This window comes from Flavobacterium sp. LC2016-13 (assembly GCF_009707955.1).
In the GTDB taxonomy this organism is placed as follows: domain Bacteria; phylum Bacteroidota; class Bacteroidia; order Flavobacteriales; family Flavobacteriaceae; genus Flavobacterium.
The window spans coordinates 230,686-315,509 of record NZ_WMDQ01000008.1 but is presented as its reverse complement, the minus strand read 5'-3'; the positions used below and the strand labels follow the sequence as shown (position 1 = coordinate 315,509).

General features: G+C 33.0%; 75 protein-coding genes and 8 tRNA genes (1 of these 83 running past the window's edge). 27 read left to right on the top strand and 56 right to left on the bottom strand.

Features of this window, described 5'->3' with window-relative positions; translation table 11 throughout:
* Positions 1-302 precede the first annotated feature (302 nt).
* A complete protein-coding gene (locus GKZ86_RS17530) occupies positions 303-701 on the bottom strand; it encodes a helix-turn-helix domain-containing protein (protein ID WP_154784358.1) in 399 nt (132 codons plus the stop codon).
* Positions 702-846: 145 nt separating this feature from the next.
* A complete protein-coding gene (locus GKZ86_RS17525; protein WP_154784357.1) occupies positions 847-1,641 on the bottom strand; it encodes a sensor histidine kinase in 795 nt (264 codons plus the stop codon).
* A gap of 63 nt (positions 1,642-1,704) precedes the next feature.
* Here GKZ86_RS17525 and GKZ86_RS17520 point away from each other — a divergent pair, with 63 nt between their 5' ends.
* Positions 1,705-1,887 (top strand): hypothetical protein, encoded by a 183-nt coding sequence (locus GKZ86_RS17520; protein WP_154784356.1) that lies wholly within the window; start codon positions 1,705-1,707, stop codon positions 1,885-1,887.
* Between the two features lie 391 nt (positions 1,888-2,278).
* On the opposite strand, the gene GKZ86_RS17515 is transcribed toward GKZ86_RS17520, so the two are convergent.
* Complete coding sequence (locus GKZ86_RS17515) at positions 2,279-2,944, bottom strand: hypothetical protein (RefSeq protein WP_154784355.1); 666 nt, start codon at positions 2,942-2,944, stop codon at positions 2,279-2,281.
* 6 nt (positions 2,945-2,950) lie between these two features.
* Complete coding sequence (locus GKZ86_RS17510; RefSeq protein ID WP_154784354.1) at positions 2,951-3,580, bottom strand: response regulator transcription factor; 630 nt, start codon at positions 3,578-3,580, stop codon at positions 2,951-2,953.
* Between the two features lie 224 nt (positions 3,581-3,804).
* Between GKZ86_RS17510 and GKZ86_RS17505 the strand changes: the two genes are divergently transcribed.
* Complete coding sequence (locus tag GKZ86_RS17505; RefSeq protein WP_154784353.1) at positions 3,805-5,082, top strand: hypothetical protein; 1,278 nt, start codon at positions 3,805-3,807, stop codon at positions 5,080-5,082.
* A gap of 49 nt (positions 5,083-5,131) precedes the next feature.
* Positions 5,132-6,886 carry a DUF4403 family protein gene (locus tag GKZ86_RS17500; RefSeq protein ID WP_154784352.1) on the top strand — a complete coding sequence of 585 codons (1,755 nt, stop codon included), beginning with the start codon at positions 5,132-5,134 and terminating at the stop codon, positions 6,884-6,886.
* A gap of 243 nt (positions 6,887-7,129) precedes the next feature.
* On the opposite strand, the gene GKZ86_RS17495 is transcribed toward GKZ86_RS17500, so the two are convergent.
* Complete coding sequence (locus GKZ86_RS17495; protein ID WP_154784351.1) at positions 7,130-8,032, bottom strand: hypothetical protein; 903 nt, start codon at positions 8,030-8,032, stop codon at positions 7,130-7,132.
* 868 nt (positions 8,033-8,900) lie between these two features.
* On the opposite strand from GKZ86_RS17495, the gene GKZ86_RS17490 reads away from it, so the two are divergent.
* The 9 genes from GKZ86_RS17490 (at position 8,901) to GKZ86_RS17450 (ending at position 12,385) form a co-directional block, all read left to right on the top strand.
* Positions 8,901-8,973 (top strand) — tRNA-Asn (locus tag GKZ86_RS17490).
* Positions 8,974-8,992: 19 nt separating this feature from the next.
* A tRNA-Asp gene (locus GKZ86_RS17485) sits at positions 8,993-9,065 on the top strand.
* A 241-nt stretch (positions 9,066-9,306) separates the two neighbouring features.
* Positions 9,307-9,377: transfer RNA gene (locus GKZ86_RS17480), tRNA-His, on the top strand.
* 5 nt (positions 9,378-9,382) lie between these two features.
* Positions 9,383-9,455 (top strand) — tRNA-Pro (locus GKZ86_RS17475).
* 5 nt (positions 9,456-9,460) lie between these two features.
* Positions 9,461-9,544, top strand: a tRNA-Tyr gene (locus GKZ86_RS17470).
* Between the two features lie 35 nt (positions 9,545-9,579).
* Positions 9,580-9,653 (top strand) — tRNA-Leu (locus tag GKZ86_RS17465).
* A gap of 207 nt (positions 9,654-9,860) precedes the next feature.
* Positions 9,861-10,430, top strand: a complete 570-nt coding sequence (locus tag GKZ86_RS17460; RefSeq protein WP_154784350.1) for a DUF5565 family protein — start codon at positions 9,861-9,863, stop codon at positions 10,428-10,430.
* 290 nt (positions 10,431-10,720) lie between these two features.
* Positions 10,721-10,788: transfer RNA gene (locus tag GKZ86_RS17455), tRNA-OTHER, on the top strand.
* Positions 10,789-11,287: 499 nt separating this feature from the next.
* Positions 11,288-12,385, top strand: a complete 1,098-nt coding sequence (locus tag GKZ86_RS17450) for a slipin family protein (RefSeq protein WP_154784349.1) — start codon at positions 11,288-11,290, stop codon at positions 12,383-12,385.
* A 91-nt stretch (positions 12,386-12,476) separates the two neighbouring features.
* On the opposite strand, the gene GKZ86_RS17445 is transcribed toward GKZ86_RS17450, so the two are convergent.
* Positions 12,477-14,255 carry a long-chain fatty acid--CoA ligase gene (locus GKZ86_RS17445; RefSeq protein ID WP_154784348.1) on the bottom strand — a complete coding sequence of 593 codons (1,779 nt, stop codon included), beginning with the start codon at positions 14,253-14,255 and terminating at the stop codon, positions 12,477-12,479.
* A 179-nt stretch (positions 14,256-14,434) separates the two neighbouring features.
* Complete coding sequence (locus GKZ86_RS17440) at positions 14,435-14,866, bottom strand: hypothetical protein (protein WP_154784347.1); 432 nt, start codon at positions 14,864-14,866, stop codon at positions 14,435-14,437.
* Positions 14,867-15,229: 363 nt separating this feature from the next.
* Between GKZ86_RS17440 and GKZ86_RS17435 the strand changes: the two genes are divergently transcribed.
* A complete protein-coding gene (locus tag GKZ86_RS17435) occupies positions 15,230-15,514 on the top strand; it encodes a hypothetical protein (protein ID WP_154784346.1) in 285 nt (94 codons plus the stop codon).
* Positions 15,515-15,709: 195 nt separating this feature from the next.
* On the opposite strand, the gene purL is transcribed toward GKZ86_RS17435, so the two are convergent.
* From purL to GKZ86_RS17420, 3 genes are all read right to left on the bottom strand, one after another.
* A complete protein-coding gene (gene purL / locus GKZ86_RS17430) occupies positions 15,710-19,363 on the bottom strand; it encodes a phosphoribosylformylglycinamidine synthase (RefSeq protein ID WP_154784345.1) in 3,654 nt (1,217 codons plus the stop codon).
* A gap of 533 nt (positions 19,364-19,896) precedes the next feature.
* A complete protein-coding gene (locus GKZ86_RS17425) occupies positions 19,897-21,744 on the bottom strand; it encodes an endonuclease (RefSeq protein ID WP_154784344.1) in 1,848 nt (615 codons plus the stop codon).
* 318 nt (positions 21,745-22,062) lie between these two features.
* Positions 22,063-23,577: a hypothetical protein gene (locus tag GKZ86_RS17420; RefSeq protein ID WP_154784343.1), complete on the bottom strand. Its 1,515-nt coding sequence runs from the start codon at positions 23,575-23,577 to the stop codon at positions 22,063-22,065.
* A gap of 125 nt (positions 23,578-23,702) precedes the next feature.
* Between GKZ86_RS17420 and GKZ86_RS17415 the strand changes: the two genes are divergently transcribed.
* The 4 genes from GKZ86_RS17415 (at position 23,703) to GKZ86_RS17400 (ending at position 26,164) form a co-directional block, all read left to right on the top strand.
* Positions 23,703-24,134, top strand: coding sequence for a PaaI family thioesterase (locus GKZ86_RS17415; protein ID WP_154784342.1), 432 nt, complete (start codon positions 23,703-23,705; stop codon positions 24,132-24,134).
* Positions 24,135-24,139: 5 nt separating this feature from the next.
* Positions 24,140-25,222 carry a chorismate-binding protein gene (locus tag GKZ86_RS17410; protein ID WP_154784341.1) on the top strand — a complete coding sequence of 361 codons (1,083 nt, stop codon included), beginning with the start codon at positions 24,140-24,142 and terminating at the stop codon, positions 25,220-25,222.
* Between the two features lie 75 nt (positions 25,223-25,297).
* Positions 25,298-26,014, top strand: a complete 717-nt coding sequence (bshB1, locus tag GKZ86_RS17405; RefSeq protein WP_154784340.1) for a bacillithiol biosynthesis deacetylase BshB1 — start codon at positions 25,298-25,300, stop codon at positions 26,012-26,014.
* Positions 26,015-26,090: 76 nt separating this feature from the next.
* Positions 26,091-26,164: transfer RNA gene (locus GKZ86_RS17400), tRNA-His, on the top strand.
* A 426-nt stretch (positions 26,165-26,590) separates the two neighbouring features.
* Here GKZ86_RS17400 and GKZ86_RS17395 read toward each other — a convergent pair.
* The 8 genes from GKZ86_RS17395 to GKZ86_RS17360 form a co-directional block, all read right to left on the bottom strand.
* Positions 26,591-27,439: a neutral zinc metallopeptidase gene (locus GKZ86_RS17395; RefSeq protein WP_154784339.1), complete on the bottom strand. Its 849-nt coding sequence runs from the start codon at positions 27,437-27,439 to the stop codon at positions 26,591-26,593.
* Positions 27,440-27,529: 90 nt separating this feature from the next.
* Positions 27,530-31,213 (bottom strand): response regulator, encoded by a 3,684-nt coding sequence (locus GKZ86_RS17390; protein ID WP_154784338.1) that lies wholly within the window; start codon positions 31,211-31,213, stop codon positions 27,530-27,532.
* 91 nt (positions 31,214-31,304) lie between these two features.
* A complete protein-coding gene (locus tag GKZ86_RS17385; RefSeq protein ID WP_154784337.1) occupies positions 31,305-32,093 on the bottom strand; it encodes a hypothetical protein in 789 nt (262 codons plus the stop codon).
* Between the two features lie 114 nt (positions 32,094-32,207).
* Complete coding sequence (locus tag GKZ86_RS17380) at positions 32,208-33,536, bottom strand: aldehyde dehydrogenase (protein WP_154784336.1); 1,329 nt, start codon at positions 33,534-33,536, stop codon at positions 32,208-32,210.
* Between the two features lie 76 nt (positions 33,537-33,612).
* Positions 33,613-34,302: an RluA family pseudouridine synthase gene (locus GKZ86_RS17375; protein WP_154784335.1), complete on the bottom strand. Its 690-nt coding sequence runs from the start codon at positions 34,300-34,302 to the stop codon at positions 33,613-33,615.
* 205 nt (positions 34,303-34,507) lie between these two features.
* A complete protein-coding gene (gene panB, locus GKZ86_RS17370) occupies positions 34,508-35,326 on the bottom strand; it encodes a 3-methyl-2-oxobutanoate hydroxymethyltransferase (RefSeq protein ID WP_154784334.1) in 819 nt (272 codons plus the stop codon).
* 49 nt (positions 35,327-35,375) lie between these two features.
* On the bottom strand, positions 35,376-36,575 hold the full coding sequence (locus GKZ86_RS17365; RefSeq protein WP_154784333.1) for an SH3 domain-containing protein: 1,200 nt from the start codon (positions 36,573-36,575) through the stop codon (positions 35,376-35,378).
* A 122-nt stretch (positions 36,576-36,697) separates the two neighbouring features.
* Complete coding sequence (locus GKZ86_RS17360) at positions 36,698-38,125, bottom strand: L-serine ammonia-lyase (protein WP_154784332.1); 1,428 nt, start codon at positions 38,123-38,125, stop codon at positions 36,698-36,700.
* Positions 38,126-38,441: 316 nt separating this feature from the next.
* Here GKZ86_RS17360 and GKZ86_RS17355 point away from each other — a divergent pair, with 316 nt between their 5' ends.
* The 3 genes from GKZ86_RS17355 to GKZ86_RS17345 are packed head-to-tail and all read left to right on the top strand — an operon-like array spanning position 38,442 to position 41,803.
* Entirely contained in the window at positions 38,442-40,589 is a 2,148-nt protein-coding gene (locus GKZ86_RS17355) for a cation:proton antiporter (RefSeq protein ID WP_154784331.1), read from the top strand.
* 59 nt (positions 40,590-40,648) lie between these two features.
* A complete protein-coding gene (locus GKZ86_RS17350; RefSeq protein WP_194632560.1) occupies positions 40,649-41,392 on the top strand; it encodes a DUF2625 domain-containing protein in 744 nt (247 codons plus the stop codon).
* Between the two features lie 45 nt (positions 41,393-41,437).
* Positions 41,438-41,803: a VOC family protein gene (locus tag GKZ86_RS17345; RefSeq protein WP_154784330.1), complete on the top strand. Its 366-nt coding sequence runs from the start codon at positions 41,438-41,440 to the stop codon at positions 41,801-41,803.
* A 193-nt stretch (positions 41,804-41,996) separates the two neighbouring features.
* Here GKZ86_RS17345 and GKZ86_RS17340 read toward each other — a convergent pair whose 3' ends face one another.
* The 18 genes from GKZ86_RS17340 to GKZ86_RS17255 form a co-directional block, all read right to left on the bottom strand.
* Positions 41,997-43,100 carry an acyltransferase gene (locus tag GKZ86_RS17340; RefSeq protein WP_317173623.1) on the bottom strand — a complete coding sequence of 368 codons (1,104 nt, stop codon included), beginning with the start codon at positions 43,098-43,100 and terminating at the stop codon, positions 41,997-41,999.
* Between the two features lie 112 nt (positions 43,101-43,212).
* The gene (locus GKZ86_RS17335) at positions 43,213-43,896 is read right to left on the bottom strand and encodes a 2'-5' RNA ligase family protein (RefSeq protein ID WP_154784329.1); all 684 of its coding nucleotides are present in this window, start codon (positions 43,894-43,896) and stop codon (positions 43,213-43,215) included.
* Between the two features lie 5 nt (positions 43,897-43,901).
* Positions 43,902-44,270 (bottom strand): iron chaperone, encoded by a 369-nt coding sequence (locus GKZ86_RS17330; protein ID WP_154784328.1) that lies wholly within the window; start codon positions 44,268-44,270, stop codon positions 43,902-43,904.
* Positions 44,271-44,418: 148 nt separating this feature from the next.
* Positions 44,419-44,886, bottom strand: a complete 468-nt coding sequence (locus GKZ86_RS17325) for an SRPBCC family protein (RefSeq protein WP_154784327.1) — start codon at positions 44,884-44,886, stop codon at positions 44,419-44,421.
* A 124-nt stretch (positions 44,887-45,010) separates the two neighbouring features.
* Entirely contained in the window at positions 45,011-45,592 is a 582-nt protein-coding gene (locus GKZ86_RS17320) for a TIGR00730 family Rossman fold protein (RefSeq protein WP_154784326.1), read from the bottom strand.
* Positions 45,593-45,695: 103 nt separating this feature from the next.
* Entirely contained in the window at positions 45,696-46,223 is a 528-nt protein-coding gene (locus GKZ86_RS17315; protein WP_154784325.1) for a GNAT family N-acetyltransferase, read from the bottom strand.
* 65 nt (positions 46,224-46,288) lie between these two features.
* Complete coding sequence (locus GKZ86_RS17310; RefSeq protein ID WP_154784324.1) at positions 46,289-47,413, bottom strand: lactonase family protein; 1,125 nt, start codon at positions 47,411-47,413, stop codon at positions 46,289-46,291.
* Positions 47,414-47,463: 50 nt separating this feature from the next.
* Positions 47,464-47,994, bottom strand: coding sequence for a GNAT family N-acetyltransferase (locus GKZ86_RS17305; RefSeq protein WP_154784323.1), 531 nt, complete (start codon positions 47,992-47,994; stop codon positions 47,464-47,466).
* A 58-nt stretch (positions 47,995-48,052) separates the two neighbouring features.
* On the bottom strand, positions 48,053-49,150 hold the full coding sequence (locus tag GKZ86_RS17300; RefSeq protein WP_154784322.1) for an MBL fold metallo-hydrolase: 1,098 nt from the start codon (positions 49,148-49,150) through the stop codon (positions 48,053-48,055).
* 6 nt (positions 49,151-49,156) lie between these two features.
* On the bottom strand, positions 49,157-49,579 hold the full coding sequence (locus GKZ86_RS17295; RefSeq protein ID WP_154784321.1) for a DUF1801 domain-containing protein: 423 nt from the start codon (positions 49,577-49,579) through the stop codon (positions 49,157-49,159).
* 6 nt (positions 49,580-49,585) lie between these two features.
* Positions 49,586-50,632: a serine hydrolase gene (locus tag GKZ86_RS17290; RefSeq protein ID WP_154784320.1), complete on the bottom strand. Its 1,047-nt coding sequence runs from the start codon at positions 50,630-50,632 to the stop codon at positions 49,586-49,588.
* An 87-nt stretch (positions 50,633-50,719) separates the two neighbouring features.
* Positions 50,720-51,088: an ester cyclase gene (locus GKZ86_RS17285; protein WP_154784319.1), complete on the bottom strand. Its 369-nt coding sequence runs from the start codon at positions 51,086-51,088 to the stop codon at positions 50,720-50,722.
* 82 nt (positions 51,089-51,170) lie between these two features.
* Positions 51,171-51,383 (bottom strand): ArsR family transcriptional regulator, encoded by a 213-nt coding sequence (locus GKZ86_RS17280; RefSeq protein WP_154784318.1) that lies wholly within the window; start codon positions 51,381-51,383, stop codon positions 51,171-51,173.
* A gap of 7 nt (positions 51,384-51,390) precedes the next feature.
* Positions 51,391-52,305 (bottom strand): AraC family transcriptional regulator, encoded by a 915-nt coding sequence (locus tag GKZ86_RS17275; RefSeq protein WP_154784317.1) that lies wholly within the window; start codon positions 52,303-52,305, stop codon positions 51,391-51,393.
* Between the two features lie 12 nt (positions 52,306-52,317).
* Positions 52,318-53,214: an NAD(P)H-binding protein gene (locus tag GKZ86_RS17270; RefSeq protein ID WP_154784316.1), complete on the bottom strand. Its 897-nt coding sequence runs from the start codon at positions 53,212-53,214 to the stop codon at positions 52,318-52,320.
* A 240-nt stretch (positions 53,215-53,454) separates the two neighbouring features.
* The gene (locus GKZ86_RS17265) at positions 53,455-53,949 is read right to left on the bottom strand and encodes an SRPBCC domain-containing protein (RefSeq protein WP_154784315.1); all 495 of its coding nucleotides are present in this window, start codon (positions 53,947-53,949) and stop codon (positions 53,455-53,457) included.
* Positions 53,950-53,986: 37 nt separating this feature from the next.
* Entirely contained in the window at positions 53,987-54,394 is a 408-nt protein-coding gene (locus GKZ86_RS17260; protein ID WP_154784314.1) for a hypothetical protein, read from the bottom strand.
* A 46-nt stretch (positions 54,395-54,440) separates the two neighbouring features.
* Positions 54,441-55,142 (bottom strand): CPBP family intramembrane glutamic endopeptidase, encoded by a 702-nt coding sequence (locus GKZ86_RS17255; RefSeq protein WP_154784313.1) that lies wholly within the window; start codon positions 55,140-55,142, stop codon positions 54,441-54,443.
* Between the two features lie 104 nt (positions 55,143-55,246).
* Between GKZ86_RS17255 and GKZ86_RS17250 the strand changes: the two genes are divergently transcribed.
* Positions 55,247-55,423, top strand: coding sequence for a hypothetical protein (locus tag GKZ86_RS17250; protein WP_154784312.1), 177 nt, complete (start codon positions 55,247-55,249; stop codon positions 55,421-55,423).
* Here GKZ86_RS17250 and GKZ86_RS17245 read toward each other — a convergent pair.
* The 8 genes from GKZ86_RS17245 to truA all read right to left on the bottom strand — a co-directional run bounded on the left by GKZ86_RS17245 (position 55,409) and on the right by truA (position 63,782).
* A complete protein-coding gene (locus GKZ86_RS17245) occupies positions 55,409-56,053 on the bottom strand; it encodes a suppressor of fused domain protein (RefSeq protein ID WP_154784311.1) in 645 nt (214 codons plus the stop codon). The genes GKZ86_RS17250 and GKZ86_RS17245 overlap by 15 nt on opposite strands.
* A gap of 122 nt (positions 56,054-56,175) precedes the next feature.
* Positions 56,176-56,685, bottom strand: a complete 510-nt coding sequence (locus GKZ86_RS17240; protein ID WP_154784310.1) for a YgcG family protein — start codon at positions 56,683-56,685, stop codon at positions 56,176-56,178.
* 104 nt (positions 56,686-56,789) lie between these two features.
* Positions 56,790-57,695 carry an arginase family protein gene (locus GKZ86_RS17235; RefSeq protein ID WP_154784309.1) on the bottom strand — a complete coding sequence of 302 codons (906 nt, stop codon included), beginning with the start codon at positions 57,693-57,695 and terminating at the stop codon, positions 56,790-56,792.
* Positions 57,696-57,817: 122 nt separating this feature from the next.
* Positions 57,818-58,564: a DUF2314 domain-containing protein gene (locus GKZ86_RS17230; RefSeq protein WP_154784308.1), complete on the bottom strand. Its 747-nt coding sequence runs from the start codon at positions 58,562-58,564 to the stop codon at positions 57,818-57,820.
* Between the two features lie 162 nt (positions 58,565-58,726).
* A complete protein-coding gene (gene lpdA / locus GKZ86_RS17225; protein WP_154784307.1) occupies positions 58,727-60,115 on the bottom strand; it encodes a dihydrolipoyl dehydrogenase in 1,389 nt (462 codons plus the stop codon).
* A 365-nt stretch (positions 60,116-60,480) separates the two neighbouring features.
* On the bottom strand, positions 60,481-61,065 hold the full coding sequence (locus GKZ86_RS17220; protein WP_154784306.1) for an NUMOD4 domain-containing protein: 585 nt from the start codon (positions 61,063-61,065) through the stop codon (positions 60,481-60,483).
* 143 nt (positions 61,066-61,208) lie between these two features.
* Positions 61,209-62,963 carry an ABC transporter ATP-binding protein gene (locus GKZ86_RS17215; RefSeq protein ID WP_154784305.1) on the bottom strand — a complete coding sequence of 585 codons (1,755 nt, stop codon included), beginning with the start codon at positions 62,961-62,963 and terminating at the stop codon, positions 61,209-61,211.
* Positions 62,964-63,047: 84 nt separating this feature from the next.
* Positions 63,048-63,782, bottom strand: a complete 735-nt coding sequence (truA, locus tag GKZ86_RS17210) for a tRNA pseudouridine(38-40) synthase TruA (protein ID WP_154784304.1) — start codon at positions 63,780-63,782, stop codon at positions 63,048-63,050.
* A 460-nt stretch (positions 63,783-64,242) separates the two neighbouring features.
* Here truA and GKZ86_RS17205 point away from each other — a divergent pair, with 460 nt between their 5' ends.
* A complete protein-coding gene (locus tag GKZ86_RS17205; RefSeq protein ID WP_154784303.1) occupies positions 64,243-66,156 on the top strand; it encodes an SPFH domain-containing protein in 1,914 nt (637 codons plus the stop codon).
* A gap of 259 nt (positions 66,157-66,415) precedes the next feature.
* Positions 66,416-66,910 carry a metallophosphoesterase gene (locus tag GKZ86_RS17200; RefSeq protein ID WP_133508173.1) on the top strand — a complete coding sequence of 165 codons (495 nt, stop codon included), beginning with the start codon at positions 66,416-66,418 and terminating at the stop codon, positions 66,908-66,910.
* Positions 66,911-66,915: 5 nt separating this feature from the next.
* Here the strand turns inward: GKZ86_RS17200 and GKZ86_RS17195 are convergent, their stop codons facing one another.
* From GKZ86_RS17195 to GKZ86_RS17185, 3 genes are all read right to left on the bottom strand, one after another.
* Entirely contained in the window at positions 66,916-67,851 is a 936-nt protein-coding gene (locus GKZ86_RS17195) for a sensor histidine kinase (RefSeq protein ID WP_154784302.1), read from the bottom strand.
* Between the two features lie 11 nt (positions 67,852-67,862).
* The gene (locus GKZ86_RS17190) at positions 67,863-68,519 is read right to left on the bottom strand and encodes a response regulator transcription factor (RefSeq protein ID WP_154784301.1); all 657 of its coding nucleotides are present in this window, start codon (positions 68,517-68,519) and stop codon (positions 67,863-67,865) included.
* A 166-nt stretch (positions 68,520-68,685) separates the two neighbouring features.
* Entirely contained in the window at positions 68,686-69,102 is a 417-nt protein-coding gene (locus GKZ86_RS17185; protein WP_154784300.1) for a DUF4293 domain-containing protein, read from the bottom strand.
* A gap of 183 nt (positions 69,103-69,285) precedes the next feature.
* Here GKZ86_RS17185 and rho point away from each other — a divergent pair, with 183 nt between their 5' ends.
* The gene (gene rho / locus GKZ86_RS17180) at positions 69,286-71,145 is read left to right on the top strand and encodes a transcription termination factor Rho (protein WP_154784299.1); all 1,860 of its coding nucleotides are present in this window, start codon (positions 69,286-69,288) and stop codon (positions 71,143-71,145) included.
* 194 nt (positions 71,146-71,339) lie between these two features.
* Here rho and GKZ86_RS17175 read toward each other — a convergent pair whose 3' ends face one another.
* From GKZ86_RS17175 to GKZ86_RS17160, 4 genes are all read right to left on the bottom strand, one after another.
* Positions 71,340-72,356, bottom strand: a complete 1,017-nt coding sequence (locus GKZ86_RS17175; protein ID WP_154784298.1) for a M28 family peptidase — start codon at positions 72,354-72,356, stop codon at positions 71,340-71,342.
* Between the two features lie 7 nt (positions 72,357-72,363).
* Complete coding sequence (locus tag GKZ86_RS17170; protein ID WP_154784297.1) at positions 72,364-73,344, bottom strand: DUF3667 domain-containing protein; 981 nt, start codon at positions 73,342-73,344, stop codon at positions 72,364-72,366.
* Between the two features lie 40 nt (positions 73,345-73,384).
* Positions 73,385-74,158, bottom strand: a complete 774-nt coding sequence (locus GKZ86_RS17165; protein WP_154784296.1) for a dienelactone hydrolase family protein — start codon at positions 74,156-74,158, stop codon at positions 73,385-73,387.
* 108 nt (positions 74,159-74,266) lie between these two features.
* Positions 74,267-74,719: an Lrp/AsnC family transcriptional regulator gene (locus GKZ86_RS17160; protein WP_154784295.1), complete on the bottom strand. Its 453-nt coding sequence runs from the start codon at positions 74,717-74,719 to the stop codon at positions 74,267-74,269.
* A gap of 192 nt (positions 74,720-74,911) precedes the next feature.
* On the opposite strand from GKZ86_RS17160, the gene rocD reads away from it, so the two are divergent.
* The 3 genes from rocD (at position 74,912) to GKZ86_RS17150 (ending at position 77,199) form a co-directional block, all read left to right on the top strand.
* Positions 74,912-76,165, top strand: a complete 1,254-nt coding sequence (gene rocD, locus GKZ86_RS17155) for an ornithine--oxo-acid transaminase (RefSeq protein ID WP_154784294.1) — start codon at positions 74,912-74,914, stop codon at positions 76,163-76,165.
* A gap of 300 nt (positions 76,166-76,465) precedes the next feature.
* Entirely contained in the window at positions 76,466-76,627 is a 162-nt protein-coding gene (locus GKZ86_RS25265; RefSeq protein ID WP_194632561.1) for a hypothetical protein, read from the top strand.
* Entirely contained in the window at positions 76,627-77,199 is a 573-nt protein-coding gene (locus tag GKZ86_RS17150; RefSeq protein WP_154784293.1) for a GNAT family N-acetyltransferase, read from the top strand. Before GKZ86_RS25265 ends, GKZ86_RS17150 begins: the two co-directional genes overlap by 1 nt.
* A gap of 212 nt (positions 77,200-77,411) precedes the next feature.
* Here GKZ86_RS17150 and GKZ86_RS17145 read toward each other — a convergent pair whose 3' ends face one another.
* The 5 genes from GKZ86_RS17145 to GKZ86_RS17125 form a co-directional block, all read right to left on the bottom strand.
* A complete protein-coding gene (locus GKZ86_RS17145) occupies positions 77,412-79,343 on the bottom strand; it encodes a family 2A encapsulin nanocompartment cargo protein cysteine desulfurase (RefSeq protein WP_154784292.1) in 1,932 nt (643 codons plus the stop codon).
* Positions 79,324-80,247 carry a family 2A encapsulin nanocompartment shell protein gene (locus tag GKZ86_RS17140; RefSeq protein WP_154784291.1) on the bottom strand — a complete coding sequence of 308 codons (924 nt, stop codon included), beginning with the start codon at positions 80,245-80,247 and terminating at the stop codon, positions 79,324-79,326. Before GKZ86_RS17140 ends, GKZ86_RS17145 begins: the two co-directional genes overlap by 20 nt.
* 165 nt (positions 80,248-80,412) lie before the next feature.
* Positions 80,413-81,333, bottom strand: coding sequence for a cysteine synthase A (cysK, locus tag GKZ86_RS17135; protein ID WP_154784290.1), 921 nt, complete (start codon positions 81,331-81,333; stop codon positions 80,413-80,415).
* A 55-nt stretch (positions 81,334-81,388) separates the two neighbouring features.
* Positions 81,389-83,044 (bottom strand): arylsulfatase, encoded by a 1,656-nt coding sequence (locus GKZ86_RS17130; RefSeq protein ID WP_154784289.1) that lies wholly within the window; start codon positions 83,042-83,044, stop codon positions 81,389-81,391.
* A gap of 722 nt (positions 83,045-83,766) precedes the next feature.
* Positions 83,767-84,824, bottom strand: the 3' portion of a protein-coding gene (locus GKZ86_RS17125; RefSeq protein WP_154784288.1) for a YeiH family protein. Its footprint extends 202 nt past the window's final position; only the last 1,058 of its 1,260 coding nucleotides appear in the window; the start codon falls outside the window, past its right edge; its stop codon occupies positions 83,767-83,769.

Below are 84,824 nucleotides of genomic sequence, written 5' to 3'. Positions count from 1 at the left end.
ACTCTAAATCGTAGTACACAACGGTTTGTGTAAATTCGTCAATAGTAATATGAACTTGTTCTGAGAATGTTGACATGGTGATTTTTTATTTAATTATTTTTTGGCTGGTAAACTTGTTTAGTAAAGCAACCTTTAAATATTTTGTTTATTAACCACAAAAAGTCATTTCACTAACAGAATAAGACATAAAAAAAATACGATATTCTACAAAGTTTTCCAACTTTATAGTTGCATTTAAAACAAAAAAAAGCGCAAATTTTCAAAATTTGCGCTTTCAATTATATAAAAGAAAAAGAAAATCCTTATTTCCCTTTCATCAATTTTTCTAAATATTCAACTTTATCTTTTTCAGCCTGAACCAAACGTTCATAAAGCTCAACAACTTTATCAAGAGGATTGAAAGTACAATTATTATTAGGGCCATTTATCTGACCGTTGCTGGCACTATTATCGTAAAAGTTATTGAAATAATTAAAAACAGATTCTTCTGAAAAGTTTTCAATAGCTTCAACCGTAACACCAAGTGCTTTTGCAATTTCTACAAGTTTTTTAGAATCAACTTCTTCGCTGCCTTCAATTCCTGAAATTGCTTGTTGGTTTGTACCAATTGCCTGCGCAAGTGCTTCTTGTTTCATACCGCGAAGTTCTCTAATTCGGCTGATATTTCGGCCAATATGTTTGGGTTTAGTTGCTGTGCTCATAATTCAAAGGTATTTAAAATTTTTGACAAAAATAACTGTCCGTAAAATACAAGATTGATTTGATAAAATACAATTTTGTTGTTTTTTTTACAGTATAAAAATAATCTTTTTCTTACTTAAATTAAAAAGTTATTTTAATTTTAAATTAATCTTCTAATGAATATAAAAACAACAAAAATGTACCTTTTTGCAAAGGAACAATCTTAAAAATTCCGTTTATAGCTTCCATTCGAAGAGACATGTTCGTTAAACCATTTCCTTTCTGAATCGTATCTGCTAGCCCAATTCCATCATCAATTACGACAATTTTAAAATAAGATTCGGTTTGCTCAAATCGAATATCAATGTTATTTGCCTGACTGTGTTTATATACATTATGAACGGCTTCTTTTACCACTAAAAAAAGATTGCGTCTTGCTTTTACAGATAAATTGGTTTCTTTTTCAAGAATGCCTGAATCGAATTTTGAATCAATGTTGGTTTTATCTAAAAAACGTTTAACATACAAACTAGTATATTCTATGAAATTGCTAATAGTATCATTTTGTGAATTCAGACTCCAAAGAATTTCTCGCATGGCTAAATTCATATCTTCAGAAGTAGAGATAATCGCTTCAAGATCTTCAGAATAACTTTCTTTAGGCATTTTATATTTTAAAAACTCAGCCTGAAGTTTTATAGCCGAAATTCCCGCGCCCAAATCATCATGCATATCTTGTGAAATACGTTCTCTTTCTAACTGAATTGCTTTTTGACGCTCTAATTCTTTCTGCAGCAATTGATTTTTGAATTCGCTTTCTCGTATTTGATCTTCTTGCTGCTGAATTAATTGTTTTTTATTGTAAATAAATACAACCATAATAATGAAACACACAAAAATCAACATTACAATGATGGCAATGATATAAGTGAGTTTTATTTCTTGTGGAAGCTGGCTCATTTATTTAGATTTTTTGCAATTGTTTCGTATTTCAAAAGCGCGTAAAAAAATAAAATATACATTATGCTATTTACGATATATACCAATTCTCTCAATAAAATTAAAAAGTCTTTATCTGTAGTATCAAAAAAATACCTCGGAATTACCCTAAAAATAAAAAAGCAGCTCCAAAGAAGTAAAGCTGTTGAAATCCAGAAATTAGGATCATCTGTAATTTTATCTTTTGATGGAAAAGCTATTTTTTGATAAAACCACAACATCGTATATAAAATATAAAAGATAGGTAAGGCAATAACTAATTTTGAATCTAAGTTTTCGCCCAAAAAGTTGGGAAATGCTAAAACATAGATGATAAGAACAACAGATAATAAATTGACTTTCTTTTTTAGTTTTTTATGGAATTGCCTCGAGTAATAAAACCAGAAAAATAGTATGCAAAACATACAATAAATAATGTATTGAAAACTGAATTTAGAATCTTTATCTATTAAAAGAATTATCCATGAAAATAATTCTACAAGAAAAGTAACAAGAAGATAAACAAATAAATAGTTTTGGCTAGAAAGACTAAACTTCCTAACCAAAACTATTGATTTTAATAGTGCTATAAGTAATATTATTTCATAAACATATATCATTATGGTCTTAGGTTGCCTAGGTCATAACCAATACTTTCATCATATAAGTTATTATTTTTATTATAAAGCGTATGAACACTAAATGCAATTCTATTATTTCGGTCTATAAAATCAGCTAATACGTCATTCTGTGGATTAGTAGAACTATATTGAATCATAATAAATTTTAACTCGAAAATAGTAGGGTATAATTTCTCCATTTCTTGTATGTATATATTAATTTCATCTAAAGTATAAAAAATCAATGTGTCTTTTGATTTAGTGGAATTATATAATTTTGCTCCTAAACCTTTGTCAAAATCACTTACAAAATTTCTAATATCTTCTTCTTTGAAATCTTTACCATTTAAAGTATATAAGACATCATTATTAACATTATTAACATCAGTCTCATCAAATATAATTTCACATTTATCATTATCTGAAAGAGATAAACCTAAACTTAAAGTATCATTTTTTTCTATGTAATAAAACTTACAGTTTTTTTTGTTTTTGTTTGAAATTATGTCTTTAAAGGATTTTAAATTAATAGAGAAGCTTTTTGTTAAGCCTTTAATGTCAAGGTCTTTATATCTTTTTGTAAAATGGCGTTCTACTTCTTCCTCAATCCTTTTTTTAAAAAGAATTCCATCAATTTTTTCTTGTTGTAAATTTTCTAATTCCATGATTTCTTAGTTTTTGTTGTTAAATTTATTAATTGCTTCAATTTTATTACTTACCTGTAATTTTCTATAAATATTACCAATGTGTTTTTTGATGGTATCAATTGTGACATTTTTCTTGTCAGCAATTTCTTTGTAGAGTAGTCCTTGTGCCAGCAATTCAAGAACTTCTTTTTCGGTTACGGTAAGTAATGCTAAACTTTGTACCTGTACTTTTGTTTCCTGAAAATGTTGTAAAACACGCTTTGCAATCGCAAAACTCATGGGAGCGCCTCCTTTATGGGCTTCCAAAATTGCCTGGATAATTTTATCCAAAGGATCTCCTTTTACAAGATAACCACTCGCACCTGCACGCAAGGCTGAAAAGATTTTTTCGTCATTTTCAAAACTCGTGCACATTACGAAAGTAGTGCCGGGCATCAATTCTGTTAGTTTAAAAACAATATCAATTCCCGATAAATCCTGCAGTTGAATGTCCATTAAAACCACGTCTGGTTCTATAGCTTCCAATTTTTGCAAAGCATTTTTTCCATTAAAAAATTGAGCCACACATTCCATATCTTTCTGAAAGTCGATGATGTTTTTCAACGCCTGATTGTAATTTTTATCATCCTCTACTATAGCAACTCTTATTTTCATGGTGTTACATTTTCTTTTACAAAGTTGAGCAATAAGCCCATTGATCGCAATTACCCGTTTGGGTGATATTTGAAATTTAACCCGGAAAGACAAATGTTAAATATAGAATAAACTTACAAAAAAAAACAGGAGAAATGCAAAAAATAAAATATCACCCGAACGGGTAATTGATTGATATGATGTTCTGTAAATACATTTGGAACATAACTAAAAACATAGAAATCATGAAAACAAGATTAATTATTCTTTATTTATTTTTTGGATTTATTGGCTATGGTCAAAATACCAGATTGCACACTAAAATTATTGAAGTCGATTTAAGTGCGCCTCATAAAAATAGTATTAAGATTTGCGAAGATGCAACATGCACGCCTTTATACGATAGTAAATGGCTTTCTGCAAAATGTAGCGAAATGATTGCCATTAAATTAATAAATGGTAACCCTTTTAAGTATACTTATAAAATAGATACCAAGAACATTTCCTTTTTTAATGAGAAAGCTGAGGTGCAAAAATCATCTGATAGCGCTGCTACCGTTGCTGCTATTAGTACAAAGAGTTTTGATTCTGAGCCAATTACAATTAATAAGATTTTATTAGAGAATCAAAACTTAGACCATAGTTTAGATCGTTTAAATGGAGATGTTGACAACTTTTATACAATCTTGAAGCAAAAAAACACCTTTGTAGAAGCTGATTATATTAAAAGGCATGAATTGCGTAATACGGCAGAAAAACACCTGGCTAAAGCTTTTGAATTATTAATAAATTTAGAAGATCGACAAACAGATGACGCTTACTTTAACACAAAAGAACATTTACTTGCAACAAAAGAAAAAGCTACCCAAAGCATTCAAGCAATTGTCCATTTATTATATACAATCGATTTAGAAGTTTATAATTTACCAATTGATGTACAAGGTAAAAACATTGATGTTATAGAATTTAAACTACGCAGATTTGATAAAGAGACGAAAGACGAAGATCTTGATTTCGCATCAACACCTTATAATATCTGGATCAAAGGCGGCTTAAAAATAGACGTTAGTGCCGGAATATTTTTTACTTCCCTTTATGATGAAGAGTATGATAAAAGAGACGATCCGGCAACTGCAGGGAATAAAATCATCATGCTAAAAAATAGTGGAGATTATGATATGGCATTTGGTTCGACAATTAATACTTATATCCGAATGAATTCCTGGATTGTTCCAATACTAAATTTTGGTGCAGTAATAACTCAAAATGAGAAACTGCAAGTGCTTTTAGGTGGCGGAGTTATATTAGGAAAGCAGGAACGTATTATTTTTTCGGCAGGTATTTCTATGGGAAAAGTAGATAGAATTGCAGATGGATATCAAGTTGGCGGTTCTTATAATTTGGGGGATTCCGGAAATATACCGACACAGAGTCAATTCAAATTTGGTAATTTTTTCGGAATTACTTACAATTTATCTAAAGTAAAGAAAATAAGTCTGGATAAAGGAATCGAAGAAAATTAAGTACGAGGAAATAATCTTTACCAATTTCTAATCATTAAAACCACTTTTTATGAAAACAACATTTATTCTTTATCCAATACTTGTAGTTGCAATTGTATTTACAAGTTGCAAAAGTTATGACGAGATAACAAAAAAACCTGAGCGTTTATCTGAAAATGTAGAATTACCTCCTTATGAGAGTAGTTTTGCTCTTGCTTTAAAGGTTGATTTATCCAGTTTGGAAAGCAAATTAAATGATGCATTAAAAAACGGATACAGCAATTCTGATGAAGGTACATTTGAATATAGATCCTGGATAAAAACCAAAGATCCGTTCTATGATCCAAATAAGTTGATAAAAACTAGAGATCCTTTATATCATCCAAATGAATGGATTAAAACAAAAGATCCATTATATAATCCAAAAAAATGGCTTAAAGGACCTTTTGGATGGAAAACAAAAAATCCTTTATACCACCCAAATGAATGGTTTAAAACCAAAGATCCACTGTATAATCCAAATGAATGGATAGAGACAAATAACCCTTTGTATCATCCAAACGAGTGGATAGAAACAAAAGGTCCGGCAGTGGCTGTAGGTTATAAATATGATATTGATTTGAAGCTGAAAGAAAAAATCACGTTATCTTATGTTGATGATAATACCTTACGAATATCTGTTCCTATTTCATTCAATGGAAGTGTAGGTTTAAAAGGAGTTTTGGCAGGACCTACAACTTTAAATAAAAAGAATTTTGATGGAGAAATTCAATTTTTCGTTAATACAAGTTTTTCCATTACACCAGATTGGTGTCCCAACATAGGAGTAAATGTAACACATTCCTGGATATCAAATCCACAGATTGAGATTATGGATAATGTATATATCTCCCTCACTGGAATGACAGATAAACATTTAAAAGAAATTGAAAAAGATGTAAGCAATCTTATAAATCAGCAAGTTAAATGTGATATGATCAGAGATGTTGTTAAAGATAAATGGAAATATTATGGAGTTAGTTTACCGGCACTGGCAAATGGCAAGCAATATCAATTGAATATTAATCCTTCAAAAGTAGCATTGTCAGGTCTAAAAGTTTATAAAGATACTTTGGCTTTATATGTTGGAATAAAAGGAAATGTTAGTTTTAATGATAACATTGTTAACACAACTAGTTCACTTCCTTTATTAGAAGAACAGACTCAAACAGCAAGTGAAGTTAAAGCCTTTCTTCCATTGCTTATTAAATATGATGATATCGAGTATACTGCAAATCAATATTTAAAAGAAAAGGACGTGGTTTTAAAACCTGATATTGTTCTTAAAAAGAAAGCCAAAGTGAAGTTAATTGAAATGACTTTTTATCCAAATGCAGACGAAGTTGTTGTAGGAGTGAAATTAAAAGCTAAACTGCCAGGCAATTTGTTACCGGTTTCAGGATGGGTTTATTTAACGGGAAAACCAGTTATGACAAATAATAAGAAATTCGAACTTCAGGATCTGGATTTTAGCATGACAGTTGATAATAAATTTTATCCCACAATAGCGACACTCTTTAAGCCTTTAATTATTAATGAAATTAAAAAACAAACTACACGTGATTTCACTGATAGCATTGCAAATATTAAGAAAAAATTAATCGAAAAAAGTAATTCATTCCAACATGATGATATCGGATTTTCTATCAAAGATGTTGATTTTGGAATTTACGATATCATATTAGACAAAGAAGAAATAGCTATAGTAACAGAATTTAATTCTAAGTTTGATATATTTTTAAAAAGTAAAAAAGAAGAGAATTATTTGACCCGAAATGACAAATAATTTATTCGTTTCAATCTAAAATAATGATGAAATATCGATTCTTCTGGAAATCAGATGAAGAAAAAAGTAATTCAAATTTTAATCAAAATCAGAGAGAGTTATACCAATAAAAACCAAAAAATACGCAAAGTGATTTGCGTATTTTTTTATTAAGAAATTCTATTATTACGAATACTACTTCTCTTTCAACAATTTATTCAATCTTTTCTTTTTCGTCAAAAAAATGTATTAAAGTAATTAAGGCTAAATAATAGTATCTTTTTTACTATAAACTTCATTATTTTTTTGATTCGCAGAAGTTTCATTCACAACCGGAACAACTTTCTTCTTCAAAAACTTCCAATAAATAAAATATTCAATAAAAGGAATAATCAGAAAAAGGACGAAAAAAAGCAATTCGTGTTTCATTATTCCTTTATAGATATAATCTAAAATGGCTTGCAATTTATGTCCCATTTCTAACTGAATCGATTCTTCAATTCTTTTAGGTTCGATTTTGTCAAGTTTCGTTAAAAGTGATTTTAGTTCAGTATATTTTATTTTCTTGAAAGAAGCGATATCGGCTTTATCATCAATCACTTTCATAAAACCATACATCGTAGCGGCATAAACCTCAGATTCATATTTTTTGAGCAAATAAGTACTCGATGAATTTTTAAAATTATCGACAGAGCTCAGTCCGGTATTATTCTTTTCGATATATAAACCCAATGTTTTCGTCAAAGATTTACTAACATCTTCAGATGAATTTGATAATTGTTGAAGCGTTTGTAAAAAAGCTTTTTTATCTTTTTCTGATGAAAATGTAGATCCAACTGTTTTAGTGTAAATATTGGCTGTAATGCTTTTGTTTTCTTTCGATAAAATAGAATGTCCGCCATAAAATAAACCCAACATTCCGAAGAAATAAATACAAACTATTATAATATACGGAATCCAGAGTTTAGCAATCCAGTTATAGTATGTTCTATCTCTTGTAAAGAAGTTTTTTCTATACAAATACACATTTAGAACAATACTAATTATTAGTCCTAAAAGAATAAATAAAATAGTCCAGAATATAAACCAACCAAGATTTGGCAATATAATATGTTTTGAAAATTCCCAAACTTCCTGCCAGTTTATGGTATCGATATATTCTTTCATAGTTTGTTTTTAAGTTCTAAAAATATTAAAAAAATAATTGCAATGGTATTTTATGAGACAATGAAATACTGGAATTTACATTTTTAAATATAAATTGATAAGATATTTATACAAAACAATTACATTTGCCCTCGAAATGAAAATAAAAAACATAAATATCAATCTGTCAGTAAGACAATATAGCGATCGTTTAGCGGGATTTCTTCCGGCTAAAAGTTCAGGATGTGGTATGTATTTTATAGAATTGAAGTGTAAACTGTAGTTTAAAACTCAACATAAATATATAAAAGCGTCCTAATTGGGGCGCTTTTTTTGTTTTAGACGTACTTCGACTTTGTTAAATATGACAAGAAAATTTTTCGACCTCGTTCAACATGACAAGAAAAATGATAAAAAATAAACCATAACTAAAAATAATTAAAAAAATAATTGACCAAATGTTTAATGAATAAACTAAATAGCGAAATATAATCTTGAAAAGTAATCTAATGAGAGACAGTCATTTGATACAATTAAGGATCTGCATAAGTATGCGGACAGGTATTTTATGGATTTTATTTAAATATAACTACTTGGTTGTCAGTAAAATAAAATTAAAAATGATTTGGATAATTGATTTTTTAGACTTTATCTTTGCCGAAGAAAATTTGAACATAGAATTTCAAACAACAACGATTTCAAAATATAATACAACATATAAAAATGGCTTTACATAACAACATATATAACACACAACTGCTAGACCCGAGATTCTATCTTGGATGTTTAACAATACAGGTGCATGAATACAGGCAATAGGATAGGTATATCTTATTAGATCTCATGAAGCACCTTTAACCGGGTGCTTTTTTTATGTCCAAAAATAAATGATTTCGTAGCTCAATTGGCAGAGCGCTTGACTGTTAATCAATAGGTTGAAGGTTCGATTCCTTCCGAAATCGCTGTTCTCTAGAAGGAACTGGCTCATTGGGGTTACTGGCTAACCTTCCCGACTGTCTCTCGGGAGAAACGGGTTCGACTCCCGTATGGGCCGCTTTTTTTTTAAGATGCTGAGGTTCTGAGGAACTAAGGTACTGAGGGAGGTGCAGAGGTACAAAGACGCAAAGGTACAAAGGTTTCTGCACAATCAAATTTAAACTTTGCGTCTTTGCGACTTTGCGAGAGATTGACAAAGTATGGTTAAAGATTAAGTGGCGAGCAATTTTCTCGCAAAGTCGCAAAGACGCAGAGAAAACAAACATAGTGTTTGAGTTTTTCTGGCAGAACATAAAATGGTGTTTTTAGTTTATTTGGTAAAACCTCGGGCTGTGAATCCGAAGAACAGGGTTCGATTCCCGAAAACACCCAAAACTGGGAAGATAACGATTGGCTGTTTACCTGCTTTGGATGCAGGAGGTTGCAGGTTCGAGTCCTGTTTCCCAGACAAATGGAAATACGCTAAAGTTGGAGAGTTAGGTCGGTCTGTAAAACCGTTGTCTTTTGACTGAGTAGGTTCGAATCCTACTATTTCCACAAATTTCAGGTTGGAACCCTGAGGGTAATTAAAAGCAGGAATGGCGCAATTGGTAGACGCGGCTGACTTAGAATCAGTTTTTTGAGAGTTCGAGTCTCTCTTCCTGTACTATAGCCACAAAGGCACAAAGACGCAAAGTTTTTTGTTTCACGCAGATTGAGCAGATTTACTTAAAGTAAAAACTTTGCGACTCTGCGACTTTGCGAGAGATTGATAAAGTATTGTAAAAAGAGCTGGCGAGCAATTCTCTCGCAAAGACGCCAAGACGCCAAGAGAAAAAAAACTTAGCAACTTAGTACCTATAAAAAAATAAATATGAAAAAGATAAGCACATTGTTTGCTAAAGACCCAAATAACTTGGCAAGAGTAGTAAATAAAATTAATGCAGAAAATGCATGGGTAGTAAAAGGAGAAGCAATCGCAACCAGAAAATTTGATGGTACATCGGCAGCGATTATCAATGGAGAATTATACAAACGATTCGACGCGAAAAAAGGACGTACAATTCCAGCGAATGCGATTCCGTGTCAGGAAGCAGATTTAATTACGGGACATCACCCACATTGGTTAAAATGCGATGGTTCAAAATCTGAAGACAAACATTTCTTCGAAGCTTTAGACTGCTTAGAAGATAAAACCGACGGAACATATGAGTTATGCGGACCAAAAGTACAAGGTAATCCTGAAAAGTTTGAGAAACATACTTTAGTAAAACACGGAAATGAAATTCTTGATTTTGTAAGTCTTGATTTCGATGATTTAGAAAAAATCTTATCAGAAAATGATATTGAAGGAATTGTTTTTCACCACATTTCAGACGGAAGAATGTGCAAATTAAGAAAAACAGATTTCGGAATCAAACGCTTACAAATTGAACAAGTTTAATCTGTTTTATAATTGAATAATTTTCTACGCAGAATAATTGCGCAGTGTAATTTGAATATTTGTTCAGGAAATAAAAACAAGTTCTTTTATAAAATGAAATACATCAAAGTTTTGGCTTCGATTAAAAATATCAAACAAGCCCAGTTGCGTGTTTCTGTATAGCACCATTGTAGGGAACTTTCCGCGAAAGCGAATTATGTTTTTCTATGCAGCTTGGTTTGGAGGTTTTGGATGGTTTTCCAAAAAACTATCCGCCACTCTATGTGTCATGGGTTCGACTCCCATTCGCAGTAATGCGATAGCTCAGTCTGGTTAGAGCAATAGAAGTTTACGCAGGTTCGATTCCTGCACCACTCCTAAAAGGGTGGTTGGACGAGCGGTAAGTCAACTTATGGGTCTCAAAAACCTGTATTTCCAGAGACCATCACTCTTAAAAAGATGACCATGAAAAAAAACTGATTTGTCTTTGTCAGTGAAATTAGGATTTTAGAATCCAAAGTTTCACACTTACGATAAAACCAGTGCGAACAGAAATGTATTTTGAAATACTCTTTTTCTTTTCGATTTGATTGTTTTAGTGACTTTTTTTAGAATTTAGAATCATTATCACAAAATAGAATCGCAAAATAATTGGAGTAAAGAAAACACAAACTATTCGTCCGTTTTCTCTAAGGAGAGAGGCAAGGAGGTTTTTTTATTTAGAAAGAGAGTAGAAGCAAGAGGATAGAATTGGAGAGAATAGAATAAAGAATATAGAACAAAGATTTTCGACTGTTTTGAAACTTGAAACCTGAAACAAAGAAAACCTTGACCCGAGGCTGAAAGCCGAATCGGCGAAGCAAACAAAAATAAACATTATGATCAAAAGAATTAAAGTCGAAGCTTACCAAGTAGGATTGGTCTTCGGGAACAGAAAATTAATTAACGTATTAGAAGAAGGTTTACATTGGATTTTTGGAAACAAAAAGGTGATGATTTATAATATGGATGGCTCTTTTCAGGCTCCGTTTGAGTTGAATATTTTATTGCAAAATGAAATGTTAGCCGCTATATTAGAAGTTGTTGAGGTTGCTGATAATGAAATTGTACTGCAATTTGTAAACGGGAACTTTAAAGAAGTTTTAACTGCAGGAAGATATGCTTTTTGGAGAGGAATCGTGAAAAATGAATTCATAAGAGCAGACATTTCTAAAATTGACATTACCGAAAAAATTCCGGTAAATCTATTAGAAAATGCAAAGTTGAGGTTGTTTATTAGAAAATTCATTGTTTCTAGCAACGATAAAGCATTGTTGTTTGTTAACGGAACTTTCATGAAAGAACTAAAAGCGGGAACCCAATATTTTTGGAATAATGCCATTACAATCGAAGTTAAAACCGTTGATGCAAGACAGCAACAAGTAGAAATTTCAGGTCAGGAATTATTGACTAAAGATAAAGCAGGATTAAGAATCAACTTTTTTGTGAGATACCAGGTTATAGATATTATGAAAGCTTTGGTAGATAATAAAGATTTTGAAAAGCAATTGTATGTCGCCATGCAATTGGCTTTAAGAGCTTTTGTGGGCGGATTGACTTTAGACGAATTATTAGCTAAGAAAGATACAATTGCCGAAGCTATTTTAGCCGAAGTAACTTCTAAAATCAATGAATTAGGTTTGGTAATTTCTGATGCCGGAATTCGTGACGTGATCTTGCCTGGAGATATGAAAGAAATCATGAATCAGGTTTTGGTTGCCGAGAAAAAAGCGCAGGCCAACAGTATTATGAGAAGAGAAGAAACTGCTGCAACAAGAAGTTTATTGAACACAGCAAAGCTGATGGAAGAAAACGAAATGTTGTGGAAATTGAAAGAAATGGAATACGTGGAAAAAATCGCTGATAAAATTGGAGAAATCACAATTTCAGGAGGAGGAAACGTCATCGGTCAATTGAAGGAAATTTTCGTGAAATAAAAAGCTCTTTTTATAAAAGAGTATCTCCTTATATAAAAAACGGCTGTCTTAAGGACAGCCGTTTTCGTTGGTTTGTATTATCTTGATTTATTTAATTTTGACCATATATTTTAGCGTAAAGATCTTTGTAGATTTCTTTAATAACTTTACGTTTTAGTTTTAATGTTGGTGTAAGTTGTCCTCCGTCGATAGACCAAACATCCGGAGTTAACTCAAAACGTTTGATTTGTTCCCAGTGTCCAAATTTTTTGTTGATCTCCTCAATTTCATTATCAATACGTTTAATAACATCAGGGTTTTCACTAATTTCTTTGTTAGTGCTTCCTAAAGTTATTTTATGAAGTTTTGCCCATTCTTTTACGAATTCAAAATTTGGCTGAATAAAAGCTGCTGGCATTTTTTCGCCTTCACCAATCACCATAATCTGCTCAATAAAACGAGATTGTTTCATTGCGTTTTCAATAAGCTGAGGTGCGATATATTTTCCACCGGAAGTCTTGAACATTTCTTTCTTACGATCGGTAATTTTTAAGAAACCTTCGCTGTCAATTTCTCCAATATCTCCAGTGTGGAAATATCCGTCTTTTAAAGCTTCATCTGTTTTTTCCTGATCTTTAAAATAACCCAACATTACGTTTGGTCCTTTGCAAAGAATTTCGCCGTCTTCAGCAATTTTAACTTCAACGTTGCGAATTACTTTTCCAACAGTTCCAATTTTAAAACCTTTGTTTCTTTGATCGTTAACGGCAATTACAGGCGATGTTTCAGATAAACCGTAACCTTCCATAACCGGGATTTCTGCAGCAGCAAAAACTCTTGTTAAACGTGGTTGCAAAGCAGCACTTCCGGAAACCATTAAATCTAAATTTCCACCCAAACCTTCTTTCCATTTGCTGAAAATAAGTTTTCTGGCAATTTTTAACTGAAATTCATACCAAAAACCATTTGCTCCGTAAGGCTCGTATTTTAAACCTAAATCGATAGCCCAGAAAAACAGTTTTTTCTTGATACCCGTTAATTCACCACCTTTAGCATAAATTTTATCGTAAACCTTTTCAAGAAGTCTTGGTACAGCCGTAATTACAGTTGGTTTTACTTCTTTTAAGTTATCACTAATTTTATCAATTGATTCTCCAAAATAAACCGAAACACCATAATATTGATAGATGTATAAAATCATTCTTTCAAAAATATGGCAAATAGGCAAGAAGCTCAATGCTGTGCTGTTTCCTGCATCAAACGGAATTCTTGGTGCACTGTCTAAAACATTCGAAACGATGTTTTTATGCGAAAGCATAACACCTTTAGGTCTTCCTGTAGTTCCGGAAGTATAAATAATAGTCGCTAAATCGTCTTCTTTAATGCTGTCTTTTTTAGCTTCAACTTCGTTCTGATTACTTTCGTCTGCACCTAAAGTCAATAATTCTGACCAGTGTTTGCAACCCGGGATTTCATCAAAAGAATAGACTTCTTTTAGCGTTGGTACATTTGCTTTTATGGCGTTTACTTTTTGGAATACTTCGGTATCCGAAACAAAGCAATAAATACTGCCACTATGATTTAAAATATATTCGTAATCTTCCTCGGCAATTGTCGGGTAGATAGGAACGTTCTGAGCTCCGGTTTGTAAAATACCAATATCCATGATATTCCATTCCGTGCGATTGTTCGAAGTAATTAATGCAATTTTATCATCTTTCTGAACGCCCATGCGCAACAATGCTCTCGAAACAGCATTAGCTTTAGCAATATATTCCTGGCTGGATGTTTTTTCCCAAACTCCGTTTTTTTTAGTTGCCAAAGCAACCTGGAGATTATAAGTTTCTTGTTGATAATAAGGAAAATCAAAAAGGCGTGTGATTGAAACCATGTTTAATATATTGAATTTTACCGCAAATTAAATAAAAATAAGGTATAATTTTTAATTTTATGAAATTTTATGGGAAAAATTATAGGTACTATTGAAAATCAACGAAAACGTTTTCTTTTTTATAGTGAAATTTAGAAAAAAACAAGAAATATCTAATTTGAGGGCTAAGTTTGATCGGTCTATTGTACGTTATAATCTATATATTCTTTAACTCTTTCTCCCATTAAGAACATTTTCTTCTTCATGAAATGAATAGAGAACTGAGAATAGTTCCATGCTTCGCTATCCGTTAATCTATACCAAAATGTATACGTAGCACTATTGAAACCTTCTTTAAAAACCGGAGTGCCTTCTTCTGTACATTCAATTCCCCAATTGATTTTCTTTTTTGATAAATCATCTGATTGAATAAATCCGGTTCCATCTGGATTTAAAACACTAATAGGTTCCTTTACTCCAGTTGGTGCATAAGTGCCCGGAACAGGATAACCAATAGTAGTGGTAATATAACGGTCTTTGCCATTATACGTAATTTGATCTACGTGAACTTGTGAATAAGAGTGTGTAGCAACAAAAAATAATGTAATTAGTAATACATGTAACGATTTCATTCTATGTAGGTTTTAAATGTTTTTGGGTTTTAAAAAAATCTCGTGGTAAGATATTTTTGGCGAATATAGTTCAAATTTAAATACAAAAAGAAATCCGAATTATAAGAGTTGTTTTTTTTAGGACATTTTATTTTTGTCGCATTTTTAGAATATCAATTCGTGTTATTTTTTAAAATTCTTCTCATAAATAGAGAATTTTTCAGAAAGGCTTATTCTCTTACAGGAAAATAAAAAACCTGTATTTTCCCCTCTAAGAAACAGGTAATTGCCTTGTTATTTTTATGGTGTATCATTATAATTTTGGTTTAATTAAATGCGAGAGCCGAAAAGCAAAAGAGTAGGCATTATATTAAAATTAAAATTATGGGAACTATATTTTATTTAGCAATGGGATGGTGTGGTACACTATATCCAGGCTGGTGGAGACGTATTTTTAAAATACCGCCACCGCCGCCAGATCCGGAACCATGGTGGTATATTGGTATTATTGGTTTAGGATTGGCTACAGGATTAGCCGCAGGTACCTTATTTCACGGAAGAATTATTAATGACCAGCTATTTTCCGGACAAGCAGCAATTGCTTCAGGACTTTTTGCTTTTGCTTTTGCCAGTATCGTAACTGGTATAGCATCTTCCTTTAAACGATAAAAAAACACCTCGGTTATAGGGATAGCACCGAGGTGTTTTTTATATAGTTTTGACACGAATTTGCTTCGCCTTTTTGCTATTGATCGAGTCACGAATTTCCAGAAACTAATTCGTGCTAATTCGTGAAATTCGTGGCAAGAAAATAAAAAAAGCGCTCGAATTATCGAGCGCTTTTGGTATATAAAAATATATTTCTTAGTTTTTCTCAATCCATTTTCTGGCGTTAACAAAAGCTTCGTGCCAAGGCGAAACCTCGTCATTTCTGTCTTTTGGATAATGCGCCCAGTTCCATTGAAAAGTCGAACGCTCAATGTGAGGCATCATAACCAAATGTCTTCCTGTTTTATCACACATCATTGCTGTGTTGTAATCAGAACCGTTAGGGTTTGCAGGATAACCTTCATAAGCATATTTAGAAACAATGTTGTAGTTTTCTTCAGCAAGAGGTAAATTGAATTTTCCTTCTCCGTGAGAAACCCAAACTCCTAAAGTACTTCCGGCCAAAGTCGATAACATAACAGAGTTATTCTCCTGAACTTTTACTGATGTAAAGATACTTTCGTGTTTGTTACTTTCGTTATGAAGCATTTTTCCGTGAACTTCATGCTCAGGATTAATCACTTCCAATTCCATAAACAACTGGCAACCGTTACAAATTCCAACAGATAAAGTATCTTCTCTTTTGAAGAAATTATCCAAAGCTGTTTTTGCTTTTTCGTTGTATAAAAATGCTCCGGCCCAACCTTTAGCAGAACCTAAAACATCTGAGTTAGAGAATCCACCAACAGCACCAATAAACTGAATATCTTCAAGAGTTTCACGACCTGAAATTAAATCCGTCATGTGAACGTCTTTTACATCAAAACCTGCTAAGTACATTGCATTTGCCATTTCACGCTCAGAATTGCTTCCTTTTTCACGAATAATAGCCGCTTTTGGTCTTGGTTTAGAATTGTCGATTTCTGGTTTTTTCCCTGTAAAATGTGCTGGGAAAGTATATTGTAAAACCTGATTTTTATAGTTTTCAAAACGTGCCTGAGCTCTTCCGTTTTTAGATTGTTTTTGATCTAATAAATAAGAAGTTTCGAACCAGATATCTCTGTATTTTTTAATGTCTAAAGTCCAAAGTCCAAGGTCTAAAGTCTCAGTAGTTGTCGCTTTTCCTAATTTGAAAAATTCGATGTTGTTTGCATTCAATTTAGCTTCAACAGCTGCATCAGATTTAGCCTGGAAAACGATTCCGATATTTTCAGCGAAAAGGATTTTCAATAAGTCTTTTTCAGCAAATGCAGAGAAATCAATTTTAGCTCCCAAATTCACATCAGCAAAACACAATTCTAATAAAGTAGTGATTAAACCACCGCTTCCGATATCGTGTCCGGTTAAAATTTGGCTTTCGCCGATTAATTCCTGAATCGTATTAAATGCATTTTTGAAGAAAGAAGCGTCTTTTATAGTAGACGTTTCTTTTCCGATTGTGTTTCTAATTTGTGCAAAAGATGAACCTCCTAATTTGAAATCATCCTGAGACAAATTGATATAATAAATAGAATCTCCGTTTTTCTGTAAAACCGGTTCAACTACTTTTCTAATATCAGTACAGTTTCCTCCAGCTGAAATAATAACCGTTCCCGGCGCAATTACTTCGTCGTTTGGATATTTTTGTTTCATCGAAAGTGAATCTTTTCCTGTTGGAATATTGATTCCTAATTCAATTGCAAATTCTGAACATCCTTCAACAGCAGCATACAAACGAGCATCTTCACCTTCGTTTTTACAAGCCCACATCCAGTTTGCAGATAATGAGATTCCTTTTAAACCATCTTTAATTGGCGCCCAAACAATGTTTGATAACGATTCTGCAATAGCATTTCTACTTCCTGCAACCGGATCAATCAAAGCAGCGATAGGAGCGTGTCCAATAGAAGTTGCAATTCCTTCTTTACCTAAATAATCCAAAGCCATAACCCCAACATTATTCAAAGGCAATTGTAACGGACCTGCATTTTGCTGTTTAGCAACTTTTCCACCAACGCAACGATCCACTTTGTTTGTCAACCAGTCTTTAGATGCAACAGCTTCTAAACGTAAAACATCTTTTAAATAACTTTCGAAATCATTTGCTGAATAAGAAACTTCAGCATATTTTCTGTCGATAGTTTTATCAGTCATAACCGTTTTAGGCGAACTTCCGAAGAAATCTTCTAAAGCATAATCCATCGGTTTTGAACCATTTGATTTTGATTCGAAAGTAAAACGGTGATCTCCCGTTACATCTCCAACCTGATACATTGGTGAACGCTCTCTGTCAGCAATTCTTTGCAACGTATCAATATCTTTTTGACCAATAACCAATCCCATTCTTTCCTGAGATTCATTACCGATAATTTCTTTTGCAGAAAGCGTTGGATCTCCAACCGGTAATTTATCCAAATCGATTAATCCACCAGTTTCTTCAACTAACTCAGAAAGACAGTTTAAGTGTCCTCCAGCTCCGTGATCGTGAATCGAAACAATTGGGTTATTGTCGCTTTCTACCAAACCACGAATAGCGTTGGCAGCACGTTTTTGCATTTCTGGATTTGAACGCTGAATCGCATTTAATTCAATTCCTGAACCAAAAGCTCCTGTATCTGCAGATGAAACTGCAGCACCACCCATTCCGATTCTATAATTTTCTCCACCAAGAATTACGATTTTATCGCCTTCTTGTGGTTTCTTTTTAATGGATTGATCTAATTTTCCGTAACCAATTCCGCCCGCTTGCATGATTACTTTATCGTATCCAATTTTACGGTCGTTTTCTGAATGTTCGAAAGTTAAAACAGAACCTGTAATAAGCGGCTGACCGAATTTATTTCCAAAATCAGAAGCTCCGTTTGAAGCTTTAATCAAAATATCCATTGGAGTTTGGTACAACCATTTTCTTTCTTCAAGAGCATTTTCCCATTTTCTTTCATCGTTTAAACGAGAGTATGAAGTCATATAAACTGCAGTTCCTGCTAATGGCAAAGAACCTTGTCCTCCAGCTAAACGGTCACGAATTTCTCCTCCAGAACCTGTTGCAGCTCCGTTGAAAGGCTCAACTGTTGTTGGAAAATTGTGTGTTTCTGCTTTTAATGAAATAACAGAATCAAAATCTTTTACTTCATAAAAATCTGGTTTGTCAGCAGATTTAGGTGCAAATTGCTGCACTTTTGGTCCTTTTACAAAAGCAACGTTGTCTTTGTAAGCAGAAACTATATCGTTAGGATTTTCCTGTGATGTTTTTTTGATTAATTTGAAAAGAGAAGTCTCTTTTTCTTCGCCGTCAATAACAAAAGTTCCGTTGAAGATTTTGTGACGGCAGTGTTCTGAATTGGCTTGAGAAAAAGCAAATATTTCAGAATCAGTTAATTTTCTTCCAAGTTTTACAGCAAGATTATCTAAGTAATCAACTTCTTCCTGGCTTAAAGCCAAACCTTCTACTTTATTATAAGTAGCAATATCATCAATTTCCAGAATTGGTTCCGGCTGAACATTAATAGTGAAAATTTCCTGATCTAATTGATTGAATTTTTGTGAAAGCATTGGATCAAAATCTGTGAAATCTTCCGTTGCCGGATGAAATTCTTCAATTCTGATAATGCCCGGAATACCCATATTCTGAGTAATTTCTACAGCATTTGTACTCCAAGGTGTAATCATTGTGGCACGTGGACCAACAAAAAAATCCGTCAAGGCGGATTTTTCGATCTTATTAGAGTTGGCAAAAAGCCAGTTTAGTTTTGAAATGTCTTGAGCCGAAATTTCGTTTTGCGTTTGTACAGCGAAAACAGTTTTGCTTTGGTTTTCAAAGAAATGGATCATTGTGATGTGTAGTTTGTTGTATTGAAGGTGCAAATTTAGTGTAAATAAATAGTAAGCGCAAATTTGAAAACGATCTCTTTTAAAAAAAATTGAAGTTGCTTTTTTCTTGCATTTCTTTTACTAAAAAGACGCAAAATCAACAAGTTTTGGTCTCTTGTGAAATTTGAAGATTTATTAAAATTTCTTCTTAGATATGTTCTGCTATATTAAAGTTTTACAAGGGAAAAAATCGAAATTTGAACGTCATAATTTTAGCATCTTGACAGAAATGAATTTGCAAAATTTACGAAACATTGGAGTAGATAAAAATTGTTTTCTAAAGAAAATTCTTTCGACTGTTATAAAAAAAGCGGCAATTTGCCGCTTTTTGGTTCATGATAATCTACTTTTTAATCGTGCAAAGGCGCAACGTTTTTAGTTTCACGCAGATTTTGCAGATAAAGCAGATACACAAACTAGTTTAAAATTTATGCAGATTTAATTATTCTAAAATATATCTGCTCAATCTGCAAAATCTGCGTGAAAAAAAATATTTAGTTAATAATTATCTTTTTGATAACTGTTTTAAAATCTGTAGAAATTATAACCACATAAATCCCTTTTGCAAGATGACTTACTGATATTGCTGAATCTGTGGCATCTTGTTTTTCAAAAACTTTTTGTCCTGCAAATGAAACAATTTCAATAGAATATGGTGTTTCTGAATTACCTAAACCAATATTAAAATTCCCATCAGAAGGATTTGGATAAATGATAATTTCATCTGATTCTGAAACAACTTCTTCTTCAATTGGTCTTGCCATTTTGCTGGCCAGATTATTACAAGTATCTGTTGTATAAGAATCCCATTGAGAACTTAAATTGAAAGTTGTTGTTGGAGAAGTTACGGTCGATTTTCTTCTTAAAGTTACATCGACAGCAAAATTCGCAGTTCCGCCGTTAAAAGTTCCAATGATGTCAATCAAAACACCATTTTTGAACAAACCTACAGCATCATTTCCGTTAAACATCAGCTCAGTTCCACTTGTTGAAATATTAGCTGCACTTGTAGAAAAACAAGTCGAAGAAATTGAACTGTTTACAATTACGAATTTACTCCCTGTTGTTAATGTTCCGCTTAAAGCCAAACCTGTGCTCCATGCGCCCGCGCCATTCGTTTGTTTTTTAATGGTGTAAGCAGATAAACTAACAGAACTTCCGGTATTATTCGCAATTTCTAAAGCCTTGTTATTTCCTGAACCTTCAATATATTCAGAGAAAAGCAAATCTGTTGCCGTTCCTCCGGTTCCGCTGCTATTGGTTGTAACGGCAATTGTGCTGCTTGACGCAGAAGCATTTCCTGCAGCATCTTTTGCTTTTACATAAATAGAATAACTTGTAGAAGCCGTTAAACCAGTTATTGTTGCTGTTAATCCTGAAACAGTGGTTTTTAAAACGCTGTTTGCATAAACATCATAACCTGTAACGCCAACATTATCTGTAGAAGCATTCCATGCAAGTGTAATAGAAGTCGAAGTTTTTGAAGTCGAAGCTAAACTCGTTGGAGTAGTTGGCGCCTGAGTATCTGTAGAAGATGTTCCGCCCCAAATTTGATTCACATATTCCGGATGATCGATATAAGGATTTCGGTTGTTTTGACGAGCATAAATGGCATTGTTTCTGGCAATTTCTCTTGCGCTAACAGGATCTTGCGCGTTCCAGGCCAATAGAACGTTTAAGAAAGCAGTTGTAAAAACTTTATTGCTAGAACCGTCAAACATCGCATAAGAATATCCTGCAACTGTATTTTCATAACGCGTTGCAAAGTAAAAATACATTCTGGCAATATCACCTTTAAAAGCATTTACAGGTTCAAAAACAGTTCCTGAATATCCAGATACAGAACTTGATCCTAATTTACTTCCGTTTTGAGAAGTATACGTTGCTGAACTTACAGTTCCGTGTGGATAATTAGAACGCATTCCGTTTACTTTTCCGTCAGTTGGCGTTATAAAATGTGCATCGGCAACCATCGGTGATGCTTCATTAAAAACCGATTGCGGAATAATATGTTCTCTGTTATAACAATCACCTTCAACAGAATAATTACCACATCTTTGTGTCGTTCCTGTGCTATAATTATAAGGATCTGTTCCTGATGGATTTTCTGAATACATGTCTAAAACAGTTCCGTCATTTTCGTAAAAATTATCAACGTCAGAAGTTTGATACGTTGTGTACAATCCTGCATAACCATTATCAGTATGTCCTTTAATAATGTTATACAATTGTGTTTTTAAAGTGTAACCAGTTCCGGTTGCAGTGTTGTAATAACCAGAAGGTATCTGGGCGATACCGACCGAAACGAACATCAACAATAAATAAGAGTAGATTTTTTTCATAAATAATAGTTTAAATTTTGGTTGTTTAATTGTTCTAAATTAAATTCCAATAAATTGATTATTAGAATTTTAATTTAATAATTGTACCAAATCTACTACTTTTATGAATACGATAAGTTAAGCGATGTTTAAATTAAGAAATATTTTCTTACGGATGTTTTTTTTTTGCCACGAAGGCGGAAAGGCACATTTTTTTGTTTCACGCAGATTTTGCAGATTTTCTATTTAAAGCGACAGATAAAGAATTAAAAAAATCTGCTTAATCTGCAAAATCTGCGAGCTAGAAAATAAAAGCTTCGTGTCTTTGTGGAAAACCTTTTACTTTGGAAAAACAGCACTCTGATAAGCGCCCAAATCTGGAGGAGAAGTTCTTGTAATTCCTAATATATCTAGCGGAATTAGATAGGCCGAATTTCCTTTCGCGAAAGCGGCAGAAGTATTATCGATATTAAATTTATTCTGATTGACATTATAAAACTTCGGATTTTCGTTTAGAATAATCTGATTATAATGTTGTGTATCATTTTTAAATTGATAATCCGGATTTGTAGATGTACTGCTAAATTTCAACAAACAATTATTGAGTTGATACACAAAAGCGGCATTGGCATTTTTACTCAAATTGAATTCATTGGTATTTGAACCATAAATAATACAATTATTGAAAGTTGCCTGAGTCAGCGGATTCGTTTCTGGAGTTGCACCAGCCAGACTGTTGCTTAAATTAACAGCAACATGCGAACTGCTTTGCCAATTGTTATAAAAAGTAGCATGTGTAAAACTATAATTCCCACCATAAACACAAGATAAACTGGCTAAACCAGAATAATTAATGACAAGATTTTCAGCATTTATTCGGGCATTTTGCGCCAGAATTCCATATTCTGCACAATTATAAATCTGAGTGTTTTTTATCTGAACTGTTGTTGCATCCTGATTTCTGATATCCAAACCAGTAAAACCATTTTTTAAAGTAAGATGATTGATGGAGTGATTTGTACTTCCGTTTGCTAAAATAACCGATTTCCATTGTCCGGGAATATCAGAGTATTCGGGTTCTAAACGATCGCCTTCAAAAATAATTTCGTTTTCTAATTTAGCTGTTGTTGAAATAGCTCCATTTATTTGAAGTGAAGCTTTATTATCAACAAAAAGCCCTGAATTAGCATGAAAATGAACTCTCGCGCCGGCTTCAAAAGTTACGGTTTTATTTTCCGGAACGCCTGCATATCCATAAATTACGTAAGGTTTCTGTTTATTAAAAAGTAATTCATTTCCGTTTACAACATCATTTTCATCCAAATAAAAACCATCAACAGCTTTTCCGTCAATTTGTATTTTTTCCTTAGTTCCGTCAGGATTTTGTTTTGGATATAAAAAAACAGCATCCTGAATTAAGGTTACCAAAGCAACTTCCTGTAGATTGGCACCGCTGTCAAACTGAATTTCATCGGTATATAAAAAATCAGTTGGGTTTGCATCTGTAATATCTGCCGTAGTTTCTATAAAAATGTATAAACTGTCTTTGGCTAAAAGGGTAACATTGCTAAAAAATTTACCGTTGTTTCCGTTCATTCCGTCAACCGTCATTCGGTATTTAGAATTCAATCCTTTTTTAAGCTGAATCGTCGGTATAGAAATATCGTCTTTACTTTTATTATAGACTTTAAGTTGGTAGGTACTTGAACCGATATTTTTAAAAACAGTATCCAAATAAACCGTGTCTTTTGAAAACTTTAAATCTCCTGAACTGGCAACAGTATCAAAATCAGTTCTGCAAGAACTAAAAACTAAAATAAGACCGAGAATAAAGAGTGTAAAGTGATGACGCATTGAATTCTTTTTTGTAAAAATAGCAAAAAACTTACATGTTCGTAAATGAATTTTAATAATAGAATTGTATTTTCTAATTTGTGTCTTATCTTTTCTTTAATTTTACGATTTTAAAGCCTATTTTAATGAATTATACTAAAGAACAAATTATAGCGTACTGCAACGATTTTTCAAAAAACACTTTGATGGAGACGCTAAAAATTGAATATATAGATGCCGGCGAAGACTTTTTAGTTGCCAAAATGCCTGTAAATCCAAGCGTTCATCAACCAATGGGATTGTTGCATGGCGGAGCTTCGGTTGCTTTGGCAGAAAGTGTAGGAAGTGCTGCATCGCATTTTTTCATTAACCCGAAAGAGCAGGAAGTACGCGGAATCGAAATTTCAGCAAATCACTTAAAAAGTATTCGCGAAGGTGTTGTTTTTGGTACGGCACGCATTATTCATAAAGGAAGAAGCCTTCATCTTTGGGAAATTAAAATTACTGACGAAGCGGGAAATCTTATTTCACTTTGTAAACTGACTAATATGGTTTTAGAGAAAAAGAAAACTGAATAGAACCTATGAACGACTTTTTTTCTACAATAAGAAAACATCAAGAGCAAAAATTACCTTTTGTAATTTATTCTAAACCTAATTCTTCTAGCATTTATGCGTTTTTGCAGCAAGACGATACTTTGTATACTGTTTCTGATTACAGTGAAAAAGGTTTTGTATTTGCTTCTTTTGATGAAAAACAATTGATTTTAATTCCGGAAAAAGAATCGAAAATTATAAGTGCAGAACAAAGGGAAATTAATTTTAATTTTAATGATGTTGATGATGCAACTTTTGATGTCGAAGCTAAAAACCAGTATGAAGGTTTAGTTGAAAAAGGAATTCAGGCGATCAAAAATGATGAATTCAAAAAAGTAGTTTTATCAAGATCTGAAAAAATTGATTTGGCTGATTTTGATTTTGTAATCACTTTTCAGCGTTTGATAAAATTATATCCTTCGACTTTTACGTATTGTTTTTTTCATCCGGAGATTGGACTTTGGATAGGTGCAACGCCGGAACAGCTTTTAAAAGCTAATGGAAATGCCTTTGAAACAACTGCTTTGGCGGGAACTCAGAAAGCCGAATCAGAAGATGAGATTTTATGGCAGCAAAAAGAAAAAGACGAACAACAATATGTAACTGATTTTATTGTAAAAAGATTGCGAGAAGTAGCTTCGTCTGTTATCGTTACAGAACCGTATAGCATGAAAGCCGGATCGATCTGGCATATTAAAACAGATATTTCAGGAATTCTAAATGAAAACTCAACGTTAGAAGAAGTGATAGATACTTTGCACCCAACACCAGCTGTTTGTGGTTTGCCAAAGAAAAAAGCAAAAGCATTTATTATCGAAAACGAAAATTACGACCGAACTTTTTATACCGGTTTTCTGGGAGAATTAAACAGCTCTTATGCCAATAAAACGATTAGCTCTGATTTGTTTGTAAATTTACGCAGCATGCAAATCAGGGAAATGTCGGCCATTTTATACATGGGATGCGGAATTACCAAAGAAAGTGTTCCTGAAAAAGAGTGGGAGGAAAGCGTCAATAAATCAATGACAATGAAAAGAGTATTGAATATAAAAAAGAATAGTAGTTGTTAAAAAAGTTTCAGGTTTCAGGTTGAACGTGAAACTTGAAACCTGAAACCTGAAACAAAAAAAAAAGAAAAAACAAAAATGAAGTTAGATATATTAGCATTTGGTGCACATCCGGATGATGTAGAATTAGGTTGTGCAGGAACTATTTTAAAAGAAGTTTCTCTTGGGAAAAAAGTTGGAATTGTAGATTTAACCCGAGGTGAATTAGGCACACGCGGAACGGCAGAAACCAGAGATGAAGAAGCAAAAGCTGCTGCGAAAATATTAGGAGTTGAGGTTCGTGAAAATTTAGGTTTACGCGATGGTTTTTTTATGAATGATGAAAAACACCAGCTTGAGGTTATAAAAATGATCAGGAAATATAAACCGGAAATTGTATTGTGTAACGCAATTGATGATCGCCATATTGATCACGGCAGAGGAAGCAAATTAGTTTCTGACGCTTGTTTTTTATCCGGATTAATCAAAATTGAAACTTCTGTCGATGGAGTAAAGCAAGAAGCCTGGAGACCCAAAATAATATACCATTATATACAATGGAAAAATTTGAAACCAGATTTCGTAGTTGACATTACAGGTTTCGAAAAACAAAAAGTTGCAGCGGTTTCAGCTTATAAAACCCAATTTTATGATCCGAATTCAAAAGAACCTGCAACACCAATTACAAGTAAAAACTTCTTTGAGAGCTTAAATTACCGCGCACAGGACTTAGGAAGGTTAGTTGGCGTTGATTTTGCTGAAGGTTTTACTGTAGAAAGATGTTTGGCTGTCAATAGCTTAGGAGATTTGATTTAAAAAGATGGATTTTTTTTCATTTTTTTCTTTGTAGAAGTAAACCTTTGTTATATATTTGCAACCGCTAAGCAAAATGGTGGTTGTAGCTCAGCTGGTTAGAGTAGCGGTTTGTGGTGCCGCGGGTCGCCGGTTCGAACCCGGTCAGCCACCCAGAAATTTAAAGCCTTGAAGAAATTCAAGGCTTTTTTTGTGCGTAAAACTTTTTGAACCATATAAGTGATATAAGTTCATTTAGGATTGTTTTGTAATTACTTATAAAATCTATATTTATACAAAATAGTATAATTCTAAAAATGTAACTCAACATTTTTTTCTCTTTAAAAATTTATCATATTTCAAATATAGTCTGCGTTTTCAACCGCGGGGACTCTTGTGATTGGGATATGCTGCGATATCGTTGCAGTCCAGCGGTTGAAACTGCTGGCTATATTTCTCTAATATGATCTATAATTGATTTTTTAAATACAGCTAATATAAAATGAACTTATATAACTTATATGGTAAAAATAAACACAAAAAAAAGCATGACGATTAAGTCATGCCCGGTTGGTTGGTTAATTATATTTGGTTTGTGTATTATCTAATTACCTCAAAAGTAGTTCCTTGTTTGATATCTCCAGATTTAAAACCTTTTTTAAACCAGTACATTCTTTGTTCTGATGTACCGTGTGTAAACGAATCCGGAACAACCTGACCGCTCATCTTACTTTGAATCGCATCGTCGCCTACAGCATTTGCAGCACTCAAAGCTTCTTCAATATCGCCTGTATCTAAGTTTTCCTGATTATAATGCGCCCATACTCCCGCATAAAAATCGGCCTGAAGCTCAAGAGCTACAGAAAGTTTGTTGGCTTCGGCTTCGCTTTTTCCTTCTTGTTCCTGATGCATTTTAGCAGAAGTTCCTAATAATGTCTGTACATGATGGCCTATTTCGTGCGCTATAACGTATGCAATGGCAAAGTCGCCACCTTTGGCCCCAAATTTAGTTTTAAGCTCTTCAAAGAAGCCTAAATCCATATATACCTTTTGATCTCCCGGACAATAAAAAGGTCCGGATGCAGATGATGCGCCGCCACAGTCTGTATTTACAGAACCTCTAAAAAGTACCAATTTTGGATTTTTATAGGTCATGCCGTTTTCTTCAAATATTTTACTCCAAATATCTTCGTTATCAGCCAGGATTACGCGAACAAAGTCGCCCATTTCTTTATCTTCTTTACTTAATGGCGCAGCAGCTTCAGTTTGGGTTTGTCCGCCTTGCAATTGCTCTAATCCAGATCCTACAATTTTGCCGGTTTCACCGCCAAAAACATTTAATAACAAAATAATAATACCAATAAGACCACCGCCAACGGCTACTTTTCCGCCAGAAACACCTCTTCTGTCTTCAACATTATCACTTTGTCTTCTGCCTAACCATTTCATATTATATTGTATTAGTCGTTATTATAAATTTTGTTGTACGAATTTATATATTTTTTTGGATAATATGTTTCATTAGAACAATTAACTTTTTTATTTTATCCATTTGGATAAAGCTTCTTCAACAGTTCCTCTAATGATGGGTTTTGAGATATAATCGTTCATTCCGGCAGAAATGCATTTGTTTCTTTCATCTTTTTCAGCACCCGCGGTAACAGCAATTATCGGAATATTTTTGCCTCTCATGGTGTTTCTAATTGCTTTTGTAGCTTCATAACCATTCATAATTGGCATCTGAATATCCATAAAAACCAAATCCGGATTGATATTTTCGATTTGATTTACGGCTTCATAACCATTTTCACATTCAAAAATAATGGTATTTAAATTCAGGTTTTTTACAATCGTTTTCAAAAGAAGCATGTTTACTTTGTTGTCTTCTACAATCAAAATATTTAATTTTTTTTGATTCGAATAATAACTCAAAGCATATTCCGGGCTTACATTTTTTAAAATTCCTTTATATTTCTCTGTAATACTTTTGTGGCTGACATTCAAATTCAAATCAAAATAAAAAGTACTTCCCTGATTTATTTTGCTGTTAAGCTGCAAACGGCTTTCCATTAAAGCCAATAACTGATTCGAAATCGTAAGTCCTAAACCGGTTCCGCCAAATTTTCGAGTTGTCGAACTATCTTCTTGCGAGAAAGCTTTAAATATTTTCTTCTGATTTTGTTCTAATATTCCAATTCCCGTATCAATTACAGAAAAGCGAATGATATAATTTTCTTCTGATTTTTCTTCAATTACAGAAACATTCAACTTTATAGAACCTTCGTTCGTAAACTTTATGGCATTCGATAAAAGGTTAATCAGGATTTGTTTTAATCGAACAATATCTGTCCAGATATATTTAGGAACGTTTGGATCAACGTTTAATTCTAAATCAAGATTTTTTTGATTCGATTCAAAAATAATCAAATCAAATATTTGTCCCAGTATTTTCTGAATGTCATATAAATCGATGAAAAGCTCGAGTTTTCCGGCTTCAATTTTAGAAAAATCAAGAATATCGTTGATAATTTCTAATAATGAATGTGCCGATTGATTAATGGTTGTCATGTACTTTTCCTGAATTTCTTCAAGATTAGTTTTCATCAATAAATGAGTAAATCCAATAATTCCGTTTAAAGGCGTTCGAATTTCGTGCGACATATTAGCCAGGAAATCCGATTTCGATTTATTGGCTGCTTCTGCCAATTCTTTAGCTTTTATCGCGTCTTCACTTTCTTTGATTTTTGCCATATTTCGGTTTCGGTCTAACGCCGATGAAATATTATTGGCTAATGTCTGAAAGATATAAATTTCATCGTCAGACCATTTTCTTTCTTTGGTACAATCATCAAAACCAATAAATCCCGAAAAATTATTGTTGACATACAAAGGCAAAATCAAAATTGACTTGATTTCGTTGGTCACTAATAAATTTTTAAAATAGGTATCTTCCAGATTTCGGGTTAATGTGCTTAACACTTTTTTATTTTTAGAATGCTCAACGATTTCCTGCAGATTTTCTTCTGTAAAATGTTGCAATTCCGTTATTTGATGACTGATTCCTTCTCTCGACCATTTGTATTTCTGACTTATGGTATAGGTTTCAAAATCTTTTTCGTAATAAAATATATGATCTACTTTTGATGCTTTTCCTATAATTTCATAGGTTTCCTCAAACATTTTTTGAGGGCTTTTACTCAATAAAAATTTCTCTGTACAAAGTGCCAATGCAGATAATAATTCACTTTTAAGTTCCAGCTTTTTTTCTGCCTTAAGTCGCATTTGCGATGAAATAGCGAGCGAAATAACATCAGAAATTGTTCTGGCATAATTAATATCTTCATTATCCCAATCTCTCTTTATTTCGGTACTTTCAAAACAGGCAACACCCGCTAATTGTCCGTTTAAAAAGATAGGAACATCCAGCATCGATTTTATTTTATTTTTGATGAAGTATACTTGCTGAAATTCAGAGGTTTCTAATTTATTAAATACATCAGAAGCATTAATAATGGCTTTGTTCTTTAAGGTTTCAAAATAAATTGGATAGGATTCTTTATCCAGAATATTTTTGTCACTTAAACTTTGATTATCTCTGCTGAATAAATTTCTGCAGGTAATCGTATCATCAGAATATTTCCAGAAACTCACTCGGTTTGTTTTAGAAACCGTTGCGGCTTCCTGAATGATATAATCAATTACAATTTGTAAATCGTTATAGCCACGAAAATCGGTTGTTGATAGTTTTTTGGTTGAGGTATTATACGCTTCGATTTTTTCGAGACGTCTTTTTTTCTCGTTTTCTATATTTTTTATTTCTGTAATATCCCTTGCAATACCTGCATATCCGGTTATTTCGCCCAAATCATTTTTGCGGATGATTACTTTTTGCGAAATCCAGATTTCTTCGCCGCTTTTCTTTATTACCGGAATCTCAATCGTTGGATAATTAAGTTCATTTTGGGCTAGATTCTCATAAAAATCAACGGCATTTTTGATATAATCTTCGTGAATGAAATTCGAATAATGCTGAAAAATAACTTCTTCTTCGGAATAGCCAAGAATCGAAAATCCAAACTCATTTATAAAAGTAAAATAACCATCAACATTAATTTCAAAAATAATATCAGTTGCAGTCTGAATCAGGTTTTTATATTGATCCTGAACAATAATTTGCTCTGTAACATCCTGACCAATACTGATAATTAAATCATTCGAAAATTTTTTGTCTTTCCATTGAATGTATTTGAATTCGCCGTTTTTACTTTTTAATTTCCGGATATATAATTTATTATCAATATACGTTTTATGATAATTTTCTCGTATAAATTCAGGGTCTTCCGTAAGTTTCCAAAATTCCATTGCCATTACTTCATCAGGAGAATATCCTAAAATAGAAGTGATAGTTTCGCTGCTAAATAATACTTCACCTTTTTTATTGGTGGCAATAGTTAACGAATTTCCTTTATGAACGATTTCATTTGTAAATCTAAAATTATCCCGATTGTTTAATAAAACGGCATAATTAACATGATTGATGATAAAAACAATGATGCAAAAATTGATTAATAAAATGGATGATTTTATAGGAATAAGATGGAAAATTACAGTTGTAATAAGATAGATAAATACAAACGTAACGAAAAGCCAATAGATTTTTATAGGCTTTAAAATACTGTATGAAAAGAAAAAAGAAAGTAAAAAGGTAATAATAGGAATAATATCATTTTCGAGATAAATGATGTTGCGCCCCACATAAGCGAAATAAATAAAAAAGAAAAATATAAAAATTTGCTGCGTTCTGTCGCGTAGAAATTTTATTTTATCGGTTATAAAATACATCAGCAAGACCGAGATACCAATAACGACATTAAAAACAAATAAACTTCTTGGACGAATTTTAAAAATTTCGTTGATAATTTCAATTACAATAATTGCAATACCAAAGAAAAGCGCATACAATTGATATTCTTTATGAGCTGTTTCGGTTTCGAGTTTCTTCTCGATAAAATACCCAATTTTTGCTTTAATTCTAAAAAACTGATAGATAAGTAAACTTAAGAAACCAAAGAGCGACAATCCTAAAATAATGAGTTTAGGATTGTTGTAGAAAATAATATCTGAGGTAAAAACAAACCAATTTGATATAATCGATTTCAAGGCATCTCCAAAATTGGCGATTCCTGAAATAAATACATTAAAAAGACTATAGTTTTGTACCATAGAATTTGGGTCTGTTTTTGGTTCGTTAATAGCATTTTAGAGTTTTCTGAAAAGAGTAGGTTAGTCTCTTTTTTTATCCAGAACCTTCTATTTATTCAAAATCTGATCCTATAGAATCGATTGAGTTTTCATCTTCTATATTAAATATAGCATTGTAAATAGCGTATTTTACTGAATATGTTATTGGAATAGTGAATGCAACACCAATACAACAGCCAATAAAACCTACAGCCGAAGCAATACCGCCCACAAGAAGCAAAAGGATTATTGCCAATGGTTGTTTGCTTACCAAAATAATACTTGATTTTATAGCGTCTATTGCTTTTAGATCTCCAAAAATAATTAATGGTATTGTTAATGTTGTAAGTACAGTAATGGCCAGTGCAATTATAGTGTCTACAAAGGAAATTCCCACTAAATTAAAAACAACTGAAATGAAGCCACTTGTAAGTGAAATTAATAACATGGCAAGAAAAAGCTGTGGAAAATAACGCGAATTATAATAGCTGAAAATAGTTGAAAAATTAAACTCTTCATCTTTTTCTGCATGATGTGCCATTTTTAAAAATCCAGCTGTAAACGGACTGAAAAGCGCCGCTACAAAAGCTATAACTAAGGTATAGATAATTAAAACTGAATTTGTTGGTTCTTCGGTTTGTAAGTTTTTAAAGAATTCTTCATTAAAATGCTGAACTCCGTAAAGAGCAACAAAAAGACCGCTACCAAGAAAAAATGCTAAAATCGAAAATACTAATAATATTAAGCCGGCGTAAAGTGCTATTTTTTTATAGTTTTCGAAAGCATGGTTAAAGACATCAGAAAAGTCTAAAGGATAGCCATTTTTTTTAATGTCCTCGATTTGATCAAGTGTAGATTTCATTTTAGTAGAATTGTTTAATACGCTTTGGTATTTGATTTATTGTTGACGTAAATATAATATATTTAATCAATTCCCTATAAAAATCTATAAAACATTACGAAAAGGTTTTCGTGTTTATATCCAGTTTAATAGCCGTTTAATGCTCGCTAATTTATCTTTGTAAGGCGCATATCGCATGGGCAAATCGATCCAGTTTCCTTTTTTGACGACACCTTTATGATGTGAAAAAATATCAAAACTCAATTGGCCATGATAAGCACCAATTCCGCTATGGCCAACTCCTCCAAAAGGCAATCTGCTATTGGAAAAATGCACTACAGTATCGTTAATGCAACCACCTCCAAAAGAGTAAGTTGCGATTAATTTCTTGGCAAAAGATTTATTCTCGCTAAAAATATAAAATGCAAGAGGTTTCTCATATCTGCTAACGACATTTTTAATATCATTTTCAGTTTCATACGTAAGAATAGGTAAAATAGGACCAAAAATCTCTTCTTTCATCACCGGACTGTCTAAATTTGGTTCTTCTATTAACGTTGGGGAAATGTATAATTTATTGGCATCTGTTTCTCCGCCAAAACTTACTTTTTCAGCTTCGATCATATTGACTAAACGCAGCCAGTTTTTGGTATTTATAATGCGGGCAAAATCAGGAGATTTTTCTAATTTTTTTCCGTACGCTTTTGTAATTTCTTCCATCAAAAAAGAAATGAAATTGATTTTCATGTTTTTCTGAATCAAAATATAATCCGGAGCAATACAAGTTTGACCGGCATTAATAAATTTTCCCCAGACGATTCGTTTTGCAGCTAATTTTAAATCTGCTGTTTCATCAATAATACAAGGATTTTTTCCGCCTAATTCGAGCGTAACGGGAGTTAAGTTTTCTGCAGCCGCTTTGGCAACAATTTTACCAACGGCAACACTTCCGGTAAAAAAGATATAATCCCAGCGCTGCGCCAGTAATTTATTTGAAACTTCAAGCCCACCTTCCATTACTTCAACGTGACTTACATGAAATGTTTTTTCAATGATCCGGGCAATTATAGCAGATGTATTTGGGGTAAGTTCCGAAGGTTTTAAAACAACTCGATTTCCTGCTGCAACAGCAGAAATTAAAGGACATAAAGCAAGTTGAAAAGGATAATTCCACGGAGCAATAACCAGTACATTTCCGTATGGCTCTTTATAAATATAATCAGTAGAAGGAAAATTAAGAATGGATGGAAAAACTCGTTTTGGTTTTGCCCATTTTTTTATGTTTTTGATAGTGTCTTTCAATTCCGAAATGACATAATTTGTCTCGGTTAGAACGGCTTCAAATTCAGGCTTTTTAAAATCGTCGTATAAAGCTTTTACAATTAAGTCCTCGCTTTTTTGAATGTTATGCAACAATTTTTTAAGCGTTTCTCTTCGGTATGCTATGTCGTTTTTATAGTCCATTTTACGATCAACTTGATTTTTTAGTATATGCAAGTTAATTGATAAAATTTAAAAAATTAACAATTTAGTCATAAAATCACAACGCATTCCAAATGGTTTCATCAGGCGTTGGCGCGATAATCGTAATATTTTCTTTAGAAACAGGATGAACAAAAACTAATTTTCTGGCATGAAGATGAATTCCTCCGTCAGGATTACTTCGGTCAAAACCATATTTTAAATCGCCTTTTATCGGAGAACCAATAGCAGCCAATTGTGCACGAATTTGATGATGACGACCTGTATGTAAATTGATTTCCAGCGCTACATAATTCTGAAGTTCTTTAAAAACAGTATAATCCAAACTTGCAACTTTACTATCCGGAACTTCTTTTAAATGTGCTTTCGAAGTATTATTCTTTTCATTTCTTTTTAAGTAATGAACCAATTTAGCCTTTGCTTCCGGAGGTTTGTTTTTTACAACTGCCCAATACGTTTTTTGCGTTTCGCGATTGCTGAACATTTCGTTCATGCGCGTTAATGCTTTACTTGTTCTGGCAAAAACCACAATTCCGGTTGTAGGACGATCTAAACGATGAATTACACCCAAAAACACATCACCGGGTTTATTGTATTTATCTTTAATATATTCTTTTACAACATCAGATAAAGGTTTATCGCCCGTTTTATCACCCTGCACAATATCGCCCACACGTTTGTTAACCACAATAATATGATTGTCTTCGTGTAATATTTGGAGATTGTTTTTATCGGAAACGATTTTCATTTTAGATTTTAGATTGATTGCTAATAGCTATTAAGTTTGGCTAAAGCCTAATAAATGGGCTTAAAAAATACACCTCCAGCTAAAGCTGGAGGCAATTAATTTTTGAATTTTAAAAAGACTTTGAATCTTTGTTACTTTGAGCCTTTGTTCCTAAAAAAGAAACCTTAGAATCTCAGCAACTCAGAACCTTACTACCTTAAAAAAATTAATATTGTTCACTAGAATTAGGAAAATCACTTGCCTTAACATCAGCAGCATATTGGCCAATTGCTTTGGTCATTTGCTCGTATAAATTTAAGTAACGACGCAAGAAACGTGGACTAAATTCATTATTCATTCCTAACATATCGTGAATAACCAATACTTGTCCGTCAACGCCGCCTCCGGCACCAATTCCTATTACCGGAATAGAAATGCTTTCTGCAACTTTTTTTGCTAAATCAGCTGGGATTTTTTCTAAAACAACACCAAAACAACCTACTTTTTCAAGCATTTTGGCATCTTCGATTAATTTTTCGGCTTCTTCTTCTTCTTTAGCGCGAACGCTGTAAGTTCCGAATTTATAAATCGATTGTGGAGTTAAACCCAAATGTCCCATAACAGGGATTCCTGCGTTTAATATTTTTTTGATAGATTCTTTAATTTCTTTTCCGCCTTCAAGCTTTACAGCATGTCCGCCACTTTCTTTCATGATTCTGATAGCTGAACGTAAAGCTTCTTTTGGATCAGACTGGTAACTTCCAAAAGGTAAATCTACCACAACTAACGCTCTTTCAACGGCGCGAACAACAGATGATGCATGATAAATCATCTGATCTAAAGTAATTGGCAAAGTTGTTTCGTGACCCGCCATAACATTTGATGCTGAATCTCCAACTAAAATCACATCGACTCCTGCGGTATCAACAATTTTCGCCATTGTAAAATCGTAAGCCGTTAGCATAGAGATTTTTTCTCCGTTGCTTTTCATTTCGATTAACGATTTTGTGGTGATTCTTTTATAATCTTTTTTTGCTACTGACATTTTATTTTTTTTTGAAGATGTAAAAGTATTGAATAATTATAGATTGAAATCAGCAATCGATGAATATTTCAACAGAAAATAGCTTCCCGTCTTTAAATTCTAATATGAACTGACTATCATCTATAATATATATAGAATAATAATGTGGTGATTTTAAAGAAGCTTGTACGTAAGTTCCATATTTTTCTATGAAAGCTTTTTCGGATAGTGTGTTATCAAAAATAACGTTCGGGCTAAATGCTAATTTGTTATTTTCGTTGATAAAAACCTTAACGATTTCTGCCTGATTTTTTGCTTCATCAACAGAAACTTCTAAATCCGGATAATAGTAAAATAAGTCACTTAAATAAATCCCGCATCCATCGTCAACGTTAGCCTTTTTAGTTGGTTTACCAAATGTTTTTACCAGATTAGTTTGAGATAAATACAGTGATTTGGTTTTTATGCCTTTTAAAAGAAATTCAGCTTTTTTAGAAAAAGCAAAAATTTCTTCGGCTTTTTTAGATTTGTTTAAAGCCTTGGCAAGGGCTATATTTAATTCAGTTTCAGCAAGAAGTTTTGGGTCGTTTAATTGTTTTACAACTTCATAATATCTTTGATACGCCGGAAGCAAAGTTGTGTTATTAGTATTCCAGGCCAACTCAACAATGCGCTCGCTGATGGTTTTACGTTCGGTAATATTATTTACGTCTAATTTGTCAAAGTTTTTAATTAGAACATTGAGATCAGGTCTTTTTCCAAGAAATTTTCTGAGTGTAAATTTGGCATATTCTTCGCCGAAACTCCCGTCAATGTTTACCCATTCATCTTCATTTTTTGGAAGATAGTTAACAGTAACAGGATCGCCCGTAAATAAAACTTCCCTGATTTTTGAATTTTTATCAGGTTGCGCCCGTGCTTTCAATCCGGCTACTAAAACAAAAAGATGATTACTTCCGTGATAATTGCCGCCAAAAATAATTGGATTCTCCTTATCTGTGGTTTTAATATCGTCGGCATTTAATGATTCAGAGATGAATTTACTCGGAACATATCCTTCATTATTATTATCAGCTTGTATTTTATACCAGCCTTTTTGATTACCGGATAATAAATGAACTTCTGCACCATATTTAAAATACCCCAAAAATTCTGCAGAAGTACTGGCTGAAGTATACAATCGTGTATCTGAATTGATAAAATAACGATCTTGCGAATACATTAAACCAGAGCAAAATAAGATTGCAATTACGGAGTGGTATTTTTTCATGTAGTAGTTTTGGTTTTTTGCTACGAATTTCACGAATTTTCACCAATTTCTTTTACTCAATTAGAGATTAAAAATTAATTCGTGAAAATTCGTGGAAATTCGTGGCAAACTTTTCGAAATCTTTAGCAATCGGCCATGTTTACTGCAATTGCCAATCCGCCTTCAGAAGTTTCTTTATATTTTGAGTTCATGTCTTTTGCCGTTTGCCACATCGTATTGATTACTTTGTCTAAAGGCACTTTTGCATTTTTAGAATCCGTTTCAAGAGCCAACTCAGCAGCATTTATCGCTTTTATGGCGCCCATTGTATTTCTTTCGATACACGGAATCTGAACCAAACCACCAATTGGATCACAAGTTAAACCAAGATGATGTTCCATTGCAATTTCTGCAGCCATTAAAACCTGAGCAGGAGAACCGCCCATAAGTTCGCAAAGAGCCGCTGCTGCCATAGATGACGAAACACCAATTTCGGCCTGACAACCGCCCATTGCTGCAGAAATCGTAGATCCTTTTTTAAAGATACTTCCAATTTCTCCCGCAACCATCAAAAATTGTTTGATTTCTTTTTCTCCGGCATCGTGATTTTCGATCACTAAATAATACATTAAAACGGCTGGAATTACGCCGGCACTTCCGTTTGTTGGAGCAGTAACCACACGTCCTAAAGATGCATTTACCTCATTCACAGCAAGTGCAAAACAACTTACCCATTTAAGAATTTGGCGAAATTTAACTTCTGTTTTTCTAATTTCTTCCAGCCAGCTTTGCGGATCGTGATAATTAGATAAACCAATCAAATTCTGATGCATATCAAAAGCTCTTCGGCGAACGTGTAATCCCCCGGGAAGAATTCCTCCTGTATGACATCCTATATACATGCATTCCAGCATCGTGTTCCAAATGCGCATTAATTCCGAATGAATTTCGGCTTCCGGACGCATCGATTTTTCGTTTTCATAAACAATTTCAGAAATCGTTTTGTTTTCTGAAACGGTATAATTTAAAAGCTCAACGGCATTTTGAATCGGAAATGGAAATGCACATTTTATTTCTTCTTTTATTTTGGCATTGGTGCGTTCTTCTTTTACCACAAAACCTCCTCCGATAGAATAAAAAGTAGATTCATATTCAGAATCATCAGCTTTATAAGCTGTAAATTTTAATCCATTGGCATGAAAGGGAAGAAAGTCTTTATTGAAAACAATATCCTGAAGAAAGTAAAACGGAATCGAAATTTGGTTTCCTAAAATGATTTCATTTTTGGTTTCGATTGTTTTAATAATTCCGGCAATATCGTCAATCGGAATATATTCAGGATCCTGACCGCTTAAACCCAGCATAACTGCCAAATCTGTAGCGTGACCTTTTCCGGTCAATGAAAGTGAGCCATATAAATCAACCTTAACTCTGGTAACCTGCTCTAAAACAGATTCGCTTTTAAGCTCTTCTAAAAAGCGTTCCGCAGCGCGCCAGGGACCAAGTGTGTGTGAGCTCGAAGGGCCAACACCAATTTTAAGCATATCAAAAACAGAGATACATTCTTCCATTGTTCAATTTTTATTAAGACAAAGATAATTGAATAATGCAAAGATGTTTTGTTTTCATTTGTTAATGTTGCGGTTTTGTTAAAAAATATATTAAATTTTAATAATTTGACAATGAAATAAATTTAATTGGTTAATATGCGGTTTTCGTTAAGACTTCGCGCATTTTTTAGGTATTTTTGTAAAGAAGCAATCACTAAAAAATCCGATTTTTTTAGCTTTTAAATGAATTGGACAAAACACAACTTCTTATATTTCATTTTAATTTTTACCTCTTTTTACGAAAGTTAAAATATCATAAAGAAGATAAAATTACATTATGATAGAATTTTTCAAGCATTTTTTACAAGAATTCGAGTTACCGCTTAACAATCCAGTATTGATTTTTTCTTTGATACTTTTCATTATTTTGTTGTCTCCTATTTTACTCAAGAAAATAAATATTCCCGGCATTATTGGTTTAATCATTTCGGGTGTAATTATTGGTCCTCACGGACTTAATATTTTAGCCAAGAATTCAGCAGTCGATTTATTTTCAACCATCGGATTGCTTTATATTATGTTTATTGCAGGTTTAGAACTCGACATGAATGAGTTTAAAGCCAACCGAAATAAGAGTTTATTATTTGGTTTTTTTACGTTTATTTTTCCGCTTTCAATAGGATTTCCGGTTTGTTTTTATTTGTTGCAATATGATTTTAATGCCAGTTTTTTAACGGCAAGTATGTTTGCAACGCACACTTTGGTAGCATATCCAATTGTGAGTAAAATGGGAATCTCAAAAAATCAGGCAGTTGCCATAACTGTTGGAGGAACAATTTTGACTGATACAGCGGTTTTGATTATTCTGGCCGTAATTATGGGAAGCAGTCAGGGAAGTCTGAATCAGGCTTTTTGGATAAAATTGGGCGTTTCATTGGCCATTTTCTCAGCGATTATGTTTTTGGTAATTCCGAGAATTGCAAAATGGTTCTTTAAAAAATTAGAAAGCGAAAAACATGCCCATTATATTTTTGTACTTTCTGTTGTTTTCTTTGCAGCGTTTTTGGCTCAAGTAGCAGGAGTAGAACCTATTATTGGCGCTTTCGTGGCCGGTTTGGCATTGAATCCGTTAATTCCGCAATCATCAGCTTTAATGAATAGAATTGAGTTTATTGGAAATTCATTGTTTATTCCGTTTTTCCTGATTTCTGTGGGAATGCTGGTTGATATCAGCGTTATTTTAAGCGGACCAACAGCGCTAATTGTAGCGGGAACATTGAGTGTTGTGGCTATTTTTGGAAAATGGATTGCTGCGTTTTTTACTCAAATCGTTTTTAAATATACGAAAACAGAAAGACAACTTATTTTCGGATTAAGCAGTGCGCATGCTGCAGCAACTCTGGCCGTTATTTTGGTGGGTTTTAAAGCTAAAATTCTGGATGAGAATATCTTAAACGGAACTATTATCCTGATCTTAATTACATGTATTGTAGCTTCTTTTGCTACTGAAAAAGCAGCGAAAAAAATTGCTATTTGCGAAGAAGAAGTTTCGCATGAAGATGCCAATCGTGATCAAATATTAGAAGAGCATATTTTGATTCCGTTAGCAAAAACTTCTGCAACGGCAAGTCTTTTAGATTTTGCACTTTTAATAAAAGATAAAAAATCTACCAATCCGGTAACGTTGTTAACGATTGTGCCAAATAATGATCAGGCAGAAATTAATATTTTGAAGTACAAAAAAGCCGTTGATAAATTCGTAATTCAAGGTTCGGCTTCAGAAGTTAAGATTAATACAATCGCCAGAATTGATCATAATCCGGCAAGTGGAATTGCAAGAACTTCAAAAGAAATCATGTCAGATATTGTGATTGTTGGCTGGCCGAAAAAAACAGGTTTCCTGGATAAAATTTTTGGTGAAAATGTCGATTCAATCATCAATAATGTAGACAAAAGTTTATTTATCTGTCGTTTTAAAAAGACTTTTATTGAAGAAAAAAGACTGGTATTTATTTGCCCGCCTTTTTCTGAAAGAGGCATTGGGTTTCAGCTTTTGTTGCAAAAAATCTGTAGATTATCTCAGGAATTAAGTATTTCGATTGTAATTTATGCAGAATATAAAACACATCAGACGATTCAGCAAATTGCTAATAATTTGAAACTTAACGCAAAATTAGGTTTTAAGAGTATTATGGATTGGGATGATTTCGAATCGATTTCTGATGAAATAAAACCGACGGATTTAATTGTTTTTAACTTATCCAGAAAAGGTTCTGTTTCGTATCAATCAATTTTTGACAAATTGCCTCAAAAATTTGAAAGATCATTTGAAGACAGCAACCTGATTTTGGTTTATCCGCAAGACGATAACAAAGTAACGGCTATGGATGCGTATGAAGATTTTACCGCAACACCATTAACAAAAGGCCTTGAAGCGATAGAACAAATTGGTCGAGGTTTGGGAAGTATTTTGAAGAAAGGATAAAAATTTAATATAAGATTTTTATTGTTTTTGTTTCTTTTTTATAATTATAGATTGAATAAATGATGCTCAAGTTTCCATTAATTATATTGACATTTATAACTTTTGCAGCGACTGCACAAAATAAAATGAAAAAGGCTGAAGAACTTATTGATAAAGCTGATCCTGGTTGGAAGCTTGTTGAAAATTGGATTAAAACAGCAAAAAATAAAGTTGAGATTTTACCGGTTGATCCGGCAATAGCAAAAGAAACTTTATACAAAACACAGGTTACAACTCATTCGCCAATGGGTGCAATTGTTTTTATGACGGGCGGCCTTTTAGTTGATGATGGATGGATTCGAATTTTGGGTTCCGGAAATTCAAAGTTTAATCGAACACTTCCGGATTGGAACAAAGGAAAATCGTTTAAAGAATTTGGCGAAGCACCTTCTTTTTTATTAATTGCCGATGATGCAATTGGTGGTTTTTACCTTTTAAATGGTGGTGGATTGGGAACTGATATAGGCAAGATTTATTATTTTTCTCCCGATAATCTAGAATACGAACAACTCGATGTTACGTATTCTGAATTTTTAGAATTTTGTTTCAATAACGATTTGGATAAGTTTTACGATGGTAGCAGATGGAACGGCTGGAGACAAGAAGTTTCGAAATTAAAAGGCGATGAAGTTTTTAATTTTTACCCTTTTCTTTGGACAGCCGAAGGAAATGACATTAATAAAAATTCACGCAAAGTAATTCCGGTTCAGGAACAATATAGTCTGAATTTAGATTTAAGAAAGCAGCTTGGTTTTGATAAGTAAAAATCGAGTTCTTAAATTTGAAAAATAATTTCAAAAGAAAGTAAGATGAATCACAAAATAAAATCAATCCGACCTTTTATTGGAGCTAAAGATTTCGAAATCTCCAGAAGCTTTTATCGTGATTTAGGTTTTGAAGAAATAGTTCTGGAATCTAATTTTTCTGTTTTCAAATCTGAGGAAACTGCTTTTTATCTTCAGGATTATTATGCCAAAGAATGGATTGAAAACACAATGATTTTTTTGGAAGTTGATGATGTCGATCGTTATTATAACGAACTTTTAGCATTAAATCTACCTGAAAAATACCCAACTGCAAAACTAACTCCAATTCGTAATTTAGATTGGGGAAGAGAATGTTTTCTGCATGATCCGTCAGGAATTTTGTGGCATTTCGGATCGTTTAAAAAGTAAAAAAGTTTGCCACGAATTGCACGAATTTGCACGAATTATTTTTAAAATGTAAAAACGAATTCAGGATTTTTCTTTTCTAATTTAAATTGTTGAAGTAATATTTTAAAAAATTTATTTCTGAGTATTTTAATTAGTGAAAATTAGTGCAATTCGTGGCAAAATGTTCACTAAATATTACGCAAATAGAAATCATTTAAGATCTGATATATTTTGTTCTTAACTGCATAAAAGGCTTTTCTATAATTTTATGAAGTATATAGGCAATTAATATACAGGTTAAACTACAAATTACTAATGTTAGATTGCTATTGATATCTACATTAAAATGGAGTAAAAGTTGTTGCGTAAGATGAATAACTCCTTTATGCGTTAAATAAATCCCATACGAAAGTGCTGCAATAAGTGTGGTAATTTTAGAATTCCATTTGTATAAAAAACTGGTAGGAGAGACTGAACCTAAAACGATGAAGCCGTAACCAAAAGCGACTAATGGAAACCCAAAAACTGATGCATAAAATGAGGTTTCCTCTTGGCATAAGAAATAAGCACTTGTCAATACTAATAAACCAAATGCTAAAAAGTGATTTCCAAATTGGGAAATTTTATACCAAAAATTAGGCAAAAATTGATAAATCCCTGCAATAGAAACGCCTATTAAAAGTCCGTCTAAGCGATTATACGTTGGATAATAGATAAATTTAGACCAAAAAAGCCATGAATTATCTTTATTAATATTTGGAAAGTATAAATTTTTCCAACTATAAAACCTAATGGCTAAACCAAAAAGAAATAATAGAACTAAAATCCAATACGATTTACTGAAAAGTTTAGTTGATTGTATAGAAATCAATACAATAGGTAAAAGAAAATAAAAATGTTCTTCGACACAAAGAGACCAAACGTGAGAAAATGTTCCGAAATCCTGAATATTCAATCCAAAATTTTGAGTAAAAGTTAAAAGTTTCCATAATGGCGGAAGCGCTTCTCTTTCTCTGAATATTGGTACAAGAAAATAAATTGCGGTAACAAACCAAAAGAGTGGAAGTATTCTGAAAAAACGTTTTAAAAAGAAATCTTTAAAAGAAATTTCTATTCCGTTTTTAATTTGAAAAAAGAGTTGTGAAGAAATTAAAAATCCGCTTAGAACAAAGAATAAATCAACACCAGTCCATCCAAATTTCGCGAAATTTTCTAACCATTCCGGATGTCCAAAAAATGGAATTTGATAGTGATATAAGAAAACAAAACTGATTGCAAAAGCTCTTAAATGATCTAATCCATATAATTTTTTCTGCACTTTCTGTATTTGTTTTTTAAGTTTTAAAACTCAAAGATAATTGAATTCATAGCACTTAAAATTTTGCTAATCTAACTTTTATTAACAAAGTTAAAAGATGCGGATTTTGAGATTATCTCAAATAAAAATCACATAAATCAATCGTGTTTTTATCTCTCTGATACCAATCATTATACACCAATTCGAGTTTTTCAACTGTAAATTCTCCAAAATTATAATCACGAAATTTTTCTGTAACGGCAATTAATTTCTCCGGATTTTCAAGTTTTTCCTGAAACCTCATAATGGTAGAATGTGCTGTCGAAATTTCATAACGGCTATCTATACTTTGCTCTAAAGTTGATGTTTTAAAATTCTCACGCAGTTTATTTCTTAAATTATCTAGAGATTCATCAACCGGAAAACCCTGAATCATTATGGCAGAAGGCGAAACCGTAACACCTTTAAATTCAATTTTAATATGATCTATTCCAACCAAAGATTTCTGAATGATTTCGATATAATCTTTAATCGAAATTTTATCTAAAGTAAAACCTCCATAACAGGAAATAATCGACATTACAGTAATATGAATGTCAGAATCAGGATAATAATATTGCGTGTCATCAACAGCCTTTAATTCATCTAAAACCGACTTAATATTGGCTTTTATTGTTTCGTTTGGGCGAATGAGCACCGTTATACCAAATCGGGAATCTGATGCGTCATTAATATGAGCATCTAAATTATAATTTCCGGCTAAAATAGCTTCAGAAGATTTTTTGTAAAGCTGATTATAATGTTCAGTTAAGTTCATTTAAGTTATTTCTTTTTTGGTTTTTGCAGATTTTCCTTCACTCTAAATTTAACAATTTTGGTAATTAAATCATACGGCATTGGTTTATTTAAAGGAAACTGAACAGAACCTTTTCCTGATTTGTATTGTGAAAGTTCTTCCTGAAAAGCTTCGTGACCGCTCGGCAAAGCATACAACCCAATATGATTTTTGAACGCAGCAAAATAAACAACAATTCCGTTTTGCTCAAAAGCCGGCATCGAGTAACTGATTTTTTCCTTTGCATCCGGCGCCACTTTCTGAATAGTGTCCCTGACTTTTTCTAAAATTTCCTGAACATCATTTGGGAAACCTCCAATGTATTCATCGATATTTTCGGGTTTTTTAATTTCCATGGTTTTTAGTTTCAGGTTTCAGGTTTCAGGTTTCGGATTTCAAGTTTCAAGTTTCAAGTTTCAAGTTTCAGGTTTCAAGTTTCAGGTTTCAGGTTTCAGGTTCTGTGCGGACTTGAAACCTGAAACTAAAAAAACTTGAAACTTTTTTCTATGCAATACCTTTCGGGAATCTGTCGAGAACCAGATTTAGCTGAATATTATGTTCTAAATAAGCTTTTGCTCCGGCTAAAACCAAAGTAAAACCTTCTGTTGAGTTTCGAACCTGATCTATAATTTTATCTGTATCGCCTTTTAAACCGGAATTGGTAATGCTTACAAAAGTTTCATTTTCATTTAATGGTGTAAAAACCCATTCGACCAAAGTCGTTTCATCAGGATCTCCCCATTCAATCACGATCTTTTTATTTTTCTGTAAAACATGCGTTAAAACAGAAAGCGAAAAACCATACATTTCCCACGTCCATTCTGTTTTTTGATCTTGTTCGAGTTTTCCGGAACCTTTTGTGAACCAAAATTTGCTGGTAATTTCCGGATCAATAAAAGCCTGAAAAACTTCTGAAACAGGTTTTCTAATCAGCATTTCGGCTTTTGCGAATTTGTTGTTTTCTGTTTTCATACTTCTTTTGAATTATAAATTATGAGTTATAAATTATAAGTTAGTGAAATGTAAATATAAGGCTAAATGTCTAATTTTGAAAGCTTAACGGATTGTCAAAAACGCATAACTCACAATTCACAATTCAGGACTTATTTTTGTCAACCCATTTTCCAACAGTTGGCGCAACATAATTTTTCATTTGTTCTAATAAATCTTCAACGTTATCGCTTACCAAAAGCATTTTCTGATTGACTTCTTTTAGTAAACCTTTTTCGACCATAACTTTTGTTAATTCAATTAATGAATCATAAAAGCCATCGATATTTAAAATAGCGATTGGTTTTTTGTGCAAACCTAATTGTCCCCAGGTCAGCATTTCAAAAAGCTCTTCGAGAGTTCCAAAACCACCCGGAAGCGCAATAACGCCATCGCATAAATCATTCATTTTGGTTTTTCTTTCATGCATACTTTCCACCAAAATTAATTCGGTTAAACCTAAATGCGCAATTTCTTTTGATCGTAAAAAGTTCGGAAGTACACCAATTACTTTTCCGCCTTCATTTAAAACGCCATCGGCTACAGCGCCCATCAAACCTACGTTTGCGCCGCCATAAACCAATTCTATATTTTGTTTTGCTAAAGTTTGTCCCAGCAAAGTTGCTTGTTCTTTATAAATTTCTTCAGTACCAAAACTTGATCCGCAGAAAACTGTAATTCTTTTCATTTTATTAAGAGTTGTGAATTATTAGTTATGAATTATGAATTATAAGTTGAATGCAAACGTTAGCTACGTCCTTAACTCATAACTTATAATTCATAACTCTAAACTATAATTTTTTAAGTTCATATTCAAAGTGAAGTACATCAAGACCGTTGATGTTAAAAATAACTTCATTTACTTTTTCTGCGCCAAGTTTTAATACTGCTTTTTGTGAGCGATAATTATCATGGGCTACATGAAAAAGTACTGAATTTACATGTTCAAAAGCGTAATTAATCATTAAGTCTTTAACCGATTTATTATACGGTCCGCCCCAGAATTTTCTGGAAATAAAAGTATATCCAATTCCTACGCTTGATTTTTCAGCATCATAACCATAGAATCGCGATGTGCCCATAACTTCATTGGTCTGTTTGTCTAAAATTAGAAAAGCACCTTTTGATTCTATCGCGGCTTCAAAAAAAGGCTTGAAAAGTTCTAATTTATATCGGTCTTTTATAGGATATTGTTCCCAAATTAGAGGATCTGAACCCGCTTTATAAAGTTCATCAAAATGATTTTCCTGTAGCGGAATTAATTTTGTAATATCGTTTTCTAATATTTCGGGTTGTAAATTGAATTCTGGGTTATTCATTTTTTTTAGTTTTTTAGTTTTTTTTGCTTCATTACAGTCAACGCAAAAATCTGCGTGAAACAAAATCATATCCTCTTAACCTGCACACAAGAAACATTCTCCATTTTAATTTCTTTACCTACTTTTTTAAGCAATCCAGTTTTAAGATTTCTCTTAAAAACCACTACATTTCCTGAAATAACATTGGTTGCGATTAAGAACTTTCCACTTTCGTCGATGGCAAAAATTCTAGGATGTTTTCCTAAAGTCGATTGATAACCAATGTTTTTCAAAAGACCATTTTCGTCAATTGTAAAAATGGCAATGTTATTTTCTTTTCCACGGTTTGTGGCGTAGAGAAATTTTCCGTCTGGCGAAATATGAATATCAGAACTTTCAAAACCTTCTGTAATTGAATCAGGATGTGTATTGATGCGTTGAATTTTGGTTAAAACTCCGTTTCCATATTGATACACACTTATTGCTCCGGCCATTTCTTCAATACAATATCCAAATTTTTGATTGGGATGAAAAGTAAAATGTCTTGGTCCGGCTTGTAAATCTGTTTTGGTAAAAGGATTTTTTGTCTCGATTAAAGGTTGTTTCTGATTTTCATCAAATTGATAACTACGTATTTTATCAGCGCCTAAATCGGGCAGGAATAAAAAATCATTTTGAGGCGAAAATACTGCAGAATGAACGTGCGAACGGGTTTGTCTTTCTTTATGAACACTTCCGTCTGTATATTGAAAATTCTGTGCAATAGAATCGATTCTTCCGTTTTCTAAAAGTGGATGAACTGAAACGCTTCCTTCTGTATAATTGGCGTTTACAAGCCATTTTCCACTTTTGTGAACCGAAACATAAACCGGATTTTCTCCGCCGCTTCCTTGTTTGTTTAAAAAAGTCAGGGATTTATTTTCCGGATTAAATTCAAAACTGCTTACACTTCCTGCATTTGGTGTTTTGGTATCGGTACAAGCGTAAAGAAATTTTCCGTTTGACGATAAAGTCAAATACGACGGATTTATTATATTTTTTACTGAAGTTACTTTGCTTAGTTTTCCGTTTAAGGTATCTAACTGATAAACCAAAATAGATTCTGCCTCTTTATCACGATTATAACTTCCCAAAAAGACATAGGTATTTTGAGAAAATATGGAAGAAGTTATCAGAAATGCAATTGCAAAAAGATTTGTTTTTAGTTTCAAAGTTTAATTTTTAGTTTCAGGTTTCAGGTTTTTTTAGTTTCAGATTTTTGTTACGACGTAAATTGGAATCTAAATCCAAATACGGGCAATTCGCCTTGCATGAAATCTAAATCTTCAGATCTTTTAAAACCTAAATTTTCATACATTTTCCAGGCTGTTTGCATTGCTAATGTCGAATGAATTATAAGTTGTTTTCGTTTATTGAATGTTGCTTTTTTAATGCATTCTTCAGTCAAAATTTTACCAATTCCTTTTCCGCGTTCCTTAAGATCAACGCCTAATAATCGAAATCCTGCAGAATTTTGCTGTTGCGTTGCAATTCCGCCAGAGCCATAATACTGCATATCATTAAAATATACCACGGCGCCAAGAATATTGTCGTTATTGTCTGTAGCAACCAAAAGCTCTGTTTCAGGAAAATTGGTAAAATCGCCAATATTCGCCAGCATTTTATAATAATTAGGCTGCTCATTTTCTTTCGGAAATCCTTCTAATTGCGAATAAACGCTGATTAATAGCTTTCCGATTTCCTCAAATTCTGAAGGATTGGCGTTTCTAATTATATAGTTTGAAGTATTCATTTTTTTCAGTTTTCAGTCACAGTTTTCAATCTAAAATCTAAAATCTAAAATCAACAATCTATTGAACTCCTTTCCACCATTGTTGAAATTCCTGATTTTCATTTTTTAATTCTACTAATTCACCAATTTTTGGTGTAATTAACGGAATCGGATTTTGTGAATTGGCATTCAATTCGGTTACTTTTATTAAAGGTTCATCCCAGGCATGAAGCGCTAATGCAAATTTTGAAGAATGCACCGGAAATACTCTTTTTGTATTCAAATCTTTCATTGCTTTTATCACATCTTCTGGCAAATTATGAATGTATTTCCAGGCCGGATTATATTGTCCGTTATCGATAAGTGCAATATCAAACGGACCAAATTTATCTCCAATTTCCTTAAAGTGAGAATCGTAACCGCTGTCGCCGCCCAAATACATTTTAAAATCTTTGGTTTCTAAAACAAACGAAGTCCAAAGCGTATTGCAACGATTTATACTTCTGCCCGAAAAATGTCTTGACGGAGTTGTATAAAGCATTAAATTTTGATCTAATTCTATTTTTTCATGCCAGTCTTTTTCGATAATATTTTCAACAGGAAACTTCCAAAATTCAAAATGCGAACCCACACCAAGTGCTGTGATTACTTTTTTAATTTTTGGTTTTAATTGCATGATCGTTTTATAATCTAAATGGTCATAATGATCGTGTGTAATCAATAAATAATCAATTTCAGGAATATCGTCAACAGTATAAATATCAGTTCCTTGAAACGCTTTTGTTGTGCCGTAAATAGGAGAGGCGTTTCCGCTGAAAACGGGATCAATTAAGAATCGTTTTCCCTCAAGCTGAATATAATAAGACGAATGTCCAAACCAAACCAGAATATCCTGATCTAACGGAATTTCATGCAAATTGGTTTTTACTGACGGAATAATATCTGTTGGAATTTTTCGGTCTACTTTCTTAAAAAAGAATTCCTTTAAAATATCAAAATAGCCATAACCTTCTGCAAGTTCAGGCGTAAAACTGTTATTTTCGAATTTTCCATTTTTATAGTGAGGCGAATTTTTTATCAAAGCTAGTCTTTCGCCAGAAGGCCTTTTACCGAATCTTGGATGCAATAAAAAATACATGGCAACGGCAAGTAAAATAATCAGGATTGTAATGATCATAATGGATTAATTTGAGGGATATAATTTTTGTAATTCTTTTACCGAAGCTGAAATCATTGTTTTAAGGATTTCAACATCAATATCTGTTATTTTTTTAACGTAAATACAGGCTTTTGCAGCTTTATGTTTTCCAAAATTTGAGAGTAATTCTTCCTTGTTTTCAAAAGAAGTATAAAGGTAAAGCGAAATAGCATCTTTTCTTGGAGAAAATGCGGCAAGTGGCGCGTCGCCTTCATGTCCGCTGGCATATTTGTAATGATAACTTCCAAAACCAATAATGTTTGGTCCCCACATTTTAGGTTCAAAACCGGTTTGTTTCTGCATTATTTTTACAAGTTCAAACGCATCGTTTCGTTTTGTCTCGTCTTCAACGGTGTTTATAAAATCAGTAACACTGCTTTCTGTTTCTTTAGTTTTATTTTCAGCCATGACTTTTTATTTTTGATGTAATAAATCACTTTTCAATAAAATATTTTTGATTTTAAATTCAGAAGCGTAAAACAAATCTGAACTTTCACTCATCTGGTTTTCCAAAACGATAAGGCTCACATCACTTTTAGGGAAATACAAATTTATAGAAGAAAATCCATCGCCAAGCCCGGTATGGCCAATATATTTTACAGGTTCTTTTTCGATAATTCGAATGCTGTAACCGTAACCTTCTTTTTCTTTTCCAAAGAAATTATGTTGTGATGACGCGGTAGGTTTTATGATTAATTGATATGATTCAGGTTTTAGAATTTTTCCTTTATGAAGATTATTATTCCAAATTGCCAAATCGTTTGCCGTCGAAATAATTCCATCAGCACCCAGGTTTTCAGGAGTTATTAATGTTTTTTTAACAGGTTCATATATGTTTTTGTCATTGATGTATCCAGTGGTCAGATTTTGAATTTTGTCTTGATTATAAGCAAAAGTATTCTTCATTTGAAGTTTTTTGAAAAGTGCATTCGCCACTTCACTGTAAGTTTTATTCGAAGTATGTTCAACAATTTGTCCCAGAAGACTATAACTTATATTTCCGTAATGAAAATTAGTTCCGGGTTTAAATTCCAGAGGTTTATTGATGTCCACAATTCCGTGTGTATGATTTAAAAGTTGATGAACCGTAACAGAATCTGCCCAGGTTTGGGTAAGTTCAGGAAGGTATTTTTTGATTGGATCCTGTAAATTAATTTTTCCTTTTTCGACTTCTAATAAAATAAAAACGGCAGCAATTAGCTTGCTGTTCGACATGATCTCAAATTGACTATTTAATTGTAAAGGTTTTTTGGTTTCAAAATTGGTAAAACCATGTGCTTTGGTATATAACGTTTTTCCGTTTTGCGAAATCAGGATTACGCCATTAAATTTGGGTTCAGCAATTTTTATTAAGCTGTCAATTTTAGCCGAATAATCGTCTTTTTTTTGAGCAAACGAATTGCAGTTAGAAAATAAAAAAATAAGAGATAAAAAAGAAGAAAATCTAAAAATTGAGTTCATTAAATTAATTTGGTTTTATAAGGTTTCAGGTTTAAAGTTTCAGGTTTAGAATTGATATAAAAAATATGCATAATCTGTATGCAAAAATTAAAACATTCCGTTTTCATTTTTAGATTCAGGACACAAAGGTTGTCCTAAATCCCAAAGCTCGATTATTTTATCTGATTCAAATTTAAGAATATGAACTACGGCAAAACCTAAATCAGCGGGAGTTTGTTTGAGGTGTGAATGCACGGCAACTAAATCGCCATCTTCTAAGATATGATGAATGTTGAACGTTTTATTGGGGTTTGTTCTTGAAGATTCTTCCATGGCTAACATCAAAGTCTCTGCATCGCCTTTAAAATAGGCATTATGATGTTTGAAATTTTGACCAACATAAAGCCGAAACGCTTCGTGCGAATGCCCGTTGGCAGCGAGTTTTAAAAATTCCTGGGCGATATATTTCTTAGTCATGACTTCAAATTTAAAAGCTAACTAAGTTATGAAATTTACCAGTATACTTTGACGTTAAATTGGGGAAGAAATAAAAAAATATCTACAATTTTTCTGATTTTATCTCACTGATATCTACACCTAATTTTTCAAATTCTTTTTGTCCTAAATCTGTAATATAAAAGTCCTTGTCAGCTGGTTTGTTTTTGGCAATCCAACCTTTCTCTGCAAACGATTTTGCAAGCAATTGTCCCAGTTTTCCGCCAATATGTTCGTAGCACATTTTTGCGGGTTTTGTTTTGATTGATTTTTCCATTGTTTTCTCAATTAAAAGACTGTCTAAATTCTAATGGGGAAACATTTGTCTTGGTTTTAAATAATTTGCTAAAAGATTGGTGATGTTCAAAACCCAATTCAAATGCAATTTCGCTAATTGATAAATTGGTTGTAGAAAGTTTTTCTTTCGCTTTATCAATCAATTTATCGTGTATATGTTGCTGCGTACTTTGACCTGTAAGCGATTTTAGTATTCCGCTTAAATAATTTGGAGAAACATTTAGGTTTTCGGCAATATACTGCACTGTTGGCAAACCTTTTTTAGACAAAGATTCACTGCTGAAATACGTTTCAAGTAAGATTTCTAAACGTTCCAGAATTTTATGATTGCTTATTTTTCGGGTAATAAACTGTCGGTTGTAAAAACGTTCTGCATAAGTTAGCAGTAATTCGATTTGGGCAATAATCACATCCTGACTGAATTTATCAATATTTGATTGGTATTCCTGCCGAATGTTTTGCATTATCCCAATGAGTAATTTTTCTTCTTTTGCAGAAAGATGCAGCGCCTCATAAACCGAATATCCAAAATATTCATATTGCTTTATTTTTTTTGCAAGCGGTGTATTCCATAAAAAATCAGGATGAATCAATAATGACCATCCTGTATGTTGCAGTTCTGCATTTCCTTCAATAGAAAAAACCTGACCTGGCGAAATAAACATCAAAACACCTTCGTTAAAGTCGTATTCCTGCTGACCGTATCGCATTTTGGCATTTGGACTTCGTTTCAACGCAATCGAATAAAAATCAAGCATAAGGCTTTTCGGTTCATCTTCGTTTAGCCGTTTAAGATCTTCAAAATTATAAACGGCCACTAACGGATGTTCCGGTTTAGGCAAATCCCGAAACTCGTGAAATTCGCTTATACTTTTTATTCGATATGGTTGATGATTTGCCATAGTCTAAGGTACTTAATTCTGGTTATAAATTGAGGCAAATTCTTTAGCATATTCTGCCAGTTTTGTTTTTCCCATTTCAGATGGTCTGTTTTGGTAGTAATGTTCTCCCAATAAACTGTTGTAAAGTCCGGCGTACATTTCGACCAAACCATTGGCAATTTTTGGCTGAATACCAACTTTTACCAAACCAGCTAAAACTTCTTCATCGCTTATTAAAACCCATTTTAAATCCGGTTTTCCAATCGCGTTGCCTAAAATACGCGCCGTTTCATGACCTGTAAGTTCTTCGCTTGCTACATAACGAACTTTTCTGCCGTCAAGCGGAGTTAGTAGCTCATCTGCAATAGCCTGTGCAATATCATTTGGTGAAACCCACGGAATTATTTCATCGGCTCCATAATTACCGGCAATTATTCCTTGATTTTTTATGGTTGGTATATAAGCCAGTAAATTATAATAAAATGAAGTTGGACGCATAAACGTAATCGAAACATTTTGAAGTTTGTTTAAAACGGCTTCAATTTCGTTATAACGCTGAATAATACCGGAGTTTTGTTCTAAATGTGCTCCAATACTGCTTAGAAAAACCACGCGTTTTACGCCTGAATTTTGGATAGCTTTGGCATAACTATTTCCAATGTTACGGGTAAAAGCATCCAAGTCAAGATTTGGATCAAAATAATTCGCGCGCGGAATCATGCAATAAACAGCATCTGCACCTGTAAATGTATTGGTTAAAAATGCAACATCTTCTACAGATCCAATTGCTGCTTTTGCGCCTAACGCTTCAATTTCGGTTTGTTTTTCGACATTGCTGCTAATAACAGTAATTTCGTGTCCTTTTTGCACTAACTCGGTTGCCAGTGGTTTGCTAATGTTCCCTAAAGAACCTGTAATTATAATTTTCATCGTTTCTAATTTTTGATGTTACAAAGTTGCGCAACAACAAACAAACAGATGTAGCCAAATCTATTATTGTCTTAGTCTAATATTGGATTTTAGATTTTAGATTGTGAAATAAACACTTCAATGTGTCATTTCGACGAAAGGAGAAATCACATCAAGTGTTTCGTAAAGTGCGTCTATGCGCATGTGATTTCTCCTTTCGTCAAAATTAGACAAAATGATTATAAAGTAAACCTGTCAAGTTTATTTAGCAAAAATTTTGTCTAAACCTTCCATTGCAATTGTAAAACCTTCTTTAAAGCCCATTTCTAAAATTTTCTCCACATCAGAAATATTTTCATGTTTAATTGCAATGTCGACAAACGTTGAACCATTTTGCTCGCTAAAACTAACATCCCAATCAGAACGCGGAAAATCAGTGTTTAAATTGCCTTCTTTATCGCAAAAAGCATCCAGATATTTAAAGTTTGTTTTTGGTGTTATAGATTTAAAATCGGCTAAAGCCCAATGTTCTTCACCTTCAGGACCAATCATGGCGTACAATCTTCGTCCGCCTTCGGTAAAATCCATTTTTTTGGTTCTAGATTTCCACGGAGCGGGAGCCCACCATTGATCTAATATTTCAGGTTCTGTCCATGCTGACCAAACATTAGAAATTGATTCATTAAATTCTCGTTTTACATTTACTGTACTGGTTTCCTTGTTTACAGAAAAATCCATTAAAAGATTTGATTTCATTTTCTTTAGATTTTAGGTTACTATTTTTTACAGAGATTTATTCAATATGAAAAATAATCACATTATTAAATTTTTCGATTTGCTCAATTACGAATAAGCTGTCGTTGAAATAATCCATATCAAAATCATCATCTCCCCATATTTCAAAACGTTTTTTAGAGGCTTTTAGTTTTTCTTTATTTGTGGTATTTTCATTCCAATCTAATTTATATTCTGCAGCGAATTCCCGGGCTTCATCATTAATATGTTCTTCTTCAGAAAAAAACACATATAAACTGTAATCATTATTAAAAAGAATATCTATTTGATTGTTTTCGAATGTAATCGTTGGTTTTTCATTTTCAGATTTTGCATAAAAATCTTCTAAATTATTTTTTAGAGCGTGAATATCTGCATTCGAAGAATCTTCTATAAATGCTAAATAAGAATAAAATGTTTTTGCCATTTTTAGTAGGTGTTTGGGTTTAAATTTAAATTGAATTCTCAAAATTTCACTTTAAATATTCACTATTTAAAGTTTTTGTTTTCTTTGATTTTGTTAAATATAAATAAGTAAATAGGGGCAATGCAATAATTGGTAAAATAAAGAACACTAGAGAGATTATACCATCTAATTTTTTTTCATTATTAAGAAGAAGCTGTGTTCCTAAAGGTCCTCTTGAAAAAACGACGATATTAATTAAGTTCCAGCCCAAATGAAGTCCGATTGGTAAATACAAAGATTTTGTTTTGGCATAAGCATATGCGAAAGCTACTCCCCAAAGTCCTGTCATAATGAACACAAATAGCATTTGTACGGGATTTCCAAGTGCTCCGTATGAGAACCAATGATAAATTCCAAAAGCTGTTCCGGAAATAATACAGGCTTTATTAATTCCTAATTTTTTAATTAAGATATAAAGTAAAGCTCCTCTAAAAATAAATTCTTCAAATAAAACGGAAACTAAAACCCACCACGCACCTTTGAAAAAATGGATTGTTGTAAAATTTTTATTGATTTCAAAACTATGATTGGTTAAAATGGCTATGGTTTTAAAATATAAAAGACAAAAAATGGCAATTGTAAAAAAGCCAAAAAGAAAATCATAGATTCGATTTTTAGTGGGATAAAAACCTAAAACGGATAAATCTGTTTTATATAAAAACCATAATAATAACCAGGAAATAGCAAGTTCTACAAGTAATCCAATCATTATTTTTAATTTGTTGATTTAAAATTTTAATTTGATTGTCAATGTTTTATAAGGCTAATATACTGTTTTTTTATAATGAATTTCTTAATTATATTTCGGTTGTTATGAAAACTGAGTGTGCGTTAGGGATGGAAGCGGCATCCTTTTATGGCAGTCCCGAGGCTTCGGGAGCCATAAAAGATATAGCGGACAGCCCGGCCGGAGGAAACGCCAAAAAAAAATCCGACCTGTTTTCACAAATCGGATTTTATATGATTTTAGGTTTATTATTTTCTCGTTAAATCAGTAATTAATAGAGGATTGTTTTCTCTTAATTTAGCGACTAATTCTTCAACCGTTTCAGGTTTTTCTTTTAGTGCTTCATATTCTGCATCTGTAATTCCAACGATTTGTAAAAATGAAACTTCACCGTGAGGTGTTTGTATTTTTTCTATTTCAGGATCGGCAACAAATAATAAGGCTGTGATTTCTGTTTCTGTATCTAATCGAATCGGGCCATTTGCGGGCATATAGTGATATTCTTCGAACCAATTACCGCTGTCGAATACATATCTGGCTATGTTTTGCAGTAATGCAATTACCCACGAAGGATTTCCGTTATCAGCATCAAAAGGTTTTAATCTAAAAGTAAGTTCGAATCCCCATTTGCTAAATTCGCTGTCTAGCTTTTCTTCGTTATAATATAGTTCTGAAAATCCGTAGGTTACAAAGTGAAAATGGTCTGTTTGTTCTTTACTTTCATAAATACTTACGCCATCAAGCGGACTGTCTCCACCCAGCATATAACTTATCGCTGGAGCAAAATGTTTGGGTTCCTGATTGGGATAAAGACGCTCAAATTCTTTATCGATTGATAACCATCCTACAGCATCATCTTCTGAAAATTCTTTTTTGTATTCGTCTAATGTCATGTTTATGTATTTTTAGGATTAAAACAGAATACAATATATTGATTTTTTGGTACTAATCACAAAAAAATAAAGCGATACAAAATGACACAACCTGGTGATTATGCAAAAAAAAGAAATAAAACTTATTGCAGTTTTTTTATTAATTGAGCACAGGCATCTTCCAGACCTTTGTAATAATCTCCTTTTTTGAATTCAGGAACTGCGTAAGTGGCTATAATTTCTTTTGTCTGATCATCGTTCAGTTTATAGCTAATTAGCTGGACGCCCAAAACCTGAACTTGTCTCAATTCTTTGCTTAATACAATTAAAATGGTAGGATCCAGTTTTAAGTCATTGGCTAGATAGTTATCTAAATTTTGTGTGTATTCCTGAAAGTCTTTATAAGGTTTTGTCGAAGAGATGGTTACAATAATGATATTATAAAATGCTTTTTTATAAAACGCTTTTAGGGTTGTCTCTAAAGTTGTATTTTGATTTGGAGTTAAGATTTTTTCGAAGTCATTTACATTGTCAAATGACTTTGGAAAAGCATTTTGTATTTCTGGACTTGAAGTTGCAACTTTTTTTGTTTGGGCAAAAAATAAGTTTGCTGAAAATAGGGTGACTGTAATAATGAAGAATATCTTTTTCATTGTAGTGGTATTGTAGATTTGGAACCGCAAAATTACCATTTTAATATCGTAATTCATCCCGTAATTTTACACTAAAATGTTAAGAATATGTATCTCTTTGTAAATCAGATATTGTTTTGTGCAGCGTTAAAAGTACTGCTGATATTTTCTACAAAATCTTTTGTGTACTGTCCTGTAGCATCCAAATCTGGATCTAAAATAGTAATTTCAAGTCCGCTTAATTTTTTGCTTTGAAATAAAAGAGAAGTCAGTTCATTAAATTCATCATAAGTAAGTCCATCCGGCGTTCGGCTGTCTACACAAGGCATTACAGAATCGTTTAAAACATCTACATCGATATGAAGCCAAAAACCATCCAGATTTTTGTTCTCTACTTCTGATAAAAAAGATTGAATGCAATTTGAAATTCCTTGTTTTCGTAACGCATCAAGACTAAGATAAGTTGCAGTAGAATTTCTGATTTCATTTTCGTATTCGTCATCATATTCTCGGTTGCCCACGCACCAAAGATTTTCTTCTTTTATATATGGAGCAAGATTCAGAATATTGGTTAGTTTTTGATGTCCGTTTCCCGTCACTATTGATGCTGCCATTCCGCCAACGCCTCCGGTTTGAGATAAAGAAACATCCATAAAATCAGTATGGCCGTCGAGATAAAATAATCCGTAATTGCCTTTTTGTTTTAAAGCAATTGCAGGCCCTAAAAGAATGCTGCAATCGCCGCCAAGTATAAAAGGGAATTTATTCTGAGAAAGTAAATTGTTTATTAAATAAGCTTGTTCTCTCGCATACGTTACTAACGAATTTGCATTGAGAATATTGGTTTGAGTATCTCTAACATTGCTATATTTTGGAGCATCGAGCCTTATAACATTTTCAGTATTAAGTTTTTTGTGCAAATTATGTTTCCATAACCAATCAGGTAAGCGTTTTACGCCAGGTTCTTTTCCGGGTTGGGGTTCTTTTAAACCCAGATTTGATGGAAATTCGACAATGCACAGTTCTTTCATGAAATTTTATTTGACTATAAAGTTATTAAAATATGCTTTTGAATAAACTGAAATAACAAAAGAAGGTAATCTCTAAATAAAAAATCCGACTTGCTTCCGCAAATCGGATTTAAGAATAATTATTAAAATAAAGGAATCAAATGCTCCCAATTAAGTTGTTTTGCATAAGCTAATGGTGTTTTGCCATGAATGTTTTTCGCATTGATATCGGCTCCGGCTTCTATTAAAACCTGAACAGAAGTACTATTTCCGGCAATGGCTTCCCGGTGCAAAAGGGTATAACCCAAATCATCTTTATGTGTAATTTCATTTGGATTATTTTTTATAAAATCAACCAAACTAACCTTCATGTTTTTACTCATTGGATGTTCGATAAGATTTTCCGGCTTTTCCTTTTGCTCAAAAGCAACCAGAATATCATCATAATCGCCAAAATTCATTCCCCAGGCTTCGTCATGTTCTTCTCTTTCGGTTTCGCTCATTTCTGATCGCATAGCTTGTATGGTAAAACCGCCATATGTTTTTCCTCGACTTGCAAAAAGCCAGTCACTAATTTGATTAATCGGAATTTCTACTTCATCACCATTGCTTACATTAGTTAATTCATCTGGATCATTTACCAAAACTCCATATATATTTTCTCCATCAAAATTAATGTCGTTGATCCACATATGTTCGACAATGGTTTCATTATCTATTTCTTGTGTAAAGGCCAATTTTACGCAGGCAACATCAAGTCCCGGAACAATACGGCGATATTCCCAAGATAATTCTCTCCAGAAATATTTAAATGTTTCCTGTGCTTTTTCAAAGGCTTCAATCATTTTTGGATTTTCTCCATCGGCAAAGAATATTGGTGTTTCTTCCATGTATTTATTTTTGATTATAATTTAACTGTCCTTATATTTTAATTACAAGATAAAATAATTAGCATAAATGTTTTTGAATTTTAACAATAAAAAATCCGACTTGTTTTCACAAATCGGATTTCTTAAATTGAAAATTATATATAACCGTAAGACGGTTTTGTATTACAAGTGAATTACTTCGCCGTAAGCATCAGCTACAGCTTCCATAACAGCCTCACTCATTGTTGGGTGAGGGTGAATAGATTTAAGGATTTCATGACCTGTAGTTTCTAGTTTACGAGCAACAACTGCTTCAGCAATCATATCTGTAACACCAGCACCAATCATGTGACATCCTAACCATTCTCCGTATTTAGCATCAAAGATTACTTTTACGAATCCGTCAGCAGCACCGGCAGCTTTTGCTTTTCCTGAAGCTGAGAATGGGAATTTACCAATTTTTAATTCGTATCCTTTTTCTTTAGCCTGTTTTTCAGTTAAACCTACAGAAGCAATTTCTGGAGTTGCATAAGTACAACCAGGAACGTTTCCGTAATCGATTGGGTCTACGTGTAAACCAGCAATTTTCTCTACACAGTTAATTCCTTCAGCAGATGCTACGTGAGCCAAAGCTTGTCCTGGAGTAACGTCTCCAATTGCATAATATCCGGGAATGTTAGTTGCGTTGTAAGCGTTTACTAAGATTTTATCTCTGTCAACAGCGATTCCAACTTCTTCTAAACCAATGTTTTCGATGTTTGTTTTAATTCCAACTGCAGAAAGAACGATGTCAGCTTCAAGAATTTCTTCTCCTTTTGCTGTTTTTACAGTTGCTTTAACTCCAGTTCCTGTAGTATCAACTTTCTCAACAGAAGCGCTAGTCATGATTTTTACACCTGCTTTTTTCATAGAACGCTCCATTTGTTTCGAAATGTCTTCGTCTTCAACAGGTACAATGTTTGGCATAAATTCTACAATAGTAACATCAGTTCCCATTGAGTTGTAGAAATGTGCAAATTCAACTCCAATTGCTCCAGAACCTACAATAATCATAGATTTTGGTTGTGTTGGTAATGTCATTGCTTGTCTGTAACCAATTACTTTTACACCATCTTGTGGCAAGTTTGGTAACTCACGAGAGCGAGCTCCAGTTGCAATAATAATATGATCAGCGCTATATTCAGTAACTTTGTTGTCTTTATCAGTAACGTCAAGTTTTTTACCTGGTTTTAGTTTTCCAAAACCTTCAATAACGTCAATTTTGTTTTTTTTCATTAAGAACTGAACTCCTTTGCTCATTCCGTCAGCAACATTACGGCTACGTTGAACTACTGCAGGGAAATCTTTGTCGAATTCAGAAACTTTTAATCCGTAATCAGAAGCGTGTTTTAAGTAATCAAAAACCTGAGCTGATTTTAATAATGCTTTTGTTGGGATACATCCCCAGTTTAAACATACACCACCTAAGTTTTCTTTTTCAACTACAGCTACTTTAAAGCCTAATTGTGAAGCTCTAATAGCTGTTACATATCCGCCAGGACCACTTCCTAAAACAATAACGTCGTATTTCATTTTTTTGGTTTTTAGTATTAAATACCGAAAATGAAGTTTATAATTCCGAAACTCATTTTCCGATTTTTCTTTTGTTATTTGTGATTGCGAATTTAAGGATTTATTTTAAAAAATGGTAAGTTGTAAAAAAGTAAAAAGGTAAAAAGGCAAAATGTGAATTGTTAATTATAAATTATGAATTATAAATTATCTTTTTTCCTCTAAATTAATACTTTCATAAACAAAGCGAAGTCGAAGACCTTTCGTGTTGAAAAGCTCTTCGACTTCGCTCAGAGTAACAAAATAATTGTTGATTGTTAATGGTGAATTATTAATTCGCATTATTAGCAATTAGTTATTAACCATTAATAATTAACAATTCATAGTTACACCTTAACATGTCCCCAGTTTTCTCCGCTGGCAATTCTTCTAATTTGCATTTCGCTTACGCCAAATTGTTTGGCGATCATTTTTAGACGTGTTTTTTGTTCCGGTCTGGCTAATATTTTCTTTATTAACATGACTTTTGTAGTAGTCAATTTTCGACCATCAGCTTTTAAGTTGTGTTCGATCAGGTTCTTTTTCGCCTGAATTACGCGCGGACTTTTACGACTGTGCGCCATCATTTCGGCTTTTGTAGCCCATTGTAAATTACTTACATCATCATTGCTTCGGTTATAATCCAGGTGCAAAACATAAGTCTGTTCTTCTGATTGTTTAGGGATAAAATATTCTGCAACTAACTTGTATAAGAAAAGATATTTATTGACAATTTTATCGTCTTTTTTAACTTTAAACCTGAAGGTTGGATACCCATCGCTCAGTCCTCCTTTTAAGATTCGTCCGTTTTCTATTTCTTCAGAAAAACTAATTAATCGACCTCTGTTTGAAATGGCATATCTAAGTTGTAATGATGCGTTTATTTCTATTTCTTTGAATTCCTCATTAGGATAAAATCTATTTTGTGGCATGCTCTTTTACATTTGATTTATATATTCTCAAATATAAAAAATTCAAAAAATAGATTTGTTACATAATTCCTTGATAATATAAGTTTTATGATTCCTATAACGCTAATTTAACTTTTTTAAGAACTTTTTTAGCATTTGAAAATTTAGTTGGCCACAGAAAACTGCGAATCGTAGAGGTTTTTATAGTAACCATCGGTTTTGTTTAGCAATTCCTGATGTGTACCTTGTTCAACAATCAAACCTTTATCCATAACTACAATTTTGTCTGCATTTACAATTGTTGCTAAACGGTGTGCAATAATAATAGAAGTTCTTCCTTTTGTAATTGTTTCTGTCGCACGCTGAATTAATTCTTCAGAATAAGTATCTATAGACGAAGTTGCTTCATCTAAAATTAAAATACTCGGATTACTTACATAAGAACGTAAAAACGCAATTAACTGGCGTTGTCCTGACGAAAGCATAACGCCACGTTCTTTTACATCAAAATCATAATTATCAGGCAGGCTCATAATAAAATCATGCACGCCAATTTTTTTGGCAGCGTTTAAAACCTGTTCGCGTGTAATTTCGGGATTGTGTAAAGTAATATTGTTGTAAATCGTATCTGCAAACAAAAAAACATCCTGCAATACAACTGCAATTTGTTTTCTTAAAGAAGCCAAAGTATAATCTTCGATATTTTGACCGTCTATAAAAATGGTTCCGCTGTTAATTTCGTAAAAGCGATTCAGTAAATTAATAATGGTCGATTTTCCGGCTCCGGTCGAACCAACAATCGCAATTGTTTGTCCCGAAGCTACAGATAAATCAATTCCTTTTATCACTTCTTCTTCCGGAATATAACTAAAACGCACGGCTGCAAATTCAATACGTCCGTCAAAAATAGGAGCTTCCAGAGTTCCCGTATCCTGAATATGATCCTGAGTGTCGATAATATCAAAAACACGATTGGCAGCAATCATTCCTAATTGCATCTCATTAAATTTATCCGCAATCTGACGAAGAGGATTAAATAACATTCCTATAAACATTGTATAAGAGAACAAATCTCCGAAAGTCGTGAAATGATCTCCGTTCAAAATTTTGAATCCACCATAAACTACAACCAATCCTAAAGTAATCGAAGAAATAATATCTGCAATTGGAAAAAATATCGAGTTGTATAAAATCGTTTTAATCCATGCAACGCGGTGTTTGTCATTGATTTCTTTAAAGTTTTCAGCCTCAATTTTCTCACGGTTAAAAAGCTGAACGATTTTCATTCCCGTAACACGTTCCTGAACAAAAGAGTTCATATTAGCAATCTGCGTTCGAACTTCTTCAAAAGCAACCTGCATTTTGCGTTGGAAAATTCGGGTAATAAAAACCAAAATAGGCATTGCCACAACCACAATCCAGGTCAGTTTCCAGTTCATGTAAAACATAAAAATCAGAACGACAAACATTTTCATAAGATCGCTGATAATCATAAACAAACCCTGACTGAAAATACGGGCAATCGATTCAATATCAGAAACAGATCTGGTAACCAATTGTCCAACCGGAACCAAATCGAAGTACTTCATTCTAAAACTCAAAATATGCTTGAAAAGTTTGGTACGAATGTCTTTTACAATATCCTGTCCCAGCCAGTTTGCCCAATAAACAAAGTAAAACTGAGAAAAGACTTCGCATAAAAGCACAGCTCCCATCAACATGATATACATCAATAAACCACTCTTATCGTGAGTCTTGATATAGCCGTCGACCGTTTCTTTTAATAAATAGGGACGAAGTGCTGCAAAAATCGATAACGAAACAGCAAAAAGAATAACGCCGTAATAGCGCCATTTATAAGGTTTGGTATACGTTAAAATTCGTTTAAATAATCCGGTGTCGAATGCTTTTGCTTTCATTTATTTTTTATATGCTTTAAGCTTTAGGCTTTAGGCAACAGGATTAACACTTAATGCTTAAAGCCTATTGCTTATAGCTTACAGCTATAAATACTCGTAATTAATTTTGGTTAAATATAAACCATGTGCCGGAACCGAAAACCCGGCTTTTTCTCTGCTTTTACTGGCGATAATATTTTCAAAATCGACAAGTGAAATTCTATGCAAACCAATATTTATTAAAGTCCCCACAATCGAACGAACCATGTTTCTCAAAAAACGATTTGCCGAAATAGTAAAAACTAATTTGTTATTTTCATTTTTCCAATACGCCTCAAAAATCGTGCAATCAAATGTATTTACATCTGTATTTACTTTCGAAAAACATTGAAAATCGGTATGGTTCAATAAGATTTTTGCGGCTTCATTCATCAAAGCTACATCTAATTTTTGATTAAAATACCAACTCAATTCCTCCAAAAACGGATTTTTAACAGTATTGATATGGTATTCATAAGTCCTTTTGGTGGCATCAAATCTGCAATGAGCGTCATCGTGAACCAATATGATATCAAAAATTGCAATGTCTTTTGGTAAATACGAATTCAGCTTATGTAGTAAATTCGGAACATCTATCGGAGCTTCAAAATCAAAATGTCCATACATTTCCTGCGCATGAACTCCGGTATCAGTTCTTCCTGCGCCCATTATATTTATAGGTGCATTTAATAAAACCGAAAATGCTTTGTTTAAAGTTTCCTGAACTGAAGATGCGTTGGGCTGAAACTGCCAACCATGATAATGTGTTCCGTTATAAGCAAATTGAATAAAATATCTCAAGGTGAAGGTTCAAAGGTTCTGAGTGGCAAAGGTACAAAGGATTTTTTGAAGTTGCTAAGGTTCTGAGAGGCTAAGTTTCTGAGATTTTTTACGTGCTGATATTGTAGAAGCACACAGTAATGCGTCTTACGCGAGATATAAAAAATATATAAAATAAACATTGCAACATGTATCTACGAAAATCTTTCCAACTGTGTTCCTCTTATCTTAAATCTAAATAAAGAAACTTAGAAACTTAGCTTCTCAGAACCTCAGAACCTTCTCAAAAAACTGTTAAAACCAAAAATACCAATCATAGTTTGTTTAGTAAAAAATCGTGTCAGAAATTGACAATTCCAACGATTTAATCAAAGGTTTTTTTTAACATTTTTTAGATAAAATTGGCAAAAGTTAATTTTTAAAATATTTGATTTTAATAGGAAATATTTCTCCTATGTTTGCAACCTAAATATCAAAAACCATGAATGAAATTACTTCTTACTGGTGGATTTTACTAATCGTATTTTCTATCTTATTTTACAAATTTATTTTACGTGTTTTCTTCGGAATGGTTATGGTTCCTGAGGATAAAATTGGTTTAGTAACCAAAAAATTCGTTTTGTTTGGAGCAGACAGGTCGCTGCCTGATGGCCGTATTATTGCGACAAAAGGTGAGGCGGGTTATCAGGCACAAACGCTTGCTCCGGGTTTGTACTGGGCGATGTGGATTTGGCAATATTCTATTGATATGACAAGTTTTACTATTGTACCCGAAGGCAAAATTGGACTTGTTTTAAGTAAGGACGGAAAAGAAATTCCGACGGGACGAATTCTAGCCCGAAAAGTAACCAGCGATAACTTTCAGGATGCTCAGTCTTTCCTGGATAATGGCGGACAAAAAGGACGTCAAACGGCTTTTATTACGACAGGTTCGTATCGTATCAATACGTTTCTTTTTGAAATCGTAATTGTAGAACAAATCAAGATTTTCGAAAACATGATTGGTATCGTGACGGCTCTTGACGGTGAACCTATACCGATTGGTCAGATTGCAGGTAAATATGTAGATGGACACAACAATTTTCAGGATTGTGACGAATTCCTGAATCTTGGCGGAAACAGAGGTTTACAACCACAGGTAATTTTGGCTGGTTCTTATTATATCAATACTTGGGCAATTCAAATTGAGCAAAATCCAATGACAGATGTGCCAATTGGTTACGTAGGAGTTGTGATTTCATATATCGGTGAAGACGGATTGGATATGACTGGTGAACATTTTAAACACGGAAATATTGTGTCAAAAGGACAACGTGGTGTTTGGATGGAACCGCTGGGTCCAGGAAAATATGCCCTGAATAAATACACCACGAAACTCGAAGCCGTACCAACAACAAATTTGGTGCTGAACTGGGCAGATGCAAGAAGTGAAGCACACAACCTTGACCATAATTTATCAACGATTACGGTTCGTTCTCAAGATGGTTTCCCGTTTAATCTTGATGTGTCACAAATTATTCACGTTCCGGCAAATGAAGCGCCAAAAGTTATTGCCCGTTTTGGAAGTATGACCAATCTGGTTTCTCAGGTTTTAGAGCCTACTATTGGTAACTATTTTAGAAACTCGGCTCAGGAAAGTGATGTGATTTCGTTTTTAAGTACAAGAAAAGAACGTCAGGAATCTGCTAAAAATCACATTAAAGTAGTTCTGGATGAATATAATGTGAATGCTGTTGATACGTTAATTGGAGATATAGTTCCGCCAGATTCATTGATGAAAACATTAACGGACAGAAAACTAGCAGAAGAAGAGCAAAAGACCTATCAAACCCAAAAAATGGCGCAGGAACAACGTCAGGGAATGGAAAAAGAAACGGCTATTGCTGATATGCAAAAAGAGATCGTTCGTGCATCGCAAAGTGTTGAAATCGCACAACGTACCGCAGACGCAACCGTAAAAAAAGCAGAAGGGGATGCAACAAGTTTAAAACTGAATGTAAACGCTGAAGCTGAAGCTACGAAAATGCGCGCCAATGCCGAAGCTGAAGCAACAAAAGCAAGAGCAGGAGCACAGGCAGAAGCAACAAAATTAAACGCAAGCGCTGAAGCAGAAAGAATCTCTAAAACAGGTTTAGCAGAAGCTGAGAAAATTATGGCAATTGGTAAATCGACTGCAGAATCGTATCAACTTCAGGTAAGTGCGATGGGCGGAGATAACTTTACGAGATATAAAGTAACCGAGGAAATTGGTAAAGGAAATATCAAAGTAATCCCAGATGTTTTAATTTCAGGAAACGGTGGTTCTGACGGTTCTATCAGTGGTTTGTTAGGATTAAAACTAATGGAAATGATGGATACGAAAGATTCTAAAGACGTTAAAAATCCAAAGAAATAATAACTGTTCAGGTATTTAAATATCCTAACAGGTCTTGAAGACCTGTTAGGTATAATTTAAATGGTTTAGAATAAATAATAAAATACCTAACAGGTTTTAAAAACCTGTTAGGATACAAACCCGATTTGCGTAAGCGAATTGGGTTTTGTATTAAAAAACCTTAGCCACTTAGTATCTCAGAACCTTAATATCTTTTAAGAAAACCTTTGTACCTTTGAGTCTTTGCACCTTTTAATAAAAACCTTTGCACCTTTAAAAATTGAAAAAAATCCTTCTCCTTTCCGATACTCACAGTCATATTGATGATACCATTTTGAAATATGTTAATCAGGCCGATGAAGTTTGGCATGCGGGTGATATTGGAGATTTGAATGTTACTGATACCATAAAAAAACTAAAACCATTGCGTTGTGTTTATGGAAATATTGATGATGCGCAAGCAAGATTAGAATTTCCGTTGCACAATAGATTTTTATGCGAAAATGTATCTGTTTGGATTACGCATATTGGTGGTTATCCGGGAAAATATAATCCGGCAATAAGAGAAGAAATGGCAGCAAATCCGCCTAAATTATTCATTTGCGGACATTCACATATTTTAAAAGTTATATTTGATAAAAAAAACAATTTACTGCACATGAATCCGGGTGCTGCAGGAAAAAGTGGATTTCATCAAATGCGAACCATGTTGCGATTTGTGATTGATGATGATAAAATAAAAGATCTGGAAATAATCGAAATCGGAAAAAAATAAGATTTCTAATGTGTTACAGGAATTTTTATTTTAATTGAAGTTCCTTCGTTGAATTTAGAAGTGATAGAAATATTTCCTTTGTATTTTTTAATTCTGGCTCTAATTCGGTTAAGGCCAAAACCTTCAACATCTTTTAGCTTTTCGGCTTTAAAACCTTTTCCATTATCATGAATAATGATAATCAGCAGATTTTGATTTTCGCTTAATGAAATTTGAGCTTTATTAGCTCCACTATGCTTTATAATGTTGTTAAATAATTCAGCGACAATAAAATAAATCTTCATTTCGATTTTTTCACTATATCTTACTTCAGGAGCAATTGAATTTGAAAACTCAAAATAGAGGTTAGAATTCGAATTTTTTTCACATAAATCTTCTAAGGCATGTATTAAACCAAAGCGAACTAAAAGAGCTGGAATTAGTTCATGCGACATATCACGCAAACGATCGTGGGCATCTTCTAAAATTGATTTTGCTTTAAGAAGTTCTTCAGATTGGATATTATTCTGAACTGAAAACGCATTTAAGTGCAAACCAACAGAAGACAGCAAAGAATTAATGTTATCATGCAAAAATGCTGCAATTTTTTTTCTTTCATTTTCCTGAGCATCAATACTTGCATTAATAATTCCAAGCTGAATTTTTTGCCGAATTTCTTTTCTCTTATTTTTCTGTTTGAGTTTGTTGTTCTCATAAACGAAGTAAAATAAAACCAAAACCATTATTACGAGAATAATAAATAAGCTTACTATTTTTTTGGTGGTCGATTTTTCGAGTTCAAGTAACTGCTTATTTTTATCGGTCAATTTTCTCTGATCGATTTTTGTTTTAGGCTCTGATGTATTAATTTCTTTTGTAAATGATTTTTCCTGACTAAAAATAGAATATTCGCCAGATATCAAAAAGAAAATAAGTACTGTAAAGATTCTGAAATAAGCCATAATAACAGAGATTAAGGATTAATCAGATTGTTTTTTAATGCGTATTTTACAAGACCAATTACATTTTTGGTTTTCAATTTTTTCATGATATTTTTTCGATGCGTTTCAACAGTATTCAAACTGATAAAAAGTTGTTCGCTAATTTCTTTTCCACTGTATTCTAACGATATCAAGGTAATAATTTCAAGTTCACTTAAAACCTGATTTTCACTAAAAGAATTTTTATTTAGTTTTGGATTGTTTTGGGTAAAGCTGGTGAAGATTTTTTCTCTGACATGTTTGTCAAAATATTCTTCATCTCTTTTTACAGCTTCAATCGCTTCAATAATATTTTCTCCGGCGCTTTTTTTGGTCAGATAACCTTTTGCACCTAATTTCATTACTTCTTTAATAATTTTCAATTCATCATAACTGGAGAGAATTATAACCTTGCAGGGAAATCCTTTTTGATTAAATTCTTTTAATACTTCAATTCCATCTTTCTTAGGCATGCTAATATCCAATAATAAAATATCAGCATTATTTTCAATGACATTATCATAAATTGTTGTTCCATCCAATGAATTACCAACAACTTCAAAGTCAGAAACTGTGCGTAATAAATTCGTAAGTCCATCGATTAGTACCTGATGATCATCGGCAAGATGTATCCTTATTTTATGTGTCATGATTTTTTTGAATCTGGAATCAAATTTATGAAAAAATTATCTTACAAAATCACTTTTAAACCTTTGTTTTAAGGAGCAGATAAGAAATTAAAAAAAATATAAGGCACAAAAAAACCCGAATTTTAAATTCGGGTTCTCTTCGCACAAAAAACTTAAGTTTATAGGTTTATCTCAAACGGTCTACAGATTTTACGAGATCTTCATCCTTTTTGATGGCCTTATTAGCTAACACTAATAATACGATAGCAACAATTGGTAGAAACATCCCAATACCTTTCTCTGATACAATTGTAGTTGTATCTCCAGATAAATTTAGAGATCGATATACAAATAATCCTAATAAAATTAAATTTAATATTATGTTCAGTCTGCCCATTACAAACTGATTTTGTCTTTTTTTGTATGAAATAATACTGATAATGCTAAGCATAGTGCTTAAACCTAAAAGTATAGTGTAAACCTGGTCCTGCATAAAATAGAATGCTTTTCCGTTGTTCAATGTCCAAAGCGGAATAAAAAACATTAATACCCCTGTTATTATAAAGGTAAGAAGTAAATATACGGTTTGAATTCTTTGTATCATGATGAAAAATTGTTTTACAAAAATATATTTTCTTTTTTATAAATACTATTGTATGATTAAATTTTATTCGTATTATTGCATCATAATACCGTAAGCACTTCATACTGCGGTCAATTGAAAACAATTATCTACCTATTCTTTTTACAGTATTTCCTTTAAAATAATTAAATTCATAGAATATTCATGTTTGATATTTCTGCATTAAAAGAAATGAAGCTTTCTGAGCTTCAAGAAATAGCTAAGTTAGCTAAAACTATAAAGTTTAATGGCGTTAAAAAAGAGACTTTAATAAGTCAGATTTTAGCACATCAAGAAGCGACTGTAGCGCCGCCTGTTAATGCTGTTGCCGAAACGAATGATGATGATAAACCCAAAAGAGCGAGAATAGTTCCTGCAAAAAAAGCAGTCATTTCAAAAAATGCTCCCGTTTTAGAATTTGATACAGTAGAGGAAACACCAGAAAAAACAGAAACTCCCGTAGTTTCTAAACCAAATACAAAAGGGCAGCAAAACGCAAAAATTCAGCCAACACCAAAAGCTGAAGAAAATGTTGAAGCAGCTGAAACAGCTGAAAATACTGAAGTAGAGAAAAAAGGACCAAAAATTGTAAAATTTAATAAATCAGCTTACGAGAAAAAGGTCGCTTTACAAAAAGAAAAAGAAGCTGTAAAAGAAACAGTTTCTGAAGAACAAGTAGAAACAGAAACTTCAAATTCAGCTCCAATAGCTGAAAAAACAGAACAAATTGCTCCGGTAAAAAAGATAAATCCGAATCAAAATAAAAACCAAAATCCAAATTCAAACCAAAATCCGAATCAGAATCCAAATCAAAACGGGAATGGTAATGTAAATGGAAATACAAATAACGGCAACCAAAATCCAAATCATAAAAATAAAAAGAGCAATTTCAGAGATTCAGATTTTGAATTTGACGGAATTATTGAAAGTGAAGGTGTTCTTGAAATGATGCCTGACGGATACGGATTTTTACGTTCATCAGATTATAATTATTTAGCCTCTCCGGATGATATTTATTTATCAACTTCACAAATCAGATTATTCGGCCTTAAAACCGGAGATACTGTAAAAGGAGTGGTTCGCCCACCAAAAGAAGGCGAGAAATTTTTCCCTTTAGTTCGTGTACTTAAAATTAATGGTCACGATCCGCAAGTAGTTCGCGACAGAGTTTCTTTCGAACACTTAACCCCGGTTTTTCCTTCTGAAAAATTCAAATTAGCCGAAAAAGGCAGTTCAGTTTCAACACGTATTATCGATTTATTTTCTCCTATAGGAAAAGGACAGCGTGGTATGATAGTCGCACAACCAAAAACTGGTAAAACAATGTTGTTAAAAGACATTGCAAATGCGATTGCAGCCAATCATCCTGAAGTTTATTTGATCGTTCTTTTGATTGATGAACGTCCTGAAGAGGTTACAGATATGCAAAGAAGTGTTCGTGGAGAAGTTATTGCTTCTACTTTTGACAGAGAACCACAAGAACACGTAAAAATCGCCAATATCGTTCTTGAAAAAGCAAAACGTTTGGTAGAATGCGGACATGATGTCGTTATTCTATTAGATTCTATTACACGTTTGGCAAGAGCTTACAATACTGTTCAGCCAGCATCTGGAAAAGTTTTAAGTGGAGGTGTTGATGCGAATGCATTGCAAAAACCAAAACGTTTCTTTGGAGCTGCAAGAAATGTAGAAAACGGTGGTTCATTAAGTATCATCGCAACTGCATTGACTGAAACAGGTTCTAAAATGGATGAGGTTATCTTTGAAGAATTTAAAGGAACCGGTAACATGGAACTTCAATTAGATCGTAAAATTGCAAACAAACGTATTTTCCCTGCAATCGATCTTACTTCATCAAGCACGCGTCGTGACGATTTATTATTAGACGAAAAAACATTACAAAGAATGTGGATCATGCGTAAATATCTTTCAGATATGAATCCGGTAGAATCTATGGATTTTGTAAACGATCGTTTCAAGAAAACAAGAAACAACGAAGAGTTTTTGATTTCTATGAATGACTAGGAGGAAGGCTCAAAGTTACAAAGGTGCTGAGGTTCTTAGGTTTTTTTAGGAATCTTATAATATAAAAAAAGGGATGAGTTTTTAAACTCATCCCTTTTTGCTTTTTATCTTAGAAACTTAGTTACTCAGAACCTTAGCGGTTTAGAAAAACCTTTGAACCTTTGCAACTCTGAACCTTTGTGTCTAAATAGAAGCTATTTCTTATCCACAACTGGTCTATTTTCTCTATTTGCTAAATCCCAGGCGATAACAAAAGCTAATTGTGCTCTTTTAGTTAAAGCATCGTATTCGATTTTTTGAGGTTCGTCGCCTTTACCGTGGTAATCTTCGTGAACTCCGTTGAAAAGAAAAACTGCCGGAATACCGTGTTTTGCAAAGTTATAATGATCAGAACGCTCATAAAAATGATTTGGATCTTTAGGATCATTAAATTTAAAATCTAAATCTAATTTGGTGTATTTTTCGTTTTGAGCTACAACAGCATTGTGTAAATCTGATGATAATCTGTCAGCACCAATTACATAAACATAATTATTTGTTTTTGCGTGTTCAACATCGCGACGGCCAATCATATCAATATTGATATCGGTAATCGTGTTTGCAATAGGAAATAACGGATTTTCAGAATAATAACGAGAACCATGTAAACCGTGTTCTTCACCTGTAACATGCAGGAATAAAATAGAACGTTTTGGTCCGTGTCCATCTTTTTTAGCTTTTGCAAAAGCCTTTGCAATTTCCATAACAGCAACAGTACCAGAACCATCATCATCAGCTCCGTTGTAAACCTCTCCGTTTTTAATTCCAACGTGATCATAATGTGCTGAAATTACAAGAACTTCATCCGGTTTTTCAGAACCTTCGATATATGCCCAAATATTTTCAGAATCAGGTAAATTTTCATTTCTTTTAGCATTCAAAAAAGCTGCAGGAACTGTTTGGTAATAATCTTTTGCACCTTTAGGAAACGAAATACCATTTTTTTTGTATTGCTCGATCATGTAAAGGCCTGCTTTTTTCTGTCCTTTTGAGCCAGTTTCGCGACCTTCCATTTCATCAGAAGCAACAATATATAACATTGTTTTTAAATCTTTTTCGGTAATGACATTCACGTATTTAGTTGGATCTGAATTGTCTTTAGATACAACCGACTGCGTATTCTTACATGAAAATGCAGAGGCAATTAGTAATAAAATTAAGGTTTTTTTCATTTTTTGTTTAATGTAAATTAAGGAATATGTATAAAACATAAAGTATTAGTAAAAATAGAATAAAAATGGAGTTAATAACGAACAATATTACACTTTTAACAAATGAAACAAATCTGGTTTCTCCATAAAAACGGTGGTGAGCAGGATAAAAATAATATGACATCCAAATCATTCCAACAAAAGTAGCTATATCTGCTATAAAGGCAATTGGGCTATTTTCTCCGAATAATCCAATTACTTTATTAATAATGAATAAGATGAGAAATATTAAAAGTAAAAAAGAAAAATAATGCAGGGTAAAAATACCGTGATCAAAATAATACCACTTTTTTTTGTCATGAAAGAGCCATAAAAAGAAGGCAAAGAAAGGCATTATGACAAATAATATTTTAGGGATATTATGAATAAATGATTCAATGAATTTTTCTATAATTTCTCTTTGCGTATTATGCTCGGTTACGTGTACCGCTTTTTCATAAATCCAATATTGAAAATCTGATAATTTTTCCTCCTCTTTACCATATTTCTGAATCGAGTCGATTTCTTTCATCGGAGTTAATTCAAAGTGCTTGTTTGAGTTGAAAGTCTTAATATTATGTTTATTTTTTTTATCTTTTTTTTCGAATTTTGAAGAAAATTGTTTGTCAGTTTTATCCAGGTTTTCCGATACTTTACTAGGGAAGAAAGCAATTAAAAGAAAAGTCACAAAACTTATAAAAATATACAAACGAACAGGAGCAAGATATGATAATCTTTTTCCGGAAAGATATTCCTTTGTTAGCGTCGATGGTTTAAAAAGTAAATTTTTAATCGTCTTCCAAAAAGCGTTTTCATAATGCGTTAAATCTTCAAAAAAGTGAATAAACAAATGATGAAATGTTTTTCGGCTATCTGTGTTTTCCTGTCCGCAATTTGGGCAAAATTTTTGTTCTACAACATGTCTGCAATTCAGGCATGTTTTATCTTTTCTAATTGGACTATGTGACATTGGTTATTATAGTTGGTTTTGATTAGTTTGGGTTTAATTTTTATTTCTTCAGTACTTCATCTAAGAAAAGTTGTAAATGCTGAAAAGATCTTTTTGCAGCAACCGCATTATAAGCTGCTCCTTTAGAATTGTCATTTCCGGCTTCGGGATTTGTAAAAGAGTGTACGGAATTAGCATAATAAATCATTTGCCAATCGGCTTTTGAATCGCGCATTTCTTGTTGAAAAGCTGTAATTTCTTCCTTAGATTCATACGGATCATCTGCACCGTGACAAACCAAAACTTTAGCTGTAATAGGTTCAACGGCTCTTGCGGCATCTTTACCTAAACCACCATGAAATGAAACAACTCCTTTTACATTCAAATGTGCGCGTGCAGCTTCAAGAACTCCGGTTCCTCCAAAACAATATCCAATTGCTACAATATTATCTGCATTTGCTCCGGATTTGATTAATTCCTGCAAAGCCAAATTGATTCTTTTATGATAATCAGCAACATTAGTTTTGTAATAACCTGCCATTTTTCCTGCTTCACCAGTGTTTTTTGGATAATTTCCTTCACCGTATATATCAGCAATAAAAACAGTATAACCCAGTTTCGATAATTTTTCGGCTATTTCTTTAGAAGCATTATCAATTCCTAACCAAGCCGGCAAAAGTAATATTCCCGGATTTTGACTGCTTTTTTTAGCAGCTTTTATAGATAAACCATTTAATACCTGAGCACCGTCAGCGTATTTTACAGGTTTTAATTGTGCGTTTATAGTGTTAGAAAACAGTATAATAGCAGAAATAAGAAGGACAGAATTTTTCATTGTTTTACAATTTTTAACAAATATCAGAAATATTATTGTACAAAAAAACCTCAGAAGAATTTTCTTTTGAGGTTTATTATCAGGAAATTAACTAATATAGATTTTAAATTATAAAGAGATGTTTCTCTTAAACGCACATCCCAATTCTACCATCGAATCTGTTTTGGCAATTCCGGGAATGTTATCGATTTTTTCATATAAAATTTTACGCATGTGTTCGTGGTTTTTAGCCGTAATTTTCAGGTAAAGCGTAAAAGATCCCGTAACAAAATAACATTCTGTAATTTCAGGAATTTCTTTTAAGGCTTCGATAATTCGTTCAGAATCAGAATCTTTATTTAGTGTAATTCCTGTAAAAGAAGCCCAATCGTAACCAATTTGTTTTTCGTTTAAAATAGGTTTGATGCCCGTAATGATACCTTGTTCAAATAAACGATTAATACGTTGGTGCACCATTGTATTTGATATTTTCAAATTAGTAGCGATTGTCGAATAAGCAACTCTTCCGTCTTTTTCTAATTCTTTGATAATTTTTATGTCAAACTCATCTAAAATATCCATGCGATTCTTTTTAATTTCTGTAAAGATAAAAATAAGTCTGATTTGATGTTTATATTAAAATGTAAAAATGACTTTTATTTATCATAAAATAAGTAATTTGATTTTATTATTTAAATTAAGAGTTAAAAATATTGATTTTAATGAGTTAAATAAATAATTTTTATATTTTTGTATTCATAAAAAGAAATTATCATGGCACATACACAAGAAATACTTTCGTCAAAATCAGAAGTTTTGATCGAAAAAGAGAATAAATACGGCGCTCATAACTACCATCCGCTTCCGGTTGTACTGGAAAGAGGAGAAGGTGTATATGTTTGGGACGTTGACGGAAAAAAGTATTATGACTTTTTATCTGCTTATTCTGCAGTAAATCAAGGACATTGCCACCCTAAAATTGTACAAGCAATGATCGATCAAGCTCAAAAACTGACTTTGACTTCAAGAGCTTTTTACAATGATAAATTAGGAAACTACGAAGAATATGTAACCAATTATTTTGGTTTTGATAAAGTATTACCAATGAATACAGGTGCGGAAGCTGTTGAAACAGCGCTTAAACTTTGTAGAAAATGGGCGTATGAAGTAAAAGGTATTCATGAAAACATGGCACAAATTATTGTTTGCGAAAATAATTTTCATGGAAGAACAACTACAATTATTTCTTTTTCAAATGATGAAGGTGCACGTAAAAACTTTGGTCCGTATACAGAAGGATTTATTAAAATTGAATATGATAATCTAGAAGCGCTTGAAAAAGTTTTAGAATCATCAAAAAATATTGCCGGATTTTTGGTAGAACCAATTCAGGGTGAAGCCGGAGTTTACGTTCCGTCAGAAGGATATTTGGCAAAAGCAAAAGCACTTTGCGAAAAACACAATGTTTTGTTTATTGCAGATGAGGTTCAAACCGGAATTGCGCGTACAGGGAAATTATTGGCTGTTCATCACGAAAATGTACAACCGGATATTCTTATTTTAGGAAAAGCAATTTCTGGTGGCGTTTATCCCGTTTCGGCAGTTTTAGCGAATAACGAAATCATGAATGTGATTAAACCGGGACAACACGGATCTACTTTTGGAGGAAATCCTGTTGCTGCAGCCGTTGCAATCGCTGCTCTTGAAGTGGTTAAAGAGGAGAAGTTAGCCGAAAATGCAGAACGTTTAGGAATCATTTTAAGAAAAGGACTTAACGAAATTGCTGAACGTAATAACTTAATTACTTTAGTTCGTGGTAAAGGTTTGCTAAATGCAATTGTTATTAATTGTGGTGAAGATTCTGATTTAGCATGGGAAATTTGCTTGCGATTTAGAGATAATGGTTTATTAGCAAAACCAACACACGGAAATAAAATTAGATTGGCGCCGCCTTTAGTAATGACAGAAACTCAAATTCAGGAATGTCTTGAAATTATCGAAAAATCTTTGAACGATTTTAGAGATTAATACAAAACGTTTTTTAACGCATAAGATTAAATACTCCTAAACTTATTAAACGATTTGAAGAATAAAGTTGTAAATAAAAAATTCACTTAAAAAAGTGGATTTTTTATTTACATTTAATTATAAGTTGTTTTCTTTGTAAGAAAATACAAATATTTAAATCCTTTTAGACAAAAGAATTGATATTTTGATTTTTGTTTGTATTTTTGGAACAAATAAATGTACTCTTTTTTTAATTAATACAAATCAGATCGTTAGGTTCTAAAACCTACGAGATACATTTTATAATAAAACAGACAAATCATGGCAAAGCCAATTAAAAATACTCCTGTTTTGAAAGGTAAAGAAGCAGTTAACTTTTATAAAACTATTGATTTAAATAAAGATAAAAAAGTTAGTGTAGATGCTTTAAACTCAATTCGATCTGATGCGGATAAGTTAAAAGAACTTCTAAAAGTTAATTAATGCCTTTTACAGGATTTTCATTTTTCGAATTAAATTCGACAACAAATATTAAACCTTTCGAATGTGGTGATAATGATTTGAATGGTTTTCTAAATGATAAAGCAATTCCATATAAAAAAGATTTATTAGCTACTACTTATATACTAGAAAGCGAAAATAAAACTATTGCATATTTAAGCATTTATAATGATGCGTTAAATGTTCAGGAAAATCATTTTGCATCTAAAACTTCGTTTAAGAGATGGATAAAAGAAATTATTAGTCATCCTAAACGACATTTGAGACAATTTCCAGCTATAAAAATTGGTAGATTAGCGGTTTGTGAAACTACAAAAAGAGAAAGAAAAGGTATTGGCAGAGCTCTTGTAAATTTCGTTATTGATTTAGCATTAGAACAAAATAGTAAATGTGCATGTCAATTATTAACAGTAGATGCTTATGAAGAATCTCTTGGCTTTTATGAAAGATTAGGTTTCAAATTTCTATCTGAAAATGATAATGGGAAGGATACAAGACAAATGTATTATGATCTTAGACCTTTAATGAATACACTAAATGGAGTTTCAAATTAACAATTTTTATTAAATATTTTAGACCTTTTATGGCTATAAGAAATTAATAAAATTACTTTTTTAAGTTTGCAGAATCCATGATTCTATGTGTTTAAAAATATAAAAAGGCGACTGTAATTAAACAATCGCCTTTTGGTTATAATTACTTAAAATATCAAAAAAAGTAACTATTTCTTTGAGTCAATGTTTTTAAAGCATTGACTCATTTTATTTTAAAACTTAACTTTTTTAAGTTCCCACAACGTTTTAATAAAAGTATCAACGTCTTGAGTCGTGTTGTAAAATGCTAATGAAGGACGAACCGTTGTTTCAACGCCCATTCTTCGTAAAATTGGCTGCGCACAATGATGTCCGGTTCTTACCGCAACACCTTCTTTGTTTAATGCTTGCCCAACCTGATCGTTTGAATATCCTTGCAGATTAAAAGAAAGTACACTGGCTTTATTAGCAGCTGTTCCTATCAATCTTACACCCGGAATTTCTTTAAGCAATTTTGTGGCATATTCCAATAAATAATGTTCGTATTGTCCAATCTCATCAATTCCTAGTTTTGTAACATAATCTATTGCAGCGCCAAGACCAATTGCATCAGCGATATTTCCGGTTCCGGCTTCGAAACGATTTGGTGCTTTGTGGTATTTTATTTCCTCAAAAGTGACATCCTGAATCATGTTTCCACCAGATTGGTAAGGTTCCATTTCGTTTAAGAGTTCTTCTTTTCCGTATAAAGCCCCAATTCCGGTTGGTCCAAAAAGTTTATGTCCTGAAAAAACAAGCCAATCCGGATTTAAATCCTGAACATCAACTTTCATGTGCGAAACAGATTGAGCTCCGTCAATTAAAACTTTTGCACCAATAGCATGCGCCATTTCTACAATTTTTTTTGCAGGAGTTACCGTTCCAAGTGCATTAGAAACCTGAGTAAAAGCAACCAAACGTGTTTTAGAATTTAGCAGTTTTGCATATTCATCAAGCAAAATTTGCCCGTCATCATCAACTGGAATGACTCTTAACTTTAATCCTTTTTTATCTGCCAAACGTTTCCACGGAACAATATTAGCGTGATGTTCCAGATTGCTCACAATAATTTCATCTCCGGCAACTAAATTGTGATCGCCCCAACTTTGTGCAACAAGATTAATTCCTTCTGTAGCTCCGCGCACAAATACAATTTCGTTTACAGAACCTGCATTCAAAAATGTTTTTACTTTTTCGCGAGCAGCTTCATAAGCATCAGAGGCGCGAGCTGCTAATTCATGTGCTGCACGATGAATATTAGAGTTTTCATGCTCATAGAAATAAGCAATACGATCAATAACCGATTGTGGTTTTTGAGTTGTTGCAGCATTATCAAACCAAACGAGCGGTTTTCCGTTTACGGTTTCTCTTAAAATCGGAAAATCCTTTTTAATTAGTTCGGCATTAAAACCAGTATTCGGAAATTGATTAAATTCTTCAAGTTTAAAAGAAGATCCAACCAACGTATTTGTATTTTTCTTATCGAAAGCAAAAGGATTCTGTTCTAAAAAATAATACGAACTTGGAGTTTCAATTGGATTTGAAGGGATACTTAATCTTTTTGTAAATTGTGTATCAACAGTTTCTAATGCTGATTTTAATTCAGCTTCAAAAGAAAAATTTCCAATTTCAAATGGTAAATACTGATGGTTAAGATTCAAATCTGAAAAAATATTTTTTTCATAAGATGGAGCTGTACCGCCATTATTAAAATTAGTATCATGAAAACCCGTTTGCGGATCATTAAGATTCACATTATTTTGATGTGGAATTCCTAATGGAGCAACATCGTTGTTAGGATCAAATCCGGTTGTTACATTTGGATATAAGGATGAAACCCCGTTATTTCGAAAACCCGTTGGAGATACACCAAAACCACTAAATGCAGGTGGAGATTGTGTATTTTCCAAATTCTGCAACGGAAGAGAAGAGAGGTCATAACCTCCGGAATTTCCTGCCTGCAACAACGTTTCGACAACTTTTACAGCACGAGGATGTTGATTTTTATCCGGACTCAATGAAATTTCTTTGGGAAATTCATTAGGCAGGGTTTTGAACAACTCGTTTGCTAAATTTTGCAACTCGTCGATGTTGGGTAAACCGTTATTATAAATATTTGTACTCATGATACTTTCCTATTTCTACGTCTTCTAAAACGGCAATTGCATCATCAACCAAAACAGCCAGTGAACAATAAAGTGATACTAAATATGAAGCAATTGCTTTTTCGTTAATACCCATAAAACGAACTGATAATCCAGGAGATTGTTCTCCTTGCAAACCAGGTTGAATAAGTCCGATAACGCCCTGACGACTTTCGCCTGTACGCAATAAAATGATTTTAGATTTTCCGTCTTTAATAGGCAATTTGTCTGATGGAATAAGTGGAATTCCTCTCCATGTTAAAAATTGAGATCCGAATAATGAAATTGTTGGAGGCGGAACACCACGACGTGTACATTCACGACCAAAAGCTGCAATCGCTAACGGATGTAATAAGAAAAATCCAGGTTCTTTCCAGACTTTTGTCAATAACTCGTCTAAATCATCAGGAGTTGGCGCACCAGTTCTGGTTTTTATAATTTGCGAAGGCGCAACATTGCTCAATAAACCATAGTCTTTATTATTGATCAATTCGCTTTCCTGACGTTCTTTAATCGTTTCAATTGCCAAACGAAGTTGTTCTGAAATTTGATTATAAGGTTTGCTGTATAAATCAGAAACTCGCGTATGCACTTCAACAATAGTTTGTACTGCGGCAAGATTATATTCTCTTGGATTTTCGATATAATCGACAAAAGTATTGGGCAAAACTCTTTCATCTCTGGCAGAACAATCTACTTCAATGTGGCTTCCGTCCTTAACTTTATTCAAACGAAATACACCCGATTCTACTGGTGTCCAATGCAAAAGATGCGTTAGCCAGCGAGGGCTTGTTGTGCCTATTTGTGGAACAGTACGTGTTGCAATTGCTAACTGTCTTGCTGCAACATCGCCTAATGCGGTCTGTTGTTGTTTTGATTCTGCCATAGTTTTAAGGTTTTTTGGTTACTATATTCTGTTCGTTTATTCTAGAGATTTCACTTGAAAATTAGATTTTCTCTCTATAAATAAAATTATGTTAAAAATAAAGATGTTCAACGATAATTGATGTTTAATTTACTTTATAAAATTTTTAAATTGTTGAATATCAAATCATGAAAAGAATCCAAATAATTCTTCAACAGAAAGATATCTTTCTCCTGTATCGTAATTAAACGTCAGAATTACGGCATCTTCAGGAATATTTTTCAGGCTTTTTGCAACACCGGCTAGAGCAGCTCCTGTTGAAACTCCACCAAAAATTCCTTCTTCCTGCGTTAACTTTTTGGCAAAATTAAAAGCATCATTTTTTTCAACGGTGATAATTTCATCCACATATTCTCGATTAAAAACTTCGGGAATAAATCCTGCGCCAATTCCCTGCAAAGGATGCGGAGCCGCAATACCTCCGCTTAAAACAGGCGATAATGCCGGTTCAACAGCAATGGTTTTTAGATTCGGAAAATGTTGTTTTAATATTTTAGAAACACCCGTAATATGTCCTCCGGTTCCAACTCCTGTAATTAGATAATCTATTCCATCCGGAAAATCGGCCAGAATTTCCTGTGCCGTAGTTCTTTCGTGAACTTCAACATTGGCGGGATTTGTAAATTGTGAAGGCAGAAAAGAATTTTTAATCGTTGATGCTAATTCTTTCGCTTTTTCAACCGCACCTGAAGTTCCTTTTTCTCTCGGAGTCAAAACATATTCAGCGCCATAAGCTTCGATTATTTTTCTGCGTTCTACACTCATCGATTCCGGCATCACAATAATAACTTTATAACCTTTTACAGCAGCTACTAACGAAAGCCCAATTCCGGTATTTCCTGATGTTGGTTCGATAATAATCGAATCAGGATTTAAAAGTCCTTTTTTCTCTGCGTCTTCAATCATTGCCAACGCAATTCGGTCTTTGATACTCGATCCGGGATTTGACTTTTCAAGTTTAATCCAAACCTCATGCGATTTAAAAAGCTTGTTTAGTTTAATGTGAGGCGTATTTCCAATTGTTTCTAAAATGTTTTGGTATTTCATGGTTGATATTTTTGATATTTTGGTTTTGGTATGTTTTCTATAATAAGAAATGTGTCTATTTCTTTAGAGCAGCGCCGCCCGGCATTGTCTCTGGTTTTAATTTAAATTTACTGTATTCTACAACTCCGGTTTGGTCAGCCCATTCAAAATAAGAAGCAGAAAGTTTGTTTACAACTGCAATATTTTGTTGTGCGACATTCGTCGTTTCACCTCGGTCCGTTTCGATATTATAAAGTTCCCATTCATACGACGGATAAATTGAGACTAACTTCCATTTTCCATCGCGAACTGCTCTGTTTCCTGCTCTTTCCCAAAATAACGGAGCGCCTCTGTCAACAGTCGAAACATTATCAAATAAAACGGGTAATAAACTTTTTCCCGGTAGCGGATTAGTGTTTATACCGTTATAATTTTTAGGATATTCAATTCCTGCCAATTCATAAAAAGTAGGAGCGAGGTCAATGATATGTCCGGTTCCTTTATCAATTCTTCCGGCTTTTATTTTTGATGGAAACCACGCAATAAAAGGAGAACTGAATCCGCCTTCGTGCATATTATTTTTATATTGCTGTAATGGAGTATTCGATAAATATGCCCAGTTTTGTTCCTGATAATCAAATGATCCGGATGTTCCTACAGGTCCATCATTTCGAACCAAACCTCTTCCTAACGGATTATAAGTATTAAATCCGCCTTGAGCGCCATTGTCTGAAATGAAAATAATCAAGGTGTTTTTATCTTTCTTTAGCGCTTTTATTTTCTCCAGAACTTTACCCACATTCTGATCCATATTATCGACCATTGCGGCATAAACTTCCATTTTTGCTTTCCAGAATTGTTTTTCGTCATAGGTTAATTTACTCCATTCCGGAACTTCAGGATCTCTTGGAGAAATTGTTTGATCGGCAGTTAAAATGCCATTTGCTTTTAGTTTAGCAATTCTTTTTTCTCTTAAAACATCCCAGCCTTCATCAAATTTTCCTCTGTATTTTGCAATGTCAACCGGTTTTGCCTGTAATGGCCAGTGCGGCGCGGTAAACGCTAAATATAAAAAGAAAGGTTTGTTTTCTTTGTTTTGTTCGTCTAAGAAAGTCACCGCATTATTCCCAATTTCATCTGTAAAATAATATGAATCATCTTTTGGATGCAGTTCTTCGTTATTACGAATTAATTTTACCGGATATGGCGTTTTTCCGAAAGGCAAAGGTTTGGTATCAAAATAATTCGAAGCGCCTTTTAAGATGCCGTAAAACTTATCAAAACCTCTTTGGTTTGGCCATTGCGCCTGATCTTCAGAACCTACGTGCCATTTTCCTGATAAAAGTGTACTGTAACCGCCAGAACGAAAAACTTCACCTAAAGTCAAAGATTCTTTATTTAAATATCCCTGATAAGCAGGCAAACCTAAATTAACATCAAAAAAACCAACTCCGGCTTTATGTTGATATTGTCCGGTTAGGAGGGAAGCTCTTGTTGGTGCACAAATCGAGTTATTGTAAAATTCACGAAGGCGCAAACCTTCAGAAGCTAATTTGTCCAGATTCGGCGTTTTAATTTCAGAACCATAATTTCCTAAATCAGAATAGCCCATATCATCAACCATAATTAAAATAATGTTTGGTTTTGCTGATGATGTTTGTGCATTAGATACAGCACTAAATGTTCCGGTTAAGAGAAGGGAAAAGAAGAGTTTTGTTGTGGTATTGTACATTGTAATGATGCTTTTGTTAATTGTTTTTTTGTTGTTTAAGTGATAAATGTTCTTTAAATCAGGTCATTTTCGTTGCCGCAGAAATGACCTTTTATAATCAAAAAGAAGTTTAATGTGTCGTCTTCATTTTTCATTTTTGATTTATAGTTATAACGTAATATCTTTTGAGGCCAGAAGCATCAAAATTGATATTTAAAGTTGAATAAAGTTAGGGATAAGTATTGTTCGATTTCTATTTTTCGATTCTAAGTTTAAGTCGAATCTAAGCGAACATATTTTTTGAGAATTAACAACAGCTGCACATATAACAAAAGTTGCTATAAGTGTATTTTTCAGAAAGAATGTAATGCGGTTTGTTCTCTGTTGCTTTCAAAATGTAGTTATTTATATTTTTAAACTCTACTAATTCTATAGATAAAGTTATATTTAATATTGTAATATCCAAATTTATCTTTAATTATTTTTGAAATAATTGATATTATTGATTTTAAATTATTGTATATGAGTTGTTTATGAAGGATGAAAATCAACGATAAAGTTGTGTCATTTCGAGGAACGAGAAATCACATTCAGAGAGCAACGAACTTTAAATCACATCCTATAACTCAATTCAGGACGTGCTTAACTTTATGTGATTTCTCGTTCCTCGAAATGACACACTTTGAGGAAATCCTTAGCGAACTTTGCGCTCTTTGCGGTAAAATAATGTTACTCTTATTAAATTACTTAAATAATATAAAAGCAATAATCAAAGTAACAATTACATTAAATAATTGCGCAATTAAAAAGGCATACAAAGGTTTTCTGCTATTATTTTGAAGTAAATCTTTAAAATTAGTTTCTAAACCAATACTTGTAAAAGCAAGAGCAAACCAAATTCCCTGAAGGTTTTTTAAACTGTCTTTTACACTATCTCGAACGTCAGCAGTAAGCAGGAAAGAAAAAACTAAAGAAGCAAGAATAAAACCAATTACAAACTTTGGGAAACGCTCCCAAATTACGCTTAACGTAGGTTTTGATGCCGCAACTTCAGCCGATTTATTGTGGGTATATGTCCAATAAACAGAAATTGCGAAAGCAGCTAAACCTAGCAATACATTCTGTGAAAACTTTACAATTGTACTAATTTTCAATGCGGTTTCTCCAACCAAAGTTCCGGATGCAACAACGGCTCCGGAGGTATCAATACTTCCACCAAGCCATGCTCCGGTTACTTCTTCGGGAAAGTTGAAGTATTTGGCAATCATCGGCATAAAAATCATCATCGGAATTGCGGTTACCAAAACGATCGAAATAACATAAGAAAGTTTTTTTGAATCGCCTTTTATCGCTCCGGAAGTTGCAATTGCTGCAGAAACGCCGCAAATAGAAACAGCACTCGAAATCATCATGGTTAATTCATCGTCGACTTTTAATTTTCGGCAAAGCCAAAAAGCAAAATACCAAACCGATAAAACGACAATTAAAGCCTGAATTAATCCTAATGAACCTGCTTTTAAAATATCGGAGAAAATGACACTTGTTCCTAGTAAAACTAATCCAATTTTTACAAATACTTCTGTTGAAAGTGCTGATTTAAACCATTCGGGAAGTTTGAAAAAATTACCAATTGCCAAACCGATAATCAAACTAAAAATTACGGCTTCTAAGTTGATTGCTTTTACAGTTGTATTTCCTGCAATTATTAATGCAATTACGGTTAAGATATAAACTATGGGAAAAACGATTAGAAAGTTTTTAACCGATTTTCCAATTAAAAAAGTACCGAAAGTTCCTATGG

Excerpts from the sequence above, each read along its gene's own strand:
- GKZ86_RS17530 (WP_154784358.1), bottom strand. The coding sequence starts at position 701 with ATGAGCACAGCAACTAAACCCAAACATATTGGCCGAAATATCAGCCGA.
- GKZ86_RS17525 (WP_154784357.1), bottom strand. The coding sequence starts at position 1,641 with ATGAGCCAGCTTCCACAAGAAATAAAACTCACTTATATCATTGCCATC.
- GKZ86_RS17520 (WP_154784356.1), top strand. The coding sequence starts at position 1,705 with ATGCTATTTACGATATATACCAATTCTCTCAATAAAATTAAAAAGTCT.
- GKZ86_RS17515 (WP_154784355.1), bottom strand. The coding sequence starts at position 2,944 with ATGGAATTAGAAAATTTACAACAAGAAAAAATTGATGGAATTCTTTTT.
- GKZ86_RS17510 (WP_154784354.1), bottom strand. The coding sequence starts at position 3,580 with ATGAAAATAAGAGTTGCTATAGTAGAGGATGATAAAAATTACAATCAG.
- GKZ86_RS17505 (WP_154784353.1), top strand. The coding sequence starts at position 3,805 with ATGAAAACAAGATTAATTATTCTTTATTTATTTTTTGGATTTATTGGC.
- GKZ86_RS17500 (WP_154784352.1), top strand. The coding sequence starts at position 5,132 with ATGAAAACAACATTTATTCTTTATCCAATACTTGTAGTTGCAATTGTA.
- GKZ86_RS17495 (WP_154784351.1), bottom strand. The coding sequence starts at position 8,032 with ATGAAAGAATATATCGATACCATAAACTGGCAGGAAGTTTGGGAATTT.
- GKZ86_RS17460 (WP_154784350.1), top strand. The coding sequence starts at position 9,861 with ATGAAAAAGATAAGCACATTGTTTGCTAAAGACCCAAATAACTTGGCA.
- GKZ86_RS17450 (WP_154784349.1), top strand. The coding sequence starts at position 11,288 with ATGATCAAAAGAATTAAAGTCGAAGCTTACCAAGTAGGATTGGTCTTC.
- GKZ86_RS17445 (WP_154784348.1), bottom strand. The coding sequence starts at position 14,255 with ATGGTTTCAATCACACGCCTTTTTGATTTTCCTTATTATCAACAAGAA.
- GKZ86_RS17440 (WP_154784347.1), bottom strand. The coding sequence starts at position 14,866 with ATGAAATCGTTACATGTATTACTAATTACATTATTTTTTGTTGCTACA.
- GKZ86_RS17435 (WP_154784346.1), top strand. The coding sequence starts at position 15,230 with ATGGGAACTATATTTTATTTAGCAATGGGATGGTGTGGTACACTATAT.
- purL (WP_154784345.1), bottom strand. The coding sequence starts at position 19,363 with ATGATCCATTTCTTTGAAAACCAAAGCAAAACTGTTTTCGCTGTACAA.
- GKZ86_RS17425 (WP_154784344.1), bottom strand. The coding sequence starts at position 21,744 with ATGAAAAAAATCTACTCTTATTTATTGTTGATGTTCGTTTCGGTCGGT.
- GKZ86_RS17420 (WP_154784343.1), bottom strand. The coding sequence starts at position 23,577 with ATGCGTCATCACTTTACACTCTTTATTCTCGGTCTTATTTTAGTTTTT.
- GKZ86_RS17415 (WP_154784342.1), top strand. The coding sequence starts at position 23,703 with ATGAATTATACTAAAGAACAAATTATAGCGTACTGCAACGATTTTTCA.
- GKZ86_RS17410 (WP_154784341.1), top strand. The coding sequence starts at position 24,140 with ATGAACGACTTTTTTTCTACAATAAGAAAACATCAAGAGCAAAAATTA.
- bshB1 (WP_154784340.1), top strand. The coding sequence starts at position 25,298 with ATGAAGTTAGATATATTAGCATTTGGTGCACATCCGGATGATGTAGAA.
- GKZ86_RS17395 (WP_154784339.1), bottom strand. The coding sequence starts at position 27,439 with ATGAAATGGTTAGGCAGAAGACAAAGTGATAATGTTGAAGACAGAAGA.
- GKZ86_RS17390 (WP_154784338.1), bottom strand. The coding sequence starts at position 31,213 with ATGGTACAAAACTATAGTCTTTTTAATGTATTTATTTCAGGAATCGCC.
- GKZ86_RS17385 (WP_154784337.1), bottom strand. The coding sequence starts at position 32,093 with ATGAAATCTACACTTGATCAAATCGAGGACATTAAAAAAAATGGCTAT.
- GKZ86_RS17380 (WP_154784336.1), bottom strand. The coding sequence starts at position 33,536 with ATGGACTATAAAAACGACATAGCATACCGAAGAGAAACGCTTAAAAAA.
- GKZ86_RS17375 (WP_154784335.1), bottom strand. The coding sequence starts at position 34,302 with ATGAAAATCGTTTCCGATAAAAACAATCTCCAAATATTACACGAAGAC.
- panB (WP_154784334.1), bottom strand. The coding sequence starts at position 35,326 with ATGTCAGTAGCAAAAAAAGATTATAAAAGAATCACCACAAAATCGTTA.
- GKZ86_RS17365 (WP_154784333.1), bottom strand. The coding sequence starts at position 36,575 with ATGAAAAAATACCACTCCGTAATTGCAATCTTATTTTGCTCTGGTTTA.
- GKZ86_RS17360 (WP_154784332.1), bottom strand. The coding sequence starts at position 38,125 with ATGGAAGAATGTATCTCTGTTTTTGATATGCTTAAAATTGGTGTTGGC.
- GKZ86_RS17355 (WP_154784331.1), top strand. The coding sequence starts at position 38,442 with ATGATAGAATTTTTCAAGCATTTTTTACAAGAATTCGAGTTACCGCTT.
- GKZ86_RS17350 (WP_194632560.1), top strand. The coding sequence starts at position 40,649 with ATGATGCTCAAGTTTCCATTAATTATATTGACATTTATAACTTTTGCA.
- GKZ86_RS17345 (WP_154784330.1), top strand. The coding sequence starts at position 41,438 with ATGAATCACAAAATAAAATCAATCCGACCTTTTATTGGAGCTAAAGAT.
- GKZ86_RS17335 (WP_154784329.1), bottom strand. The coding sequence starts at position 43,896 with ATGAACTTAACTGAACATTATAATCAGCTTTACAAAAAATCTTCTGAA.
- GKZ86_RS17330 (WP_154784328.1), bottom strand. The coding sequence starts at position 44,270 with ATGGAAATTAAAAAACCCGAAAATATCGATGAATACATTGGAGGTTTC.
- GKZ86_RS17325 (WP_154784327.1), bottom strand. The coding sequence starts at position 44,886 with ATGAAAACAGAAAACAACAAATTCGCAAAAGCCGAAATGCTGATTAGA.
- GKZ86_RS17320 (WP_154784326.1), bottom strand. The coding sequence starts at position 45,592 with ATGAAAAGAATTACAGTTTTCTGCGGATCAAGTTTTGGTACTGAAGAA.
- GKZ86_RS17315 (WP_154784325.1), bottom strand. The coding sequence starts at position 46,223 with ATGAATAACCCAGAATTCAATTTACAACCCGAAATATTAGAAAACGAT.
- GKZ86_RS17305 (WP_154784323.1), bottom strand. The coding sequence starts at position 47,994 with ATGAATACTTCAAACTATATAATTAGAAACGCCAATCCTTCAGAATTT.
- GKZ86_RS17300 (WP_154784322.1), bottom strand. The coding sequence starts at position 49,150 with ATGATCATTACAATCCTGATTATTTTACTTGCCGTTGCCATGTATTTT.
- GKZ86_RS17295 (WP_154784321.1), bottom strand. The coding sequence starts at position 49,579 with ATGGCTGAAAATAAAACTAAAGAAACAGAAAGCAGTGTTACTGATTTT.
- GKZ86_RS17290 (WP_154784320.1), bottom strand. The coding sequence starts at position 50,632 with ATGAACTCAATTTTTAGATTTTCTTCTTTTTTATCTCTTATTTTTTTA.
- GKZ86_RS17285 (WP_154784319.1), bottom strand. The coding sequence starts at position 51,088 with ATGACTAAGAAATATATCGCCCAGGAATTTTTAAAACTCGCTGCCAAC.
- GKZ86_RS17280 (WP_154784318.1), bottom strand. The coding sequence starts at position 51,383 with ATGGAAAAATCAATCAAAACAAAACCCGCAAAAATGTGCTACGAACAT.
- GKZ86_RS17275 (WP_154784317.1), bottom strand. The coding sequence starts at position 52,305 with ATGGCAAATCATCAACCATATCGAATAAAAAGTATAAGCGAATTTCAC.
- GKZ86_RS17270 (WP_154784316.1), bottom strand. The coding sequence starts at position 53,214 with ATGAAAATTATAATTACAGGTTCTTTAGGGAACATTAGCAAACCACTG.
- GKZ86_RS17265 (WP_154784315.1), bottom strand. The coding sequence starts at position 53,949 with ATGAAATCAAATCTTTTAATGGATTTTTCTGTAAACAAGGAAACCAGT.
- GKZ86_RS17260 (WP_154784314.1), bottom strand. The coding sequence starts at position 54,394 with ATGGCAAAAACATTTTATTCTTATTTAGCATTTATAGAAGATTCTTCG.
- GKZ86_RS17255 (WP_154784313.1), bottom strand. The coding sequence starts at position 55,142 with ATGATTGGATTACTTGTAGAACTTGCTATTTCCTGGTTATTATTATGG.
- GKZ86_RS17250 (WP_154784312.1), top strand. The coding sequence starts at position 55,247 with ATGAAAACTGAGTGTGCGTTAGGGATGGAAGCGGCATCCTTTTATGGC.
- GKZ86_RS17245 (WP_154784311.1), bottom strand. The coding sequence starts at position 56,053 with ATGACATTAGACGAATACAAAAAAGAATTTTCAGAAGATGATGCTGTA.
- GKZ86_RS17240 (WP_154784310.1), bottom strand. The coding sequence starts at position 56,685 with ATGAAAAAGATATTCTTCATTATTACAGTCACCCTATTTTCAGCAAAC.
- GKZ86_RS17235 (WP_154784309.1), bottom strand. The coding sequence starts at position 57,695 with ATGAAAGAACTGTGCATTGTCGAATTTCCATCAAATCTGGGTTTAAAA.
- GKZ86_RS17230 (WP_154784308.1), bottom strand. The coding sequence starts at position 58,564 with ATGGAAGAAACACCAATATTCTTTGCCGATGGAGAAAATCCAAAAATG.
- lpdA (WP_154784307.1), bottom strand. The coding sequence starts at position 60,115 with ATGAAATACGACGTTATTGTTTTAGGAAGTGGTCCTGGCGGATATGTA.
- GKZ86_RS17220 (WP_154784306.1), bottom strand. The coding sequence starts at position 61,065 with ATGCCACAAAATAGATTTTATCCTAATGAGGAATTCAAAGAAATAGAA.
- GKZ86_RS17215 (WP_154784305.1), bottom strand. The coding sequence starts at position 62,963 with ATGAAAGCAAAAGCATTCGACACCGGATTATTTAAACGAATTTTAACG.
- GKZ86_RS17205 (WP_154784303.1), top strand. The coding sequence starts at position 64,243 with ATGAATGAAATTACTTCTTACTGGTGGATTTTACTAATCGTATTTTCT.
- GKZ86_RS17195 (WP_154784302.1), bottom strand. The coding sequence starts at position 67,851 with ATGGCTTATTTCAGAATCTTTACAGTACTTATTTTCTTTTTGATATCT.
- GKZ86_RS17190 (WP_154784301.1), bottom strand. The coding sequence starts at position 68,519 with ATGACACATAAAATAAGGATACATCTTGCCGATGATCATCAGGTACTA.
- GKZ86_RS17185 (WP_154784300.1), bottom strand. The coding sequence starts at position 69,102 with ATGATACAAAGAATTCAAACCGTATATTTACTTCTTACCTTTATAATA.
- rho (WP_154784299.1), top strand. The coding sequence starts at position 69,286 with ATGTTTGATATTTCTGCATTAAAAGAAATGAAGCTTTCTGAGCTTCAA.
- GKZ86_RS17175 (WP_154784298.1), bottom strand. The coding sequence starts at position 72,356 with ATGAAAAAAACCTTAATTTTATTACTAATTGCCTCTGCATTTTCATGT.
- GKZ86_RS17170 (WP_154784297.1), bottom strand. The coding sequence starts at position 73,344 with ATGTCACATAGTCCAATTAGAAAAGATAAAACATGCCTGAATTGCAGA.
- GKZ86_RS17165 (WP_154784296.1), bottom strand. The coding sequence starts at position 74,158 with ATGAAAAATTCTGTCCTTCTTATTTCTGCTATTATACTGTTTTCTAAC.
- GKZ86_RS17160 (WP_154784295.1), bottom strand. The coding sequence starts at position 74,719 with ATGGATATTTTAGATGAGTTTGACATAAAAATTATCAAAGAATTAGAA.
- rocD (WP_154784294.1), top strand. The coding sequence starts at position 74,912 with ATGGCACATACACAAGAAATACTTTCGTCAAAATCAGAAGTTTTGATC.
- GKZ86_RS25265 (WP_194632561.1), top strand. The coding sequence starts at position 76,466 with ATGGCAAAGCCAATTAAAAATACTCCTGTTTTGAAAGGTAAAGAAGCA.
- GKZ86_RS17150 (WP_154784293.1), top strand. The coding sequence starts at position 76,627 with ATGCCTTTTACAGGATTTTCATTTTTCGAATTAAATTCGACAACAAAT.
- GKZ86_RS17145 (WP_154784292.1), bottom strand. The coding sequence starts at position 79,343 with ATGAGTACAAATATTTATAATAACGGTTTACCCAACATCGACGAGTTG.
- GKZ86_RS17140 (WP_154784291.1), bottom strand. The coding sequence starts at position 80,247 with ATGGCAGAATCAAAACAACAACAGACCGCATTAGGCGATGTTGCAGCA.
- cysK (WP_154784290.1), bottom strand. The coding sequence starts at position 81,333 with ATGAAATACCAAAACATTTTAGAAACAATTGGAAATACGCCTCACATT.
- GKZ86_RS17130 (WP_154784289.1), bottom strand. The coding sequence starts at position 83,044 with ATGTACAATACCACAACAAAACTCTTCTTTTCCCTTCTCTTAACCGGA.